This is a genomic window from Frigidibacter sp. MR17.14 (assembly GCF_037095735.1).
In the GTDB taxonomy this organism is placed as follows: domain Bacteria; phylum Pseudomonadota; class Alphaproteobacteria; order Rhodobacterales; family Rhodobacteraceae; genus Frigidibacter.
On the sequence record NZ_JBAWKD010000008.1, the window covers coordinates 1 to 109,113 of the forward strand.

Genomic DNA, 109,113 nt, shown 5'->3' on the forward strand with positions numbered 1-109,113 from the left:
GTATCTAGGGAAACTCGAAGACCCCCGCAAGTGGGATTCGCGAAAAAAATGAAACACAACCACCTGCCCCTGCGGAACGCCGCTGACACGGACGGAAGAGCGCGCCCGGCTTCGCCCCCCGCTACGCGCGCGCGTTATCCTTGTCATTCTCCAGGCCCTCGCGGCATCTCCCGCCCGAGCCATCGCGCCCGCCCTCCGCGCCCGCCCTCGGGGGCGCTTCCGACCGGCGCCGCTCCGGCCCGGCCCGACCGCGCCCGGGGGCAGCCGGCACACCCGGCCCTGCGGCGATTGCGAAAGTTGCGCCGATCCCGCGGCCGATTTCCTTTTGCATCTTTCGCCCGGTGCCTATAGGGTCGCCGCCATGACACGGGACCTGCACATTCTCATCGCACCGGGCGCATCCAGCGCCCCCGCGCCCCGTGGTCTGCTGCTTCTTCTTAGTCTCCTCTGAGCGTGCCCTCCGGCGCGACCGCTCAGAGATGACCAGCGCCGGGCACCACATCAGACCCTAGAAGAAGCCGGAGAGATCCGATGACCACCACCGCTACCGACAAATCCCGCGTCCTGATCTTCGACACCACGCTCCGCGATGGCGAACAGTCGCCGGGCGCCACCATGTCCCATGCCGAGAAGCTCGAGATCGCGGCGCTCCTGGACGAGATGGGCGTCGACATCATCGAGGCGGGCTTCCCGATCGCCTCCGAGGGCGATTTCGCCGCCGTCTCGGAAATCGCGAAGAACGCGAAGAACTCCGTGATCTGCGGCCTGTCGCGCGCCAACTTCACCGACATCGACCGCTGCTGGGAGGCGATCCGCCACGCGGCCCAGCCGCGGATCCACACCTTCATCGGCACCTCGCCCCTGCATCGCGAGATCACCAAGCTCGACATGGACGGGATGGTGGCGCGGATCCACGAGACGGTGACCCATGCCCGCAACCTCTGCGACAACGTGCAGTGGTCGGCGATGGACGCGATCCGGACCGAGCGCGACTTCCTCTGCCGCGTCGTGGAAACCGCGATCAAGGCCGGCGCCTCGACGATCAACATCCCCGACACCGTCGGCTACACCCTGCCCACCGAAAGCGCCGAGATCATCGCGATGCTGCTCGAGCGGGTGCCGGGCGCCGGCGACGTGATCTTCGCGACCCACTGCCACAACGACCTGGGCATGGCGACGGCGAACAGCCTCGCCGCCGTGTCGGCGGGCGCGCGCCAGATCGAATGCACGATCAACGGCCTCGGCGAGCGCGCCGGCAACACCGCGCTGGAAGAGGTGGTGATGGCGATCAAGGTCCGCCGCGACCTGATGCCCTACGCGACCCGCATCGACACCACGAAGATCATGAACCTGTCGCGCCGCGTGGCGCAGGTCTCGGGCTTCCCGGTGCAGTTCAACAAGGCGGTGGTCGGCAAGAACGCCTTCCTGCACGAATCGGGCATCCACCAGGACGGCGTGCTGAAGAACGTCGAGACGTTCGAGATCATGCGCCCCGCCGATATCGGCATCACCGAAACCAACATCGCGATGGGCAAACACTCGGGCCGCGCGGCCCTGCGCGCCAAGCTGAAGGATCTCGGCTTCGATCTGGGCGACAACCAGATCAACGACGTCTTCGTGCGCTTCAAGGCGCTGGCCGACCGCAAGAAAGAGATCTTCGACGAGGATCTGGTCGCGCTGATGGCCGACAGCGCCCAGAACACCGACCAGGACTACCTGGTGGTGAAATACCTCAAGGTCGTCTGCGGCACCGAAGGCCCCCAGACCGCCGAGCTGAAGATGCTGGTCGGCGGCGAGGAACAGACCTCCTCGACCACCGGCGACGGCCCGGTCGATGCGGCCTTCAACGCGGTGAAGGCGCTCTTCAAGCACAATGCGCGCCTGAAGCTCTACCAGGTCAGCGCGGTCACCGGCGGCACCGATGCCCAGGCGACGGTGCAGGTGCGGCTCGAGGAAGACGGCCGCATCGTCACCGGCTCCTCGGCCGACACCGACACGATCCTGGCCTCGGTCAAGGCCTATGTCGGCGCGCTCAATCGCCTGCGGGTGCGGCGCGAGAAATCGGCCCCGAACGAGGACACGCGCACCGTCAGCTACCGCAGCGCCGGCGCCTGACCCCTGCCTCGGGGGGGCCCCNCACGATCCTGGCCTCGGTCAAGGCCTATGTCGGCGCGCTCAATCGCCTGCGGGTGCGGCGCGAGAAATCGGCCCCGAACGAGGACACGCGCACCGTCAGCTACCGCAGCGCCGGCGCCTGACCCCTGCCTCGGGCGGCCCCCACGGGCCGCCCGCCCCCCTTTCGGATTGGTCCAAATACTCCGGGGGAGCGCGGCACGCGCGGGGTCGGAGCCCCCTCCCCTAGCCCCTTTCGCATTGGTCCAAATATCCCGGGGGGCCGCCCACAGGGCGGTGGGGGCAGCGCCCCCTCGCCGTCGCGATCCCCGCGAACCGGCAAACCCCTGCCGACGAAATCCCCGCCCGGAACCCCTGCCCCACCCCGCCCCTTGAGTCGCCGCACCGCCGCAAAGGTGCCCACCACGGAAGACGGCGACGAACGAGGCAGAGCATGACCCAGGCATCCGACCCCACCACCGGCGCCCTTGCCGGCTGGCACCGCACCGCGCCCGGCGCCGCCGACCGGCCGCGGGCGCGCGAGCGGGATCTCGGCCTCGACAGCCTGCGCATCGTCCTCGCGCTCCTCGTCGTCGCGATTCACACCGGGGCGCTGGCGGATGTCGGCAAATGGCCGCAGTTCATCCTCGTCCAGGGCCTCGCCCGGATCGCGGTTCCCACCTTCTTCGTGCTCTCGGGCTTCTACTTCGAACGCGCCACCCGCGAAGGCCCGGGCCGCTGGCTCGGCCATGCCGCCACGCTCTATGTCCTGTGGATGCTGGCCTACCTGCCGCTCTGGTGGGGGGGCGAGCATTCGGCGGGTGACGTCGCCTATTCTCTGTGGTTCGGCTATTTCCATCTCTGGTATCTCGTCGCGATGCTGCAGGCGGGGGTGCTGCTCTGGCTGCTGCGCGGCATGCGCACCGTGCCGCTCGCGCTTCTCGCCACCGCCATCGCGGCCGCCGCCTGGATCCTCCAGCACCGGATGATGGAGGGCGAGATCCCGACCGACACCGACCGGGTGCGCAACGCGGTGATGTTCGCCTTCCCCTATCTCGCGCTCGGCCTCTGCACCGCGCGGGCCCGCCACGCCTTCGCCGATCACCGCGCCCTGCTGCGCGCCGGTCTCGCCCTCGCCATGCTCGCCTTCGCGACAGAGGTGATCTGGACCGGCCGCGCGATGGGCACCGGGGTCGGCCTCGACCTGCACCTGTCGCTGATCGCGCTCTGCCCGCTTCTGGTCGCCACGATCTCGGACGCGGGCTGGCGCGGTCGCGCCACCGGCCTCGCCGGGCGGCTGGCCGGCATCGCCACCGGCATCTACCTGATCCACCCCTGGCTGATCGAGCTGGTGCGCGACACCGCCGACCCCGCGCCGACTTTGCGCTACCTCGCCGTGGCCGTCCTCTCGCTGCCTGCCGCGGCGGCACTCCTGCGCCTCAACCGCCGCCTGCCGATCTTGTGATCGCCAAACCCCCTGCGGCATATCGGCGGCGTCTGGCCGGGGGTGGCCAGCGCCCTTTCCGACACCCTGCCCCTTGCCTATAAGGGCGCGGCCTGCGCGGGGAATCCCCTGAGTCGCGGGCGATGGGGCATGAGCAGGAACGGACAATGGTAGGCTTTGGCGGTCTCTTCTCGTCGGACATGGCGATCGACCTCGGTACGGCGAACACGCTGGTCTATGTGAAGGGACGCGGGATCATCCTGAACGAGCCTTCGGTCGTGGCCTATCACGTCAAGGACGGCAAGAAGCAGGTGCTCGCCGTGGGCGAGGATGCCAAGCTGATGCTCGGCCGCACCCCCGGCTCGATCGAGGCGATCCGGCCGATGCGCGAAGGCGTCATCGCCGATTTCGACGTCGCCGAAGAGATGATCAAGCACTTCATCCGCAAGGTGCACAAGCGCACGACCTTCACCAAGCCGAAGATCATCGTCTGCGTGCCCCACGGCGCCACCCCGGTCGAGAAACGCGCGATCCGCCAGTCGGTGCTGTCGGCCGGCGCCCGCCGCGCGGGCCTGATCGCCGAACCGATCGCGGCCGCGATCGGCGCCGGGATGCCGATCACCGATCCCACCGGCTCGATGGTCGTCGACATCGGCGGCGGCACCACCGAGGTGGCCGTCCTCAGTCTCGGCGACATCGTCTATGCCCGTTCGGTCCGCGTCGGCGGTGACCGGATGGACGAGGCGATCATCAACTACCTGCGCCGCCAGCAGAACCTTCTGGTCGGCGAATCCACGGCCGAACGCATCAAGACCTCGATCGGCACCGCCCGCATGCCCGACGACGGACGCGGCGCCTCGATGCTGATCCGCGGCCGCGACCTTCTGAACGGCGTCCCGAAAGAGACCGAGATCAACCAGGCCCAGGTCGCCGAGGCGCTGGCCGAGCCGGTGCAGTCGATCTGCGAGGCGGTGATGACCGCGCTCGAAGCCACGCCCCCCGACCTCGCCGCCGACATCGTCGACCGCGGCGTGATGCTGACGGGCGGCGGCGCGCTGCTGGGTGAACTCGACCTCGCGCTGCGCGAGCAGACCGGCCTCTCGATCTCGATCGCCGACCAGTCGCTGAATTGTGTGGCGCTCGGCACCGGCAAGGCGCTGGAATACGAAAAGCAACTGCGCCATGTGATCGACTACGACAGCTGAGCGCAGCCAGCTGACACGGGCGGGGCCTGATCCCCGCCCTTCCGGGGACCAGCCGTGGCCAAAGACCGCAACGCCGACATCGATTTTGCCGGACCGGTGCGCCGCATCCTGATCGCGGTGCTCGCGATCCTGCTTGTCGCCACCTTCCTGGTCTGGCGGATCGACAGTCCGCGGGTCGAACGCTTCCGCGACGCGCTGGTCGACCGCGTGGTGCCGAACATGGACTGGGCGCTGCTGCCGGTGACCAAGGTCGTCGGCATGGTCGAAAGCGCCCGCTCCTACTCCCGGATCTACGAGCAGAACCAGCAGCTCAAGCGCGAGCTTCAGCAGATGAAGGCCTGGAAAGAGGCCGCGGTACAGCTCGAGCAGCAGAACGCCAAGCTTCTCGCGCAGAACCAGGTCCGGCTCGACCCGCAGCTGACCTCGGTCTCGGGCGTGGTGCTGGCCGACTCGGGCTCGCCCTTCCGCCAGTCGGTGCTGCTGAACGTCGGGGCCCGCGACGGCATCGTCGACGGCTGGGCCACGATGGACGGGCTCGGCCTCGTGGGCCGGATCTCGGGCGTGGGCGAACGCACGGCGCGGGTGATCCTGCTCACCGATTCCTCGTCGCGGATCCCGGTCACCATCCAGCCCTCGGGCCAGCGCGCGATCCTCGCCGGCGACAATACCGCGATCCCGCCCTTGGACTTCCTCGAGGCGCCCGAACAGGTCCGCCCCGGCGACCGCGTCGTGTCCTCGGGCGACGGCGGCGTCTTCCCCTCCGGCATCCTCGTGGGCGAGGTCGCCAAGGACCGCGACAACCGCCTGCGCGTGCGGCTGGCCGCCGAATACGACCGGCTCGATTTCCTGCGCGTCCTGCGCTCGCATCCGGCGGAACGGATCACCGATCCCGGCGTGCTGATCCCGCCCGAGGTGCCGCCGCTGGTCGCCGAACAGTCCCGCATGCTCGGGCCGCAGCCCGACGGCACGCCGGGGCCCGGTCCCGCTGCCGGTGCCGCTGCCGGAACCGGTGCCACGGCAGGCGCCGCGCCGCCGCGAGCCCGGCCATGATCGACCCCGCCACCTCGCGCCGCTGGAGCCTGCGGCTGCTGTTCGTGGGGCTCGCGATCTTCCTGATGTTCCTCAGGATCCTGCCGCTCTCGACGCTGCCGCCGCGCATTCCCGGCCCCGACCTGCTCTTGTGCCTCGCCCTCGCCTGGGTGCTGCGCCGGCCCGACGTGGTCTCGGCCCCGCTTCTGGTCGCGGTCTTCCTGCTGGAGGACATGCTGACCATGCGCCCGCCGGGGCTCTGGACGCTGATGGTGCTCTTCGGCTCGGAATTCCTGCGCGACCGCGCCTCGGCGGTGCGCCGGCTGCCCTTCGCGGTGGACTGGGCCATGGCCGCGGCGGTAATCTTCTTCATCACGATCGGCTACCGCGCGGTGCTGGCGCTGGCGATGATTCCGCGCCCGGCGCTGTGGATGACGGCAATGCAGACCGTGGCGACGATGCTGGCCTATCCGGCCGTGGTCGGCGCCACGCATCTCGTGGCCCGCGCCCTGCCCGGCCCGCCCGAGCGGGACGGCACACCCCGCGGGCTGGGACGACGACTGGGGAGACGCGCATGAGACGATCGCCCAAGGACACCGCCGAAAGCGCCCGCCGCATCACCCGGCGCACGCTGTTCCTCGGCGCCTCGCAGGCCGCGGTGGCGGCCGTTCTGGGCCTGCGCATGCATCACATGCAGGTCGACGAGGCTGACGACTTCAAGCTGCTGGCCGAAGAGAACCGCATCAACATGCGGCTGATCCCGCCGGCGCGCGGCCTGATCAACGACCGCAACGGCAACCTGCTGGCCGGCAACGAACAGAACTACCGCGTCGTCATCACCCGCGAGGACGCCGGCGACGTCGAGGACGTGCTGCACCGCCTGTCCCGGCTGATCCCGCTGACGGAAGAAGACATCGACCGCACGCTGAAGGAATCGGAACGCCGCTCGTCCTTCGTGCCGATCACCGTCGCCGACCGTCTCAGCTGGGAGGATTTCAGCCGCGTCGCGGTGAACGCCCCCGCGCTGCCCGGCGTCACGCCCGAGGTCGGCCAGTCGCGCTACTACCCCTATTCCGGCGATTTCGCCCATGTCATCGGCTATGTCGGCCCGGTCTCGGACTACGACCTGTCGAAGATGGAAGACCCCGACCCCCTGCTGCAGATCCCGAAGTTCCAGATCGGCAAGGTCGGGATCGAGGCGAAGATGGAGGAAGATCTGCGCGGCGAGGCCGGCACCAAGCGGATCGAGGTGAACGCCGTCGGCCGGGTGATGCGAGAGCTCGACCGCATCGACGGCAAGCAGGGCAGCCGGGTGCAGCTGACGCTGGATCTGGGCCTGCAGAACTACATGCAGCAGCGCCTCGGCAGCGAAAGCGCCGCCGGCGTCGCGATCCATGTCGAAACCGGCGACATCCTCGGCGTCGTCTCCTCGCCCAGCTTCGACCCGAACCTCTTCGTGCGCGGCATTTCGGGGCCGGACTACTCGGCGCTGATGAACCACGACCATCGGCCGCTGGCCGACAAGTCGGTGCAGGGCACCTATCCGCCCGGCTCGACCTTCAAGATGGTCGTGGCGCTGGCCGCGCTGGAAGCCGGGGTGATGAACGCCGGCGAGACGGTCTATTGCCCGGGCTTCATGCAGCTCGGCACCCGCCGCTTCCACTGCTGGTCGCGCGGCGGCCACGGCTCGGTCAACCTGACCGAGGCGCTGATGCATTCCTGCGACGTCTATTTCTACGAGGCCGCGCAGCGCGTCGGCATCGACAAGATCTCGGAAATGGGCCGCAAGCTCGGCCTCGGCACCCGCCACGACCTGCCGATGTCGGCGGTGGCCGAGGGCCTGATGCCGACCCGCGCCTGGAAGGCCGAGCGCTACGGCCGCGACTGGCAGATCGGCGACAGCGTCAACGCCGGCATCGGCCAGGGCTACATCCTCGCCTCGCCGCTGCAGCTGGCGGTGATGACCGCGCGGATCTCGACCGGGCGCGCGATCGAGCCGCGGCTGATCCGCTCGATCGACGGGGTCGAACCGCCCGCGCCGCAGCCCGCCAGCCTCGGCATCAACGACGCCTTCCTGCGCGCCGCCCGCAAGGGGATGCATGACGTGGTCAACATCCGCGGCGGCACCGGCTACGGGATGCGCTGCGTCGACGACGCGATGATGATCGCCGGCAAGTCCGGCACCAGCCAGGTGCGCAACATCACCGCCGCCGAACGCGCGACCGGGGTCGTGCGCAACGACCAGCTGCCCTGGAACCGCCGTGACCACGCGCTCTTCGTGGGCTTCGCGCCCTACAACAACCCCAAGGTCGCCTGCGCGGTCGTGGTCGAACACGGCTCGGGCGGCTCCAGCGTCGCCGGCCCGATCGTGCGCGACATCCTGATGCAGGCGCTGTCGGGCGGGCTGCCGCCGCTGACCGCCTATCCCGCCGACCAGCGCGGCAAGGTCGAGGCGCAGCGTGCCAAGATGAACCTGCTCGATCCGCGGCTGACCGCCGCTGCGCCCCCCACCCGCGCCTGAGGTCCGCCCCGTGAGCTACCTGGAATACAACGTCAAGACCGTGCCGACCGGGCTCCGCAAGGTGCTCTATGTCAACTGGCCGCTGGTGCTGCTGCTGATCGCGGTCGCCTCGGCCGGGTTCATCATGCTCTACTCAGTAGGCGGCGGCGACGTCGAGCGCTGGGCGGAACCGCAGATGAAGCGCTTCGCGGTCGGCGTGGTCCTGATGTTCATCGTCGGCTTCGTGCCGGTCTGGTTCTGGCGCAACATGTCGGCGCTGGCCTATCTGGTCTCGCTCTCGCTGCTGCTGATCGTGGAATTCTTCGGCCATGTCGGCATGGGCGCGCAGCGCTGGATCAACCTCGGCTTCATCATGCTGCAGCCGTCCGAGCTGATGAAGATCTCGATCGTGATGCTGCTCGCGGCCTATTACGACTGGCTCGACGTCAACAAGGTCTCGCGCCCGCTCTGGGTGCTGGTGCCGCTGGCGATGATCGGCACCCCGGTGTTCCTGGTGCTGACCCAGCCCGACCTCGGCACCGCGATCCAGGTGACGCTCGGCGGCGCGATCGTGATGTTCGCGGCCGGGGTCAGCTGGTTCTACTTCGCCGCGGTCGCGGCACTCGGCATCGGGGCGGTGGCGCTGGTCTTCTCGTCGCGCGGCACCGACTGGCAGCTTCTGCGCGACTACCAGTTCCGCCGGATCGACACCTTCCTCGATCCCTCGACCGACCCGCTCGGCGCGGGCTACCACATCACCCAGGCCAAGATCGCGCTCGGCTCGGGCGGCTGGGCCGGCAAGGGCTTCATGCAGGGCACCCAGTCGCGGCTAAACTTTCTGCCCGAAAAGCACACCGACTTCATCTTCACGACCCTGGCCGAGGAATTCGGCTTCCTCGGCGCGATCTCGCTTCTGACGCTCTACGTGCTGATCATCGGCTTCTGCCTGGTCTCGGCGATGAACAACAAGGACCGCTACGCCAGCCTCGTGACCATCGGCATCGCCGGCACCTTCTTCCTGTTCTTCTCGGTGAACATGGCGATGGTGATGGGCCTCGCCCCGGTGGTGGGCGTGCCGCTGCCGCTGGTGTCCTACGGCGGTTCGGCGATGATGGTGCTGATGGTGGCCTTCGGGTTGGTGCAAAGCGCCCATATCCACAAGCCCCGCGGCGGCCCGAACTGAGCCGCCGCGCCAGTCCCGGCCGCCGCCGCCCGGATTATCTCGATCCGTCTTCGGCGGTCGCGCCGCCGCCGCTGCCAGAGACCGGCGCAGGCGCGGCCGGCGTCACGGTCAGCGGGGCCCCCTCCTCCTCCGCGGGCCTGTCCGCAGCGATGTCGGCCCAGCCGGCCGCCAGCACCGGGCTGCGCGCCGGGACGTCCCAACCCGCCAGCACCGCGCCATCTTCGAAGGTCTAACCCACCGACAGGTCCCCGCGCCCCGAAGGTCCGGGTCTATCCCGGATACCGGGTGGCGCCCAGCGCCGCCACGCCCCCGTCGCATCGGTCGTCCGACAGCGCCTTGGCGGTGATCCCGAAGGCCGGCGGCGCACCCGCATCGAGACCGACGCTCGCGCCCGGGAACAGCGCCACAGCCGCACCGGCTGGCAGCGCGCCCCGAAGGCAACGTGCCACGGCCAGCGCCCCGACGCGCGGTCTGCAGGTCGTCCCGAAGGCCCCTCGTCAGTGAACTTGTGACTATCCCAGACACGTCAGGGAACCACGGCCAGACCCTTCCGGGCCGCGCAACGCCCTGTCCCCGCCCCGACCTCACCCCCGAGACCAGCCTGGAAACCGTGGCACAAAGGCGCAGCCGACCCGGGGCCGGCGGGCACGGCCCGCGGAATGGCAGGCGCTGCGGCACGGGATTTCCCGCCCGCCTCCGCTGTCCCGGCCTTCCGCCCGCCGCCGATCCACGGCACTAAGGCAGGGTCGCCCGCTGTTCCCAGCCCATCCCGGACCCTGCCATGCCCGTCACCCTCTGGTTCGCCGCCCCGCCCCGCCTCTGGCCCGACTACGAGGCCCCGCTGACCGCGGCCCTTGCCCGTCGCGGGATCGACGCCCGGATCTCGCCCGAGGCGCCGGACCCGGCGGCGGTCGACTACATCGTCGTCGCGAACGGCGCGGTGACGCAGGACTTCTCGCCCTTCACGCGGGCGAAGGCGATGCTGAACCTCTGGGCCGGCTGCGAGAAGCTGGTGGGCAATCCCACCCTGACGATGCCGCTCGCCCGGATGGTCGAACCCGCGCTGACCGAGGGCATGGTCGAATACGTGACCGGCCATGTGCTGCGCCATCACCTCGGCATGGATGCCGACATCGCGAACCGCACCGGCCCCTGGACCGACCGCCCCGCGCCCCCGCTCGCCCGCGAGCGCCCGGTGACGATGGTGGGCCTCGGCGCGCTCGGCGCCGCCGCGGCGCAGGCGCTGGCCGGCCTCGGCTTCCCGGTCACCGGCTGGAGCCGCTCGCCCAAGGACATCCCCGGGCTCCGCTGCCTCTCGGGCCCCGAGGGCTTCGCCGAGGCCCTGTCAGGCGCGCAGATCCTCGTCCTGCTCGCCCCCTTCACGCCCCAGACGGAAAACCTGATCGACGCCGCCGCGCTGGCGCATCTCGCCCCCGGCGCCGTCCTCATCAACCCCGCGCGCGGCCAGCTGATCGACGACGCGGACCTTCTCGCCGCGCTCGACAGGGGCCAGCTCTCGCACGCGACCCTCGACGTGTTCCGGACCGAGCCGCTGCCCGCCGACCACCCGTTCTGGGCGCATCCCGGCATCACCGTGACCCCGCATCTCGCCGCCGCCACCCGCCCCGCGAGCGCCTCCGAGGTCATCGCCGAGAACGTCGCCCGCGGCGAGGCGGGCCTGCCCCTCCTGCACCTCGTCGACCCGCAGCGCGGCTACTGACCCCTTTCTCATCGGCCCAAATATCCCGGGGTCCGGGGCAGAGCCCCGGCCTGCCCCAAAACAAAAAAAGGCCCCGCCCCCTCTCCCGGGGCAGGGCCAGTCATCAGGGCCAACAGGAGCCTCAGATGTCGATCGCGACCTTCCCGATCGGCTTCGAGCAGCAGGCCAGCACATAGCCCTCCTCGATGTCCTCGTCGGAAATCCCGCCGTTGTGGACCATGACCACATCGCCGGCGGTCTTCTTCACCTTGCAGGTGCCGCAGACGCCGAAGGTGCAGCCCGAAGGGATGTTCAGCCCCGAGGACTTGGCCACCTGCAGCAGCGTGTCGGTCTCGCGGCAGGTCGCGGACTTGCCCGAGGCCACGAATTCGACCTCGGCCATGTTGTCGTCCGAGGGCACCACGTCGTCGTGCACCGGCACCTCGGCCGCGGTCTCGGCCGGGGCGTGGAAGCTCTCCTGGTGGTAGTGCTCCATGTCGTAGCCAAGCGAATAGAGCATCTCGCGGACCGAGGTCATGAACCCGTCCGGCCCGCAGCAGAAGATCTCGCGCTCGAGGTAGTCCGGCGCCATCAGGCCCAGCATCAGCGCGTTGAAACGCCCCTTGTAGCCGGTCCAGGTACGATAGGGATCATCCTCGCGCACCACGAACTGCAGCTTCAGCCCCGGCGTGCGCGAGGCCATGTGCTCCAGCCGCGAGCGGAAGATCAGGTCCGTGGGCGTGCGCGCGCAGTTGATCATCACCACGTCGGGCTGGACGCCGGTGTCCCACAGATAGGTCGCCATCGACATCATCGGGGTGACGCCCGACCCGGCCGAGACGAACAGGTACTTCCGCGGCTTGGCATCCTTCAGGCAGAACACGCCCCCCGGCCCCATCGCCTTGATCCGCATTCCCGGCTTCAGATGCTCGATCATCCAGCGCGACGCGACCGAGCCCTCCTGCGCCTTGACGGTGACCGTCAGCGACAGGTGGCGCGAGGGCGAGGACGAGATCGTGTAGGTCCGCCACTCGACGCCGTGCGGCATCGGCAGGCCCAGCGTCAGGAACTGGCCCGGCGCGAAGTCGAACCAGGCCCCCGAGGGCGCCGAGAAGCAGAAGCTGAAGGCATTCGGCGCCTCTGGAATGACCATCGTGCATTCCAGCTCCTCCGTGTCCTTCCACGGGGCGCTGCCATAGACGGAGAAGCTCATGCGCTCATTCCGCCGCGAGGATCGAACGGCCGGTCAGCCGCTGACCCATCGAGTCGCAGTACCAGTCCACGAACTGGATCACGCCTTCCTCGACCAGCGTCGAATAGGGGCCGGGCTCGTAGGCGGGCGAGTTGATGCCGTACTGGTTCTCCTCGACCACCTGGCGGTCCTCGTCGTTGGTGGCGATCCAGACCTCGGTCAGTTTCTGCAGGTCGTAATCGGTGCCCTCGACCGCGTCCTTGTGCACCAGCCACTTGGTCGTCACCTGGGTCTCGGTCGGCGAGATCGGCAGGATGCGGAAGACGATGGCGTGGTCGGCCAGGAAGTGGTTCCAGCTGTTGGGGTAGTGGTAGAACAGCAGCGACCCCGCGTCGTTGAACGGCACGTCGCCCATCCGCTTGGTGACAGCGGCCTTGGTCGACATGGTGAAGCTCTCGGCGTTGTTCAGCAGCGGAATCCGCGCCAGCCGCCACTGGAAGTCCGGCTTGTTGGTGAAGCGCGAGGGCAGGCCCGCGGCCTCGCAGCGCTTCCAGTGGTCCATGATCTCGGGCGCGGCCGAGTCGGGGCCGTCCATCGCCGTCATCGTCGGGCTGTCCGAATAGGTCCGGCAGAGCGACGGATGCGAGCCCGAGCAGTGATAGCACTCGCGGTTGTTCTCGATCACCAGCTTCCAGTTCGCCTTCTCGATGATCGTCGATTCGAAGGCGACCTTGCAGTCGTCGAGCTTGTGGGGGCCGATATAGGCATCCATGCGCTCGGCCAGCGCGTCGAAGGCCGGCGCCTCGTCGGCGAGACAGACGAAGACCATGCCACCGGCCTCGCGGCAGTGCACTTCCTTCAGCCGGTACTGCGAGGCGTCGAAATCGGGCCCCATGTCGCGGGCATAAAGCAGCTTGCCGTCCAGCTCGTAGGTCCACTGGTGATAGGGGCAGACCATCTTCGGGGCCGAGCCCTTGACCTTGGTGCAGATCCGCTGGCCGCGGTGGCGGCAGGTGTTGTGGAAGGCGCGGATCTTGCCGTCCGAGCCGCGGACGACGGCGACCGGATAGGCGCCGACCTGCATGGTGATGTAGTTCCCGGTCTTCGGGATGTCGCAGGCGGGCGTCGCGAACAGCCAGTCGCGATACCAGAACTTCTCCAGATCGATCTGGAACATGCCGGGATCGTTGTAGAAGGGCTGGGGCAGCGAGAAGTTCTTCTTCCGCGTCATCAGCAGGGCAAGGGCGTCGGCGTCGCGCATCGTGGTCCTCATCGGCCCGGTAGGTTTGGGGCTGGAACTGCGAGGGCGACCCTCGCCGCCCCATCGACAGGATCATGCGGCAACGCGGCGCAAAAGCGTCGTCGAAAAACGACGCATCCCGACGGAATAGCGGAATGCTGCCGCAGGGGCGGGCTTCGCCGCGGCCCGCGCCCTGCCCGGGCCTGCGGCAATGACGAAATTCGCGGCGCTCCTGCGGCCCGGGCCCGGGCCGTCCCCCCCCTCCCGCCCGCCGAATCGCGGGTCCGGGCGGGTGTCGTTTTTGACCGCCGCCCTGCCGCGCCGCCCGGGCGCGGGACCTCACCCGGCGGTTAAGGCGCCGCGCGTTGGGGGTGTACGGGGGGTGCACGCGCGGTGCACGCCTGTCACCCCCATTAAATCGCCGGTGTCAGACCGTCTCGAGCGCCAGCGCGATCCCCTGCCCGCCGCCGATGCACATGGTCACCAGCGCCCGCCGCCCGCCGGTCCGGCGCAACTCGTGGATCGCCTTCACGGTGAGGATCGCCCCCGTCGCCCCCACCGGATGGCCCAGCGCGATGGCGCCGCCATTGGGGTTGACCCGCTCGGGGTCGAGGCCCAGCGCCCGGCTGACGGCCAGCGCCTGCGCCGCGAAGGCCTCGTTCGATTCGATCAGGTCGAAGTCGCGCACCGCGAGGCCGGTCATCATGCACAGCTTCTCGACCGCCGGGATCGGTCCCAGCCCCATCACCTCGGGCCGCACCCCCGCCACGGCCCAGCCCAGAAGCCGTGCGATCGGCTCAAGCCCCTGTTCCGTCACGGCATTCTTCCGGGCCAGCACCAGCGCCGCCGCGCCGTCGTTGATCCCGCTGGCATTGCCGGCGGTGACGCTGCCGCCCTTCTGGAACACAGGCTTCAACCCCGCCAGCGCCTCGGGCGTGGTCGCCTTCGGATGCTCGTCCACCTGGAAGAAGCTCGAGCCATGCCGCCCGGCCAGTTCGACCGGCACGATCTGCCCGGCAAAGCGCCCCTCGGCGATGGCGCGGGCGGCCCGGGCCTGGCTCTCCAGCGCGAAGGCGTCCTGATCCTCGCGGCTGATGCCGTGTTCCGCCGCGACATTCTCGGCGGTGACGCCCATGTGGCCGGTGCCGAAGGGGCAGGTCAGGGCTCCGGTCAGCATGTCCAAGGCCTTGGTATCGCCCATCTTCTGACCATTGCGGGCCGTGGTCAGCGCGAAGGGTGCCCGGCTCATCACCTCGGCGCCGCCGGCCAGCGCCAGCTCGCATTCGCCCAAGGCCAGCGCCTGCGCGGCCGAGACGATCGCCTGCGCGCCCGAACCGCACAGCCGGTTCACGTTCATCGCGGGGGTGGTGTCGGGGATGCCGGCCTCGATCATCGCGACGCGGCTCAGGTACATGTCGCGCGGCTCGGTGTTGATGACATGGCCGAAGACCACCTGCCCGATCGCCTGCGGCGCGACCCCGGCCTCGGCCACCGCCGCCTGCGCGACCAGCGCCGCCAGCTTCGTCGGCGCCTGCCCCGACAGCGTGCCGCCGAAGCCGCCGATCGCCGTGCGCTTGGCCGAAAGGATCAGGATGTCGCTCATGGAAGGCCCCCGTCTCGTGATCGAACGTGTTGCTGCAGCGCAACGAGGCTAGGCCCCGCCCCCGCCCCGCGCCAGTCCGCCGCTGCGTCACGGCCTGCGGCTTCCCTTTCCCGGCGGGTCACGTTAGCGATAGCAGCATGGAAGACGCCCTCCCCTCCCGCTTCGCATTCGACGCCGTGATCTTCGACCTCGACGGGCTCCTGCTCGACACCGAGGCCGTGGCCCTGCGCACCGGGGTCGAGGCGATGGCCGCGCTTGGCCACCCGGTGCCCGAAGAGGTGCTGCACGGCATGGTCGGCGTCGATACCGACACCAGCTTCGCGATGATCTGTGACTGGCTCGGCGTCGCGCTCGACCCGGTGGTGACCAAGACCGCGCTGGGCGAGGCCTTCCGCGCCGGGCTGGCCGAGGGCGTGCCGCTGAAGACCGGCGTGCACGCGATGCTCGACGCGCTCGACCGGCTGGACCTGCCGCGGGCGGTGGCCACCAACAGCGCCACCGAAAGCGCGCTGTGGAAGATCGGCAAGGCCGGGCTGGCCGGGCGCTTCGATGCCGTGGTGGGCTTCGACACCGCCGGGTCCGCCAAGCCCGAGCCCGGCGTCTACCTGACCGCGGCCCGGGCGCTGGGGATCGCCCCCGCCCGCTGCCTTGCCTTCGAGGACAGCGACCTTGGCGTGCGCGCCGCCCGCGCCGCCGGCATGACCGTGGTGCAGATCCCCGATTTCCTCGAAAGCCGCGAGCATCTCGCCCATCACGAGCACCGCTCGCTGACCGAGGCGATGGCCGCGCTCGGCCTGTGAATTCAGAGGCTCAAGCCAGCGCGCCGCCGTCGCTGTCGTCGCCGGCCTCGGCCAGAAGCTCGTCGAAATCGGGCACGGTGACGTGGCGCTTGCCCTCGAGCTCGATCACCCCGTCGCGCTTCAGCGCCGAGATCTGGCGGCTCACCGTCTCCAGCGTCAGGCCCAGATAGTCCGCCATCGCCTCGCGGGTCAGCGGCAGGTCGAAGCTCATCCGCCCGGCCGGCGACTTCAGCCGCAGCGTCGCATCGCGCCGGGCGATGATCGCCAGCAGGCTCGCGATCTTCTCTCGCGCGCTCTTGCGGCCCAGAAGCAGCATCCATTCCCGCGCCGCGTCCAGTTCGTCCAGCGTCATCTCCAGCAGGCGCTGCGCCACGCTGGGGGTCGAGGCCATCATCTGCTCGAACGGCTTGCGCCGGAAGCAGCACATCAGAAGATCGGAGGTCGCGGTGACGGTATAGGCCGCCCGCGCCCGTCCCGGACGCCCGACGAAGTCTGAGGGCAGCAGCAGCCCCACCATCTGCGTGCGCCCGTCCTCCATCGCCTGCGTCAGCGTCGCGATGCCAGAGACGACCGAGGCCACGAAGTCCATGTCGTCGCCGGCCCAGATCACGGTCTGGCCGGCCTCGTAGCTGCGATAGGTCTTCATCGATTCAAGCCGCGCCAGATCATCGCTTTCGCAACGCGCGCAGACCGCCCGATGCCGGATCGGGCAGTCGCCGCAGTTCACGGAAATCTCAGGGGTGCTGTGCAAGCTCATGGCCGGGTTTGACCCAAATCAAGGTCGACATACTTCGTCTCGGTCAACCTACGGGCATGACAACACAATCGCAACTCCTCCGGATGGGTCTCTTCGATGCGCGGGTGCCGCGCTACACGAGCTATCCCACCGCCCCGCATTTCACCCCCGCGGTCGGCGCGGAGGTGTTCGGCGACTGGATCTCGGCCGTGCCTGCGGGAACGGCGATTTCACTCTACATGCATGTGCCCTTCTGCCGTCGGCTGTGCTGGTTCTGCGCCTGCCGCACGCAGGGCACCAAGTCCGACGACCCGGTGCGCGCCTATGCCGAGGTGCTGCTGGCGGAACTGGCGATGCTGAAGGCGCGCCTCGCCCCCGGCGTGCGGCTGGCACGGCTGCATTGGGGCGGCGGCACGCCGACGCTGCTGCATCCCGAGGACATCACCCGGCTGGCAGAGGCGACCAAGGCCGCGGTCGAGCCGGTCGAGGACTGGGAATTCTCGGTCGAGATCGACCCGAACGAGATCGACGCGGCCCGGCTCGACGCGCTGGCGGCGGCGGGGATGAACCGCGCCTCGATCGGGGTGCAGGACTTCGACCCCGGCATCCAGAAGATCATCGGCCGCGAGCAAAGCTATGCGGTGACCGAACGCGCCGTGCAGATGCTGCGCGCCCGCGGCATCGCCTCGCTGAACGCCGACATCCTTTATGGCCTGCCCGACCAGACACCGGCGCGGATCGCGGCCTCGGTCCAGCAGCTTCTGTCGCTGAGCCCGGACCGGGTGGCGCTTTACGGCTATGCGCATGTGCCCTGGATGGCGCGGCGCCAGCAGATGATCCCGTCCGACGCCCTGCCCACGCCCGAGGAACGCCTGTCGCTGTTCGAGACCGCGCGCGAGCTGTTTGTCTGGGACGGCTACGCCGAGATCGGCATCGACCATTTTGCCCGCCCCGAGGACGGGCTGGCGAAGGCCGCGCGAAAGGGGCGGCTGCGCCGCAATTTCCAGGGCTATACCGAGGACACCGCGCCGGTGCTGATCGGGCTTGGCGCCTCGTCGATCTCGCGCTTCCCGCAGGGCTATGCACAGAATGCGCCCGCCACGTCGGACCACCAGCGCGCGGTCCGCGAAGGGCGCTTCTCGACCGCGCGCGGCCATGTCTTCACCGGCGAGGATGCGCTGCGCGCGCGGATGATCGAGGCGGTGATGTGCGACTTCCGCATCGACAGCGCCGAGCTGGTCCGCGACTTCGGCGTGCCGCAGGGCCGGCTGTCGGCGCTGTTCGCCGAGGCCTGGCACCAGTTCCCCGAGATGGTCGAGATCTCGGCCGCGGGGCTGGTGGTGCCGGAACGCGCGCGACCGCTGACCCGGATGATCGCGCGCTGCTTCGACGCCTACGACCTGTCGAAGGCCGGACATTCCAGCGCGATCTGATGCAGCCGACACGAGACCGACTCGGGGCCGGTTGAACGCCGCGGCGGGGGCAAGTATCACGGGCTCCAAGTGTCACGGGGCCAAGCGATGGCCCCGCCCCTCCCCGGCGCCGACAGGAGATCCGCGATGCATCCCAAGCCCGTTGTTCTGTGCATCCTTGACGGCTGGGGCCAACGCGACGAAATCGAGGGCAACGCCCCGGCGCAGGCCGACACGCCCTGCTTCGACCGGATCATGGCGACCTGCCCGCATGCGACGCTGATCACCCATGGCCCCGACGTCGGCCTGCCGACCGGCCAGATGGGCAATTCCGAGGTCGGGCACACCAATATCGGCGCGGGCCGGGTGGTGGCGATGGATCTGGGCCAGATCGACCTCGCGATCGAGGACGGCAGCTTCTTCGACAATGCCGCGTTGAAGGCGTTCTGCGCGACGCTCAAGGCCTCGGGCGGGACGGCGCATCTGATGGGCGTGGTGTCGGACGGCGGCGTGCACGGGCATATCGAGCATGTGCTGGCGGCCTGCAGGGCGGTGACCGCGACGGGGGTGCCGGTGGCGCTGCATGCGATCACCGACGGGCGCGACGTGGCGCCCTCGTCCGCGGCGGGCTTCGTGGCGGATCTGGTGGCGCGGTTGCCCGAGGGCGCGAGGGTCGCCACCGTGATCGGGCGCTATTACGCGATGGACCGCGACAACCGCTGGGAGCGGGTGGGCCGCGCCTATGACGCGATGGTCAAGGCCGAGGGCGGCACCGCCACCGATGCCGTGGCTGCCGTAGAGGCCGCCTATGCCCGCGGCGAGACCGACGAATTCATTGCGCCGACGGTGATCGGGGATTTCGCCGGCGCCAAGGACGGCGACGGCGTCTTCTGCCTGAACTTCCGCGCCGACCGCGCGCGAGAGATCCTGCTGGCAATCGGCGCGCCGGAGTTCGACGGCTTCGAGACCGGCCCGCGCCCTGCTTGGGCCGCGCTTCTGGGCATGGTCGACTACTCGAAGGCCCACAACGACTTCATGACCACCTGCTATCCGAAGCAGACCATCGTCAACACGCTGGGCGAATGGGTCGCGAAGCAGGGCCTGACCCAGTTCCGGCTGGCCGAGACCGAGAAATATCCGCATGTCACCTTCTTCCTGAACGGCGGCAAGGAGCAGCCGGAGGCCGGCGAGGACCGGTTCATGCCGAAGTCGCCCAAGGTCGCCACCTATGACCTGCAGCCCGAGATGTCGTCGGAAGAGGTGACCGAACAGTTCGTGGCCGCGATCCGCCACGGCTACGACCTGATCGTGGTGAACTACGCCAACCCCGACATGGTCGGCCATACCGGCAGCCTGCCCGCCGCCATCGCCGCCTGCGAGGCGGTGGACCGCGGTCTTGCCGCGGTGACGGCGGCGCTGGCCGAGGCCGGCGGTGCGATGGTGCTGACCGCCGACCACGGCAATTGCGAGACGATGATCGATCCGGAAACCGGCGGCCCCCACACCGCCCATACCACCAACCCGGTGCCGGTCGCGCTGATCGGCGGCCCGGCGGGCGCCGGCCTGCGCAAGGGGCGGCTCGCCGATCTCGCGCCGACGCTGCTCGACCTGATGGGTCTTCCGAAGCCGGCCGAGATGACCGGCGAAAGCCTGATCGTCCGCGCATGATCGCTCGCCCCGCGCCGCTTCTGCTGGCGTTCGCCGCGGCCTCGGCCTGTGCGGTCGCGCTCTCGTCCGGGGTCTACCGGGCCGAGGCACAGGACCAGACCGCAGCCCAGATCCCCGCCGCCGCCCGCGGCGCCCCGCCGCGCCCGGTGACCGCTGCCGATGGCGCGGTGACCGCCTCGGAAGAGCTGCGCAACGCGATCGAGGCGCTGCAGCACGCAGGCTCCGGCCGCGAGCGGGTCGATGCGCTGTCGCGCACGATCCGCGCCTATGAGGCGGGCCTGTCGGACCTGCGCGAGGGGCTGCGCCGCGCCAGCCTGCGCGAGCAGGAGATCACCCGCGACCTCGACGAGCGCCGGGTGCGGATCGGCCAGATCCTCGGCGCGATGATGTCGATGCAGGACAGCCCGGCCCCGGTCGCGCTGCTGCATCCCGCGGGGCCGGAATCCGCCGTGCGCGCCGGCATGATCCTGTCCGACGTCACTCCGGCCCTGCAGGCCGAGGCGACCGACCTCGCCTCGGACCTCAAGGAGGTCGCGGCGATCCGCGCGGTGCAGGAGAACTCGGTGGGCATCCTGTCCTCGGGCCTTGCCGCCGCGCAGGAGGCGCGCACCGCGCTCAGCCAGGCGATGCAGGACCGCTCGAACCTGCCGACGCGCTTCCTGGCCGAACCCGAGGAGCTGACGCGCCTGCGCGAAAGCGCGGATTCGCTGGAAGGGTTCACCGACGGGATCGTGCGGCTCGACAGCGACATCGGCCCGCCGATGCTGGACTTCGCCGGCGCCAAGGGCACGCTGCCGATGCCGGTGCTGGGGCGGATCCTGCGCCGCGCGGGCGAGGCCGATGCCGCCGGCATCCGCCGCCCCGGCCTGATCGTCGCCACCCGCCCCGCGGCGCTGGTCACCACGCCCTGGGCCGCTACCATCCGCTATCGCGGGCCCCTGCTCGACTACGGAAACGTGATGATTCTGGAGCCCGCCTCCGGCTATCTTCTGGTTCTGGCCGGACTGGGGACCGTCTATGGTGCCGTCGGCGACGTGATCGAGGCCGGGGCACCGATCGGCCTGATGGGCGGCGCCGAACCCGGGGGGCGCGAATTTCTGGCGGCCGCGCAGCAGGGCGGTGGTGCGGAGCGGACCGAGACGCTCTACATCGAACTCAGGCAGGGCAAGACCCCCGTGGACCCGTCGGAGTGGTTCACAGAAACAGGGATGACGCAAAGATGAAGAAGTTCGTTCTGGCCGCACTGGGCGGCACCGTGGCAGGGGCGCTGCTGACCACCCAGGTCGCGGGCCCCCTGATCGCCCAGGAGGCCAAGAGCGACAGCTCTGTCTATGAACAGCTCGACCTGTTCGGCGACATCTTCGAACGCATCCGCGCCCAGTACGTCGAGGCGCCCGACAGCAAGAAGCTGATCGAGGCCGCGATCAACGGCATGCTGACCTCGCTCGATCCGCATTCGAGCTACATGCCCCCCGACGACTTCGCCGACATGCGCGTGCAGACCCGCGGCGAGTTCGGCGGTCTCGGCATCGAGGTCACGCAGGAAGAAGGCTTCGTGAAGGTCGTCTCGCCGATCGACGGGACGCCCGCGGCCGAGGCCGGCGTGCAGCCCAACGACTTCATCACCCATGTGAACGGCGAAAGCCTGATGGGCCTGACGCTCGACCAGGCGGTGGACATGATGCGCGGCCCGGTCGGGTCCGAGATCACCATCACCATCGCCCGCGAGGGCACGCCCGAGCCCTTCGACCTCGTGCTGACCCGCGACACCATCAAGGTGCAGTCGGTGACCAGCCGCGTCGAGGGCAAGACCGTGATCTTGCGGATCTCGGCCTTCAACGACCAGACCTTCCCCGGCCTGCAGGCTGACCTGAAGAAGTCCGTCGAGGATGCCGGCGGCATGGACAAGGTCAACGGCTTCGTCATCGACCTGCGCAACAACCCGGGCGGCCTGCTGAACCAGGCGATCTCGGTGTCGGACGCCTTCCTCGACGCGGGCGAGATCGTCTCGACCCGCGGCCGCAACCCGCAGGACAGCGAGCGCTACAACGCCGAACCGGGCGACATGGCGCAGGGCAAGCCGATGGTGGTGCTGATCAACGGCGGCTCGGCCTCGGCCTCGGAAATCGTCACCGGCGCGCTGCAGGACCATCACCGCGCGATCGTCGTGGGCACCAAGTCCTTCGGCAAGGGCTCGGTCCAGACGGTGATCCCGCTGAAGGGCGACGGCGCGATGCGCCTGACCACGGCGCGCTACTACACGCCCTCGGGCCGCTCGATCCAGGCGCTGGGGATCAACCCCGACATCGTCGTCGAGCAGCGCCCCGCCCCGACCGCCGAGGACGAGAACGCGCCGGCCTCGGCCACCGCCGGGCGGATGCGCTCGGAAGCCGACCTGCGCGGCGCGATCTCGAACGACTCGATGACCGAGGACGAGAAGAAGCAGGCCGAGGAAGAGCGCGCCCAGGCCGCGGCGGCGGCGAAGCTGCGTCAGGACGACTACCAGATGGCCTATGCGATCGACATCCTGAAGGGTCTTGCCGCGGTGCAGCCGGTCGAGTGACCAGAGCCGCAAGCGATTGGAAGGGGGGGCCGTCGCGCCCCCCCTTTTTCGTTGAGCGGGACGGAGGTGCGGGGGGTATGCATACCCCCCGCGCCCCCCGCGTCCGGGCGCGGGGCCCGGCGGCTTTCCCCCGGGAGAGCGGTGGATTAGGGTGGCGGCGAACCCGGACCGGAGCCTGCCTGATGACCAAAGACCTGCCCTATCGCCCCTGCGTCGGCGTGATGCTGATCGATGCCCGCGGGCGGATCTTCGCCGGGCGCCGGATCGACAGCCCCGCCGGCGCGCCGCCGGCCTGGCAGATGCCGCAGGGGGGCATCGACGAGGGCGAGAAGCCGCGCGCCGCGGCGCTGCGCGAACTGTGGGAAGAGACCGGGGTCACTGGCGAGCTGGTCGAGTTCGTCGCCAAGACCGAAGACTGGGTCACCTACGACCTGCCGCCCGAGCTGCTGGGCCGGGTCTGGGGCGGCAAGTACCGCGGGCAGAAGCAGAAGTGGTTCCTGTTCCGCTTCACCGGCGCGGACGCGCAGATCGACATCGCGACCGAGCACCCCGAGTTCGCGGAATGGAAATGGATCGCCGCGGACGAGATGATCGCCGCCATCGTTCCTTTCAAGCGCGCCGTCTACGAGAGCGTCGTCGCCGAGTTCCGCCCGCATCTGGCCTGACTCGGCCGCGACGACTCGCCGCGCCCCCGTGAGCGCCAACATCGTGATCACAGCCTGCGGGCGTGTGATCACAAAAGCCGAAAATCCGCCGTTTCGGTGCGCTTTTGCATGCCGCAGCTGCACGGCGCGCGTGACTTGGGGATTTTTTCCGCTATTCAGGGACCACTATCCCAGCCCGGCACGGCGGCCCCGGCAGCCGAGCCCGCCAGTCGAAGAGGGAGCCAAGATGGCAGAGCCCAAGAGGGTCCAGCGGCCGATCTCGCCGTTCATGATCGGACCGTACTACCGCCCCCAACTGACCTCGATGACGTCGATCCTCACCCGGATCACCGGGAACGCGATGATCGTCGCCTTCTTCCTGGGGACCTGGTGGATGCTCGCCGCCGCGACCTCGCCCGAGTATTTCGCGCAGGTGAATGCCTGCGTGACCTCGTGGCTGGGCGACATCGTGTTCTTCCTGTCGCTCTGGGGTCTTTGCTACCACTTCCTCGCCGGGATCCGGCACCTGATCTTCGACGCGGGCCGCGGGCTCGACATTCCCACCGCCGAGAAGCTCGGCTGGGCCTGCGTCATCGGGTCGGTCGTGCTGGCCGTCCTCGTCGCCGTCATCGTCTGAGGAGGCACCGATGCGCTACATCACCGACCGCAAGCGCGCCGTGGGCCGCGGCGCCTCTGGCACCGGGACCGAGCATCACTGGCACATGCAGGTCAGCGCCGTCGCGCTGGCGATCCTGACGCCGGTCTTCGTCATCGGCTTCGGCTCGACGCTGGGCAAGGATTACGAGGGCGTCCGCGCCTTCTTCGCCAACCCCTTCTGGGCGATCTGGACCGCGCTCTTCCTCATCGTCTCGATGCGCCACTTCGCTGCCGGCGCCACGATGATGATCGAGGACTACTGGCGCGGCACGCTTCGCAAGGGGCTCATCATCACCGTGATCTGCCTGTCGTGGCTGATCTCTGCCGTGGGCCTCTTCGCGCTCGTGAAGATGGCGCTCTGAGCGGGACAAAGGACGAATAAGATGGCTGCTTACGAATACGAGACGCATGTCTACGACGTGGTGGTGGTCGGCGCCGGCGGCGCGGGCCTGCGCGCGACGCTGGGCATGGCCGAACAGGGCCTGCGCACCGCCTGCATCACCAAGGTCTTCCCGACCCGCTCGCACACCGTCGCGGCGCAGGGCGGCATCGCCGCCTCGCTGGCGAACATGGGCCCCGACAACTGGCAGTGGCACATGTACGACACCGTGAAGGGGTCGGACTGGCTGGGCGACACCGACGCCATGGAGTACCTCGCGCGTGAGGCCCCCAAGGCGGTCTACGAGCTTGAGCACTACGGTGTGCCGTTCTCGCGCACCGAAGAGGGCAAGATCTACCAGCGCCCGTTCGGCGGCCACACCACCGAGTTCGGGGAAGGCCCGCCGGTGCAGCGCACCTGCGCCGCCGCCGACCGGACCGGCCACGCGATCCTGCATACGCTCTACGGCCAGTCGCTGAAGCAGAAGGCCGAGTTCTTCATCGAATACTTTGCGCTCGACCTGATCATGGCCGAGGACGGCAAGTCCTGCGTGGGCGTGCTCGCCTGGAAGCTGGACGACGGCACGATGCATGTCTTCAGCGCCAAGACCGTGGTGCTGGCGACCGGCGGCTACGGCCGCGCCTATTTCTCGGCCACCTCGGCCCATACCTGCACCGGCGACGGTGGCGGCATGGTCGCGCGGGCCGGCCTGCCGCTGCAGGACATGGAATTCGTGCAGTTCCACCCGACCGGCATCTACGGCTCGGGCTGCCTGATCACCGAGGGCGCCCGCGGCGAGGGCGGCTATCTGACCAACTCGGAAGGCGAGCGGTTCATGGAACGCTACGCGCCGACCTACAAGGATCTGGCCTCGCGCGACGTGGTTTCGCGCTGCATGACCATGGAGATCCGCGAAGGCCGCGGCGTGGGCGAGCACAAGGACCACATCTTCCTGCACCTCAACCACCTGCCGCCGGAAACCCTGCATGAACGCCTGCCGGGCATTTCGGAATCGGCGCGGATCTTCGCGGGCGTCGACCTGACCAAGGAACCGATCCCGGTGCTGCCGACCGTGCACTACAACATGGGCGGCATTCCCACGAACTACTGGGGCGAGGTTCTCGACCCGACCGCCGACAGCCCCGACGCCGTCTTCCCGGGCCTGATGGCCGTGGGCGAGGCCGGCTGCGCCTCGGTGCATGGTGCGAACCGCCTTGGCTCGAACTCGCTGATCGACCTCGTGGTCTTCGGCCGCGCCGCGGCGATCAAGGCCGGCCAGATCCTGAACCCCGCCTCGGCCAACCCGGATCTGAACAAGGCCTCGATCGACAAGGCCTTCGACCGGTTCGACGGGCTGCGCCATGCCTCGGGCGCGATCCCGACGGCCGACCTGCGCCTTGAGATGCAGAAGACCATGCAGGCCGACGCCGCCGTCTTCCGCACCGACAAGACGCTGGCCGAGGGCGTCGAGAAGATGAAGGCCGTCGCCGCCAAGCAGGGCGACCTGAAGGTCACCGACCGCAGCCTCGTCTGGAACTCGGACCTGATGGAGACGCTCGAGCTGACCAACCTGATGCCGAACGCGCTGGCGACGATCGTCGGTGCCGAGGCGCGGAAGGAAAGCCGCGGCGCCCATGCGCACGAGGACTATCCGGACCGCGACGACGTGAACTGGCGCAAGCACTCGCTGGCCTGGGTCGAGGGCAACGAGGTGAAACTGGGCTACCGCCCGGTGCATCTCGAACCGCTGACCCGCGCCGACGAAGGCGGGATCGACCTGAAGAAGATCGCGCCCAAGGCGCGGGTCTACTGAGCCGATGGCGGCGGTGACGCGCCTTGGGATGCTGGGTCTGGCGGCGGCGGCAACGCTTGCCGCCTGCGGCCCGATCCCGCGCGCCGATGCCGAGCGCGTCTGCGCCAGCCGCTTCCAGCCGACGCGCGCGCTGAGCGGCACCGTCAAGGCCGGCGTGTCGAACGGGAACCTGTCGCAGGGCTACGAGCTGGATTTCCAGCCCGGCGTCGACTTCGGCGACCCGAACGCGGGCTACACCGCCTGCGTGCAGCGCAAATCGGGCGAGTATCCGTCGCGCCCGCTCTATCAGATCGGGGGCTGAGCATGGCCCCCGCCCGACAGCCAGACCTCCGGCCAGCGATGCACGGCCGCCAGATTTCCGGAACGACTGGAAAGGACCGACCCCATGGTTGAGCTTACGCTTCCCAAGAACTCGAAGATCCGCGTCGGCAAGACCTGGCCGAAGCCCGAGGGCAAGAATGTCCGCAAGTTCCAGATCTACCGCTGGAACCCCGATGACGGCGAGAACCCGCGGGTCGACACCTATTTCCTCGACATGGACAAGTGCGGCCCGATGGTTCTGGACGCGCTGATCAAGATCAAGAACGAGATCGACCCGACGCTGACCTTCCGCCGGTCCTGCCGGGAAGGCATCTGCGGATCCTGCGCGATGAACATCGGCGGCATCAACACGCTGGCCTGCATCTATGGCCTCGACGAGGTGCATGGCGAGGTCGTCAAGATCAACCCGCTGCCGCACATGCCGGTGGTGAAGGACCTGATCCCGGACCTGACGCATTTCTATGCCCAGCACGCCTCGATCATGCCTTGGCTGGAAACCAAGACCAACCGGCCGGCCAAGGAATGGCGTCAGTCGATCGAGGACCGCAAGAAGCTGGACGGTCTTTACGAGTGCGTCATGTGCGCCTCCTGCTCGACCGCCTGCCCGAGCTACTGGTGGAACTCGGACCGCTACCTCGGCCCGGCGGCGCTGCTGCACGCCTATCGCTGGATCATCGATTCGCGCGACGAGGCGACCGGCGAGCGGCTGGACGAGCTGGAGGATCCCTTCAAGCTCTACCGCTGCCACACGATCATGAACTGCGCCAAGACCTGCCCGAAGGGTCTGAACCCGGCCAAGGCGATCGCCGAGATCAAGCGGATGATGGTCGAGCGCGTCGTCTGACGCCCGCGGCCCGGAAACAGGTCGGGGGGGGGCGCGAGCCCNGAACCAGCGCGCGGAAGACCTGATGATGAACGCGCCCTCCGAGCCGACGAACGAGCAGCTGCGCGAACTGCGGCTGCGTGTGTTGCCGAAGGACAGCTAAAGAAAACAGGTCGGGGGGGCTCGCGAGCCCCCCCGCGCCCCCCCGCGCTTCGGTGCCCCTGCCCTTCGCCGCGCTTGTCTTCGGACGAATTATGGCCCCTGTGAGCTTCCTGTAATCTTTCGCGCCGATTGAGGGCGGGAAGACCTGCCCCGGAAGCCCGCCATGCCCCATCCCCGCCTTCGCCGCCTTGCCCTTTTCGCAGCCGGGGCCCTGCTGTGCCTTGGCCTCGGCATCGCCGGGCTCGAGGCCTGGCGCGCCCGTCCCGAGGCGCTGCCGGTGCCGGCCGCCCATGTCTCGGTCCGCCTGCTCTCTGACATCCCGGTCTATGCCCCGCCGAAGGGCGTGACGCCGCGCGCGGTGGTGGTGCATTTCTCGGACGGCGAGGACGGGGTGCCCGCGGCGCTGGTGAAGGCGGGCGCGGTGGTGCTGACCGTCGACACCGAGCGCTTCCGCAAGGCGGTCGCCGACCGCGCGGTGGCCGAGCATCAGGACTGCATCTATCTCGCCGGCGATGTCGGCGACATCGCCGCGGCGGCGCAGCGCGCGCTGGGGATGAGCGATTACTTCCAGCCGATCTTCACCGGGACCGGCCCCGGCTCGACGCTGGCCTATCTGTCGTTCGGAAACGCCCCCCCGAACACCCTGACCGGCGCGATCGGCACCGGCTTCACCGACCGCATCGACATGCCGGTGCCCTTCTGCCCGGTGCCGACCATGACCCGCACCACCGCGGGCGACTGGGAGGCCGGGCTGTCGGAGCCGCTGCAGGGTCAGGCCGTGCTGTTCGCCGGGCCGCAGGACCTGCCGCGCTTCCAGGCGATGGCGAGGGGCAATCCGACGCTGGCCGTCGAACCCGATGCCGGGGCGCCGGCCGACCAGATCACAGCCGCGCTCGACCGGCTGGCCCCGCGGGGCGAGGATGCGGCGCTGCCGCTGGTGCAGCTGCCGGCGCAGTCGCGGACCGGGGCGCCGGTGCCGCCGCGCGCGCTGGCGGTGGTGCTGTCGGGCGACGGCGGCTGGCGCGACATCGACATGCAGCTGGGTGACCTGCTGCAGAAGGACGGGATCCAGGTCGTCGGCCTTGATTCGCTGCGCTACTTCTGGGCGCAGAAGCAGCCGGGCACCATCGCGGCCGACCTTTCCCGCGCCATCACCTCGGCAGACCCGTCGGGCAGGCTGCAGGTGATGCTGCTGGGCTATTCCTTCGGGGCGGACGTGCTGCCCTTCGCCCAGCCGCTGCTGCCGCAGGGGATCCGCGACCGAGTCGCCCTGACCGCGCTGCTGGCACCGGGCCGGACCACCGACTTCCGCGTCCATGTCACCGGCTGGCTGGGCGTGCAGTCCGGCAGCGCCGACATCGTGGGGGCGGTGGCCAAGCTGCCCGTCGCGACCACGCTCTGTGTCTGGGGCAAGGACGAGGGCAAGGACTCCGCCTGTTCGGATCCGTCGCTGGACTCGGTGCCGCAGATCCAGACCGCCGGCGGCCATCACTTCGATGGCAACTACAAGGGCCTTGCCGCAACGCTGCTGGACCGCTTCGCGAAGAACGCGCCCGAGGTCGCTGCGTTGCAGCGATAGCATGGCACGCATGCGGATAAATCGGTGGTCGAAGCATCGGCCGGGCCCTATCTGAGCGGGCAGGGAGGAAAGACAGACGGAGAAGATCCATGTCCTTCCACGACCCGAAGTCGGTAGTTGCCGCCCCCGCCGCCAAGGCTGCCGCCCCGGTTCCCGCGATGCCCGACTACTACATGCCCGAAGCCGCCCCGGCCCCCGAGGTGAAGGCGATCCCGGCGCTGGAGCAGATGTTCGGCTATTACGCCTGATCGTCGCCCGGCGCGACGTCCCCCCGGATACGTCGCGCGGCCGGCAACAGCCCGGCCGAACCTCCGGCCGAACGGGCTGCCCGCGCTTGACGCGCCGGCCCGTCGGCCCGAAGCTTGCGGCACCATGAGCCGAAACCGCTTCCTTCCCGCGCTGATCCTCGCCCTCGTGCCGCTTTCGGCGCTGGCCGACGAGACGCCCCCCGCCCTCTCCGACTACATCGTGTTCGGCTGCCGGCAGGGCGAGGCCGCGCTGACGCCCTTCGTCTTCCGCCGCACGCCCGGCGGCGGGATCGAGCCGGTGACCGGCGAGGGCACCGGCGACGTGACCGATGGCGGGCGCATCGTGCAGGTGACCGAACCCGAGCCCGGCACGCTGGTCGTCAGCCGCGGCGCCACCACGCTGCGGTTCAGCGGCGGAAAGATGACCACGCTTGGCCCCACCGGCGGCAGTCAGGCCACCAGCTGCCTACGCCTCGACGAGGCCTTCCTCACTGCGCTCGGCGCGGTGGCGGACGACCGGCTGAAGCAGGGCGCGGTCCCGGACGAGATCGCGGCCCTGCAGCGCGCGCATCTCGAGCGGCAGACCCGCGCCGCGGAAGCCGAGGCCGAGGCCGCCCGCACCCGCGAGGCGCGCGAGGCCGAGCGCAGCCGCCGTCAGCCCACCGTCGAGAACTGGCATATCGGCGGCGCGCCGACGGTCATCGACAACGGCCGGCCGGCCTATGACGAGACCGACCTGCTGACCGCCTACATCCTGTCGAACCGCGAGTTGCTGGACAGCGCCCCGGTCGATCCGGACCTGAGGCGCGATCTCGATGACCTCTACAACCGTCTGGAACGCCAGCTCGGTCCCGATCCGCGGCGCTGGTCGCGGCGCTGATGACCTTCGACGCGGGCCTGGCCGAGCGGCTGCGGGCACTGCTGGACGACCGGCCCGGGATCCGCGAGCAGCGGATGATGGGGGCGCTGGTCTTCCTGCAGGACGGCGCGATGATCTGCGGCGTGGCCGGGGACGACCTGCTGCTGCGCCTCGGGCCCGAGGCCGCGGCAGAGGCGCTGACCCTGCCCCATGTGCGCCCCTTCCGTCTCGGCGCCAGCCGCAGCCCGCGGAGCTTCGTGCTGGTCGAGGCAGAGGGCGTGGCCGAGGATCAGGCGCTGCGGACTGGCTGGCACGCGCCCGCCCGCGCGAGCGCTGAGCGTGGCAGCCCGGGCGAAGGCACTGCCCCGCAACGCAAGCGCCTGCCGGAAGCCGCCGCGGGTGGCAGCCGTCAGCCCGCTCGGGCCTGCCGTCCAGAGCATCGGCGCGCGAGGCATACCCCACGCACGCGTCCGCCCGATATGTCCGCCCGGGCCTTGGCAGAGGGCGCGGCAAGGACAGCCGTCACCACCACCCTCGGGCAGGGCCCTGCGCCCCGGTAACGCCCTGGTCGAGCAGGTCTTCGACGAACCAGGCGGCGAACTGCGCCCGGCCCGAGACCCCGGCCTTGGCATAGATCCGTGTCAGCTGCGCGCGCACCGTGCCGGCGGCCGCGCCGCGGATCGCCGCGATCTCGGCCACGTCGAGGCCTTTCAGCGCCAGCAGGCCGACATCGCGCTCGGCCGGGGTCAGGCCCCAGGCGGTGAACTGGCGCCCCACCACCTCGGCCAGCGCGCCGCGGGCAGTGTCCAGCGCCCGCGCCTGCGCCTGCATGTGCTCGAGTGTCCGGCGCAATTGCCAGCCCGAGAACACCACCCCAAGGATCAGCGCCACCGCGACGAGGCCTTCGAACAGGCTTTCCGGCGCGAGGGGATCGACCAGCAGATCGGCCAGAGCATCCCCGACGAAGAAGACCGCCGCCACCGCCTGAACCAGCAGCAGGCTGGCCAGGGCCAACGGTTCGCGCCGATCCGGGCGGCTGTCCGACGTGCTGCTCACGGCCGGCGGCGTCCGATCAGCATCGGTCGCACGAGGTTGCGGCGCAGCGCGCGGCTTTCCAGTGCCACCCCGGCGACATGCACCGCCGCAAGGATCAGGATCAGGTTCGCGACCACGCCATGCACCTCACCGGCGACTTCCTTCACGGGCCCATCCTCGGCGCTGTCACCCGCCGCCGCAAGCGCCGACCAGTCGCCCGCCGCGACCGCCGCCTTCTGCTCGGCGATGGTCACCGGGCTTTCGCCGCCGGTGAGGATCAGCCCGGTCAGCACGGTCAGCCCGAGGCAGGCCCAAAGCGCGTAGACCATCACCGCCCCGGCCGGGTTGTGCGAGGGATGCTCGCCCGGGCGGCCGAGCAGAACCGCGCGCAGATGCGCCAGCCCCGCGCGCGGGTTCAGCGGAAAGGACGAGAACCGCGCCTCGACCGGCCCGAGAAAGCCCCAGCCGATGCGCAGCGCCAGAAGGCCGCCCATGGCCCAGCCGATCCAGACATGGGTGATGCCGCCGGGCTTGTCGATCAGCCCGTTCAGCAGCACCCCCGCCGCCACCGCCCAATGCGTCAGGCGCACCAGCGGGTCCCAAGGGTCGGGGGGCGCGGCGGCGCCCCCCCGTTTCGAGGCCGCGAGCGAGGACCGGGGTTCAGTCATTTTCCTTGACCTTGGCGACCGTACCGGTCTTGGCGTCGATATAGACCTCGTAGAGTTTCTTCGCGGCGTCGTGGCACTTGGCCTCGATCTTGCCGTCCTCGGCCTCGAACTCTGGCGTCATGCAGCCCGCGGCCTCGAGCGCGGCCTTGGCTTCGGTCGGGTTGCCGACCTTGTCGCCGACCTTCGGCATGGCCATGGCGAGGGCCGGCAGCGCGGTGATCGCGGCGGCGAGGGCTGCGGCGCGGATGGCGGTCTGCAGCGGGGCGGTCTTCGTCATTCTGTATCCTCCGGGTGATGACCGGACGCCGGAACGGGCGCCGCGGCCCCGCCGTCCTGCCCGGCGAAACCGACGCGGTCGATGCGAGGAACGATGACGAGACAGGTCGTAAGCGGATGCTTACGCGCCCCCGTGCCGGCGCCGGATGCGCGGCAAACGAAAAGGGGCGGCCCCGCAGGACCGCCCCCTCATTCCGTCCGACCGTGGCGGCCGAGATCAGTCCTTCTCGCGGCCCTGATAGCTCAGGTCCTCGGTGTTGATGACGATCCGGGTGCCGGGGCCGATGTGCGGCGGCACCATCACGCGCACGCCGTTGTCGGCGATCGCGGGCTTGTAGGAGGACGAGGCGGTCTGCCCCTTCACCACCGGCTCGGTCTCGACGATCTCGACCACGACCTTGGCGGGCAGTTCCATCGCGATGGCGACGCCCTCGTAGGTGCGCAGGTAGACCTTGACGCCTTCCTTCAGGAACACCTTGTCGTCGCCCACCACGTCGGGGGACACGGCCAGCTGTTCGTAGGTGTTCGGCTCCATGAAGTGGAAGCCCTCGGCGTCGTCATAGAGGTAGTCGTATTCGCGCTCGTCGACCGTGGCCTTTTCCACCATCTCGGTGGTGCGCCAGCGTTCGGCGACCTTCACCCCGTCCGAGATGCGGCGCATGTCGACCGAGGTCGTGGGCGTGCCCTTGCCGGGGTGGAAGTTCTCGGCTTTGAGAACGGCATAGAGCTTGCCGTCCATCTCGACGACGTTGCCCTTGCGGAGCGAGGAGGCGATGACTTTCACGGCGCGAATTCCTTCGGCAATCTTGTGATGCGTTGGCACCCGGCGTAGGTGCGGGCGCGATCGTCAGGGCGCTAGCGCATCTGGCGGAAGATTTCCAGCACTAAGCCGAGCGACGGAGGCCCCCGATGACCGATGCCCCCTGGTGGTCCCCTGCCCGCCACGCCGACCGCCGCCCCGCGCTGATGGCCAGGAACCGCATCCAGGCCGCGATCCGCGGCTGGCTGGCGGACGAGGATTTCACCGAGGTCGATCCTGCCGCCCTGCAGGTCTCTCCGGGCAACGAGACGCATCTGCACGCCTTCGGGACCGACGCCATCGGCAACGACGGGGTCGCGCATCGCCGCTACCTGCACACCAGCCCCGAATTCGCGATGAAGAAACTGATCGCGGCCGGCGAGACCCGGATCGCGGCCTTCGCCCATGTCTGGCGCAACCGCGAGCGCGGGGTCCTCCACGCGCCCGAGTTCACCATGCTGGAATGGTACCGCGCAGGCGCAGCCTATGAGGTGCTGTTCGACGATTGCGCGGCCCTGCTGCGGATCGCGGCGACCGCCGCGGGAACCGGGACCTTCCGCTTCCGCGACGCGACCTGCGATCCCTTCGCCCGGCCCGAGCGGCTTTCGGTGGCCGAGGCCTTCCGCCGCCACGCCGGCATCGACCTGCTGGCGACCTGCGACGGGTCCGGCGGCACCGATGCCGCGGCGCTGGCGGCGCAGCTTGACGCGACGGGGGTCGCCCGCGCGGCCGATGACACCTGGTCGGACATGCTTGCGCGCGTGCTGGGCGAGAAGGTCGAGCCGCATCTGGGCCATGGCCGGGCGACGATCCTCGACCGCTACCCGGCACCCGAGGCAGCCCTCGCCCGTCGTGCGACAGACGATCCGCGCACCGCCGAGCGGTTCGAGCTTTACGCCTGCGGGGTCGAGCTGGCGAACGGCTTCGGCGAGCTGACCGACCCGGTCGAGCAGCGCTTGCGCTTCACCGCCGACATGGCCGAGAAACACCGCCGCTATGGCGAGAGCTATCCGCTGGACGAGGAACTGCTGGCGGCGCTGCCGCTGATGCCGCCGACGAGCGGAATCGCGCTGGGCTTCGACCGGCTGGTAATGCTGGCGACCGCCGCGCCGCATATCGACCTCGTGCTCTGGGCGCCGCCGGCGTGACGCCTCCGGCGGGAGTATTTGGGCCAAGCCGAAAGCACATTCGGCTTGGCTGAAATACTCCGGGGGGCGGCGCAGCCGCGGGGGCAGCGCCCCCTCCCCGGCCCGTCACGCTTGACTCCTCCGCCCCCAGCCTGTAACCCGCGCCCAATTCCCCGGAAGTTCGCGCTTCCGGTCCCATCCCGTATCCGGGGGGATCGCCGTCCGTCAGCGCGTTGCGCCCACGGGCGCCGCTTCGCTTTGATCGTTTCCGCAAGGAAGGGCTGGGGATTTCCTCACCGTCGCCTTACATCGGCGGCACGTCGCAACGCATCGGGCCAAGGAGCGCCGCCATGTTCGAGAACCTTTCCGACCGGCTCTCCGGTGTCTTCGACCGGCTGACCAAGCAGGGCGCGCTGTCGGCCGAAGACGTCGAGGTCGCGCTGCGCGAAGTGCGCGTGGCGCTGCTGGAAGCCGACGTCTCGCTGCCGGTCGCCCGCCAGTTCGTGAAGGCCGTCACCGCCAAGGCCACCGGCGCCGCGGTCACCAAGTCGATCACCCCCGGCCAGCAGGTCGTGAAGATCGTCCATGACGAGCTGATCCGCACGCTGAAGGGCGACGCGGATCCGGGCGTCCTGAAGATCGACAACCCGCCCGCGCCGATCCTGATGGTCGGTCTGCAGGGCTCGGGCAAGACCACCACCACCGCCAAGATCGCCCTGCGCCTGAAGAACCGCGACAAGAAGCGCGTTCTGATGGCCTCGCTCGACACCAACCGCCCGGCGGCGATGGAGCAGCTGGCGATCCTCGGCACCCAGATCGGCGTCGACACCCTGCCGATCGTCAAGGGCGAGAACGCCGTCCAGATCGCCAAGCGCGCCAAGCAGCAGGCGACGCTCGGCGGCTACGATGTCTACATGCTCGACACCGCCGGCCGTCTGCACATCGACGAAGTGCTGATGGACGAGGTGCAGGCGGTCCGTGACGTGGCCTCCCCGCGCGAGACGCTGCTAGTGGTCGACGGCCTGACCGGTCAGGACGCGGTGAACGTCGCGACCGAGTTCGACGGCAAGGTCGGGATCTCGGGCGTCGTGCTGACCCGGATGGACGGCGACGGCCGTGGCGGTGCGGCGCTGTCGATGCGCGCGATCACCGGCAAGCCGATCCGCTTCGTCGGTCTCGGCGAGAAGATGGACGCGCTCGAGACCTTCGAGGCCGAGCGCGTCGCCGGCCGCATCCTCGGCATGGGCGACATCGTCGCGCTGGTGGAAAAGGCGCAGGCGACCTTCGAGGCCGAACAGGCCGAGCGGATGATGAAGCGGTTCCAGAAGGGCCTCTTCAACATGAACGACCTCAAGGGCCAGCTCGAGCAGATGCTCAAGATGGGCGGCATGCAGGGTGTCATGGGCATGATGCCGGGCATGGGCAAGATGGCCAAGCAGGCCGAGGCCTCTGGCATGAACGACCAGGCGATCCGCCGCCAGATCGCGCTGATCAACTCGATGACCAAGAAGGAACGGGCCAACCCCGACCTTCTGCAGGCCAGCCGCAAGAAGCGCATCGCCGCCGGCGCCGGTCTGGACGTGGCCGAGCTGAACCGGCTGCTGAAGATGCAGAAGCAGATGGCCGACGCGATGAAGAAGCTTGGCAAGATGGGCAAGGGCGGCATGCTCAAGCAGGCCATGCAGATGTTCGGCGGCAAGATGCCGGGCGGTCTGCCCAAGGACCTGTCGAAGATGAGCCCGGCCGAGATGGAAGAGGCCGCGAAGTCTCTGCAGGGCCAGATGAGCGATCGCATGGCCGGCGGCGGCCCCGACCTGTCGAAGGCGCCGCTGCCGCCGGGCCTGTCGGGCCTTGGGGGCGGGCTTTCCGGCTTCGGGGGCTTCGGAAAGAAGAAATGACCGTCGCGCTGTCCCCCACCCCGGTCCTCGAGACCGAACGGCTGGTGCTGCGCGCGCCGCAGGGTGCCGACTGGCAGGCCTGGGCGCCGTTCTCCGGCTCGGACCGGTCGCGATTCATCGGCGGGCCGCTCGACCGGGCACAAGCGTTCCGCGCCTTCGGGCATGTGATCGGCATGTGGGCGATCCGCGGCTTCGGCAGCTTCGTCTTCACCGAGAAGGGCAGCGACGTCGCGCTCGGCATGGCCGGCCCCTGGTATCCCGAAGGCTGGCCCGAGCGCGAGATTGGCTGGACGCTGTGGTCGGCCGAGGCCGAGGGCAAGGGCTATGCCTTCGAGGCCGCCGCCGCCGCGCGTCACCATGCCTTCGCCGCCCTCGGCTGGGACACGGCCGTCAGCTACATCGATCCCGAGAACGCGCGCTCGATCGCCCTTGCGCGTCGCCTGGGCGCCGTCGAGGACCGGGGCGCCGCGCATCCGGGCGACAGGCCCTGCCTCGTCTTCCGCCACCCGACCCCGGAGGCTTGCCATGTCTGATGCCGTCACCCGCGCCGCCCAGTTGCTGCGCGAGCATCGTGAATCGATCGACCGGCTGGACGCGATCCTCGTCTACACGCTGGCCGAGCGCTTCAAGCACACCCAGTCGGTCGGCCGTCTGAAGGCCGAGCACGAGCTTCCGCCTTCGGACCCTTCGCGCGAGGCGGTGCAGATCGCCCGGCTCGAGCGGCTGTCGGAAGAGGCCGATCTCGACCCCGAGTTCGCCAAGAAATTCCTGAACTTCATCATCTCCGAAGTCATCAGGCATCACGAGAACCTGCAGAAATAACGGGCACCTGCCCGCAAACCCCATCCAAGGAGAATACCCATGTCCATGAAGATCCGTCTCGCCCGCGGTGGTTCCAAGAAGCGCCCGCACTACGCCATCGTCGCCACCGACTCGCGCATGCCGCGCGATGGCCGCTTCCTGGAGAAGCTGGGCACCTACAACCCGCTGCTGGCCAAGGACGACGAGCGCCGCGTGCAGATGAACATGGAGCGCGTGCAGTACTGGCTGTCGCAGGGTGCCCAGCCGACCGACCGTATCGCCCGCTTCCTGGAAGCCGCCGGCGTGCGCGAGAAGGCCACCCGCAACAACCCGAAATCGGCCGTCCCGGGCAAGAAAGCCACCGCCCGCGCTGCCGAGAAAGCCAAGAAGGCCGAGGCCGCTTCGGCCGAGTGATCCGTTCGGGATCATTGGCTTGACCGGCCCCGCCCCCTTCGCGCCCGACTTCGTGGAAGAGCTGCACCGGCTCTTCCACTGGCGGCGTGACGTGCGGCGGTTCCGCACCGATCCGGTCCCCGACGAGGCCTTTGCGCGCGCGCTGACGGCCTTCGCCGGGGCACCCTCGGTGGGCCTATCGGAGCCATGGCGGGTGATCCGCGTCGACAGCGCCGGGGCGAAAGCCGCGGCGCTTGCCAATTTCGAGGCCGCGAATGCCGAGGCGCTGGCCCGCCAGCAGCCCGACGCCGCCGACCTCTATGCCCGGCTGAAGCTGGCCGGGCTGCGCGAGGCGCCGGTGCATCTTGCGGTCTGGTGCGACGAGGGCACCACCAAGGGCCGCGGCCTCGGGGCCGGGACCATGCCGGAAACCCGCGCCTATTCGGTGGTCTGCGCGATCACCTGCCTCTGGCTCGCGCTGCGGGCCGAAGGATTGGGGCTGGGCTGGGTGTCGATCCTCGACCCCGAGCGGCTTCGGGCCGATCTGAAAGTGCCTGACGGCTGGCGCTTCATCGGCTATCTCTGCATCGGCTTCCCCGAGGCCGAGGAAGACCGGCCAGAGCTGGAAAAGCTTGGCTGGGAAACGCGCCGGGGCCTTCCGGCGATCGAGACGCGCTGAACGCAGCCGGGCGAGGACGACGATGACGAAACAGGACCGTGTCTGCGTGGGCGCCATCGCCGGCGCTTTCGGCGTGTCGGGCGAGGTGCGGCTGAAAAGCTTCTGCGCCGAGCCCGAGGCGATCATCGATTACGCCCCCCTCTATTCCGAAGACGGTGCGAAGGTCTTCTCGGTCAAGCTGACACGCCCCGTCACCGGCGGACTTGGCGCCCGGCTTGGCGGTGTCGCGACCAAAGAGCAGGCGGATGCGCTGAAGGGCGTGACCCTCTGGGCCGACCGGGAAAAGCTGCCCTCGCTGCCCGATGACGAATTCTACCATGCCGACCTGATCGGCCTGCCGGTGCTGGACGTCGGCGGCGTGGCGCTGGGAACGGTGCGCGCGGTGCACAACCACGGCGCAGGCGACATCCTAGAGGTGACGGGCCCCGGACGCCGCCAGCCGCTGCTGATCCCCTTCACCCGCGAGGCGGTGCCGACCGTCGACCTGACCGCGGGCCGGATCATCGCCGATCTGCCCGAAGAGATCTGAGATGAGCGACGACGATACGCCCACCCCGCCCGCTTCGGCACCCGGCCCGAAGGCGCGGGCCATGAAATCGCATGGCGCGGCGCCCACGGTGATGAAGTCGCACGGGCGGCTGGCGATCTCGACCTCGATCACGCCGCGCGCGCTGATGGAGGGGCCGGGCCGGGTCCGCGGCGCCTGGACGGCGAAGATCATCACGCTCTTCCCCGGCGCTTTCCCCGGCGTTCTGGGCGAGTCGCTGACCGGCAAGGCGCTGGACATGGGTCTGTGGTATCTGGAAACCATCGACCTGCGCCCCTTCGGCGAGGGCAAGCACCGCAACGTCGACGACACGCCCGCGGGCGGCGGCGCAGGCATGGTGCTGAAGGCCGACGTGGTCGCGCGCGCCATCCAGGAAGCGCAGACCGGCGCGCCCGCCGACCGTGCCGCCTGGCCGGTGATCTATCTCTCGCCGCGCGGCAAGCCGTTCGATCAGGCCTGCGCGCAGCGCCTGAGCCGGGCCGAGGGCGTCACCCTGCTTTGCGGCCGGTTCGAGGGCGTCGACGAGCGCGTGCTGGAGGCTTACGGGGTCGAGGAGATCAGCCTTGGCGACTTCGTCCTGACCGGGGGCGAGATCGCGGCACAGGCCTTGATCGACGCGACGGTCCGGCTTATACCGCGCGTGCTCGGGAATCAGGCGTCCACCGAGGAGGAATCCTTTTCGGACGGACTTCTTGAACACCCGCAGTATACGAAACCCACCGTCTGGAATGGCCGCGCGATCCCGGAAATTCTTCAATCCGGTCACCATGCGCGAATTGCCGACTGGCGACGGGCCATGGCCAAAAGGCTGACGAAAGAACGCCGTCCTGATCTCTGGCGGGCGTGGTGTGCCAAGCACAACACGGACCCGGATGAAGACCGAGAGCTCTGAGGACGCCTCACCTTCGCGGACAACACCGCGAGCAAACAAGGAGACTGGCGATGAACCTTATCGCTCAGATCGAGGCCGAACAGATCGCGGCTCTCGGGAAGTCCATCCCGGACTTCAAGGCCGGCGACACGATCCGCGTCGGCTACAAGGTGACCGAAGGCACCCGTTCGCGCGTGCAGGCCTATGAGGGCGTCTGCATCGCCCGCAAAGGCGGCGCGACGATCTCGGCCTCGTTCACCGTGCGCAAGATTTCCTTCGGCGAAGGCGTCGAGCGCGTGTTCCCGCTGTACTCGACCAACATCGACTCGATCGAAGTGGTCCGTCGCGGTCGCGTGCGTCGTGCGAAGCTGTACTACCTGCGCTCGCGTCGCGGTAAGTCGGCGCGTATCGCCGAAGACACCAACTACAAGCCCAAGGCCGAGTGAGGAGCTGACCCATGCGTGACGGCATCCACCCCGACTATCACTTCATCAACGTGAAGATGACCGACGGCAGCGTCTATCAGGTCCGCTCGACCTGGGGCAAAGAGAACGACACCATGTCGCTCGACATCGACCCGCTGGCCCACCCCGCCTGGACTGGCGGTTCGGCCCGCCTGATGGACACCGGCGGCCGCGTGTCGAAGTTCAAGAACAAGTACGCCGGCCTCGGCTTCTGAGCCAAAGCTGCAGCGAACAGGACAGGCGCGCCCCCGGGCGCGCCTTTTCCGTTTCAGGAGCATCTTCGGGGCCTTGCTCTTGCGCCGGATCAAAATGCGTGAACACGTGTTCATGTATCGAATCCTCGCCGCGAGCCCATGCCCCACGATCACGCCCACCCCGCCCCCGCGCACGATGACCATGGCCACAAGCAGTGCCGGCATGGGCGCTCCGATGGCCATGGGCATTCGCATGGCCATGACCACGGGCACGATCACGGGCCGGGGCACAGCCACGCACCGGAGCTGACGGCCAGCAACGAGAAGATCGTGCTGGCCGCCGCGATCCTGACCGCGGGCTTCATGCTGGCCGAGGTCGTGGGCGGGCTCATGTCCGGCTCACTCGCGCTGATCGCCGATGCCGGGCACATGATGACCGACGCCGCCGCGCTGACGCTCGCCTGGGCCGCCTTCCGCTTCGGCCGCCGCGGGCGCTCGGCCCGCAAGACCTTCGGCTATCACCGCTTCGAGGTGCTGGCCGGCTTCGTCAACGCGCTGGTGCTGATCGTGCTGACCGCCTGGATCGTCTACGAGGCGATCCGCCGGCTGATGGAACCGCATGTCGTCCTGACCGGCCCGATGTTCTGGGTCGCGGTTGCGGGGCTGGGCGTGAATGCCCTGGTGTTCTGGGTCCTGAGCCGGGGCGCGACCGACCACGTGAACATCAAGGGCGCGATGCTGCATGTGATGGGCGACCTTCTGGGTTCGGTCGCCGCGATCGCCGCGGCGCTCGGGATCTGGGCCACGGGCTGGAGCTGGCTCGACCCGGTGCTGTCGGTGCTGTTGTCGGCGCTGGTGCTGCGCTCTGGCTGGGCGCTGTTGCGCGCCTCGATGCACATCCTGATGGAGGGCACGCCCGAGGGTGTCGAGACCGAAGCGATCCGCCACGAGCTGGAGCAGTTGCCCGGCGTCGCCTTCGTCGAACATGTCCATGTCTGGTCGATCACCTCGGGCAAGGCGATGGCGACGCTGCATCTGGGCGTGACCGACGGCACCGATCCCTTCGCGGTGAAGGCTGCGGTCCGGGACGCGCTTCAGCACCACTTCGGCATCGGCCACACGACGATCGAGATCGACCCGCAGCCCGGCTTCACCTGCCATCTCGCGCGGGGTCACGCATGAGCCGCGCCGACGCGACCGCGGACGGGGACGAGATCACCCTTCTGGCCGAGACCTTCCGGCTTCTGGGCGATCCGACGCGGCTCAGGATCCTGATCGCCTGCCTCGGGGGGCCGATGGCCGTCGGCGCCATCGCAGAGGCGGTGGGAGCAAGCCAGACGCTGGTCAGCCACCACCTGCGGCTCTTGCGGGCCGCCCGTCTGGTGCGCGGCGAGAAGCAGGCGCGGCATGTGCTCTACGCCCTGACCGACGCCCATGTCAGCCAGATGCTGCGCGACATGATCGACCATGCCCGCGAGGACGACCACGAGCCTGCGGCCCCGATGCCGCAGCCCGAGGGAATGACGCGCTGAATCGGGACTTGCCCACAGGCTTTCACTTTCCATCGCGCACCCCTCAACATATAGTCGGTGGCCACGGGCTAGGGGCACACGGATAGACATCGGGGGATTCGGTTTGGCGCACATCATCGTCACCGGAAACGAAAAGGGCGGCTCGGGGAAGTCGACGACCAGCATGCACGTGGCCACGGCGCTGGCGCGGATGGGCTGGCGCGTGGGGGCACTCGACCTCGACGTGCGGCAAAAGAGCTTCGGGCGCTACCTCGAGAACCGCCGGGCCTTCATGGCGCGCGAAGGGCTGGTGCTGCCGACGCCCGAGTATCGCGAACTGCCCGAGATCGACCAGGCGCTGGTCGGCCCGAACGACAACATCTTCGACATGAAGCTGTCGGCGGCCGTGGCCGAGCTGGACGAAGGCTGCGACTTCATCCTGATCGACTGCCCCGGCTCGCACACGCGGCTGAGCCAAGTCGCGCATTCGCTGGCCGACACGCTGATCACGCCGCTGAACGACAGCTTCATCGACTTCGACCTGCTGGCGCGCACCGATCCCGACTCGGGCAAGGTGCTCGGCCCCTCGATCTATTCCGAGATGGTCTGGAACGCCCGCCAGCTGCGCGCCCGCGCGGGCCTCAAGCCGATCGACTGGATCGTGCTGCGCAACCGTCTTGGCGCCCAGCACATGCACAACAAGAAGAAGGTCGGCGAGGCGCTGTCGTCGCTGTCGCGCCGCATCGGCTTCCGCGTCGCGCCCGGCTTCTCAGAGCGCGTGATCTTCCGCGAACTGTTCCCGCGGGGCCTGACGCTGCTGGACCTGAAGGACATCGGCGTCGAGAACCTGAACATCTCGAACGTCGCGGCCCGGCAGGAGCTGCGCGACCTGATGAAGGAACTGAAGCTGCCCGAGGTCACGCCGGACTTCTGAACGGGCTTGGCCAGCGGCGGGCGCGGAGCGCGGCCCGCCGGGGATGCTCTCCCGTCACCAGATCGCCAAGGCGCAGCACGAAGGCGTCGCAGCCCGGGCGGGCTGGGGGAAACAGGCGCCGAAGGAAACCCATGTCTTCTCCTGTCGTCATTCGGGCGGCAGGATGGTCAGGACCCGGGGCAACGGCGTGGCGCGGCCCGGCCAGGGCCGGACCGATCCCACGGCATTCTCTGAAAATCAGGCCGACAGGAATTCGCGCACGAAAGGCGTGGCCGGGCGGGCGCGCAGGTCCTGCGGGCGGCCGATCTGCTCGATCCGGCCCATCGACATCACCACCACCAGATCCGCCAGCGCCATCGCCTCGTCCTGGTCATGGGTTACGAAGACGGTGGTCAGTCCGGTCGCATCGTGGATCTCGCGCAGGCCGGTGCGCAGCTCCTTGCGGACCTTGGCGTCGAGCGCCCCGAAGGGCTCGTCCAGAAGCAGCATCCGCGGCTCGATCGCCAATGCGCGGGCCAGGGCCACGCGCTGGCGCTGGCCCCCGGACAACTGCGAAGGATAGCGCTTGCCGATGTCAGGCAGCTGGATCAGCGTTAGAAGCTTCTGAACCCGCCGCTCGATCTCGGCCGCCGGCGGACGCTCGCGCCGCGGGCGGGCGCGCAGGCCATAGGCGATATTGTCGAAGACGGTCATGTGCCGGAACAGCGCGTAGGACTGGAAGACGAAGCCTGCCCGCCGTTCCTGCACGGAAAGACCCGTCGCATCGCGCGCGTCGAACATCAGACGCCCGGCATCGGGGTAGTCGAGCCCGCCGAGGATGCGCAGCAGCGTGGTCTTTCCCGACCCCGAGGGGCCGAGCAGTGCCACCAGCGCCCCCGATGGGATCGACAGGCTGACCGGGTGCAGCGCCACGGTCTGGCCGAAGGTCTTGGCGATTTCGTCGATCTCGATATGCATGCGGGACCTCAATGGCGAAGGGTGGCGGCCAGCTGGTCGGCGAAGCGCCATTCCAGCGCGGTCTTCACGGCCAGCGTCACCAGCGCGAGCGCGGCAAGGACGGCAGCGAGGGTGAAGGCGGCGGTCGAAAGATATTCGTTGTAGAGCATCTCGATCGCGATCGGCATCGTCGCGGTCTCGCCCCGGATCCGGCCCGAAACGACGGTGACCGCCCCGAACTCGCCCATCGCCCGGGCGTTGCACAGCAGCACGCCGTAGAGCAGCGCCCAGCGGATGTTCGGAAGCGTCACGGTGAAGAACACGCGCCAGCCCCCTGCCCCCAGCGTCAGCGCGGCCTCTTCCTCGGTCCGGCCCTGCTCGATCATCACCGGGATCAGCTCGCGTGCGATGAAGGGGAAGGTGACGAAGAGCGTGGCCGCGACGATGCCCGGCAACGCGAAGACGATGGGGAAGCCCGCGGCGACGAACCAGTGGCCCACCGCGCTGTTCGCGCCGAACAGAAGCACGAGGCACAGGCCCGCGACCACCGGCGAGACCGAGAACGGCAGGTCGATCAGCGTGATCAGGAAGGCCTTGCCGCGGAAATCGAACTTGGTGATCAGCCAGGCGGCGGCCACGCCGAAGACCGCGTTCAGCGGCACCGAGATGGCAGCGACCCAAAGCGTCAGCCGGATCGCCGCCCGCGCGTCGGGCTCGTGCAGCGCCTGAACGACGCCAGCGAATCCGTCCGAGAAGGCCTCGGCGAAGACCACGACGAGCGGGGCGAAGAGCAGCAGGGCAAGGATCGCGATCACGGTCAGGATCAGGCCCGCGCGGAACAGCGGGGTTTCGGTCGTCACCTCGCGGCGGGCGAAGCGCGGGGCGGCAGAGGCGTCAGACATGACCGATTCTCCGGCGGCTCCAGACCTGGACCGCGTTGATGAGCAGCAGCAGCGCGAAGGAAATCAGCAGCATCGCGATCCCGATCGCCGCGGCGCCGCCATAGTCAAATTCCTCGAGGCGGATGACGATCAGCAGCGGCGCGATCTCGGTCTTCATCGGGATGTTACCGGCGATGAAGATGACCGAGCCGTATTCGCCGACCGACCGTGCAAGCGCCAGCGCGAAGCCGGTCAGCGCCGCGGGCGTCAGCGCCGGCAGCACGACATGGCGCAGCGTGTGGGCCCGGCTTGCGCCCAGCGTGGCCGAGGCTTCCTCGACCTCGCGGTCGAGATCCTCGATCACGGGCTGCACGGTGCGGGTGACGAAGGGCAGTCCCACGAAGATCAGCGCGACGAGGATACCCCATTGCGTATAGGCGATGCGCTGGCCGAACTCCTTGGCGATCTCGCCGAAGGCGCCGTTCGGGGCGTAAAGCGCGGTCAAGGCGATCCCGGCGACGGCGGTGGGCAGCGCGAAGGGCAAATCGACCGCCGCGTCGATCAGGCGGCGGCCCGGAAAGCGGTAGCGCACCAGCACCCAGGCCAGCGCGACACCGAAGACCAGGTTGAACATCGCCGCGATGAGCGCCAGCCGGAACGACAGGAACAGCGCCGAGGCCACGCGCTCGGTCGCGATCGTGGCCCAGATCTGCGCCGGGCCGAAGGACAGGCCCCGCGCGATCAGGGCCGCCATCGGCAGCAGCACCACCAGCGACAGCAGGGTCAGGGTGATCCCGCCCGCCAGCCCGAGACCGGGCATGGGCGAGCGGGCGACAAGGCGGGGCCAGGCGCGGGTCATGTCATTTCGCCGTGTAGATCTGGTCGAAGATGCCGCCATCCCCGAAATGCTCGGGCTGCACCTTCTTCCAGCCGCCGAAATCCTCGATCGTCACAAGGTCCAGCTTGGGAAAGCGGTCCACATCCGCCGACTCGGCCGCCGAGGCATCCCAGGCGCGGTAGTAGTTCTTGAAGGCCAGCGCCTGCGCCTCGGGCGAATAGAGGTAGTTCAGATAGTCCTCGGCCAGCGCCCGCTGCTCCGGCGTCTTGATATTGGCCTCGACCAGCGCCACCGGCGGCTCTGCCAGCACCGAAACCGAGGGCACGACGATGTCGAACTGATCTTCGCCCAGCTCGGCCAGCGCCAGATAGGCCTCGTTCTCCCAGGCCAGCAAAACGTCGCCGATGCCCCGCTGCGCGAAGGTCGTGGTCGCGCCGCGAGCCCCGGTGTCGAGCACCGGCACATGGGTGAACAGCTCTTTAACGTATTCCTTGGGGTCCTTGCCGTTCTTCTCGGCCCAGGCCCAGGCGGCAAGGTAGTTCCAGCGCGCCCCGCCCGAGGTCTTCGGGTTCGGCGTGATGACCTCGACCCCGTCCTTGGTCAGGTCGCCCCAGTCCTTGATGCCCTTCGGATTGCCGTCGCGCACCAGGAAGACGATGGTCGAGGTATAGGGGGACGAATTGTGCGGCAGCTTGCCCTGCCAGTCGGCGGGAAGCTTGCCCGCATCGGCGATACGGTCGATGTCCGACGCTAGCGCCAGCGTGACCACCTGCGCATCGAGCCCGTCGATCACGGCGCGCGCCTGTGCGCCCGAGCCGCCGTGCGACGCCTGAAGCTGCGCCGCGTCATGCCCCTCGGCCTTCCAGTGGTCTTCGAAGATAGCGTTGTAGGCGCGGTAGAATTCGCGCGTCGGGTCATAACTGACGTTCAGCAGCGATTGCGCCTGGGCGGTCAGCGGGGTGGACAGCAGCAGCGCTGCCAGCGCGGAAAGGGTGAGCTGTTTCATGGGTCCTGCCTCAGCGGCTGCGGTTTCGGGTCTGGAGCGCCTCGATGCGCGGGGTCCAGTTGCGGCGGTCCCGGCCTTCGAGCAACTCGGCCACGGCGCCTGCAGGGTCGCGGCTGAACACGGTCAGCGTGCGGCCATTGACGCGGTGGGCGCGTCCGGTGCGGCGGTCGACAAGCTGGATCGAATAGAGCGGCGCCGGCGTTTCGGCGGCCGCGATATGTCCCGAGGCGGGTCCGCCCCAGCCATGGATCGAGATGGTCATCTCTGGTGCCTCCATCTGCCACCGGCACCGTGCCGGGGATGGCTTAATTACGACCAACTCGCTCGTGTTTATCAAGCGAATAAACACGTCAATCTTTGTCGTGATTTTGGGGAATTATTCTCTTTCGACGCGGACGCGCAGAAGCGGATACCGCGCAGGAAACCCCGCCCGCCGCGACGAGTCAGAGCCAATCATCTGATAAGATGCGTGTTTTCCGCTACACTGCGGCGGGGGCCTGCAGCACGGTTTCGGCCACGCTGGGCTGCGCCACCAGATCGGCCAAGGTAAGCGACTCGATCAGGACGAGGTAGGACCAGAACACTTCCGCGAACAGGCGCCGGATCCGGCAGCTGTTCTCGTCCGAACAATCCTCGCAGCGCTGGTAGGCCCGGCGCGAGAGGCAGGGCAAGGGCGCGATCGGCCCGTCGATCAGCCGCAGCATCTCGGACAGCTGGACGCTGGCCGCAGGCTTGATCAGCTCATAGCCGCCGGCCCGCCCGCGGGTCGAGGCGATGATCCCGGCATTGCGGATTTCGAGCAGGATGTGTTCGAGAAAGCGCTTGGGCGCGCCCGACCGCTTGGCGATCTCTTCGATGCGCAAGGCAGAGCCATCGCCTGCCTTCTCGTCGGCAAGCACCATGAGCGCCTTGAGCGCGTATTTGGCCTTCTGCGTGATCATTCCTCACCCCTAGCCCCAATCCGGAAGGGAATCAACGCGCTCGGGCGGGGTTGGAATAAATCTACACCAAACCTATCGACATTTAGATGTTTTCTGGCATCCTCGCGACTCGCAGCCCCAAGGGAGACCGGAATGGACCAGCTCGACCTGATCGATCGCAAGATCCTCTCGGAACTGATGACCGATGCGACCCTGCCGATCGCGCAGATCGCCGACCGGGTGGGCCTGTCGCAGACCCCCTGCTGGAAGCGGATCCAGAAGCTCGAGGCGGCGGGAATCATCACCCGGCGCGTGGCCGTGGTGGACCCCGCGCGGATCGGACTGGGACTGACGGTCTTCGTGGGGATCGAGGCTGCGGATCATACGCCCGAGTGGCGCGACACCTTCACTCGGACCGTCGCGCGCCTGCCCGAGGTCATGCAGGCCTTCCGGCTGGCCGGTGAAATGGACTACCTGCTGCGCGTCGCGGTCAGCGACATGGAAGGCTACGACCGGTTCTACAAAACGCTGACCGATGCCGTTCCGGTCAAGAACCTGACTTCGCATTTCGCGATGGAATGGCTGAAATCCTCGACGGTCTACCCGCTCGACACCGTCAACAGGTAGCGCCGGGGCGCGGGCAACAGGAAACGCCCGGGCGCGGGGGGCCCGGGGGGGGGGCTCGCCCCCCGACCTTGTTTTCGTCAGCCGCGCAGCGTGCCGCCGGTTGCCTTGGCCACCTTCTCGACGATCTTCGCCGACACCGCCGCAATGTCCTCTTCGGTCAGCGTCTTGTCGGTCGGCTGCAGCCGCACGGTCAGGGCGAGGCTCTTCTTGCCCTGCCCCATCTGCGCCTCGGCCGCGGGTCCGGTGAACTGGTCGAAGACGCGCACGCTGTCGATCAGCGCCTTGTCGGCCCCGGCTGCGGCGTTGACCGCCGTCAGCGCCTCGACACCCGCGTCCAGCACGAAGGCGAAGTCGCGCTCGACCGCCTGCAGGTCCAACAGCTTCAGCGCGGGCCGGGTGGCGGATTTCACCTTCGGGAACGGCACCGATTCCGGCAGCACCGTGAAGGCCACCGCCGGGCCCTTCACGCCCATCTCGCGCAGCACCTTGGGATGCACCTCGCCAAAGACCGCCATCGCGTTCGGCCCTAGCGCGATCACGCCCGAGCGGCCCGGGTGGAACCAGCCCGGCACCTTGCGGGTGACCTGCACCCGCGCGGGCGCGCCGATCGCGGACAGCACCGCCTCGGCGTCGGCCTTGGCATCGTAGAGGTCGACGGGACGGCGCGTCCCGAACGTGTCCCGCTGGGCCGAGGCGCCGACCAGCAGGCCCGCCGCCGCCAGCCTCTGCTCGCCCGGCTCGCCGCCCGCGAAGACCGGGCCGATCTCGAACAGCGCCAGATCCGCGAAGCCCCGCGCCTGGTTGCGCGCTGCCGCCGCCAGCAGGCCCGGCAGCAGGTCGGGCCGCAGGTGGGTCATTTCCGAGGAAATGGGGTTCTCGATCCGCACCGCGTCCGAGCCGCCGCCGAACAGCGCCGCCGAAGCGCCGTCGATGAAGCTGTAGGTGACGCATTCATTGTAGCCGAGGCTCGCCAGCGCCCGGCGCGCGGTCTTCTCGCGCATCTGCATCGGCGTCAGGATCGGCTGCGGCACGCCTGCGGCTTCCCGCGCCATAGGCTTGCCCTCGAGCTTCGTCAGCGAGGCGATCCGCGCAACCTCTTCGACCAGATCCGCCTCGCCCAGCACATCGGGACGCCAGCTGGGCGGCGTCGCCATGTCGCCGTCCATCACGAAGCCCAAGGCTTCCAGCGTCTGGCGCTGGGTTTCCGGCGCGATCTCCATCCCCACCAGGCTGATGACACGCGCGGTGTCCAGCTTGTAGGCCCGCGTGGTGTCGGGGGCGGCACCGGCGGTCACGACGTCTGAAGCCTCGCCGCCGCAGAGATCGAGGATCATCCGCGTCGCCAGTTCCATGCCGTCGGCGGTGAAGGCCGGATCGATCCCGCGCTCGAAGCGATAGCGCGCGTCCGAGTTGATGCGTAGGGCGCGGCCCGTCGTGGCCGTGCGGATCGGGTCGAAGAACGCGGCTTCCAGGAAGACCTCGGTGGTCTCGTCCGAACAGCCGGTCTCTTCGCCACCCATCACGCCGCCAAGGCTTTCCACCTTCTCGCCGGCCGCGATCACGGTCATGCCGGGCTTCAGCGCATAGGTCTTGCCGTCGAGCGCCAGCAGGCTCTCGCCCTCGCGCGCCGAGCGGACGGTGAGCCCGCCCGCGACCTTGCCGGCATCGAAGACATGCAGCGGCCGGTTCAGGTCGAAGGTGAAGAGGTTGGTGATGTCCACCAGCACCGAGATCGGACGCAGGCCGATCGCGGTCAGGCGCTGTTGCAGCCAGTCCGGCGAGGGGCCGTTCTTCACGCCGCGGATCACCCGGCCGAGGAAATGCGGGCAGGCTTTTTCACTGACCTCGGGGGCCAGCGTCACCGGCACCGGGCAGGGGAAGGTGCCCGCGACCGGCTCGACCTTGAGCGGTTTCAGGACCCCGAGGCCCCGCGCCGCGAGGTCGCGCGCGATGCCGCGCACGCCCAAGGCATCGGGGCGGTTCGGGGTAATCTTGATGTAGATCATCGGATCGACCGCGGCGGGGCGGTTCGCGGCCAGCCAGTCGACGAACTTCTGGCCAACCTCGCCCGAGGGCAGCTCAATGATCCCGCCGTGCTCGTCGGAAAGCTCCAGCTCGCGCTCCGAGGCCATCATGCCGTGGCTTTCGACGCCGCGGATCTTTCCGACGCCGAGCGTGGTGTCGATGCCGGGGACGTAGTCGCCGGGCTTGCACAGCACGACGGTGATGCCGGCGCGGGCGTTCGGGGCGCCACAGACGATCTGCTTTTCACCCTCGTCGGTCATCACGCGGCAGACCCGCAGCCGGTCGGCATCGGGGTGCTGCTCGGCATGCACGACCTTCGCCAGCGTGAAGGTTTCCAGCTTGGCGGCGGGGTTCGTGACCTCCTCGACCTCGAGCCCGAGGTCGGTCAGCGCATAGAGGATCTCGTCGAGGCTCGCCTCGGTCTCGAGATGGCCCTTCAGCCAGGAGAGGGTGAATTTCATGTCAGATCTCGATCTTCTTGACGGCCGTCGCGACGTCGCCGGTGTTCGGGGTGTTGCGCGGCTCGATGATCATCAGATGCACCTCGTCGGCGGCCATCGGGCAATGCTCGACGCCCGCGGGCACCACGAACATCTCGCCCGCACCCAGCGTCACGTCGCCCTCGCGCATCTGGATCGTCATGGTCCCCTTCAGGACCAGGAACAGGTCGTCGGTGTCGTCATGGGAATGCCAGACGAACTCGCCCTGCGCCTTCACGACCATCACGTCGTTGCCGTTGTACTGAGCGACGATCTTCGGCGACCAGTGCTCGGAGAAGGTCGAAAGCTTCTCGGCCAGATTGACGGGCTTCATGCCGATACCCCGCCGAAGACGGTCGGCACATCAAGCGGCGTGAAGCCGTAGTGCTTGAGCCACCGCAGGTCGCTCTCGAAGAAGGCGCGCAGGTCGGGGATGCCGTATTTCAGCATCGCCATCCGGTCGATGCCCATGCCGAAGGCAAAGCCCTGCCACTCGGCCGGGTCGACATTCGCCGCCGCCAGCACCTTGGGGTGCACCATGCCCGAGCCCAGAACCTCCATCCAGCCGTCGCCCTCGCCGATGCGCAGCTGGCCATCGACCCAGGAACACTGGATGTCGACCTCGGCCGAGGGCTCAGTGAAGGGGAAGTGCGAGGCGCGGAAGCGCGTCTTCACCTTCACGCCGAAATAGGCGGTGAAGAATTCTTCCAGCACCCATTTCAGGTTCGCCATCGAGATATCCTTGCCGATGGCGAGGCCCTCGATCTGGTGGAACATCGGCGTATGGGTCTGGTCCATGTCCATGCGGTAGACGCGGCCCGGGGCGATGACGCGGATCGGCGCGCCCTGTTCGGTCATCGCGCGGATCTGCACCGGCGAGGTGTGGGTGCGCAGGACATGCGGCGGGCGGTTGTCGCCCTCGGCCCGCGCCATGAAGAAGGTGTCGTGTTCCTGCCGGGCGGGGTGTTCCGGCGGGATGTTGAGGGCGTCGAAGTTGAACCAGTCGCTTTCGACCTGCGGGCCTTCGGCCACGGCGAAGCCCATGTCGGCGAAGATCGCGGTCACCTCGTCCATCACCCGGCTGACGGGGTGGATCGTGCCCATGCGACGGGGGCGGCCCGGCAGGGTGACGTCGAGCCACTCGGCCTTCAGGCGTTCATCCAGCGCGGCATCGGCCAGCGCCGCCTTCTTGGCGCGCAGCGCCGCGTCGATCTCGTCCTTCAGGCGGTTCAGCGCGGCGCCGGTGGTCTGGCGCTCTTCGGGGCTCATCCTGCCCAGCTCGCGCATCATCAGGCTGATCTCGCCCTTCTTGCCCAGCGCCGCCAGCCGCAGCTCTTCCAGCGCACCCTCGTCGCCCGCGCCCGAGACGCCTTCCAGATATTTGGCCTTCAGCGCGTCGAGCCCGTCCATGATCCGCGTCCTCAAAGAATTGCGCGCCCCTGCTAGCAAGCGGGGCGCGCGAAGTCAAAGCGGCGTGGCGTTGGGCGCGCCTTACTTCCAGATCGTCGGGTCGACGCCCTTCGCCAGACCCGGGTGATCCGACAGGTGGAAGCGCGGCTGCTTGCCGATCAGGCGCTGGTTCAGATAGCTGCGCGTCACCGCCGCGACCGTGCCCGACAGCGCCACGATCGCGATCAGGTTGATCGTCGCCATCAGCCCCATCGCCGCATCGGCGAAGTTGAAGACGGTCGCGACCGCCTGCATCGCGCCCCAGACCACCATCAGCAGCGCCACGGCCCGCAGCACCGAGAGCCCGGCCTTGTTGCCGAGGCCCAGGAAGTCCATCGCGTTCTCGGCATAGGCGTAGTTGCCGATGATCGAGGTGAAGGCGAAGAAGAAGATCGCCACCGCGATGAAGATGTCGCCGAAGCTGCCGAAGTGGTGCTCCAGCGCGGACTGGGTCAGCGCGGTGCCGGTGATGCCCGAGCCCGGCTCGACCACGCCCGACAGCAGGATCATGATCGCCGTCGCGGTGCAGACCAGCAGCGTGTCGATGAAGACCCCCAGCGCCTGCACGAAGCCCTGGCTCGAGGGGTGGTGCGGATCGGGGGTGGCCACGGCGGCGATGTTCGGGGCCGAGCCCATGCCCGCCTCGTTCGAGAAGAGCCCGCGCTTGATGCCGTTCATCGCCGCGGCGGCGATCCCCCCCGCGATGCCGCCCGCGGCCTGCCCAAGCCCGAAGGCGCCGCCGACGATCTGGCCCAGCACCGCCGGCACCTCGGTGATGTTCAGCGCCAGCACCACGATCGCCAGCAGCAGGTAGATCCCGGCCATGAACGGCACCACGATCTCGGCCACGCGGGCGATCTGCGGGATGCCGCCGAAGATGATGATCGCGGTCAGCACCGCAAGGCCAAGGCCCACGGCCAGTTTCGGCACGCCGAAGGCGCCCTCGAAGGCCTCGGCGATCGAGTTCGCCTGCACCGCGTTGAACACCAGACCGAAGGCGATGATCAGGCAGACCGAGAACACCGCCCCCAGCCAGGGCATCCCCAGCCCGCGCGCGATATAGAAGGCGGGACCGCCGCGATACATCCCGCCCGCGCCGTGGGTCTTGTAGAGCTGCGCGAGCGTGCTTTCGGCATAGGCCGTGGCCATGCCCACCAGCGCGACCATCCACATCCAGAAAACCGCCCCCGGGCCGCCAAGGTAGATCGCCACCGCGACGCCGGCGATGTTGCCGGTGCCGACGCGGCTGGCGAGGCTGACGGTCAGCGCCTGCAGCGGCGAGATGCCGTTCTTGTCACTTTCGCCAGAGCCCATCACGCAGCAAAACATCTCGGGGAAGTGGCGGAACTGCAGGAAGCCGAGGCGAATCGTGAAGTACAGCCCGACGGCAAGCAGGCCGTAGATCAGGACATAGCCCCAGAAGATCGTGTTCAGGAAATCGATGATCGGGTCCATACGGGGCCTCGCTGCAAATTGATGCGTCGGCACCAACCTGCCAAGGGACGATCGGTTCGGAAAGACTTTTCCAAAAGGTATCAATTGCCGAAGGGTCGTTGCCTTGCCTGCGGCGCCGCCCTAACATTGTTGGCACTGCAACCGATCGGGAGCCAGATGCCGACTCCGCACGAACGACTGGGCCGTCGCCTCCAGCACTCGGCCCGCGCATGGCGCAGGGCCGTGAACGCCAAGCTTGCACCGCTCGACCTCACCGAGGCGACCTGGCTGCCGCTTCTTTACCTTCACCGCGCCGAACGCCCCGTGCGTCAGGTCGACCTTGCCGAGTTCCTGTCGCTGGACCGGTCCTCGGTGGTGCGCCTCGTCGACACGCTCGAAGGGGCGGGGCTGGTGAAGCGCAGCGAGGATCCGCTGGACCGCCGCGCCAAGCGCCTGACCCTGCAGGAAGCCGCGCTTCCGATCGTCAAGCTGGCCGAATCCGCGGCGACCGAGGTGCGCGAGCACGTGCTGGACGGGCTCACCGCGCTCGACATCGATCTGGCGAACCGGGTGCTCGAACATATCCTCGACCGGCTGCCCTCGATCCCCGACGACCCGATGGACAGGGTCTGACCCATGGCCGTCGGGGCGGATGCCACTTTCCCCCTGACGGGACCGCCCCGCCGCCTGCCCCTTTGGAGCCTGGTTCTGATCAGCTTCTCTGGCACGCTGGGAATGCACATCTTCATTCCCGCCCTGCCGCTGGCCGGCGCCGAGCTTGGCGCCGGTGCGGGCGGGATGCAGATGACGATCTCGCTCTACATCCTCGGGCTGGCCGTCGGGCAACTGCTCTATGGCCCGGTGTCAGACCGCTACGGACGGCGGCCACCGCTGCTGGCGGGCCTCGCGCTCTATGCCGCGGCCGGGATCCTTGCCGCCTCGGCGCAGGGGCTGCCGGCGCTGGTCGCGGCACGGGTGTTTCAGGCCCTTGGCGGCTGCGCGGGTCTGGTGCTGGCCCGCGCCATGGTCCGCGACATCGCCCCGCCGCGCGAGGCGGCCGGGCAACTGGCCGCGCTGAACATGATCGTGGCCATCGGCCCGGCGCTGGCGCCGCTGGCCGGCGGACTGCTGGCCAGCCTGCTGGGATGGCGGTCGATCTTCGGCTTCCTTTCGGCGCTCGGCGTGCTGTGCATGGCCGTCGCGCTCTGGGTCATCCCCGAAACGCATCGCGGCGCCCGCGTGACCGGGCTTCTGGGCGCGAACCGCGCGCTGATCGGCGATCCCGCTTTCCGGCTGCTGGCGCTTGGCGGCTCCTGCGCGACGACCTCGCTCTACGCCATCGTCGCCACCGCGCCCTTCGTGCTCACCCACCGTCTGGGGTTCGAGCCCGGGGTGCTGGGGCTTGCCCTCGGCATCGTCATCCTCGGGGTGACCTCGGGCAGCCTCGCGGCGCGCAGGCTGCTGCGACGGGTCGCGATGCCGCGGATGCTGGTCCTGGCGACGCTGGGGGCCACGACGGCCGCCCTCCTTGCGCTGGGGCTGGCAGCCTTCGCCCCGATGACGCTCGCGCTCTACCTCGCGCCGCTCTTCGCCTATACCTTCTGCGCAGGCCTCACGAGCCCGGTCGCCGCGACCTCGGCGCTCAGCGTCAGGCCAGACCTCGCCGGCGCGGCCTCGGGGCTGTACGGCTTCGCACAGATGGGCTTCGGAGCGCTGGCCTCGGCCGTGGCCGGGCTGGGCGCGGATCCGGCGGTCTCGGCCGCGCTGTTCCTCGTCGCCTCGGCGCTGACGGCGCAGATCTGCTTCCGGCAGGTGATCCGCAGCGGCCGGATGCCGGACTGATACCACAGCCGCAGACCTGAAAGGGAAAGGGCCCCGCGTCGCCGCGGGGCCCTTCCCTATCGTTGATCCGGTCGGATCAGGCGGCAGCCGGAACGGCGGCGCGGGCCTTCTCGACGATGCCGGCGAAGACCGACGGCTCGTGCACGGCCAGATCGGCCAGAACCTTGCGGTCCACTTCGATCCCGGCGACGGCCAGCGCGTTGATGAAGCGCGAATAGGTCATCGTCGCATCGATCTCGCGGACGGCGGCGTTGATCCGCTGGATCCACAGGGCGCGGAAGTTGCGCTTGCGGGCCTTGCGGTCACGCGTCGCGTACTGTTGCGCCTTGTCGACCGCCTGCGTGGCGGTGCGGAAGTTGCGGCTGCGGGCGCTGTAGTAGCCCTTCGCGGCCTTGATTACCTTGCGGTGACGGGCGTGGGTCACCTTGCCGGACTTGACGCGTGCCATATCTCAGCTCTCCCGTTCAGCGGTTGTAGGGCATGTATTTCTTGACGATCTTCGCGTCCGACTCGGACAGGATCATCGTCCCGGTCACGTCGCGGATGAATTTCGTCGAGCGCTTGATCATGCCGTGCCGCTTGCCGGCCGGGCCCGCCTTGACCTTGCCGGTCGCGGTGAACGAGAACCGCTTCTTGGCAGCGGACTTCGTCTTCATCTTGGGCATTTCCATCTCCTCTTGCGAGTTGTCATGCGCACGACTCGGCAATGCCACATCGGCCGGCCGTGCGAGGTTCGAGCCGCGGCCTATAGACGGCTTCCGGGTGTTGCGCAAGGGGCCGAGCCTGCCACGGGCCGGAAAATCCCTGCCCCGTCAGTGGATGATGTCGGCCACGACGCCCAGGAAAACATGCGGCAGTTCGGCCAACAGGTAACCGCCAGGATGCGCGACCCAGGCGGCGGCCATGATCCCGCCGCCGACCAGCAGCGCGACCAGCGCGGCCCAGGGCCTGCGGCCATCGGACCAGGCGCTGACCGCGGCCGGAAGGCCGAGCGCGGCGATCACCGCGCCCAGCACGAGGATGTGGTCAGCATCCACCGGCGTCGCCGGGGCCGGACTGCCAGAGCGGGCGGCCCCGGGCCCCGGTCATTCGGGATCGGTGCGGTAGATCAGGCGCTCGTCGCAGGGGGCCACGCGCAGGATATTCGTGGTGCCCTGCACGTTGAACGGCACGCCCGCAACCAGCACGATCGACTCCTCTTCACGCGCGAAACCGTGCTGCACCGCGGTACGAACTGCGCCAACGACCGCGCCCTTGAAGCGGTCGGCCGCCTCGCAATAGGCGACATGCACACCCCAGGTCAGGCAGAGCTTGCGCAGCACCGAAGTGTTGGGCGTCAGCGCCAGGATCGGAACCCGCGGCCGCTCGCGCGCGACGAGGTTCACGGTCTTGCCGGTCTCGGTGTAGCAGCAGATCGCGCGGATCTGGGCGCTGGTCTCGGCCAGTTCGCGCGCCGCGCCGACGATGCCCTCGGCGATGGTGCGCCGCTCGATCTTGCGGCTGGCCTCGATCACCTGACGGTAGGTCGCGTCCTCCTCGACCGAACGGGCGACGTTGTCCATCGTCGTCACCGCCTCGATCGGGTAGCGGCCGGCGGCGCTTTCGGCCGACAGCATCACCGCATCGGCGCCCTCGTACATCGCGCCCGCGACGTCCGAGACCTCGGCCCGCGTCGGCATCGGGCTTTCGATCATCGATTCCAGCATCTGGGTCGCGACGATCACCGGCTTGCCGGCGGCGCGGCACTTGCGGACCAGCCGCTTCTGGATCGGCGGCACCGAATAGACCGGCATCTCGACGCCCAGATCCCCGCGCGCCACCATGATCCCGTCCGAAACCTCGAGGATCTTATCGAAGCTGTTGAGCGCGGCCGGCTTCTCGATCTTGGACAGGATCGAGGCGCGGCCCTTGGCCAGCTCGCGCGCCTCGAGCACGTCCTCGGGACGCTGGACGAAGCTCAGCGCCAGCCAGTCGACGCCAAGCTGGCAGGCGAATTCAAGATCCGAGCGGTCCTTCTCGGACAGCGCGGCCAGTGGCAGCACCACGTCGGGCACGTTCACGCCCTTGCGGTTCGAGATCGTGCCCGGGATCTTCACCGTGCAGTCGGCGAAGTCGGGGCCGCAGCTCTCGACCTTCATCCGGATCTTGCCGTCGTTGATCAGCAGGGTCGATCCGGGCTGCAGCGCCGCGAAGATCTCGGGGTGCGGCAGGCAGCAGCGGGTCGCGTCACCCGGCTTCTGGTCCAGATCGAAGCGGAAGGCCTGCCCCTCTTCGAGATCCTCCGAGCCATGGGTGAAGGTGCCGGTGCGCAGCTTCGGGCCCTGCAGGTCGGCCAGAACCGCGATGGGGCGGCCGGTCTCCTGCTCGGCGCGGCGGATGTTGTCGAAGCGCGCGCGCTGCTCATCCTGGGTGCCATGGCTCATGTTCAGGCGGAACACATCGGCCCCCGCCTTGAACAAAGCCAGAATCGTTTCGTAATCGCTCGAAGCCGGACCCAGCGTGGCCACGATCTTTACATTCCGAAGGCGTCTCATTGCTGCCTCGTTCCTTGTCGGTGTCGTCGTTTTCGGTGGGCCGCGCCCTTGATGGCGGAATTTCCGCCCCCCCGCAACTGGCCCCCGGCCGTTGATCGGCCTAAACAGAGCGTGAAACGGAAATGCGACATGTCCCTGCACGAAATTCAGCCTGATGGCCCCGCCTTCGAGATCGTCGGACCCACCCGCCCCTCGCGCTGGCTGGTGACCTGCGACCACGCCACCAACATCGTCCCGCGCTCGGTCGGCCACGGCTCGCTCGGCATCGCCGAGGCCGACATGGCCCGCCACATCGCCTTCGACCCCGGCGCCGCGGGCGTCACGCGGGAACTGGCGGTGATACTCGACGCGCCGGCGATCCTGACCCGCTTCTCGCGGCTGGTGATCGACCCGAACCGCGGCGAAGACGATCCGACGCTGGTGATGAAGCTCTACGACGGCACGATCATCCCCGCGAACCGCACTGTCGGCGCAGCCGAGACCGAGCGGCGGCTGAACGCCTTCCACCGCCCCTACCACCGCGCCTACGAAGACCTGGCCGCGCGCCGCCCCGACACGGTGATCTGCGCGATCCACAGCTTCACCCGCTGCCTACGCGGCCGCGCCACGCGCCCTTGGGAGATCGGCATCCTCTATTCCCACCGCGACGAGCGGCTGGCGAAGCCGCTGATCGCCGCGCTGGCCGCCACCGGACTGACGGTTGGCGACAACGAGCCCTATTCGGGCCATCTCGACGGCGACGCGATCGACCGGCACGCGCTGACGCCGGGCCGGCCGAACGTGCTGATCGAGTTGCGCAACGACCTGATCGCGACCGAGGCCGCGCAGCGCGACTGGGCCGCGCGGCTCGCCGGCCCGCTCGAGTCGGTGCTGGCGCAGAGCGGCCTCTGACCTCATATCGGACCCCATATCGGGGCGACACCCAGCCGCCCCGGCGACAGAAAGGCAGACCGATGGACGACGCGACCCGCACCGAGCTTGAAGCCGCCGCCTTCCGCGCGCTGCGCGAGCACCTGATGGAAAAGCGCCCCGAGGTGCAGAACATCGACCTGATGAACCTCGCCGGGTTCTGCCGCAACTGCCTGTCGCGCTGGTATCAGGAAGCCGCCAACGCCCGCGGCATCGAGATGGGCAAGGACGAGGCGCGCGAGATCTTCTACGGCATGCCCTATGACGCGTGGCGCGCTCAGAACCAGACCGAGGCGGATGCCGCCAAGACGGCCGCCTTCGAGGTCGCCTTCCGCGAGAACGTCGGCAAGTCCTGACCGCGATCGGCGGCGTCTTGCCGAAAAAGCGTCAACACTGCGACCTCGGGCGCCCCGATTGTGTCTCAACCCTTAATTGTGCTGCGGTGACTTCCCGCTTTCGCCAAGATCTTGCCGCAATTCAACCAGAGGGTTGTCTCAAAGCCGGCCGCCAGTGCCGAAAACCAACCCGCGGGGGTCACCTATGAGAAAAGCGCTTCGCAATCCGCAGATCGAACATGTCGACGAAGAGGCATTGCTGGACGCGCAGTTCGCGAACCCCGAGCTTCACTCTGCGGAAGATGCCCTGTGGAATGACGCGCTGCGCGAAGCGGCGGCCGAGACCGCGCTTGACGCGGACTGGGAAACGGCGCGCGGACCGCGCAAGCCGAACCACGGCTACGACCCGGCGGTGATGGTGGTGACCGGCTACGCGCCGGGAACGGATCCGGTGGAAATCACCGTCTTCGCGGCCCAGCCCGACCATTCGGTCGATGTCGACCTGCAGCAATCCGGCGACGGCGGCTCGACCGAGATCATCATCGACGGTCGCCTGCGGGCGGTGCTGCGCGGGGTGACCCCCTACGAGGTCGACCCCACCGATCTGATGATCGAATACGCCGGCTGACGGATCAGCCGGCGATCGCGCTCGGGCGGGCGGTCAGATCGCCGCCTTGCGCATTTCCTCGATATAGATCTCGCGCAGGCGCGTCGCGACATGGCCCGGCGTGCCGGTGCCGATGACCGCCGCGTCGATCTTCACGATCGGCATCACGAAGGCCGAGGCCGAGGTGCAGAAGGCCTCGTCCGCCGCATAGGCCTCGTCCGGGGTGAAGTTCCGCTCGACCACTTCCATCTGCGCCTCGCGGGCGAAGCGCAGGACCGCGGCGCGGGTGATGCCGTGCAGGATGTCGTTCGACAGCGCGCGGGTGATGATCTGGCCGTTCTTCACGATGTAGGCGTTGTTCGAATAGCCTTCGGTCACGAAGCCGTCCTCGACGAACCAGGCATCCGAGACGCCGGCCTTCTTTGCCATCATCTTCGCCATCGACGGGTAGAGCAGCTGCACCGTCTTGATGTCGCGCCGGCCCCAGCGGATGTCCGGCACGGTGATGACCTCGATCCCGGTCTTGGCCAGCGGGCTGTCGGCGAAGCCGGGCTTCGCGGTGGTGAACAGCACCAGCGTCGGCTTCACCGGCGGCTCGGGCCACGAGAAGTCGCGGTCGCCCGGGTTGCCGCGCGTCACCTGCAGATAGACGGTGCCATCGGTGATGCCGTTCTTGGCGATCAGCTGGCGATGGATCTCCAGCAGTTCGTCCATCGTGCAGGGCGCGTCCATCTCAAGCTCGCGCAGGCTGCGCTCAAGCCGCTTCGCATGGCCGCCGAAATCGACCAGCTTGCCGTCGAGAACGGTCGTGACCTCGTAGACGCCATCCGCCATCAGGAAGCCGCGGTCGAAGATCGAGACCTTAGCCTCTTCCTCAGGCAGGTACTCGCCGTTCACATAGACGGTGCGGCTCATGGTCATGTCCTTTCGTGCGGGCGTCAGCCCCAGAGTTCGGCGGCGGGGGGATGCACCCCTTCGGCGTCGTAGGTCAGCGGATGGTCGCGGTCTTCCGCCAGAAGCAGCGGCCCGTCAAGATCGGTGAAGCCCGCGCCCTGTGCGACCAGCACCGCCGGCGCCATCGCAAGGCTCGAGCCGACCATGCAGCCGACCATCACCCCGAAGCCCTCGGCCTTCGCCTCGTCGCGCAGGGCCAGCGCCTCGGTCAGCCCGCCGGTCTTGTCGAGCTTGATGTTCACATAGTCGTACTTGCCCATGATGTCGGGCAGCGAATGACGGTCGTGGCAGCTCTCATCCGCGCAGACCGGCAGCGGCCGCGCGATCTCGGCCAGCATCTCGTCCGCCCCGGCAGGCAGCGGCTGCTCGACCAGCTTCACGCCCATGCGGATCAGGTGCGGAGCGAGGTCGGCATAGATCTCGGGCGTCCAGCCCTCGTTCGCATCGACGATGATCGGCGTGTCGGGGGCGCCCGCCCGAACCGCCGCCAGCCGCGCCATGTCGTTCGGCGTGCCGAGCTTGATCTTCAGCAGCGGCCGGTGCGCGTTCTTCGCTGCCTGCGCGCGCATGTTGTCGGGCTCGTCCAGCGACAGCGTGTAGGCGGTGATCATTGGGCCGGGCTTCGGCAAGCCGGCGATCTGCCAGGCGCGCCGGCCCGCGGCCTTGGCTTCAAGATCCCAGAGCGCGCAATCGACGGCATTGCGCGCGGCCCCGGCGGGCAGCGCAGCCTGCAACGCCTCGCGGGTGATGTCACCGGGCAGGCTCTCGATCTGCGCGGCGACGCTGTCGAGGCTTTCGCCGTAGCGGGCATAGGGCACGCATTCGCCCTGCCCCACGTGCCCGCCGCGGCGGATCGCGACGCGGATCACCTGCGCCTCGGTGCGGCTACCGCGGCTGATGGTGAAGACCTGCGCCAACCGGAAGGTGTCGCGGTGGATCTCGATCATGGCAGGCTCTCCTCTTGTCCGTCCCGGCTCTCAGGCGTCGGGCTCGATGCCCGCGGCAGCGGCCGGGGCCTCGCCGTACCAGCCCTCGATCTTCTCGAGCGCATCGACCAGAACGCCCGCGCCGAAGCGGAACGGGTCGGTGGCGGGCACGCCCATCCGGGCCTCGACCTCGGCAAGATAGGCCTTCGCCTCGGCCTCCGCCATGTGCTGCGTGTTGATCGACACACCCGTCACCACGCAGGCCGGATTGCCGACGCGGGCCAGCATCAGCGCCGCATCGCGCACCTGCTCGAGGCTCGGCAGCTGGTAGCCCGGCAGGCCGCGCATATGGGCGCGCGTCGGTTCGTGGCAGATCACCAGCGCATCGGGCTGGCCGCCATGCACCAGCGCCAGCGTCACGCCGGAATAGCTGACGTGGTAAAGCGAGCCCTGCCCCTCGATCAGGTCCCAGTGGTCGTCCTCGGCATCGGGCGTCAGGTACTCGATCGAGCCCGCCATGAAGTCCGCGATCACCGCATCCAGCGGCACCCCGTCGCCAGTGATCAGGATCCCGGTCTGACCGGTGGCGCGGAAATCGGCCTTCATGCCGCGGGCGCGCATCTCCTTTTCCACGCAAAGCGCCGTGTACATCTTGCCGACCGAGCAATCGGTGCCCACCGCCAGCATCCGCTTGCCGCGGCGCTTCTTGCCGTTGGCGATCGGGTAGTCGACCGCCGGCACCCGCACGTCATGCAGCATGCGTCCGTTCGCCTCGGCCGCCGCGACTAGCGCAGGCTCGTCGCGCAGCAGGTTGTGCAGGCCCGAGGCCAGGTCGTAGCCCAACTCCAGCGCCTCGGTCAGCACCGCGATCCAGGGGTCAGAGATGATGCCGCCCCGGTTCGCCACGCCCACGACCAGCGTCTTCGCACCCGCCGCCTTCGCCTCGGCCAAAGACATGTCCTTCAGCCCGAGGTCGGCCTTGCAGCCCGCCATCCGGAACTGGCCCACCGCGAATTCGGGCCGCCAGTCCTTGATCCCCTGCGCGACCTTCGCCGCCAGCGCATCGGGCGCATCGCCAAGGAACAGAAGATAGGGCGTCTCGATCATGGCCATGGCGGAATCCTCTCTGTTGGTTCCGCAACGATACGCGGCACATCAGAAAAGTCTTGGCCGTTTCGCCGCCCTGCAGCAGAATTCCCGCAAGGCCATCGCGCAAAGCCCCGACTTGCCGGGACAATCGTGCGACGATGGTCGGATGCCGCAACGCAATGTCGCCGCTTGCCAACCGTCGCGCAATTTTATAACTCGGCCGACGACAGATTGGAAACATCCTTGCCGACAGGTTTCGAATGAGCTTCCGCATCCAGCCCGCCGCCCCGGCCCGCCCCAACCGCTGCCAGCTTTTCGGCCCCGGCTCGCGCCCGGCGATCTTCGAGAAGATGGCGACCTCGGCCGCCGATGTCATCAACCTCGACCTCGAGGATTCGGTGGCGCCCGACGACAAGCCGCAGGCCCGCAAGAACATCATCCAGGCGATCAACGACATCGACTGGGGCATGAAGCACCTCAGCGTGCGGATCAACGGCCTTGATACGCCCTTCTGGTATCGCGACGTGGTCGAGGTGCTGGAGGAGGCCGGCGACAGGATCGACCAGATCATGATCCCCAAGGTCGGCTGCGCGGCCGATGTCTATGCCGTCGACGCGCTGGTGACCGCGATCGAGCGCGCGAGGGGCCGCACGAAACCCATCGCGCTCGAAGTGATCATCGAGACCGCGGCCGGCATCGCCCATGTCGAAGAGATCGCCGCCTCGTCGCCGCGCCTTCAGGCGATGAGCCTTGGCGCCGCCGATTTCGCGGCCTCGATGGGGATGCAGACCACCGGCATCGGCGGGACGCAGGAAAACTACTACATGCACCGCGAAGGCCAGAAATACTGGGCCGACCCCTGGCATTGGGCGCAGACCGCCATCGTCGCCGCCTGCCGCACTCATGGCGTGCTGCCCGTCGACGGGCCCTTCGGCGATTTCTCGGATGACGAGGGTTTCCGCGCGCAGGCGCTGCGCTCGGCCACGCTGGGCATGGTCGGCAAATGGGCGATCCACCCCAAGCAGGTCGCGCTCGCGAACGAAATCTTCACTCCGTCCGAGGCCGCGGTGACCGAAGCGCGCGAGATCCTCGCCGCTATGGAGAAGGCCAAGGCCGAGGGGGCCGGGGCCGCCGTCTACAAGGGCCGCCTGGTCGATCTTGCCTCGATCCGGCAGGCCGAGGTGATCGTGCGCCAGTCCGAGATGATCGGCGCATAAGGGCTACCGCCCGCGCAGCCGGGGAGGGTTTGCGCGGGTTCGGGCGGCGCCGGAGGAGAGGCCGGTGCCGCCCTTTTTACGCAAGCGGCAGGTGGATCTCGGTGCGCAGCGCAGCCTCTGGCCGCGTGCCCGGCGCGTCGAGATAGATCTCGAACGGCATCGGCCCCGCCATCCGCTCGCCCGATGCCGGCAACCACCGGTCCATCAGGAAGCGATAAGCCTCGGGCAGCCCGTCATAGGGGCCGGTCAGCAGCAGCACCGCGCGGCGCCCGGCGGGATAGCGGATCTCGTCCAGCGGCGGCGCGATCCCTGCCACCTCGGTCACGATGAAACAGGCATGTGCCCGCAGGGCCTCGGGTGCGGTCCGCCGCGGATTGTCATGGCCGATCGAGGCCGCCCCCTGCACCCGCGGCCAGAGCCTGCGGTCACCCACCAGCCTTGACAACCGCTCATAGGCCGCGCCGAGCCCGGAATAGGGCCCGATGTTCAGCAGTCCGGCCAGCCGCAGCGCCGGGCAGGACCGGATCTCGACAGGATAGGTCATCACTCCCCCGCGATCTCGCACCTGCCCAGCCTAGCCCGGACGCCTGCGCGCGTCCCGCCAGATTGCATTCCGCCCCCTTGCGCGCCATATAGGCCCGGTCCCTTACGGAGAGTCCGATGAACTATCTCGAGTTCGAAAAGCCGCTGGCAGAGATCGAAGGCAAAGCCGAAGAACTTCGCGCGCTGGCCCGCAAGAACGAAGAGATGGACGTCGAGAAGGAAGCCGCCGCGCTGGACCGCAAGGCCGAGCAGCTTTTGAAGGACATCTACAAGGACCTGAACGCCTGGCGGAAATGCCAGGTCGCGCGCCACCCCGACCGTCCGCATTGCAAGGACTACATCGAGCGGCTGTTCACCGAATACACCCCCCTCGCCGGCGACCGCGGCTTTGCCGACGACCACGCGGTGATGGGCGGGCTTGCGCGCTTCAACGACCAGCCGGTCGTCGTCATCGGCCACGAGAAGGGCCATGACACCAAATCGCGGATCGAACGCAACTTCGGCATGGCCCGCCCCGAGGGCTATCGCAAGGCGATCCGGCTGATGGATCTGGCCCACCGCTTCGGCCTGCCGGTGATCACCCTTGTCGACACCCCCGGCGCCTATCCGGGCAAGGGCGCGGAAGAGCGCGGCCAGTCGGAAGCCATCGCGCGCGCCACGCAGAAATGCCTGCAGATCGGCGTTCCTCTGATCACCGTGGTGATCGGCGAGGGCGGCTCGGGCGGCGCCGTAGCCTTCGCCACCGCGAACAAGATCGCGATGCTGGAACATTCGATCTACTCGGTGATCTCGCCCGAGGGCTGCGCCTCGATCCTGTGGAAGGATGCCGAGAAGATGAAGGAAGCCGCCGAGGCGCTGCGCCTGACCGCGCAGGACCTGCTGAAGCTGGGCATCATCGACCGCATCGTGAAAGAGCCGGTCGGCGGCGCGCAGCGCGGCCGCGACGAGGCGATCGACGCCGTCGGCAAGGCGATCGAGGCGATGCTCAAGGAGCTGTCGGCGAAGAAGCCCGACGCGCTGGTGCGCGAGCGCCGTCACAAATTCCTCGACATGGGATCGAAAGGTCTGGCCGCGTGATCGCACGGGCGGTCGCGGCCTCCCTGCTTTGTCTCGGAGCCACGGCCACCGCCGCCCCTGCGGCGGGGCTGCTCGGCCGGATCGTCACCTTCCGCGGCGTGGTCTATGATGACCCCGCGCATCCGCTTTTCGACGGGCATGGCGCCACGGTCGTCGTCGGTGAGGGGGTCGAGTTCGGGCTGGGCCCCGAGGGCGCGCAGAACGCGCTCGACATCGTTCCGGTCACCGTGAACATCGGCGCGGACCGCATCGACATGAGCTACGAGCACGCCGGGGCCGGTCACTTCGTCGAGGCCGGCTTCAACGGCTATGAACTGCGCTTCGTCACCTCCTGCGCGCTGATCGAGGATGCGGTGATCGACGCCGGCACCACCACCCTGCCCCTTGACGCCATCGAGCTGCGCCACTCGGCGACCACGCTGTGGCTCGACGTGGCGGGGCAGGCCTACGATCCCACCACCCGCATCGGCATGACGCTGGACGTCGCCGACTGCCCGCTCAGCTGAGGATGCGATGAACCCCTGGCTTCTGGTGCTGATCGCGGGCCTGCTCGAGGTGACCTGGGCCATCGGCCTGAAATGGTCCGACGGCTTCTCGCGGCTCTGGCCCTCGGTGTTCACGCTGGTCGCGGCGACGGCCAGCTTCGTTCTGCTGTCGCAGGCGATGAAGAGCCTGCCGGTCGGCACTGCCTATGCGGTCTGGACCGGGATCGGTGCGCTGGGCGCGGCGGCGCTTGGCATCGTGCTGTTCGGCGAGGCGGCCTCGGTCCTGCGGCTGGCCGGGATCGGGCTGATCGTCGCGGGGATCGTCGCGCTGAAGCTGGCGGCCTAGCGCGACAGTTCGGCCTCTAGGATCCGCAGGTTCCGCCGGTGGCTCTTGAAGGCGATGTCGAAGAGATCGCCGAGGATCGGCACGCTGCCCACCGCCCAGTCGATCGCCGCATTGCCGACCATCCGCACCATTGCCCGCTTGCGCGCGCCGGCGCGATGCGCCTCGAAGATCATCCAGGCCGAGACCGCGAGCCCGACCGAATCCCCCAGCAGCGGCACCAGCCCGAGGATGCCGTCCCAGCCGACGCGGAACCCGCCCGGCAGCACGAAACGGGTGTCCATCGCCCGGGCGACGCGGGCGATGCGCTCAAGGCTGCGGCGGCGCGCGGCGAGATCGGCTGTGTTCATCATGCCGCCCGAACCCGCGACGGGCGGCGGCGGTTCCCGTCACCACATCGTGGCAGCGGCGCGGGCGGGCCAGGTGCGGTCGTAGTCCTCGCCGCCGACCTCGCCTTCGGTCAGCGCCGCCAGCATCCGCCCGGCGGTGGGCAGGCCCGCGCTTTCATCGCCGGCGGTCCAGAGCCGCGAGCGGATCAGCGCGCGGGCGCACTGGAAATAGACCGCTTCGATCGCGATCAGGGCGACCGTGCGCGGCAGCTTGCCCGCGCGGGCGAAGCTGTCGCACAGGGCCGGGTCGGCGCTCAGCCGGGCGCGGCCGTTCACGCGGATCACGTTGGTCGAGCCGGGGATCATGAACATCAGGCTAACACGGCCGTCGCGCACGATATTGCGCAGGGAGTCGATGCGGTCGTTGCCGCGCCAGTCGGGCAGCGCCAGCAGCCGGTCGTCCTCGATCCGCACAACCGGGCCATCGTCGCCGCGCGGGCTGCCATCGGTGCCCTCGGGCCCGACGGTGACCAGCACCGCGAAGCGCGACCGTTCGATCCAGACCCGGTATTCGGGTGTCAGCCGGTCGGCGACCTTGCGGGTCGAGGTGGGAAGCGGCTGTCCGTACAGGGCCTCCAGCGCCTCGATCGTGTCGATGGTCTGCATGGGGGCTCCTGTCGCGATTCGGGGGTCAGAGGACGCCGTGACCCGAGGGCGGCGGCAGGACGAATCCCGCCTCGGCCATAAGCGCGTTCGACGACGTCTCGATGACGGTCTCGATCCGGGCCATCATCTCGGACATGCGGACGCCGGGCGGGATCTCGGGCAGGAACTCGACCACCGCGGTGCCGGGTCGGCGCAGCATCCCGCGCTTGGGCCAGAAGACACCCACATTGGTCGCGGCCGGCACGCAGGCCCAGCCGGTTTCCTTGTAGATCGCCGCGGTCCCGGTCTTGTAGGGCAGCTCGGCCCCCGGTGCCACGCGCGTGCCCTGCGGGTAGATCACCAGCTGCCCGGGGGCCGAACGGCCCTCGGCGATGTCCGAAAGCATCTGCGCCACGGCCTTGCCGCGCTTGCCGCGATCGACCGCCACGCAGCCCAGCCGCTTGGCATACCAGCCAAGGAAAGGCGCCATCAGCAGCTCTTTCTTCATCACGAACTTCGGCTCTGGCAGGACCGAGAAGATGACGAGGATGTCGAAGAAGCTCTGATGCTTGGCGGCGATCAGCACCTCGCCCTGCGGGATCGGCCCGCGGATCTCTGATTTCAGGCCGACCATCCACGAGGCCGTCCAGCGCACGTAAAGCGCATAGGCCCGGCACGCCGCCACCGCCGCCTCGCGCCGCGCGAGCGCCAGCGGCAGGAACAGGATGCCAAGGATCGCCATCACCAGATACATCTGAACGATGAACAGGACCGAGGCCGGGTATTGCAGCCAGATCGGGCGGGTCATCGGCGGCATCAGGTCAGCTCCCTCAGGGCGCGCAGAGCGGCGGCGCGGGTCGCGAAATAGGCTACGCCCGCGGCCATCGCAGGGATCAGGATCGGCCAGATCCACTCGGCCCCCTCAAAGCCGAGCGAGGTCAGGAAGCCCGCCTCGTCGGTCGAGGGGATGATGGCGACGCCGATCAGCCCCGCGATCATGCCCGCGCCGCCGCCGGCCGCCGCGCGCAGGGTGAAGCGGTTGATGAAGGCCTTGGCGATGTAGTCGTCCTTCGCGCCGACCAGCCGCAGCACGCGGATCACCTGCCCGTTGGCGGCCAGCGCCGCCTGTGCGGCCAGCGTGATCATCCCGGCCGTCGCACCACCGATCAGCAGCAGCGCCAGCACCGCGATCCATTCCATCCGCCCCGCCGCCGCGGCCAGCGGCCGGCGCCAGCGCGCATGGTCGTCCAGCACCGCGCCGGGCGCCTCGGCCGTCAGTCGCAGGCGCAGCCCCTCGGCGTCGAAGCCCTCGCCGCTTTCCTTCACGTCAATCAGCACCGGGATCGGCAGCGTCTCGACCGGCAGGTCCGGCCCGAACCACGGCGCGAGCAGCCCGCGCGTCTCTTCCGGCGACAGGATCCGCGAGGCGGCGACGCCCGGCGTGGTCTGCAGCACCGCCATCACCGCCGAGGTCTGGCGATCGAGCTGGTCCGGCGCGGCCGAGACGCGGATCGTGGCCGACCGCGACAGCGCATCTGACCAGCGATCCGACAGGCGGTCGGCGGCGAAGGACAGCGCCATCGCGAAGACCGCGAGGAAGGCCATCGCGGCGGCGGCGAAGATCGTCAGCCGCGCGGTGAAGCCCGAGGGCGGGACGACGCGGTCGGCCTCGGTGTCGATCAGGCGCGCCACCAGGGCGCGCAGTTGCTCGAGGATCTGGGTCACAGGTCGGCTCCTGCCAGATGCAGCCGGCGGCCCTTGATGCGCAGCACGCGGGCCGCGACATGGGCCTTGGCCTGGCGGATCAGGTTCATGTCATGGGTGGCAATGACCACGGTCTTGCCCATCCGGTTCAGCTCGACCAGCAACTGCAGCAGGCGCAGCGACATCTCCCAGTCGACGTTGCCGGTGGGCTCGTCCGCCAGGATGATGTCGGGACCCGAGATCACCGCCCGTGCCAGCGCCGCACGCTGCCGCTCGCCGCCCGACAGCGAGGGCGGCAGCGCATCCATCTGCGCCTTCAGCCCCACCCAGGCCAGCAGTTCCACCAGCTCTTCCACGTCGATCGACCGGCCGGCCACGGTCAGCGGCATCGCCACGTTCTCGGCCATCGAGAGATGGTCGAGGAACTGGCAGTCCTGATGCACGACGCCCACCTTGCGGCGCAGGCCCGCGACCTCGTCCCGGTCCATGCTGCGCACGTTGCGCCCGAAGCAGGTGACCGTGCCATGGGTCGGCAGCAGCTCGGCATAGAGCAGCTTGAGGAAGGTGGTCTTGCCCGCGCCCGAGGGCCCGGTCAGGAAATGGAACGAGCCCGGCGCGAGCTTCAGCGACATCTCCGTCAGGATCTCGCCGCCGCCATAGCCATAACTCGCATTCTCGAGTTCGATCACTCCGGTCCTCCGCAGGCCCCTGACGCAGGTGTCTGCGTTGTGCCACAAATGCTTGGATGCTGCCGATTTGCTTGCTACAACATAGCGAGTGCAAAGACCAGAATGGCCGAGGCGGGGCTTCGAGACGGATGCGGCTGATCTGCCCGAACTGCGCGGCTCAATACGAAGTCGACGCGCAGATGATCCCCGAGACGGGGCGAGACGTCCAGTGCTCGAACTGCGGGCGGATGTGGTTCCAGGCGCCTGACGGTGCGGACCCGGACAGCTTTGTGCCGCCTGCCGCGACCGGCTGGGACGCCGAGGATCTCGAGGACGAGGGCGTAGCGGACGAAGAACCCGCTGCGATCGCAGCCGGGTCCGAGCCGCGGGATGCCTTCGACACCGCCCCGGACCGAGAGGATGCCCTGTCGCGCTGGCAGGCCGATTCCGCCGCGCCGGTGCCGGACCAGACGCCGGTTGCCGCGTTGGGTTCCCGCTCGCAGGCGGACGAGGATCTGGTCGGCATCGCGACGCCGCAACCCGCGCTGCCCGACGAAGACGTCTACGAGGACGAGCTTGGCGGCACCCCGCTGGAAGCGGTCCTGCCGGCCAGCGCCGCAGGCGCGACCGTCGCGCCGCGTCCGCGCCGCAACCTGAACGAGGCCGTGCTTTCGGTGCTGCGCGAAGAGGCCGAGCGCGAGGCCCGCGCCCGGCGCGCCGCCGCGACCGCGACCTTCGAGCGTCAATCCGAACTGCCGCTGGACGAGGCCCCCGCCCCGCGCCGCCGCTTCGAGGCCGCGCCGGACCCGGTCGAGGTCTCCGCGCCCGAACCGCTCGCGGCGCCCACGGCAGAGCGCGAGCCCGAGATCGCCGATGAACCCGCAGCCATCCCGCGCGCAGTGGCGCGGCGCGACCTGCTGCCGGACATCGAGGAAATCAACTCGACCCTGCGCGCGACGTCCGAGCGCGGCGACGAGCATGCCTCGATCGACGCGCCCGAGACCCTGCGTCGGCAGCGCTCGGGCTTCCGCCTGGGCTTCGGTCTGATGCTCGCGCTGGCGGTGCTGGTGCTGGGCTTCTACCGGCTGGGCCCGGCCCTGGCCGAGAGCGTGCCCGCGCTGGCCGGGCCGGTGCAGGCCGGCGTCGCCGCCATCGATGCGGCACGGGTCTGGCTGAACAGGCTTCTCGCTCCCTGATCCCAATGTGACGGGCCCCGGGCGTCAGAACCGCTCGAGCAGCCGGCGCAGGTAATCAAGCTCTTCTTCCGGGCGCTGCTGTTCGCCCGCGCGGCGGCGGATCTCGTCCAGCAGGTCACGCGCTCGGCGATAGATGTCGTCGCCCTGCAGCATGTTGCGGTCGGTCCCGGCGCGACCGGATTCGCCGATCACCCGGCCCAGCGGGTCACGCTGGCCACCGGGGCCGCCCTGCGCCTGCCGCTGGTCGCCGCCCTGCCCCTCGCCGCCCTGACCCTGTCCGGGTTGCTGGCCGCCATTCTCCTGCGCCATCGCCTGGCCCAGCTGGCGCATGCCCTCGCGCAGGTTCTCGATCGCCTCTGCCTGACGGTCGAGCGCGGTGCCGTTGTCGCCCTGCCGCAGCGCCTCTTCGGCCCCGTCCATCGACCGGCCGGCGCGGTCGAGCGCCTCGCGCGCGGCCTGCCCGGCCTCGGAGCCCTGACCGGGCAGGCTGCCGCGCTGCCGTTCAAGCTCCTGGCGCAGCGCCTGCTGGCGATCGGCGAGCGAGCCGGACTCCCCCTGCCCCTGCTGACCTTGCCCCTGCTGGCCCTGACCTTGCTGTCCTTGCCCCTGCTGGCCGTTCTGTCCGCCCTGGCCCTGACCTTGGCCCTGCCCCTGCTGGCCCTGCTGCCCTTGCTGGCCCTGTTGACCCTGCTGCCCTTGCTGACCCTGCAGATCACGGAAGGATTCGTCAGACAGGCGCTGCTGGTCGCGCAGGGTGTCCGACAGGTCCTGCATCGCCTGACCGCCGGGCATGTTGCCCTGGCCGCCCTGGCCCTGGGTCACGCGCAGGTTCTCCATCATCCGGTTCAGCTGCTCCAGAAGCTGCTGGGCCTCGGCCATCTTGCCCTCTTCCATCAGACGCTGGATCTCGTCCATCATCTGCTGAAGCTGGTCGCCGGTGATCTGCTGGCCCTGCTGCTGGTTCTGCGCCATCTCCTGGCTGTCCTGGCTCATCCCGCGCTGCGCGAGCTGGCGGATGTACTCATCCGTCGCCTGCCGCAGCTCGTTCATCAGGTCCTCGATCTCTTCCTTGCTGGCACCGTTGCGGATCGCCTCGGACAGGCGCTCCTGCGCGCGCTGCATCCGCTCCAGCGCGTCCGACAGCCCGCCATCCTCGACCAGCACCGCGATCTGCCACAGCGCCTCGGCGGTCTCGTCGCGCATCTGCTCGGAAATCGGCCCCTGCGCCAGCGCCGCCTCGAGCCGGCGCATTGCCACGCGCAGCATCAGGAAGGCGCGCTCATTGCGGAAGAAACCGTCGGGACGGTTCGAGATCGCGCGCAGCACCTCGAGCGTGTCGGTGCCGTTGTCGCGGCTCCACAGCAGGTCGCGGCGCATCTCGATGATCGCGGCCGCCAGCGGTTCGAAGAACCGGCGTCCGGGCAAGGGCATCGTCAGCTCGGCGGCGCTGCCGGTCTGGCCGATCCCGTCCTCGACGGTCAGGCGGATCTTCACCGGCAGGTTGGCCCAAGGGTGCTTCGAGGCGTTCTCGACCAGCGCCTCGGTGAACTCGGCGCGGTTGCCGGTGATCGGCATCGGCAGGTCGAGCACATAGGGCTCGCGCGGCTCGGGCGCGCGGGTCAGGCCGAAGCGGCGGTCGACGGAGGCAAGGTCCAGGGTGATCTCCGCCCGGCCGGCGGTGACCTGGAAATCGTCGCGCGCCGCGAAGGGCAGCGTCATCGTGCCATCGGCTTCCTTGCGCATCGGTCCGGGGACCGAGACCTCGGGCGGGGCGTCGGGCTGGATCGCGACCTCGATCACCCGGCCGCCGGGGCCTTCGATCCGGACACTGCCGCTTTGAACGGCGGTGAACTGCGCGGCCTGCGGGCCGGCGGGCTGACCCTGCGCGGGCGCAGGCGGCGGCGCGGCCTTGCCGTCGGAAACGGTCTCGGTCAGCCGGATCGCATCGGGGGCGCCGTAGAAGCGGAAGGCGAAGCGGCTGCCCTCGGGCAGGTCCAGCCGGTCCTGCTCGACGGCGTTGAGGTAGAGCGAAGGGCGACCGGTATAGGCCGGGGGTTCGACCCAGCCTTCCCAGCTGGGCCCTGCCGCGGCCTCGACGCTGCCGCCGGGCCGGGTGATCTGCCCGACCTCGGCCATCCGCGCCGGGACCCCGAAGATCATCGCGATGACGAAGGCGGTAAGGGCAAGGTAGCGCAGCCCGAACCGGTCGCGCGAGGCAAGGCGCAGGTCGGGCCGGGCCCAGCGGGCGCCGCGCGTGCGCTCGGCCATCCGCGCCAGATGCGCCTGCCAGACCGCGGCCGAGGCCGGATCGTTGCCGCCCAACGCCTGCGCATCGGTCAGCGCGGCGATCGGCCGACCGGGCAGCGTCGCGTCCAGCCGCTCGCGCGCCTCGCCCTCGGCGGGCCAGCGGAAGCGCCGGACCCCGACCCAGAGCGCGGCCGCGGCCCCCAGCGCCACGGCGACGATGCAGGCCCAGAGAAGCTCCAGCGAAAGCGCGTCCTGCAGCCCGAACGCAAGCGCCGACGCCGCGACGAGCAGGATCGACCACAACGGCCAGAAGGCGCGGGCCAGCCGCTCGGCCACAAGCCCGGCACGCGTCGCGCGGATCGCGGTCGACAGCCTTGCCAGCGCGCCCGCGGCGGGGCCGCGGGTGTCGCCTGCGGGCTCGCTCCTGCGTCCGGGCCGGCGTCCGGAAAGGCGCGCGGGCAGCTTCATGCCCGAGCGGTCCGGCAGCGGGGCGACGTCTGGGGGGTCTCGGCCTGCATGGGCACGCGGCGCCTCCGGGCTTGGTGGGGGCCGCGAGCCTTGCCGGTCAGCTCACAGCCATACCGGGATCGTATCGCGGTTTATGATCTCGTCAAACGTCGGGCGGGCCCGGATGACAGCGAAGTGATCCCCCTTCACCAGCACCTCGGGCACCATCGGACGGGTATTGTATTCCGAAGCCATGACCGCGCCGTAAGCGCCGGCCGAGCGGAAGGCGACCAGATCGCCCGCTGCCAGCGCCGGCAGCGCCCGGCCCTTGGCGAAGGTGTCGCCGGTCTCGCAGACCGGGCCCACCACGTCGAAGGCCTGCGCCTCGGCGCCCGCGCCCGGCTCGATCACCGGGACGATGTCGTGATGCGCGCCGTACATCGAGGGGCGCACGAGGTCGTTCATCGCCGCGTCGAGGATCAGGAAGTTCCGCCCCTCGCCTTCCTTCACATAGATGGTCTCGGACACGAGGATGCCGGCATTGCCCGAGATCAGGCGCCCAGGCTCGATCTCGATCTCGCAGCCCAGATCGCCGACGGTGCGCTGGATCAGCGCGCCGTAGTCCGAGGGCAGCGGCGGCACCTCGTTGGACCGCGTGTAGGGAATGCCCAAGCCCCCGCCGAGGTCGAGCCGGCGGATGTCGTGCCCGTCGGCGCGCAGGGCGCGGGTCAGCTCGGCCACCTTCAGATAGGCTTCCTCGAACGGCGCCAGATCGGTCAGCTGGCTGCCGATGTGCACGTCGATGCCCACGACATCGATCCCCGGCAGCGAGGCCGCCAGCGCATAGACCGCGCGCGCCTTGGCGATCGGGATGCCGAACTTGTTCTCTGACTTGCCGGTGGCGATCTTCTCGTGGGTCTTGGCATCCACGTCGGGGTTCACCCGGACCGCGATCGGGGCGGTCACGCCAAGCTCGGTCGCGATGGCAGAGATCGCCATCAGCTCGGGCTCGCTTTCGACGTTGAACTGGCGGATGCCGCCTTCCAGCACGCAGCGGATCTCGGGCCGGGTCTTGCCGACGCCAGAAAAGACGATGCGGTCGCCGGGCACGCCCGCGGCCTTGGCCCGCAGGTATTCGCCCATCGAGACCACGTCCATGCCCGCCCCCAGATCGCCCAGCAGCTTCAGCACCGCGACGTTCGAGTTCGACTTGACCGCGAAGCACACAAGGTGCGGCATCGGCGACAGTGCCTCGGTGAACAGCCGGTAGTGCCGCTCAAGCGTGGCTGCCGAGTAGACGTAGACCGGGGTGCCCACGGCCTGCGCGATATCGGCCACCGGAACGCCCTCGGCGTGCAGCTGTCCGTCCTTGTAGATGAAGTGATCCATGCGGGGGCCTCCGGCAATGCTGGCCGGGTCTTAGCAGGTTGGCCGCGAGATGCAATTTGCACGATTCGCAGCGCGATTTCCGTGCAGCGCCGCCGCGATCCGGCCGCTTCGGACCGACTGTTTCCCATGATGGCGCAACCGCGCCGGAATTGGGGCGGGAATTTGACCGAAGACGGCGTTCTGTCCGAAACCGGTCTTGGGGGCGGTGCAAACCGCTAAGGAGCGTTCACATCATGACTGCCGGAAAACTCGCTTTCGCGGGCCTTGTCCTGCTGTGCCTGGCCGGTCCCGCCGGGGCCTATACCAATGGCGACACGACGCGATCGCTCCGTCCTCCGTTCTGCCCCGAGCGGGTGCTGCTGCTCGAGGGCGGCTGGCTCGACGCGGATGCGGGCCTGCTCCGCGCGCCCCCGCCCCTTGCGGCCCCGGATCAAGTCATGGGCCGGTTCATCGGGGGCGGTGAAGGCCATGGCGGCGGGCACCCGCCTGGCGGTTTCGCGGGCTTTGGCGGCGCGGGCGGTGGCTACAGCATCGCGGGGCTCTCGGGTCCGGATCCGCTGTTGCCGCCGGGACTGCTGCCGCCGGGTCCGGTGCCGCCGCACGGGCATCCTCCGATCCCGCACGGCCCGACAAGCGGCCCGACGGACGGGCCACAGGACGGGCCGACCGCAGGGCCGGTGACACCGACCGAGCAGATCCCGCCGGTGCCGCTGCCGCCCGGTCTGGTCATGGCGCTGAGCGGGCTGGGCGCGCTCTTCGGTGCCGGGCGCCTGCGCCGCCGCCGCGCCTGAGTCCAAGGCTCAGGCGACCGGGCGGGTGCGCAGGAACAGGTAGACCGGCAGACCCACGGGCAGGCCGAGCCCCCAGCCCAGCGCCACCGCGACCAGCGCGATCCAGTTGCGCCGCACCCAGGTTTCGGCCCCGGACCAGAGCGTGAAGGCGGCCAGCGCCAGTGCCTCGCTGCCCGAGGGCCAGCCCGGCAGGCCGGAGACCGCGACGAGGACCAGCGCCCCGAGGCTCAGCGCAAGGTAGCACAGCCGCAGCGCCGACACGGCCGCCCGCCTTCAGCGCAGGCCGACGGGGTCGAGCGCCTGCTGCGCGCGGCTCGCAGGCGCTTCGGGCTTGGCGGGGGGCGGCACGGGCGGGCCGTCGACGCCGCAGGCGGTCAGGGCCAGTGCTGCGGCCAGTGCTGCGGCCAGCGCCGCGATCAGGGATTTCGACATGCTCGCTCCTTTTCGCGTTCGGGGAAGGCTCACGGGCTGACCCGGATGCCGATGCCGGCGAGGCTGCCCGAGACCGAGGGGTTCACCCGCACGCCCGAGGGCGTGACATGGACATTGGCCTGCGGGCGCGGCGGCCCGGAACAGGCGGCCAGCGCCGCCACCAGTGCAAGCAGGGCGGCGGCGCGGACCATCATGCCAGCTGTTCGGTCCAGCGCGCGATCTGCGCCCGCACCTGCGAGGGCGCGGTGCCGCCATAGCTCTGGCGGCTGGCGACCGAGTTGTGCACGCCCAGCACCGAATAGATCGACTGGTTGATCGCCGGGTGAACGGCGGTCATCTCGGGCAGCGACAGCTCGGGCAGGTCGCAGCCCTTCTTCTCGGCCAGCGCGACCAGCGTGCCGGTGACGTGGTGGGCGTCGCGGAACGGCAGCCCGGCCTCGCGCACCAGCCAGTCGGCAAGGTCCGTCGCGGTCGAGAAGCCCGAGGCCGCGGCCTTTTCCAGCACATCGGTGCGCGCCGACATGTCGCTGACCATGCCGGTCATCGCGGCCAGCGACAGCATCAGGCTGTCGGCGGCGTCGAAGACCTGTTCCTTGTCTTCCTGCATGTCCTTGGAATAGGCCAGCGGCAGCCCCTTCATGATCGTGAACAGCGCAACGGTCGAGCCGAGGATCCGACCGATCTTGGCGCGGATCAGCTCTGCCGCATCGGGGTTCTTCTTCTGCGGCATGATCGACGAGCCGGTCGAGAACCGGTCCGACAGCGCCACGAAGCGGAACTGGGCCGAGGACCAGATCACCAGCTCTTCCGCGAAGCGCGACAGGTGCATCGCGCAGATCGAAGCCGAAGACAGGTATTCCAGCGCGAAGTCGCGGTCCGACACCGCGTCGAGGCTGTTGGCCATCGGCCGGTCGAACCCAAGCTCGGCCGCGGTCATGTGCCGGTCGATGGCGAAGCCGGTGCCGGCCAGCGCCGCGGCGCCCAGCGGGCTTTCGTTCATCCGGGCGCGGGCATCGGTGAAGCGGCCGATGTCGCGGGCGAACATCTCGACATAGGCCATCATGTGATGGCCCCAGGTCACCGGCTGCGCGGTCTGCAGATGGGTGAAACCGGGCATCACCCAGTCGGCCCCCGCCTCAGCCTGTTTCAGCAGCGCGCGGATCAGCGCGGTCAGCGCCTCGATCGCCTGGTCGCACTGGTCGCGGACCCACAGGCGGAAGTCGACCGCCACCTGGTCATTGCGCGACCGCGCGGTGTGCAGGCGCCCCGCGGGCTCGCCGATGATCTCCTTCAGGCGCGCCTCCACGTTCATGTGGATGTCTTCCAGCTCGGTCCGGAACGGGAAGTCGCCGCCTTCGATCTCTGACAAGACCGTGAGAAGGCCTTCCCGGATGGCTTCCGCATCTTTATCCGTGAGGATGCCTTGTGCGGCGAGCATCGCGGCATGGGCCCGGCTGCCCCGAATGTCCTGGGCGTAGAGCCGACGGTCGAAACCGATCGAGGCGTTGATCGCCTCCATGATCGCGTCCGGGCCGGCGGCAAAGCGTCCGCCCCACATCTGGTTCGAGGTCTTGTCGGTCATTCCTGGTCCCTGTCTCGGGAGGCTCCGTGGCCCGCATCCGTTCCGCCGTCCTCTACACGGCCCTTGCGTTTGGCGCCAGTCTTGCGGTTGGCTGGGCCCTTGCGCGGCCCGCCGCGGCCGCCGACCTTGCGCCGCTGATGCAGGGCGACATGCGCAAGCTGGTGCTGTCAGAGCCGGGCCAGCCGCTGGATGCCACGCTCTACGATCCGGCCGAGGCCGAGAAGCCGCTGTCCGATTGGCGCGGCAAGGTGGTGCTTCTGAACTTCTGGGCGACTTGGTGCGCCCCCTGCCGGAAAGAGATGCCCTCGCTTCAGGCGCTGCAGGCCGAGCTTGGCGGCGAGGATTTCGCGGTGCTGACCATCGCCACCGGGCGCAACCCGGTGCCCGCGATCGACCGCTTCTTCGACGAGGTCGGCATCACCGACCTGCCGAAGCTGCGCGATCCGAAGCAGGCCTTCGCCCGCGAGATGGGCGTGCTGGGCCTGCCGGTGACCGTGCTTCTGGACCGCGAGGGGCGCGAGGTCGCGCGGCTGACCGGTGACGCGGCCTGGGACGGGCCCGAGGCGAAGGCGCTGATCGCGACGCTGATCGCCGACTGACCAGTCCCGCGGCTGGCCCCTTGAAGCAGGCGTCGGCACCGCCGCCCCCGGCTCTGGTGAGGCGTCCGCGGCAAGGCGTCAGGTGCAGAATGCGCCGCCCCGCTATCGGCCCGATCGGCAGGGACGATCGCGGACGACCTGCGCATCCTGCCCCGGCAGCACGGCAGGGCCGCTGTTCAGGCCGTCTGTACCGTCGCACGCGCGACCGGCACCTGCCGACGCGCCTGTTCGCGCAGGTTGACCCCCACCGCCATCAGTCCGGGCCAGAGCATGTAGGCCTCGATCTCGAGGTTCTCACCGAAGGACAGCAGCACCAGCGTCATCATCACTCCCAGCGGCAGCCGCCCTGCCGGGCCGCGCGCCGCCTCGGCCAGTGCATTCAGCACGGTCAGGACCATGGGCACCGCCAGCCCGAGGAAGCCCACCAGCCCCTTCACGAACAGAAGCCCCCACCAGCTGTGGTGGCTGCCGATCGGCATGTGCTCGACCACATGGCCGCCGGGCTGGACGGTGCCATGACCGAACCAGAAGGCCTCGGCCCGCCAGCGCTCGCCCGCGATCCGCTGCAGCGTCTCGCGCACCCGGGTGCTGTCGGCCCGCGCCCCCTTGAAGGCCGCCACCCCGTCCTGCAGCCCCTGCAGAAGCGCCGTCCCTAGCACCGCGAGCGAGGCAGAGACCGCCGCCATCGCCTGCCAGGCCCAGACCTGCGCCACCAACGGCATCGCCCGCGGCACCACCGTGCAGGCGACAAGTCCGACAAGCCCCATGCGCGATTTCGACAGCAGGATCATGATCACCCCGCCCATCACCCCCGCGACCAGCCAGCGCCGGTTCCGTTCCTCGAGCGCGAAGACCACCATGATCACGCCCAGAAGCGCCGCGAAGGGCGACCAGGGCGCGTAGAACTGCCAGCGCGGGGTCCAGTTCGACGGGTCGTAGGTGAAGAAGTAGACGCTGAAGTACTCGGGCCCCGGCCCGCCGATGGCCTTCAGGGGCGAGGTGAAGATCTTTTCGGGCAGATGCAGGATCGGGGCCATGAACAGGATCGGCGTCAGGCAGCAGGTCCAGAGCCCGACCACGCATTGCCCGCGCACCAGGATCTCGCGCCGGATCGGCAGCACCGCGCCCGCCAGCACGAACAGCGGGATCAGAGCCCAGCCCTTGGCCCAGCCGATGGTCGACTTGATCGTGGCGCCCGTGCCAAGACCCCATTGCAGGTGTCCCACCCAGAGCGCGACCAGCAGGACCGACATCCCCGCGATCCAGATCCAGACCAGGGGCGGCACAGGACCCGTCGCCCGCAAGTCGCGCCGGATTGCCGGCCCGAGGTACAGCGACAGCGCCGCGAGCCCGCCCAGCGTCCAGCCCAGCACCGGCCCCGCGACATAAAGCGCGCCGATGAAATACAGCGGCCATGTCCAGACCTGCGTGCGCCAGACCAAGACTTCGGCCGGGTTGCGGGGGGCGATGCGGCCGCTCATGCCGGCGCCCCCTCTGCGATCTCGTCCTGCGGTCCGGCCAGCAGCCGGCCGATCAGCGGGCGGCGCATCCAGGCCAGGAACAGCCCGCCGAACAGGAAGACCGTCGCCGCCCCGCCCGCCGCCAGCGCCAGCTTGCGCTTGGGCGACGAGGGCTCCTCGGGCAGCGAGGGGTCCTCGAGCACCTGCACCAGCGGATAGGAGGCATAGAGGTCGGCCTTCGAGGTCTTGCTGCGCGCCATGGCCGAGGCCAGCACCGCCTCGGCGACGCGGAAGTTGCGCTCGCCGTCCTCGAGCCGTGCCGCGGGTTCAATCAGCGCCAGAACCCGCGCCTGCATCTGCTGCCCGCGCAGGGTCAGCGCCGCCAGTTCGGCCGCCAGCCCGCTGCGCTCGCTGTCGGCGGTGACAAGCTCGCGCAGCAGCCCCGCGCGCTCGCCCGACTGGGTGAGGTCGAGCGCCGCGGCCTCGGCGGGCGGCAGGCCGGTCACCTGCGCGGCGTTCTCGGCAAGGCGGGCGCGGGCGGTGGCGAAGCGTTCCTCGGCGGCGCGGCGGGTCGGATGGCTGGGGCCGAAGCTGCCGCGTGCCGCCGACAGCGCGACGCCCGCGGCGGCCATGTCCTGCGCCAGCGCGGTATGGCCCGGATCGGCCTGCAGTTTCAGCACCGCCGCAGCCTCGGCCGGGGTCAGGCCCAGCGCCGCCTGCATCGCGGCCACCGTGCGGTCACGCTCGTCGCGCTGCCCCGACAGATCGGCGATGCGCACCTTCAGCGCGTCGCTGTCGCTGACCAGCGTGGCGTATTGCTGGGCCGAGATCAGGCCGGTCTCGCGCTGCAGCTTCGCCACCTCCTCGCGGGTGGCGGCGACGGTGCGGCGGTAATCCTCGATCGCGGTGCCCTCGCTGTCGGTGCGCTGGGTCTGCTCGTCATGGCGCAGGGCGTCGATCTCGGCGAAGAAGGCGGCCAGCAACGCCTCTCCCCGCGCCTGCGCGTCTTCGGGAGAATTTCCGGTAAGGCTCAGCCGGATCAGCCCTGTCTGGTCCACCAGCTCGATCCGCGGGCTGCCGAAGTCGCGCCGCCTCATGCCCATCCGGCGGCTGGCGGCATCCAGGATGCGGTCGGCGGCAATCAGGCGCTTGTAGGTCTCGGTCGGGCTGATGCTCGAGCTGGAGAAGGGCGAGGCCGCCGCGGAAGACGCCTGACCGATCTGGTCGAGGTTGACCGAGGCCTGCGCGCCCGACCCCGGCAGGATCAGCGAGATCTCGGAGGTGAAGCGTTCCTGCGCGGTGGCAAGGTAGCCCGCGATCGGCGCCCAGATCAGCGCAGCCCCCATCGCGAAGAAGCCGAAATAGCGCGGCAGGCGGCCAAGGTCGCCGGGCTTGCCGCCGCGCAGGAGCCGCAGGAAGGACAGGTGGCGCAGCGGCATCCGGATCGGGCGGATCGCCGCCAGCACCGCGCGCAGGCGGCTGCGGCCGCGGGCGGCGGTCTGGGGGGCGGTCTGCGAGGCGGTCGGCGGGATCGGCTGCGCGTCTGACATGGCGTTGCTCCGGATTGCCATCCCTGCCTAGCATTCGTTGCGGGCGGCACGGGCAGCGCGGGCGGGTCGGAATCGTGCGCAGAGGAAGGGGCGCGCCTATCCCTTGGGATAGGGACCATACGGCGCTGCCTGAGCCCCCCGGCAGCGGCAGGACGCGGACGTCACCGGGGGCGGGACCGCCGGACCTCTTGGGGCGCTCAGGCGCGGCAGCAGATCACCGATCGGCGCGGGGGCCTCGGCGGGCGGCGGCCCGGTCTGCGGATCTGCGGGAAAATCGCTGAAGACGCCCGCGTCTCGCGGCAGAATCGCCCATGGACCGAAACCGGCTGGCCGCCCCTCATGGCACCTTGGATACCGGTTTCCGCCGCCGGATCCGCGTTCAGGCGCTGCAAGGCAAGGGGTTCGCCGCTGCCACGGGGAGCATCGCCCCCGGTCTCTCGCCCTGCGAAAGCGCCCCCGCGCGGGGGCGCGGTCAGAACAGGCCGGCCTCGCGCGCGATCATCGCGGCCTGGGTGCGGTTGTGGGCGTCGATCTTGCGGTAGAGCGTCTTGACATGCAGCTTCACCGTCGGCTCGGTCACGCCCAGATCGCGGGCGATCTCTTTGTTCGACTTGCCGGCGACCAGCCCCTTCAGCGCCTCGAGCTCGCGCCGTGACAGGCGGCTGGCCAGCGGATTTGTCGCCTCGGCCTGGGCGGTGCGCAGGAAGTCGAGCGGTGCATATTGCTCGCCCATCGCCATGAAGCGCACGGCGTTGATCAGCGACTTCGCCGGCAGCGTCTTGGGCAGGTAGCCCGCCGCGCCAAGGCCCAGCGCCCGCTCGGCCATCTCGGGCGAGCCGGTGCCCGAGATCAGCGCCACGCGCTGGCCGCCCCGCAGCGCCATCACCTCCTGCAGGCTGTCGAGCCCGTTCATCCCCGGCATCATCACGTCGAGCAGCACGAGGTCGAAGACCGCGCCCGCCTCGATCCGGGCGACGGCCGAGGGCAGGTCCGGCGCGGTCTCGGTCTCGATCCCGCCCTCGCTTTCGAGGTAGAGCACCAACGCATCGCGCAGCAGGTCGTGGTCATCTGCGATTAGCACGCGCAGCGACGCCGCCGCGCGGCGCTCGGGCTGCAGGGTGCCTTCGGGGGCGATACGGGACTGTTCCAACACTGTTCCTCCACAACCGGGGGCAGACCTCCATCCGCCCAGGCTCTCACTCACTCTACCGCGGGTCCTTACCCGAACGTTAAGGCAATTTGTGGGCGGTGGAGGATAGGCCCCCTATCCGTTCGGAGAGGGTCGCCGGCGCCGCAAGACGCGCCGCCCCCTCCGCCCGGGCCGGCACCGGACCCATCGCCCCGCAAGCCTCTCCCGCAGGAGAAGGCCGCGATCCCGCGGGGACCGCCGGCTCGCCTTGCGCGCCTTGGCGTCGAAGCGGGCGTTTGCGGCAGTCCTGAAGGCAGATCCACGCCATCGGAGGCCCTGCCATGACCGCCCACAACCATCCCGACCTTGCCCTTGCCACCCCGGCGCTCGCGCCGTTCCTGCCCGCCGCCGCCAACGATGCCGCCGCCCCGCGCCGCCCGGTTGCCGTGCGCATCCCGGCGATCCGGCTCTTCGGGCTCGACCTCGCCGACATCACCCCGGACCGCGCGGTGGCCGAGCTGCTGGCCCCCGGTCGCCGTCGCGTGGCCTTCCTGAACGCCCATTGCGGCAACGTGATGGCCCGCGACCCCGACTATGCCGCGACGCTGGCCACCGCCGACATGGTGCTGCCCGACGGCATCGGGGTCGAGCTGGCCGCGCGGATGACCGGGCGACGCTTCACCGCAAACCTCAACGGCACCGACCTTGTCCCGCAGGTGATGGCAGAGGCGGCACGCCGCGGCCTGAGCGTCTTCCTGTTCGGCGCCGCCCCGGGCGTCGCGAGGGCCGCCGCCCAGCGCCTGGCCCGCGACACTCCGAACCTGCGCATCGCCGGCACCCGCGACGGCTACGAGGGCGCGCGCGACACCGCCGCCGCCATCGCCGAGATCAACGCCTCGGGTGCCGACATCCTGCTGGTCGCGATGGGCGTGCCGCTGCAGGACTGCTGGCTGGCCGATCACGCCCACGAACTTTCCCCGCGCATCACCATGGGCGTCGGCGCGCTGTTCGACTTCCTGTCGGGCCGGGTCGCCCGCGCGCCGCTGGCGCTGCGCCGGATGCACATGGAATGGTGCTGGCGACTGGCGCTGGAACCGCGGCGGCTGTTTGGCCGCTATGTCACCGGCAACGCCGCCTTCCTGATCCGCGCCGCCCGCGACGCGCTGGCCTGCGGCGGCACGCTGGGCCTGAAGCGCCGCACGCTCGACCTTGCGCTGGCGGGCGGGGCGCTTTTGGCACTGGGGCCGCTGATGCTGCTGATCGCCGTCGCGATCCGCCTCGAATCGCCGGGGCCGGCGCTGTTCCGCCAGACCCGCATCGGCCGCGACGGGCGCCCCTTCACCGTCTTCAAGTTCCGCTCGATGTACCGTGATGCCGAGGCGCGGCGCGCGGCCCTGCTGGCGGGGTCGGACCGCGAGGGGATCTGCTTCAAGGCGCGCAACGATCCGCGCGTCACCCGCATGGGCCGGCTGCTGCGCCGCACGTCCTTGGACGAGCTGCCGCAGATCCTGAACATCCTGCGCGGCGAGATGTCGGTGGTCGGCCCCCGCCCCGCCCTGCCCGAAGAGGTCGCGGCCTATCCTGCCCGCGCCCGCGAACGCCTGGCCTGCCGCCCCGGCCTGACCGGGCTCTGGCAGGTCTCGGGCCGGGCCGAGCTGAGCTTCGAGCGGATGGTCGAGATGGACATCGCCCATGCGCGCTCGGCCTCGATCCTGCTGGATCTGGTGGTGATCGCGCTGACCTTCCGCGCGCTCTGGACCGGGCGCGGCGCCTACTGAATGCGCGCCCCGGTCCTCGCAGCCTATCCCTTCGGATAGGTCCGCCTATTCCGAAGCCCGCCCCTGCACACCCGCGCGCCATGATATTGCCGGATCGACACGCCAAGACAGAGAGCATGACCATGACCCGTTCCCTTTCCGGCCTTCTCTCGGCCACCGCCCTGACCCTGGGCCTTGCGCTGGCCACGCCTTTCGCCGCCGCGGCCGAGACGCTGCTGACCGCCGCCCAACCGCAGGGCCCGGTGCTCCTGACCGCTTCCGGCGCCATCGCCGGGCCCGAGGGCAAGCAGGTGGTCGAGCTGGATCAGGCGATGCTGGACGGCCTGCCGAAGGTGACGTTCACCACGACGACGATCTGGACCGAGGGCCCGCAGGAATTCACCGGCGTCCCGCTGGGCGCGCTGCTGACCGCGCTGGGGGCCAAGGGCAAGACGCTCGCCGCCACGGCCGAGAACGACTACAGCATCGAGATCCCGATCGAGGACTGGCCGCAGGGGCTGGAACCCGTCGTCGCCTATGCGCGCAACGGCAAGGCGATGTCGATCCGCGACCGCGGGCCGCTCTGGATCGTGTATCCCTATGACAGCGATGCCCGGCTGCGCACCGAAGTGATCTATTCGCGCAGCATCTGGCAGCTGAACCGCATCGAGGTCCGCCCCTGACCCGCAAAGGCCCCCGAGGATGAAACCGATCGCCCGTTCCTGCGCCCCTTGGCCGCGCCGCATCTGCAATCTGGGGCTGGCGCTGGTCTGCGGTCTGTGGATCGGGCTGACCGGCGTTCTGGCGGCGGCGGTCGTCCACCAGCTGCGCGACCTGCGCGCCGCGGCCTCGGACAATGTGCAATGGACGCTGTCGCAGGTCGACGTGGAATTCTTCCGCCTGCGCTCGGCGCTGATCGCGGCCGAACGTGCCGAGGGCCGCACCCCGGCGGCACTGGCCGACCTGCGCAAGCGCACCGACATCCTGTGGAGCCGGCTCGACACCTTCGGCACCACCGGCACCTACGCCCATCTGCGCCAAATCCCCGAATTCGACGCGAACTACCGCGAAAGCCGCACGGCGCTGGATGCGATCACCGCGATCACCGACTTGGCCGATGACGGGTTGGCGCAGCGCCTGGCCGAGCTTGACCAGATCACCGCGGGGATGGAGGGCGCGATCCGCTCGCTCTCGCTGGTGGGGATCTCGGAATTCGCGCATATGGCCGACGACCAGCGCGAAGAGATGACGATGACGCTGAGCGGGCTCGCGATCGCCGCGACCGCGATGCTGATCGCGATCTCGCTGCTGGCGGTGTCGCTGCTGCGCCTCTACCGGCTCAGCGAATTGCGCGCGCGCGACCAGGCGCTGACCTCGGACCGGATGCAGACCGTCATCCAGACCTCGCTCGACGCGATCATCGTCTGCGATCACGACGCCCGCGTGCTCGATTTCAGCCCCGCGGCCGAACAGATCTTCGGCTACACCGCCGAAGAGGCCCAGGGGCAGGACATGCTTGCGCTGATCCTGCCGCCCGAGGCTGTCGAGGCTTCGCGCGAAAGCCTTCTGCGCCGCGCGACCTTCGGCGATCCCGCCATCACCTCGCATGGGCGCCACCAGTGCGAGGCGCTGCGCCGCGACGGCCGCCGTTTCCCTTCGGAGATCGCCGTGCGCACTGCCGAGGGCGAGGACGAGCGCCAGATCTACATCCTGTTCCTGCGCGACATCTCGCTGCGCAAGCAGGCCGAGGCCGAGCTGACCGAGGCGCTGGACCGTGCCGTCGCCGGCGAGAAGGCCAAGGCCGAGTTCGTCGCGGTGATGTCGCACGAGATGCGCACCCCGCTGAACGGGCTGATGGGCACGCTGTCGCTGCTGAAGGACACCGGGCTCGACCCCCGGCAGGCGCGCTATGTCGCCACGATGGAGACCTCGGGGCGGCTTCTGGGCGGGCTGGTCAACGACGTGCTCGACCTGTCGGCCTTCGAGGCCGGCAAGCTGCGCGCGCAGGCTCGGTCCTTCCGGATCGACGAGGTGCTGGACGACGTGGTCCACAGCCAGCGCCACGCGGCGCAGGAGGGCGGCAACAGGCTGGACTGGCGCTGGGAAGGACCGGCGCCGGGCATGGTCTCGGGCGATGACGCACGGATCCGGCAGGTGCTGCTGAATTTCGTGGGCAATGCGATCAAATTCACCCGCGACGGCGAGATCACGCTGGAAGCCGAGATGCTGTCGCAGGACGCGGACGGGGCACAGGTCGAGTTCCGCGTCATCGACACCGGCACCGGCATCGCGCAGGAAAACCTCGACCGGATCTTCCGCGACTTCGAGATGCTGGACAGTTCCTACGGCCGCAAGGCCGGCACCGGGCTCGGCCTCGGCATCTCGCGCCGGCTGGCCGAGGTGCTGGGCGGCGAGATCGGCGTGGAAAGCGAGTTGGGCGAGGGAAGCCTGTTCTGGCTGCGGGTGCCGCTGGACATTCCGGCGGACGAAGTCGTCCCCGAGCCAGCACCCCAGGACGATGCTCCGCTGGCCGAAACCGGTCGCGCCCTGTCGGTGCTGATCGTCGAGGACAACGAGATCAACCGCCTGATCCTGCGCGAGATGGTCGAGGCCGAGGGGCATACCGTGACCGAGGCCGTCGACGGGCGCGAGGGCGTGCGTCGTGCCGCGGCCACCCGGTTCGACCTGATCCTGATGGATGTCTCGATGCCGGTGCTGGACGGGCGTGACGCGACGCGGGCGATCCGCAACGGGCGCGGCCTGTCGCGCGAGGTGCCGGTGGTCGGCGTCACCGCCCATGCCCTGCCCGAAGAGCTGAAGGCCTTCCGCGAGGCCGGGATGCAGGAGGTGCTGAAAAAGCCCATCGACCGCCCGGCGCTGGTGCGGCTGCTGGCCGCCCATGCCGGCGATGCGCCCCCGCCCGGCCCCGCAGCCGCCGCCGCGCCCGCCGCGCCGCTGCGCCGGCTGTTCAGCGACGACGCGATGATGGTGATCGGCGCGGGCACCGGGATCGACCGGCTGCGCCCGCTGCTCGGCCGGTTCGTCGAACAGGCCGACGCGCTGATGGAGAGTCTGGCCGGCGCCGGCGCCGCCGAGGGCACCGCCACGCTGCAGGCCATCCACCGGCTTGCGGGCTCTGCCGCCACCTTCGGGGCCGAACGGCTGCATGCCGAGCTGCAGGCGATCGAAACCGCCGCGAAACGCGGCGACACCGCGCCGCTGCGCGCCGCCGGCCAGACCCTGCCGCCGCTCTGGGCCGCGACCCGGGCCGAGATCACCGACTGGCTGGCCGCCGAACGCCCGCGCCGGACCGGCTGATCCCGGGCGCACGGAGCGGGCCGCCGGCGTCCAGCGAAGGGTTACAGGCCAGCGGTGCCTCGCCCTCGGCCGCGCCGATCAAGCCCGTCAGAACCCGCTGGCCGTCGAGGTGATGCCGCCCAGCACCCGCGCGATGTCGGCGATATTGGTGACGCTGCTGTCATAGCAGGCGATGGCATCGCCGGGCAGCAGGTAGGGGTCGTAGTCGTCGCGATCGGCGCGGGTCATCAGGTTCTCGAGCCGCCGTTCCACGACCGAGGACACCTTGGTCACCGGATCGCGCGACACCAGCGCCGCCGAGCGCGCGGCACTGGTCGCCAGCGCGCCCCCCACGCAGTTCGCGTTGATCGTCGCCTGCAGGAAGCGCGTGCCATAGGGCACCTGCCGCGATTCGTTGCTGATCGCCGAGGGCGCGTTGGCCCCGGCCGGCACCGTCAGGTTCGACAGGAACAGCGAGATGCCGGGCGGGCTGACCGGGCTTGGCACCATCAGCCCGTCCTGGAAGCAGCCGCGCGAGGGCACCGTGACCTCGTCGCCCGCGATCAGCATCACGTCGTCGAAGGCGGTGCCGTCGACCGCGCCGCGCAGATCCACGGTGAAGCTTGCCCCCGCGCGGCGCAGCTGCACCGCCGACAGATCCGCATCGGGCCGGATCCCGCCCGCCTGCCGCAGCGCGACCGACAGGTTGCGCCCCTCGGTCGACCCGCCGAAAGCCTCTTGCCGCGAGCCGTCGACGCTGTCGCCGCGCAGGCCCAGCTCGACCGTCTGGGGCTGGAACACCGCGCCCGACACCGCGACCCGGGCCGAGCCGAAATCGGTCATCAGCACCGAGACATCGGGCGCGTGCGGATAGAAGCCGCGGTCGACCAGCCGGCTGGCAATGGTCTGTTCCAGCGCCGCGGCACTGCGCCCCGCCGCCGGCACCGCGCCCAGGAACGGCAGCTTCACCGTGCCATCGCGCGACACCTCGTAGGCATGGCTGAACGTCGTGTCATCGACCAGCCGGATGTCGATCAGGTCCCCGCGCGAGAGCACCTCGCCCTGCAGCGCGCCCGAGGCATGGCGGGCGCGGCCCTCGCCCCCCGCGGGCGGGCGACAGGCGGCGGCATTCATCGCGACCGAGCGCAGCGCGGGCGCGCCCTCGGCCCGGCGGGCTTCGGGCAGGCGGTACTGGGCCTGATAGCCGCCCTGTGCCGGGCTCACGCCAAGGTTGTCGGCCCGCCGTTCGGGCGCGCAGCCCGGGACGAGCAGCGCCAGCACCGCCACGGTGCCGGACAGACGGGGAAGTCTTCTGCTCTGCAAGGTCCGCTCACTGCCCGGTTTGTTGCTTTGCGCCGAGCCTAAGCCAAGCCTGCCCCCCGCGTCCATCACCCGCGCGGCGTGTGCCGACTATCCGTTCGGAGAGGGGGTGACCCATCCGCGCCGCGCCCCTCGCCCTTGGCGGGCAGGCGCGGGTCCGGGGCACGTCGTAGAACCGGGGGACAGAGCGGCCGAGGGTCGCCCCCGACCCGGAGACCGACGATGCAGCACCCCGCCCCGACCCGTGGCTTCGCCTCCGGCCTGATCGCGCTGGGCCTGTCCGACCTCGCGCAGCGGGTGTCGCGGCTGGCGGTGGTCGTGGTGGTGGCGCGCAGCCTCGACCCGGCCGCGATCGGCACCGCCGCCGCCGCGCTCGCCGCGTCCGAGATCCTGAAGGCACTGACCGAGACCGGCGTGAACCAGCGCGTCATCGCCGCGCCCGAAGCGGATCTCGAGGCTGCCTGCCTGACCGCGCGGCGCATCCACACCGCCTGGTGCCTTGGCCTCTTCACGCTGCAACTGGCCGTGGGCGCGGGGATCGCGCTGGCCTCGGGCGATGCGATGGCCTTCGTGATGGTCGCGATCCTGGCCGGAGAATACCTGTTCATGCCGGCGGGGCTGGTCAGCTGCGCGCTGGCGATGCGCGAGGGGCGGCTGACCCGCACCGCGGCGATCGGCGGTGCGCAGGTCGTGGTCGCGAACCTGCTGACCGCGATCCTGGCGCTGCTGATCGCCGGCCCGCTGGCGCTGGTGCTGCCGCGGCTGCTGTCGGCGCCGGTCTGGACGATCGGCATGCGGCGCCTGCGCCCCTGGCGCCCCGCGGCAGGTGTCGCCCCGCTGCCGCTGCGCCATTTCACCGGCTATGGCGCCGCGGTGCTGGGGGTCGAGCTGGTCAAGGCCGCGCGGCTGCAGGCCGACAAGCTGGTGATCGGCCTGATGCTGGGCCCCGAGGCGCTGGGTCACTATTTCCTGGCCTTCAATGCGGGTTTGGGGCTCGCCTCGTCCTTCGCCAATGCCTTCGGGGTCGCGCTCTTCCCCTGGCTTGCCCGCGCCGCGGACCGGGCGCAGGCGCTGCGCCGGGCGCTCGGCCTGTCGATCTGCGTGCTGTCGCCGGTGGTCGTCGCGCAGTCGCTGCTGGCGCCCTGGTATGTGCCGCTGCTCTACGGCGCGAAATGGTCGGGCAACAGTGATGTCGTCTCGGTCCTCTGCCTGGCCGCGATCCCGGCGCTGATCTGGACCGCGACCGCGCAATGGCTGCGGGCCGAGGGCCGGCCGGCCGTCGAATTCACCGTCACCTGCACCACCACGGTCCTCCTGATCGCCAACACCGCGCTGACCGCCCGCCACGGGCTGCAGGCCACCGCCATCGGCTACCTCGCCGTCGCGACGGTGACTCAGCTTGGCGCGGCGCTTCCGTCGCTGATCGCGGCCTTCGGGCCCCGAACCCAACCGCGCCTCACCGCCTGACCCTTCATCCCGGAGCCCCGCCATGCCGCGCTTCTCGATCGTGCTGCCCTGCTTCAACGCCGCCGCCACCATCGGCGCGACCCTCGCCAGCCTTCAGGCGCAGAGCGTCAGCGACTGGGAGGCGATCTTCGTCGACGACAATTCGACCGACCAGACGCTGCAGATCCTGGCCGAGGCCGCCGCCTTCGACGACCGCCTGCGGCTGGTCGCCAACCCGCGCCGCGGCCCCTCGGCCGCCCGCAACCACGGGGCGCTGACGGTCGCGCGGGGCGAGATCATCGCCTTCTGCGATGCCGACGACCTCTGGTCCCCCGGCAAGCTGGCAGAGCTGGACCGCGCCTTCGCCAAGGACATCGACGCGGCCTTCGGGCGGACCGCCTTCTTCACGGCGGACCCGGACCGGATCACCACCACCTCGACCCTGCCAGAGGGGCCGCTGACCCTTGCCACCCTTCTGGGCGAAAACCCGGTCTGCACGATGTCGAATCTGTCGATCCGTGCCGGGCGCTTCGCCGCGACCGGCGGCTTCGACGAGCGGCTGGCGCAGAACGAAGACCTCGAGTGGCTGATCCGGCTGGTCGGCGAAGGCGCATGCGTCACGCCGATCCACAGCGTGCAGACCTTCTACCGCGCCAGCACCGGCGGGCTGTCGGCCGATCTGGGCGCGATGCGCCGCGGTCGCGCGGCAGCGCTGCAAACCGCCGCCCGCTTCGGCGCCGCGCCCACCCCGCGGGACGAGGCGATCTTCCTGCGCTACCTCGCGCGCCGGGCGCTGCGGCTCGACCAGGGGCGGTTCCTTGCCCTGCGGCTTGCGCTCGCCGGCCTTGCCGCCAGCCCCGCCGGCTTCTTCTCGGACGCCCGCCGCGGCGGGATGACCGTCGCGGGCGCGCTCGCCGCACCGATCCTGCCCCGCCCCCTGCGCCACGCCCTGTTCACCTGAGGAGCCCGCCCATGCCCCGCGCATCCATTGTCGTCTCTGCCTACAACGCCGAAGCCACGCTGGCCGAAACCCTCGCCAGTCTATTGGGCCAAAGCTTCGCCGATCTCGAGGTGATCGTGGTCGACGACGGCTCGACCGACGCGACCGCGGCACTGGTCGAGGCGATCTCCGATCCCCGCCTGCGTCTGGTCCGCCAGCGCAACCGCGGCCTTGCCGGGGCGCGCAACAGCGGCATCCATGCCGCGCGGGGCGAGTACATCGGCTTTTGCGACGCCGACGACCTGTGGCGGCGCGACAAGCTGGCCGCCCATGTGCGCCATCTCGACGAAGTGCCCGAGGTCGGGCTCAGCTATTCCGGCTCGGCCCTGATCGGCCCGGACGGTCGCGGCCTTGGCCTCGCGCAGGCGCCGCGGCTGCAGGGCGTGGGCCCTGAACAGGTGTTCCTGCGCAACCCGGTCGGCAACGGCTCGGCCCCCGTGCTGCGCCGCGCGGCACTCGACGCGCTGGCCTGGCGCCCGGCGCTGGAGACCGAGCGCGACTGGTGGTTCGACGAGAACTTCCGCCAGTCCGAGGACATCGAGTGCTGGCTGCGGCTCGCCCTGACCACCGACTGGCGGATCGAGGGCGTGCCGGGCGCGCTGACCCAGTACCGCATCACCGGCGGCGGGCTGTCGGCGGCGACCGACCGCCAGCTGACCGCCTGGGAGCGGATGGTGACCAAGCTCACCCCGATCGCGCCCGATTTCTTCGCCGCCCATGCCGCGACGGCGCGCAGCTATCAGCTGCGCTACCTCGCGCGCCGCGCCGTCTCGGCCGGCGACGGGGCACGGGCGCTGCGTCTGGTGCTGGACGCGCTCGGCCAGTCGCGCCGGCCGCTGCGACAGGAACCGCTGAAGACGCTGACCACCCTTGCCGCCGCCTGCGCGCTGCGGCTGCTCGGCCCGCTCGTGCTGACGCAAAGCCGCCTCGCCCCCTGCGCCATCCCTGCCACCGCCCCCCAGACCGGAGAGAGCAAATGACCCTGCATTTCCCTGCCCCGTCCCTGCCCCGTGTCGTCCACTTGGTCGATGACCTGAACTGGGGCGGCGTCACCCGCGGCGTGCGCCATCTGGTGCAGGACCCGGTGCTGGCCCGCGTCGCCCGACAGTCGATCGTCGAGGTCAAGCGCGGCTCGGTCACCACGCCCGCGCTCGAGGCGGATCTGATCCTCTCGCACCTGTCGGTCAGCTGGCGCAACCTGCCGCTTCTGTCGGCGCTGCGCGGCCGCTACGCGCATCTGCCGCTCGTCCATGTCGAACACAGCTATTGCGAGGGATTCGTCGCCGGCAACGTCATGGAACGGCTGCGCTTCCAGACCCTGCTGCGCAGCGCCTACGCGCTGTTCGACGGCGTGGTCGGCGTCAGTGCAGGGCAGACCGGCTGGCTGCGCGACCGCGCGCTGGTCGCGCCCGAGCGGCTGCGGACCATACGCTCTTGCGCAGGCATCGACGACTTCCTGGCGCTGCCGGTCGCGACGGGCCGCGCGCGGGCCTTCGGCGCCCTCGGCCGCTTCGACCGCCAGAAGGGCTTCGACACGCTGATCCGCGCCTTCCTCGCGGTGCGCACGCCGGGCGCGACGCTGACGCTGGTCGGCGACGGGCCCGAGCGCGCGGCGCTGGAAGCGCTGGCGCACGGCGATCCGCGCATCCGCTTCGCGGGATATGCCAGCAGCCCAGCCACGCTGATGGCGCGCTTCGATGCGGTGCTGATGCCCTCGCGCTGGGAGGCCTACGGGCTGGTCGGGGTCGAGGCGATGGCGGCGGGCCGCGACCTGCTGGTCTCGGGCGTCGACGGCACCGCCGATCATGTCCAGCGCGGCGCCACCGTCTGCCGCGGCCGCAGGGCCGAGGACTGGACCGCGGCCATCGAGCGTCTCGCCGCGCGCGAGCCCGCGATCGCCACCCGCCTGCGCGAGATCGGCCGCGAGAAGGTGCGTCACGCCGAGGCCGAGTTCCGCACCGCCTATGCCATGCTGTTCGCGGACTTCTGCGCGGCGCGCATCAGCCCGGCAATGGCCGGCTAGGGCGTTAGCCCCCGATCAGGGGGCTGGCCACCCGGTCATCCTTCAGCGCGACGCCGGTGGCCCGGATCTCGCGCGCCTTGCGGATGAGGAAGGTCAGAAGATCGGTCGCGCGGGCATAGTCCAGCCCGCCCCGGCCGTGGATGTTCGACACGCAGTTGCGGCTGCTGTCGGGCGCGCCGACCTTCGGGTCCCAGGTCAGGTAGGCCCCCAGGCTGTCCGAGACCGAAAGACCCGGGCGCTCTCCGATCAGGACGAGGCAAAGCGGTGCCCCCATCGCCGCCGCGATCTCGTCCCCGATCGCGACCCGCCCCTCGCGCGCCAGCGCGATCGGCCCGAAGGTCAGCTCGGGCAAGGCCGCATCCAGCGCATCGACCATCGCCGCCGCATGGTTCGTCACCGCGAAGGCCGACAGCCCGTCGGCGATCACCACCGCCAGATCGGGGCGCGTGCAGGGAATGCGCGCGAGGCTGTCTTCCGACAGGCGACGGCCCAGATCGGGGCGGCGGATGTAGGTGTCGCGGTCAGGCGCGCGGCTGTGCAGCTCGATCACCTCGCGCGCGCCCAGACCTGCGCGCAGCGCGGCCCAGTCGACCGGCTGGCGGATCGCGTCGCGCGCCTTCGCATGGCTCAGCTGGAAGTCGAGCACCGAGGCCAGCGGCGCCGCCCCGCCCCGCGCATCAAGACGCACCCGCGCAGGGGTCAGCAGGCGCAGTTTCGGCAGGAAGTCCGGAACATCGCCGCTCATGCCGACAGCCCCATCCGCCGGGCGAGCCCGCCCAGATCCGGCAGCGCCCGCGGGCCGCCGGCCCCGCCGCCAAGCTGCATCTTCTGCAGCCAGGCTTCGAATTCCGGCGCGGGGCGCAGGCCGAAGGTGCGGCGCAGCCAGGCCGCGTCCTCGAAGGCGAGGCTCTGGTAGCTCAGCATCACGTCGTCAGCGCCGGGGACGCAGATCACGAAGTTCACGCCCGCCGCCGCCAGCAGCGTCATCAGTGTGTCCATGTCGTCCTGATCGGCCTCGACATGGTTGGTGTAGCAGACATCCACCCCCATCGGCAGGCCAAGCAGCTTGCCGCAGAAATGATCCTCGAGCCCGGCGCGGATCACCTGCTTGCCGTCATAGAGATACTCGGGCCCGATGAAGCCCACGACCGTGTTCACGAGGAACGGATCGAAGGCGCGGGCGACGCCATAGGCGCGGCATTCCAGCGTCTGCTGGTCGACGCCGTGATGGGCATCGGCCGACAGCGGTGCGCCCTGCCCGGTCTCGAAATACATCACGTTCCGGCCGACGGTGCCGCGGTTCAGCGCGCGCGCAGCCTCGTTCGCCTCGCCCAGCACCGCAAGATCGACGCCGAAACCGCGGTTCGCGGCCTCGGTCCCGGCGATCGACTGGAAGGGCAGGTCGACCGGCCCGCCGGCCTCGATGATGCGCAGCGTGTTGGTGACATGGGTCAGCACGCAGCTTTGCATCGGCATGTCGAATTCCTGCCGCAGCCCGTCGAGCGCCTTCAGGATCTCGGTGCAGTTGCCGATGTTGTCCGAGGCCGGGTTGATCCCGATCACCGCGTCGCCGGTGCCCTGCAACAGCCCGTCCAGAACCGCGACCGCGATCCCGCGCAGGTCGTCCGCCGGGTGGTTCGGCTGCAGCCGCGTGGACAGGTGCCCCTTCAGCCCCAGCGTGGTGCGGAAGCGCGAGACGACCTCGGCCTTGCGGGCGACGCCGATCAGGTCCTGGTTGCGCATCAGCTTCGACACCGCCGCCACCATCTCGGGCGTGAGCCCGCGCGCAATCCGGGCAAGCGTGCGGGCATCGGCGGCGTCGGACAGGAGCCAGTCGCGCAGGCCCCCCACCGTCATCGCCGCGACCGGGGCGTGGGCCGTGGCATCATGGCCGTCGAGGATCAGCCGCGTGACCTCGTCCGTCTCGTAGGGGACGACGACCTCGCTCAGGAACTCGGACAGCGGCAGGTCGGCCAGCGCATAGCGGGCGGCGACGCGATGCGCCTCGGTCTCGGCGGCCAGCCCCGCCAGCTCGTCGCCCGAGCGGCGCGGGGTCGCGGCGGCCATCAGCGCGGCGAGGCTGTCGAAGCGGAAGGTCTCGCCGCCGGCGATGGCGCGATAGGCAGGCATGGCTGTCTCCTCAGGCGTTGCGCAGATGCGTGGCCCAGGACGGGTCGCCCGTGATCGTGCGGAACCGCATCAGCTTCCACATCCCATACTTGTGGAAGTCGAAGTCAAGATGCGAGACCTTCAGCTGCACCATCGACCACGCAGCCCATTTCACGTCGGCCAGCGCCTTGTGAATGGTCACCCGCGCCACAAGCTGCGGCGTGACGCGACCGAAATACTCCTCGATCAGTTCGGCCTCCTGCTCGGGGGTGAAGAACATCTCGCCGAACCAGATGCCCAGATCGTAGCACCGGTCGTTCATCGAGGCGTATTCGTAATCGATCAGCATCACCGAGCCGTCGGCGCCGATCATGAAGTTCCCCGGCATCGGGTCGTTGAACGAGGGCACGAGGTCGAGGCCGGAGGCCATCAGCGCCTGCCGCGCCATGCGGTCGTTCAGCGCGATCCAGTCCGCGTCGCGCGGCTGCGGCGCGCCCAGCATCGCCATCTGCCCGTGATGCTCGTCGATCATGTCGAAGACCGTCTTCGTCAGGCCCAGCGCCGGCAGGGCATGCATCCTCCGGTAGGCCGCGATCGCCGCCACCCGCTTGTCGCGTTCGGCGAAGTCGGAATGGGTCGAGGGGCGGCGGTCGGGGATGAAGTCGTTGATCTCGATCCCGCGGTGGGCGAGATCGTCATAGACCATCGGCCCCAGCCCGGCGGCCGCGGCCTTCTTCGAGGCATCCATCGCCGCGACCCGGTCAATGAACATCTCGGTGCCGTTGCCCGGCAGCTTGACGAAATACTCCGCCCCCGCTGCAAGTCTGACGCGCCAGTTCGAATTCGAGATCCCGCCCGAGACCGGGGCATAGCGCGCGCCCTGCCCGCCCGCGAACAGCGGCGCCTCGAGGATCGCGGCTTCCAGCGCGGCTTCTTCGGCTGCCGCGGCCTGACCGAGCGTCTTCATGCCTGCCCCCCGGCGCTGCGCACCTTCTCTTCGAACTGCGGATGGCGCAGGCCAAGGCGCGCGCGCATGATCCGCCATTCGGAATATTTCAGCCACTCCACCGCCCCGCGGACCGAGCCCACGCCGCTGACCCGCGCCCAGAGGCAGTGCATCACGTCGTCGACGATCGACCAGAGCCGCGCCCGCGCGAAGCCCGCCGGCTCGAAGGCACCCATGTAGGCGGCGGCAGGGGCGATCATGTCGGCCTCGAAATCGGTGATCTCGGCCAGCAGGACCCCAAGGTCGTACATCGGGTCGTTCTGCCCGGCCCGGTCGAAATCGACCAGCAGCACCGCGGCATCGGGCCCGACCAGCAGGTTCGAGGCAGAACCGTCGTTGCGGCAGGGCACCGTCGGCGCGGCCGCCAGCGGCGCGCGCAGCGGTTCGAGCAGCGCCATGACCCAGCCGATGTCCTGCGGCAGCGCCACGCCCGACGCGCGCGCCCGGTCCAGAAGCGCGTCGATCTGCGCGAAGGCGTCGAAACGCGTGCCCAGCGCCGGCAGCGCATGCAGGCGGCGCAGCGCGGCCAGCACCGCGCCGACCACCGCCGGGTCCTGCAGGTGCGACTGCCGCGCCGCGGTCCAGGCGGTGCCGGGATCGCGCATCAGGATCGCCCCCTCTGCCGCGTCCGACCACAGCACCTCGGGCGCGATGCCTTCGGCCCCGGCGGCGGTGGCCAGCGCCATCGCCGCCGTCAGGTCGAAGCCCGTGCGCATCTCGGGATGCATCACCTTCAGGAACAGCGGCCCCTCGGGCGCATCGATCCGCAAGCTGCGGCTTTCCAGCGCCAGATAGCTGGGCGAGGCCAGCGCGGCGGGTCCGGCCACCGCCGGCGCCGCCGCCAGATCGGGCCGGGCGCCGGCGAGACAGACGGCGAGCGCCGCGTCCGAGACGAGCGCCCCGGTTATCCGGCCACCGCTCATCCTGCCACCGCGCGGTCCAGATCCGCCTTGGCCACGTCGATGCGGCGGATCATCTCGACCAGCACGTTGCCGCCGGCCGCCAGATCCTCGGGCGAGGTGTATTCGTCGTAGCGATGGATCACGCCGCCGACGCTGGGCACGGCGACCACGATCGCCGGGCAGCGGGTCAGCACCGGGATCGCGTCATGGCCGCCGATGGTGTCGATGCGGATCCGCGGCAGGCCGAAGCCGTCTGCCGCCTCTTCCGCCAGCTGCACCAGCCGCGCGTCGAACCGGCCCGCGGGCCGGCGGTCGATCGAGACGATCTCGCCCGTGACCGCGGCCTTCTCCATCAGCGCCGGCAGCGCCGCCTTCAACCCGGCCTCGGCCCAGTCGAGCGTCGCGGCCTCGGGCGCGCGCAGCTCTCCGAAGAGGATCGCCTTGCCCGGCACGATGTTGGGCGAGTTCGGCGAGATGTCGACGCGCGCGACCGAGGTGTAGAGCGTGTCGGGCGCGGTGTCGGCGAGGCGCTTCACCTCGGCGATGATGTAGGCCGCGCCCAGCACCGCGTCGTGGCGGTCCTCCATCGGGGTGGGGCCGGTGTGGTTCTGCTGGCCGGTGACTTCCATGCGCACCTTCAGCGCGCCCCAGTGGCGGATGAAGGGTGCGATGCGGGCCCCGGCCTTCTCCATCTTGTCGTCACCCTCGATGTGGATCTCGAGATAGACATCCGGGATCCCGACGACGTCGGTCCCGGCATAGCCGGTGCGCTTCAGTTCGTCGCCGACGCTGCGCCCCTCGCGGTCGCAGCGCGCCAGCGCGAAATCAAGCTCGAGCTGCCCGGCGAAGACGGAAGAGCCCAGCAGCGAGGGCTGGAACCGCGCGCCCTCCTCACTCATCCAGTCGGCGATGACGAAGGTGCAGTTCGGCGCGGTTCCGCGGGCGGTGCAGTCGGCGCGGTAGCTTTCGATCGCGGCCAGCGCCGCCATCACCCCATAGGCCCCGTCGAAGCGCCCGGCCAACGGCTGGCTGTCGATATGCGAGCCGATCATGATCACCGGCGCGTCGGGACCGGCCAGCTCGATCCGGCCGAAGAGGTTGCCGATGGCATCGACCAGCACCGTGTAGCCCTTGGCGCGCATCTCGTCGGCGAACCATTTGCGGGCGTCGCGGTGCTCGTCGGTCAGGGCCATGCGGTCGACGCCGCCCATCGGGGTCGCGCCGAAGTCCGAAACGCGCTGCATCAGCGTCTCGAAGAAGGCGGCATCGAAGGCGGGGCGGATCAGGGTGTCAGGCATCGGTCGTCTCCGGCGTCGTCGCGGTCAGGCCGGTAAAATCCGGCGCGGGGGTCAGGAAGCAGGCGGCCAGCGCACGCCCGCCGCGGGTGGTGAGGCCCGGGTTCTCGGTCCGGCAGCGCGCGAAGGCCTGCGGGCAGCGGCTGGCGAAGGCGCAGCCCGGCGGCAGGTCGATCGGGCTTGCCGGCTCGCCTTCCAGCAGGCAGTCCTTCGGGTCATAGCGCCGGGTCTCGAGCGTCGGCGCGGCGGACAGCAGCGCGCGGCTGTAGGGATGGCCCGGGTCGAAGAACAGCCGCTCGTTCGGGGCGACCTCGACCGTCTCGCCCAGATACATCACCGCGATGCGCGAACAGACGCGCCGCACCATCGCCAGATCGTGCGAGATGAAGATGTAGGTGAAGCCATGCTGGGCCTGCAGCTTCTCGAACAGGTCCAGCAACTTGCCCTGCTCGGTCTGGTCCAGCGCCGACAGCGTCTCGTCCATGATCAGAAGCCGCGGTTCAAGCACCATCGCCCGCCCCACGTTCAGCCGCTGGCGCTGCCCTGCCGACAGGCCGGTCGGCAGCTCGTCATACAGGGCCTCGGGCAGGCCGACCTCGTGCATCACCGCCCGCGCCCGCTCGCGCCGCTCGGCCCGGTTGCCGATGCTGTGGATCTTCAGCGGCTCTTCCAAAATCGCGCCGATCGAGCTTTGCGGCGGCAGCGAGCCGTAGGGGTCCTGCAGCACCAGCTGGAAGCGGCGGCGCAGGGCGCGCAGCCGCGCGGGGCTGGCCGACCCGACGTCCTCGCCCTCGAACAGGATCTTGCCGGCATCGGGCCGCTCCAGCCCGGTCAGCAGCCGCATCAGCGAGGACTTGCCGCAGCCCGACTCGCCCACCAGCCCGAAGTTGTCGCCCTGAAAGACGTCGAACTCGACATTGCGCACCGCCTGCACGACCGAGGTGCCGCCCTGTGCCCGGTTGCGGGCCGAATAGGACTTGGCCACGCCCTTCACCGACATGATCGGACGCGGGGTCTCGCGCTCTTCGGGGCGCGCGGCGGTCGAGGGATCCCAAAGCTTCGGCAGCTCGTTGATCAGCTGGCGGGTGTAGGGATGCGCCGGCGCGCGGACCAGCGCCTGCGGGGTCTGGCGCTCGACCACCCGCCCGCGGTTCAGGACCAGCACCTCGTCCGAGGCGTCGCAGGCCACCGGCAGCGACGAGCAGATGAACAGCACCGCCGTGTCGAAGCTGGTGGTCAGCTCGCGCATCAGCTTGAGGATCTGCGCGGCCACCGTCACGTCGAGCGGCTGGGTGATGTTGTCGGCGATCAGCAGCGCGGGGTCCGAGATCAGCGCGTCGACGATCATCGCGCGCTGCATCATGCCGCCGGAATACTGGAACGGGTATTCGTGGAACCGGGTCTTGGCCGAGGGGATGCGCACCGCGTCCAGCAGTTCGACCGCCTTCTTCCGTGCGGCCTCGACCGAGGTTTCGGGGCGCACCGCGCGCAGCTTTTCCACCAACTGCGCGCCCACCGTCATCGTCGGATCCAGCGCGCCGGCCGGGTTGCCGCCGACATAGGCGATCTCACGCCCGGCAAGGCTGCGGGCATGGGCCGGATCGGTCAGCAGGTCGCGGCCGCGGAAGCGCACCTGCCCACCGGTCACCGCCAGCGGCGGCGCCAGCCAGCTGGCCAGCGTCTTGGCCAGCACGGTCTTGCCCGCGCCGCTTTCGCCGATCACCGACAGGATCCGGCACGGAGCGAGGTCGAAGCTGACCTCTTGCAGCACCGGGCGCATCCCGCCCGGGCCGGCAACACCGACCGAGAGGTCCGAAACCTGAAGCAGGGCAGTGTCCATCAGGCGCCTCCGTAGACCGTGTTGCGGGCGCGTTCGAGCGAGGCACCCATCAGGTTGATGCTGCCGAGGGTCAGGAACAGGAACACCCCGGGCATGGTGGCGATCCACCAAGCGTTCAGCAGGTATTTCCGGCCATCGGCGATGATGTTGCCGAAGGTCGGCGTCGGCGGCTGCACGCCAAGGCCGAGAAAGCCCAGCACGCTTTCGAAGATCATCATCCGCGCCACGTCCAGCACCGCGACGAAGGCCATCGGCGGCAGCACCAGCGGCAGAAGCAGCAGGAACATGATCCGGAAGTCGGTCGCCCCCAGCACCATCGCGCCGCGGACGTATTCCTTCTTGCGCTCGGCCATGATGGTCGAGCGCATGACCCGGGCGTAGACCGGCCAGCCGGCCAGCCCCAGCACCAAGATGATCGAGGGGATCGTCGGGCGCGAGACCCCGAGGATGGTGATCGCGAGGATGATCATCGGGATCGACAGCTGCGCGTCGGTCAGGCGCATCAGCACCGTGTCGATCGACTTGCCGTAATAGCCCGCGACCAGCCCGATCAGTGCGCCGACCGCCAGCATCAGCACGGTGGTCGTCAGCCCGATCAGCAGCGAATAGCGCAGACCGACGAGGCTGCGGGCCAGCATGTCGCGGCCCAGCTGGTCGGTGCCCAGCGGATGCGCCCATGTCCAGCCCTCGCCCAGGAACACCGGCGGCATCAGCTTGTCGCGGATCGCCATCTTCGTCGGGTCAATGCCGCTCAGCGGCGGGTAGAGCAGTGCCGCGAACAGCAGCACCAGGAAGACCGCCAGGCCGATACGGAACTCGACCGAGGCGAAGGCCAGCCGCCAGATCCGCGAGGACACGGTCTTGCCGCGGGCACGGGCGGGCGCAGTGGATGCGAGATCGATGCTGGTCATCAGTACTCGAGCCTCGGGTCGATGAGGGTGGAGAGAAGATCGACGACGATGTTGATCAGCACGAAGGCCGCCGCCGTCACGATGGCGATGCCCTGGATCAGCGGGAAATCGCGCTGCATCACGGCGTTGATGGTCAGCAGGCCAAGGCCGGGGTAGTCGAAGATGAACTCGACGACGAGCACGCCGCCCAGCAGCATCGAGAACTGCACCCCCAGCAGGTTCAGCAGCGGAACGGCCGCGTTCTTGACCCCGTGGCGGAAGACGATCTGGTTGCGCGACAGGCCGCGGACGGCGGCGATGCCGATGAAGCTCTGGCCCATGATCCCGGCGACCGAGACGGTCAGGGTGCGGATGATGAAGGGGGCCATCTCGATCGCCAGCACGAAGGCGGGCAGGATCGTGTAGGCAAAGCCGTTGTAGCCGATGGCCGGCACCAGCTTCAGCTTCACCGACAGCAGCAGCGCCAGCACGATCCCCAGCCAGAAGTTCGGCAGCGACACGAAGATCGACGAGCAGTAAAGCGCGATGCGGTCCGGCCAGCGGCCCTGGTTCAGCCCGCCCCAGACCCCGATCGGGATCGCGATGACCAGCGCGAAGACCATCGCCAGCACTGCCAGCTGGATCGTCTTCGGCGCGGTGTCGGCGATCAGGTCCAGCACCCGCGCGCGTTCCGAGCGCGTGGTGTCGTTGTAGCTCGATCCCCCCACCGCGGCGCCGTTGGCCGGGCGCACGAAGGACTGGCCGAGGTCGCCCTGCACCACGCCGCCGATGTAGCGGCCGAACTGCACGTAGATCGGGTCGCGCAGCCCCATCTCGGTCGCGATCTGCTCGATCAGCGCCTCGGGCGCCATGCCGCCGGCCATCAGGCGCACCGGGTCGCCGGGCACCACGCGCAGCAGCGTGAAGATCAGCGCCGAGACCAGGAAGACGATCAGCGCCCCCTGCGCAAGGCGGCGGGCGAGGAACCGCATCACGAACATTGCAGACAGACCTCTCTGGCTTCAGGCGGACAGGGCGCGCCCCCCGGGCGGATGCGGCGGGGGACGCGCGGTCGGGTCGGTGACTGGCGCGGACGGAGCTGCCGGCGCCGGTCGGGCGTGCCTCAGGCGGCGGACGAGACCTTCGAGGCGTCCGAAAGCCCGTCGGGATAGATGAACAGCCCGTCGAGATCGGCGCGCATCGCGTGGATCAGCACCGAGGTGAACAGCGACAGCGCGGGAACCTTGTCGGCCAGCATCGGCATCAGGTTCGTCTGCAGCGATTCCTTGCGCGCCTCGAGCGAGGTCGCGTTGCGCTCGGCATCCAGCGCCGCGTCGATCTCGGGATCCTCGATCCCGCAGATCCGCTTCGAGGTCGAATGGAAGTGCGTCCGCAGCACGAGGTCGGGCTCGGGCGAGCCGGTGGACCAGCCGCAGTCGACCATGTGGCCCGGGCCACCGCCCGGACGGTCATAGAGCCGCTCGTTCCAGGCGGCGACCTCCATGACGTTCAGCGTCACCGGGAAGCCCTGCTCCTGCAGCATCGCGGTGATCACCTCGCCGTATTCCTTGGTCTTCGGGTAGAAGCCGGTCGAGGTGATGTATTCCAGCTCGGGCAGGCCCTGGCCGTTCGGGAAGCCCGCCTCGGCCAGCAGGCGCTGGCATTCCTCGGGGTCGTATTCCGGGTAGTTCTCGAGATCGGTGTATCCGAACTTGATCGGCGAGATGTAGTTTGACGAGGCCTCGCCGGCGTTGCCCATCACCTCCATGATCATCGAGCGGTCGATGGCATGGGCGGCGGCCTTGCGCAGGCGGGCATCGTTGAACGGCGGCTTCGAGCAGCGGAACCACAGGTACTTGTTCTCGACCGAGACGAGGCGCGAGAGCTTGATGTCCTTGTTGCCTTCCAGCGTCTGCACCTGTTCGGGCTCGAGCCGCTCGATGACGTCGGCCTGACCGTTCATCAGCGAGAGCATCCGGGTGGTGGCGTCACCCACGAACGAGAAGGTCACGCCCGAGATCGTCGGCGCGCCCTTGAAGTAGCCCGGGAAGGCTTCCATCACCGTGTCGTTGCCGCGCTGCTCGACGAACTTGAACGGGCCGGTGCCGTTCAGGCGCTGGCTCAGTGCGCCCTTCGGCCCTTCGGCCACGTCCTTGGCCGACAGGATCGGCAGGTACGAGGCGAGGAAGATGAAGAGCGAGGCGCCATAGCCGCCCTTCGAGGTGTCGACGATCACCGTGTAGTCGTCCGGCGTCTCGACGTCGAAGGTGTCGGTCGGGCCCGGATAGACCTGCTTCGGCCGGTCCAGCTGCGAGCCGTAGAGGAAGGTCGCCTTCACGTCTTCCGAGGTGAAGGGCTTGCCGTCATGGAAGCTCACGCCCTCGCGCAGCTTGATCTGCAGCCGCGAGGCCGACAGCTCGGTGATCTCGGTCGCCAGTTCGTAGATCACTTCGTCCGGGGTCTCGGGGCGCATGGGCGCGCGGGTGAGGAAGCCCATGACGAAGCCTTCGATGTTCGACTGCGACAGCGTGGTGTGCGCGGTCGGGTCCCAGTTGCCGGTGATGTTCTCGGCAGACAGGAACACCAGCGGCTTGGCGCCCTGCGCATGGGCGCGGCCGATGAAGAAGTCCGGGTTGATGCGCGTCAGCGCCACGCCGGCGCCGGCGAGCGCGGCAGAGTTGAGGAACGATCGTCTGTTCAGCATGCGTCTCTCCTGTCGGGATTCGTTTTTGGTTCTGGGGTCGTGAAGGGAGGGCCCGGGAATGTCCGGGACGGCCCGGCCTCAGGCCGGGACCGGCGTCCTGATCGCCGAAAGGCGGTGCAGCATCGCGGCGTGAAGCTCGGGCGTGGCCGCGGCCAGCACGTCGCCGCCCGACCCGAGGCCGAGCGCGCGGCCCGACCAGTCGGTGATCACCCCGCCCGCGCCGCGGATGATCTGCACCAGCGGCAGGTAGTCATAGGGCTGCAGCCCGATCTCGAGCACGAGGTCGCAATGCCCCGAGGCCAGCAGGCCGTAGCTGTAGCAATCCCCGCCGAAGCGCAGCAGCCGGACATTGTCGTAAAGCGCGTCATAGGCGGCGCGCAGCGGGCCAGTGAACAGCATCGGATCGGTGGTGTAGGCCAGCGCCTGCGCAAGGTCGCGGCAGTCCGAGGTGCGGCAGGGCACGCCGTTGAACAACGAGGGCAGGCCCGCACAGCCCTGCCAGCGCTCGCCCAGGGCCGGCATCTCGATCTGGCCAAGCCAGGGCGTGCCGTCCTTCAGCAGCGCCATGAGGTTGCCGAACAGCGGGTGGCCGGTGACGAAGGACTTGGTACCGTCGATCGGGTCCACCACCCAGACCTCGCGCGCCTCGAGCCGCTCGGGGTCCTGTTCCTCGCCGAAGATCCCGTGCGCGGGGAAGGTCTCGGCGATGCGGGCGCGCATGAAGGCCTCGATCTCGCGATCGGCGACGGTGACCGGCGAGCGGTCCTCCTTGGCATCCACCGCCAGCGGCCGGCGATAGTAGCCCATCGCCATCTGCCGCGCGGCATCGGCCACCTGCGACGCGAATTCGAGTTCCGGGGGGAGTGTCATGTCGTGCAGTCCTGAGCTTTTGAGCCAGCTTTTGCCGCGACGCCCCCGACTCGCACGCCAAAACACATGCAAACCCACAGACACGCACTCAAATACACATTTCGATTAAAATCTGCCCACCGGAAGCCGCCTTTTGGGCCGTCATAGGGCAAACCTTGCGTGGCACTGTGTGCGAATCGCCGCCTGATGCGCCAAAACGCACAGAAATCCCCAAGGAATGTGGACTTGCTCCGGCGAAGCCTGCACACAGATCCACATCGGCAAGGAGACGAACGATGTGGTCACACGAGCGGCAGGCGCAGATTCTCGCGCTGATCGGGCAGGACGGCAAGGTATCCGCCAACGAGCTCGCCACCCGCTTCGAGGTCTCGCGCGAGACGGTGCGGCGCGACCTGCTCGAGATGGAGGAGGCGGGGCTGCTGCAGCGGGTCCATGGCGGCGCGGTGCCCTCGACCCTGGCAGAGCCGGAACCCACCTTCGCCACCCGCCTCGTGCAGTTCGCCGCGCAGAAGCAGGCGATCGGCCAGCTGGCCTGCGACCTGATCCCGCTCGGATCGACCTGCTTCGTCGACGCCGGCACCACCACCACCGCCTTCGCCAGTGCGCTCGCCGCGCGCGGCGAGATCCGGGTGATCACCAATTCGCTCGAAATCGCCAGCCTGATGAGCAAGGGGCGCGACTGCGACGTGCTGCTGCTGGGCGGCCGCCCCCATGCCGACGTGCCCGCGACCTATGGCGAGATGACCCTGTCGGAGATCGACCGGTTCTGGGCCGATTACGCGGTGATCTCGCCGGTGGCGCTGGACCGCCAGCGCGGGGCCAGCGATTACGAACTGCACGAGGCCGAGGTCGCCCGCGCGATGATCCGGCATTCGAACAGCTGCATGATGCTGTGCCATTCCGCCAAGCTGAACACCGAAAGCCGCGTGTCGATCTGCCGGCTGGACGACATCGACCATCTCGTGACCGACGATCAGGGCGAGGCCTTTGCCCTGCCCCGCGGTCAGACGCATTACGCGCCCGCACAGGGCCCGCTGCGCGCGATGCGGCCCTGAGGCGCAACGGCACGGCGTAACGCGCGCCGCTCCCGCCGCGGGCGGCTGCCGCGCACATGGCGCGGCGTCTTCATCGATGGTGGGAAATGGCGGACCCGGAGCGATTCGAACGCCCGACCCCCAGATTCGTAGTCTGGTGCTCTATCCAGCTGAGCTACGGGTCCGCTGTGAGGGGCCGTTTAGCGATGCTGTCGGGGACATGCAATAGACTTCGTCGCAGGACCCGGAAGATTTTGCGATGCCCCGACGTAAGCCCTCGCCAGACCGCGTGCCGCCCCCTGTCAGGCCGCGACCTCGGCCACGCTCACCGACTTCGGCAGCCGGATCACGAATTCCGTGCCATCGGCATCCGAGCGCACCAGCTCGAGCCGGCCGCCATGCCCGCGCACGATCTCTGCCGAGATCGCGAGGCCAAGCCCGGTGCCGCCCTTGCGGATCCCACCCTGGAAAGGCTGGAACAGGTGCTCCTTCGCGCGTTCGGGCAGGCCGGGGCCGGTGTCGCCGATGCGGATCCACCAATCGCGGTCGTCCTCGCCGCCGCCGACCTCGATCGTGCCGGGCTGGCCGGTCGCTTCGATCGCCTGGCGCGCGTTGCGCACGAGGTTCTGCAGCACGCGGTGCAGCTGCTCGCCATCGGCGCGCACCGCAAGGCTGCCGGCCACGTCGGTGACGAAGTCCACCTGCCCGGCCTCGGCCGCCGGCCGCTCGCCGTCCAGCACCTCGGCCACCAGATTGGCCAGCATGAACCGGTGCAGGCGCGGCGGCGGCTCTTCGGCCCGGCCGAAGGTCAGGGTGCTCTCGCACAGGTTCACCGCGCGCGAGATCGAGCCCACCAGCTTCGGCGTCGCCTTCTTCACCGCCGGATCCTCGGAGCTTTCCATCCGGTCGGCGAAAAGCTGGGCGGTGGTCAGGATGTTGCGCAGGTCGTGGCTGATCTTGGCCACCGCGCTGCCCAGCTGCGCCAGACGCTCCTTCTGCCGCAGCGCGCCGATCAGCTGCGTCTGCATCCGCGCCATCGCCTCTTCGGCCTCGCGCAGCTCGTCGATGCGCGCAGTGGGCTCGATGACGTGGCGGGCATCCTCGGGCGCCTCGGCATAGCGGGTCATGTGCTCGACCACCCGCGCCATCGGCTTCAGGATCAGCCGGCGCGCGGCCAGGAACAGCAGGAAGGCCAGCAGCACCGAGATCGCCGCCGACAGCGTCAGCACCCGCAGCGCGTAATCGAACATCTCGCGCCGCATCGGCCCGGTTTCCATCGTGATCTCGATCAGCTGCCCGCCCTCGCGCACAGGGCGGCCGATCACCCGGATCACCCGGTTCTCGCCGTCCAGCAGCGTCGCCATCGCGTCGCGGATCAGGCCGAGCGAGCTGGCGCTGCGCAGGTCGTAGCTGGCATAGACCTCGCCCGGGATCGGCGAGGACAGCACCAGCTGGCGCATCTCGTCGCGGCGCAGGACCACGTTGAACACCCCGGCGTTGGCCAGCAGCTCCTTCTCGAGATCCTCCGAGATCATGTCGTCGGTGGTCAGCAGCGCGAGCGAGGCGATCTGCGCCCGCTCGAGCCGCAGCTCGAGATAGTCCTCGCGGTAGCGCGCGACAGAAGGCACAAGGATCAGCAGCTCCGCCAGCACGACGAAGACGGTTGTCAGCAGAAGGAAGCGCCCCGAAAGCGTGTTCAGGAATCTCGGCCGTCGCATCCTTGCCCTTCGCGGTCCTTTCGGCCCATCCAGCGCCCGCCCCGATGGCGGTAGCACCAGTCTACCCCGGAAACCTTTGCGTGAGATAGGCATGGGCTTCCTTGGCACAACGTCGTGGAAGTATAAATCCGTCGATTCTCGTCGGGTTCCGCGGCGGCGGGCCGGCGGGGCCGGCCTGCGCGGCTTTCGCCCGTGCAGACAGCGGAAAATCCCCACCCGGCCGATTGACTCGCGGACGGGACGCCATTAAAGGGCGGGCTTCGAATGACGCAGTGCTCGAATCCCGGCCCCGATGGCGGGGCATCGCGCTGCCCGGAACGGAGTACGAGCGATGACCAAACGCACTTTCCAGCCGTCGAACCTGGTTCGCAAGCGCCGCCACGGCTTCCGTGCCCGCATGGCGACCAAGGGTGGCCAGAAGGTTCTGAACGCCCGCCGCGCCCGCGGCCGCAAGGTCCTGAGCGCCTGAGATCCCGTGGTCCCGACCCGGTCGGGACCGCCCGTGGACAGGTGCCCCCTCGCGAAGGCATGGCCATGACACCGCCGGTCGCCCCCGTTCTCGACACGGGACCGCAGCCGGCGGTTTCCGTTTGCCCGGCCGCCGGCCCGGCGCCGCTGAAGCCGCAGATCCTGGCGCAGCGCGCCGATTTCCTGCGCGCGGCGCAGGCGCGGCGACGGGGGATGCCCGGCTTCCTGCTGCAGGCGCGCGAGCGCCGCGCCGAAGAGCCCGCCGGGCCGCAGGCGCTGCGCGTGGGCTTCACCTGCTCGAAGAAGGTCGGCAATGCCGTGCTGCGCAACCGCGCCAAGCGGCGGCTGCGGGCGCTGGCGGCCGAGATCCTGCCGCAGCTTGGCCGGGCAGGCTGGGACTACGTGCTGATCGGCCGCCCCGAGGTGACGATCGCCCGCCCCTTCGCAGAGCTGCGCGACGACCTGATCCGCGCCATGGGCCAGATCCACGACACGCCGATCGACAATCGCCCGCGGAAGCCGCGGAAATGACCCCGCTGGCCCGGCTCCTGTCGCTGCCGGTCCATGCCTACAGGCTGACGGCCAGCGCCTGGATCGGGCGCAGCTGCCGCTTCCAGCCGACCTGCTCGGAATATGCGCTCGACGCGCTGAAGATCCACGGCGGGCTGAAGGGCGGATATCTTGCCGCCCACCGCATCTGCCGCTGCCATCCCTGGGGCGGTTCGGGCTATGATCCCGTGCCGACCCGACCCTCCAAGGACACCTGACGATGCTCGACGACGGCGACGACATCCATCCGCTGTTCCACGGCGCCCCCTCCTCGACCGAGTTCCGCAAGCTGCGCAAGCGCATCGTGCGCGAGACGCGCGAGGCGATCGAGACCTACGGGATGATCGAGCGCGGGGCGAAATGGCTGGTGTGCCTGTCGGGGGGCAAGGACAGCTACACGCTGCTTGCCGTGCTGCACGAGCTGCAGTGGCGCGGCCTCCTGCCGGTCGAGATCCTGGCCTGCAACCTCGATCAGGGCCAGCCGGGCTTCCCGGCGACGGTCCTTCCCGAGTTCCTCGAGCGCATGGGCGTCAAGCACCGGATCGAGTACCAGGACACCTATTCGATCGTGAAAGAGAAGGTGCCGGCGAACCGGACCTATTGCGCGCTGTGTTCGCGGCTGCGCCGCGGCAACCTCTATCGAATCGCGCGGGAAGAGGGCTGCTCGGCCGTGGTGCTGGGGCACCACCGCGACGACATCCTGGAAACCTTCTTCATGAACCTGTTCCACGGCGGCCGTCTGGCCACGATGCCGCCGAAGCTGGTGAACGAGGATGGCGACCTTTTCGTCTATCGCCCGCTGGCCTTCGTGGCCGAGGCCGATTGCGAGAAATTCGCCCGCGCGATGAACTACCCGATCATCCCCTGCGATCTTTGCGGGTCGCAGGACGGGCTGCAGCGCCAGCAGGTGAAGCAGATCCTCGACGGATGGGAGGCCCGCAGCCCCGGCCGGCGGCAGGTGATGTTCCGGGCGCTGATGAACACCCGGCCCTCGCATCTTCTGGACCCGTCGCTGTTCGACTTCGCCGGGCTGATGCGCGGCGCCCCGGGCGAGGCCGGCGACCCCGAGGCGCTGATCCCGCGCCTGCGCGAGTGATCGCCCTGCCTTCGCGGCACGGTTAACCGGACCATAGGACCTGCGGCCCTAGGCTTGCCCACCGGCATTCCGCCGGGTGGGAGCCTGTGCATGTCGA

Annotated in this window: 115 protein-coding genes and 1 tRNA gene (1 of these 116 only partly in view); 62 read left to right on the plus strand and 54 right to left on the minus strand. The window is 69.5% G+C overall.

Annotated elements, in window-relative coordinates; genetic code table 11:
* Positions 1-531: 531 nt before the first annotated feature.
* From V8J36_RS17105 to rodA, 7 genes are all read left to right on the plus strand, one after another.
* Positions 532-2,115: a 2-isopropylmalate synthase gene (locus tag V8J36_RS17105; protein ID WP_336468538.1), complete on the plus strand. Its 1,584-nt coding sequence runs from the start codon at positions 532-534 to the stop codon at positions 2,113-2,115.
* A gap of 451 nt (positions 2,116-2,566) precedes the next feature.
* On the plus strand, positions 2,567-3,577 hold the full coding sequence (locus tag V8J36_RS17110) for an acyltransferase (protein WP_336468539.1): 1,011 nt from the start codon (positions 2,567-2,569) through the stop codon (positions 3,575-3,577).
* A gap of 146 nt (positions 3,578-3,723) precedes the next feature.
* Positions 3,724-4,761: a rod shape-determining protein gene (locus V8J36_RS17115; RefSeq protein ID WP_336468540.1), complete on the plus strand. Its 1,038-nt coding sequence runs from the start codon at positions 3,724-3,726 to the stop codon at positions 4,759-4,761.
* 54 nt (positions 4,762-4,815) lie between these two features.
* The gene (gene mreC, locus V8J36_RS17120; RefSeq protein ID WP_336468541.1) at positions 4,816-5,811 is read left to right on the plus strand and encodes a rod shape-determining protein MreC; all 996 of its coding nucleotides are present in this window, start codon (positions 4,816-4,818) and stop codon (positions 5,809-5,811) included.
* On the plus strand, positions 5,808-6,368 hold the full coding sequence (locus tag V8J36_RS17125) for a rod shape-determining protein MreD (protein ID WP_336468542.1): 561 nt from the start codon (positions 5,808-5,810) through the stop codon (positions 6,366-6,368). The genes mreC and V8J36_RS17125 overlap by 4 nt, the downstream gene beginning before the upstream one ends.
* A complete protein-coding gene (mrdA, locus tag V8J36_RS17130; protein WP_336468543.1) occupies positions 6,365-8,311 on the plus strand; it encodes a penicillin-binding protein 2 in 1,947 nt (648 codons plus the stop codon). The genes V8J36_RS17125 and mrdA overlap by 4 nt, the downstream gene beginning before the upstream one ends.
* Positions 8,312-8,321: 10 nt before the next feature.
* Complete coding sequence (gene rodA, locus V8J36_RS17135; protein ID WP_336468544.1) at positions 8,322-9,473, plus strand: rod shape-determining protein RodA; 1,152 nt, start codon at positions 8,322-8,324, stop codon at positions 9,471-9,473.
* Positions 9,474-9,742: 269 nt separating this feature from the next.
* On the opposite strand, the gene V8J36_RS17140 is transcribed toward rodA, so the two are convergent.
* Positions 9,743-9,922: a hypothetical protein gene (locus V8J36_RS17140; RefSeq protein WP_336468545.1), complete on the minus strand. Its 180-nt coding sequence runs from the start codon at positions 9,920-9,922 to the stop codon at positions 9,743-9,745.
* 332 nt (positions 9,923-10,254) lie between these two features.
* Between V8J36_RS17140 and V8J36_RS17145 the strand changes: the two genes are divergently transcribed.
* Positions 10,255-11,193 carry an NAD(P)-dependent oxidoreductase gene (locus V8J36_RS17145; protein WP_336468546.1) on the plus strand — a complete coding sequence of 313 codons (939 nt, stop codon included), beginning with the start codon at positions 10,255-10,257 and terminating at the stop codon, positions 11,191-11,193.
* A 121-nt stretch (positions 11,194-11,314) separates the two neighbouring features.
* Here V8J36_RS17145 and V8J36_RS17150 read toward each other — a convergent pair whose 3' ends face one another.
* The 3 genes from V8J36_RS17150 to bktB form a co-directional block, all read right to left on the minus strand.
* Positions 11,315-12,385 carry a hybrid-cluster NAD(P)-dependent oxidoreductase gene (locus tag V8J36_RS17150; protein ID WP_336468547.1) on the minus strand — a complete coding sequence of 357 codons (1,071 nt, stop codon included), beginning with the start codon at positions 12,383-12,385 and terminating at the stop codon, positions 11,315-11,317.
* Positions 12,386-12,389: 4 nt separating this feature from the next.
* On the minus strand, positions 12,390-13,625 hold the full coding sequence (locus tag V8J36_RS17155; RefSeq protein ID WP_336468548.1) for an aromatic ring-hydroxylating oxygenase subunit alpha: 1,236 nt from the start codon (positions 13,623-13,625) through the stop codon (positions 12,390-12,392).
* Positions 13,626-14,031: 406 nt separating this feature from the next.
* On the minus strand, positions 14,032-15,207 hold the full coding sequence (gene bktB / locus V8J36_RS17160) for a beta-ketothiolase BktB (protein WP_336468549.1): 1,176 nt from the start codon (positions 15,205-15,207) through the stop codon (positions 14,032-14,034).
* A 137-nt stretch (positions 15,208-15,344) separates the two neighbouring features.
* Between bktB and V8J36_RS17165 the strand changes: the two genes are divergently transcribed.
* Positions 15,345-16,007, plus strand: a complete 663-nt coding sequence (locus tag V8J36_RS17165; protein WP_336468550.1) for an HAD family hydrolase — start codon at positions 15,345-15,347, stop codon at positions 16,005-16,007.
* A gap of 10 nt (positions 16,008-16,017) precedes the next feature.
* Here V8J36_RS17165 and fnrL read toward each other — a convergent pair whose 3' ends face one another.
* On the minus strand, positions 16,018-16,764 hold the full coding sequence (gene fnrL / locus V8J36_RS17170) for a transcriptional regulator FnrL (RefSeq protein ID WP_336468551.1): 747 nt from the start codon (positions 16,762-16,764) through the stop codon (positions 16,018-16,020).
* 56 nt (positions 16,765-16,820) lie between these two features.
* On the opposite strand from fnrL, the gene hemN reads away from it, so the two are divergent.
* The 14 genes from hemN to V8J36_RS17240 all read left to right on the plus strand — a co-directional run bounded on the left by hemN (position 16,821) and on the right by V8J36_RS17240 (position 30,431).
* Positions 16,821-18,176: an oxygen-independent coproporphyrinogen III oxidase gene (gene hemN / locus V8J36_RS17175; RefSeq protein ID WP_336468552.1), complete on the plus strand. Its 1,356-nt coding sequence runs from the start codon at positions 16,821-16,823 to the stop codon at positions 18,174-18,176.
* Between the two features lie 126 nt (positions 18,177-18,302).
* Complete coding sequence (gene gpmI / locus V8J36_RS17180) at positions 18,303-19,823, plus strand: 2,3-bisphosphoglycerate-independent phosphoglycerate mutase (RefSeq protein WP_336468553.1); 1,521 nt, start codon at positions 18,303-18,305, stop codon at positions 19,821-19,823.
* A complete protein-coding gene (locus V8J36_RS17185; RefSeq protein WP_336468554.1) occupies positions 19,820-21,046 on the plus strand; it encodes a murein hydrolase activator EnvC family protein in 1,227 nt (408 codons plus the stop codon). The genes gpmI and V8J36_RS17185 overlap by 4 nt, the downstream gene beginning before the upstream one ends.
* Positions 21,043-22,386 carry a S41 family peptidase gene (locus V8J36_RS17190; RefSeq protein WP_336468555.1) on the plus strand — a complete coding sequence of 448 codons (1,344 nt, stop codon included), beginning with the start codon at positions 21,043-21,045 and terminating at the stop codon, positions 22,384-22,386. Before V8J36_RS17185 ends, V8J36_RS17190 begins: the two co-directional genes overlap by 4 nt.
* 182 nt (positions 22,387-22,568) lie before the next feature.
* Positions 22,569-23,051: an RNA pyrophosphohydrolase gene (locus V8J36_RS17195; protein ID WP_336468556.1), complete on the plus strand. Its 483-nt coding sequence runs from the start codon at positions 22,569-22,571 to the stop codon at positions 23,049-23,051.
* Positions 23,052-23,277: 226 nt separating this feature from the next.
* Positions 23,278-23,667 carry a succinate dehydrogenase, cytochrome b556 subunit gene (sdhC, locus tag V8J36_RS17200; RefSeq protein ID WP_336468557.1) on the plus strand — a complete coding sequence of 130 codons (390 nt, stop codon included), beginning with the start codon at positions 23,278-23,280 and terminating at the stop codon, positions 23,665-23,667.
* A 10-nt stretch (positions 23,668-23,677) separates the two neighbouring features.
* On the plus strand, positions 23,678-24,049 hold the full coding sequence (gene sdhD, locus V8J36_RS17205; RefSeq protein ID WP_336468558.1) for a succinate dehydrogenase, hydrophobic membrane anchor protein: 372 nt from the start codon (positions 23,678-23,680) through the stop codon (positions 24,047-24,049).
* 21 nt (positions 24,050-24,070) lie between these two features.
* Positions 24,071-25,879 carry a succinate dehydrogenase flavoprotein subunit gene (gene sdhA, locus V8J36_RS17210; RefSeq protein ID WP_336468559.1) on the plus strand — a complete coding sequence of 603 codons (1,809 nt, stop codon included), beginning with the start codon at positions 24,071-24,073 and terminating at the stop codon, positions 25,877-25,879.
* A gap of 4 nt (positions 25,880-25,883) precedes the next feature.
* Positions 25,884-26,180, plus strand: a complete 297-nt coding sequence (locus tag V8J36_RS17215) for a hypothetical protein (protein WP_336468560.1) — start codon at positions 25,884-25,886, stop codon at positions 26,178-26,180.
* 84 nt (positions 26,181-26,264) lie between these two features.
* Positions 26,265-27,044 (plus strand): succinate dehydrogenase iron-sulfur subunit, encoded by a 780-nt coding sequence (locus V8J36_RS17220; protein WP_336468561.1) that lies wholly within the window; start codon positions 26,265-26,267, stop codon positions 27,042-27,044.
* 304 nt (positions 27,045-27,348) lie between these two features.
* A complete protein-coding gene (locus tag V8J36_RS17225; RefSeq protein ID WP_336468562.1) occupies positions 27,349-28,764 on the plus strand; it encodes an AcvB/VirJ family lysyl-phosphatidylglycerol hydrolase in 1,416 nt (471 codons plus the stop codon).
* 89 nt (positions 28,765-28,853) lie between these two features.
* The gene (locus tag V8J36_RS17230; protein WP_336468563.1) at positions 28,854-29,012 is read left to right on the plus strand and encodes a hypothetical protein; all 159 of its coding nucleotides are present in this window, start codon (positions 28,854-28,856) and stop codon (positions 29,010-29,012) included.
* Positions 29,013-29,136: 124 nt separating this feature from the next.
* Entirely contained in the window at positions 29,137-29,892 is a 756-nt protein-coding gene (locus V8J36_RS17235; RefSeq protein WP_336468564.1) for a hypothetical protein, read from the plus strand.
* On the plus strand, positions 29,892-30,431 hold the full coding sequence (locus V8J36_RS17240; protein WP_336468565.1) for a TfoX/Sxy family protein: 540 nt from the start codon (positions 29,892-29,894) through the stop codon (positions 30,429-30,431). The genes V8J36_RS17235 and V8J36_RS17240 overlap by 1 nt, the downstream gene beginning before the upstream one ends.
* On the opposite strand, the gene V8J36_RS17245 is transcribed toward V8J36_RS17240, so the two are convergent.
* The 4 genes from V8J36_RS17245 to efp form a co-directional block, all read right to left on the minus strand.
* Positions 30,394-30,927 carry a helix-turn-helix transcriptional regulator gene (locus tag V8J36_RS17245; RefSeq protein ID WP_336468566.1) on the minus strand — a complete coding sequence of 178 codons (534 nt, stop codon included), beginning with the start codon at positions 30,925-30,927 and terminating at the stop codon, positions 30,394-30,396. The two genes, V8J36_RS17240 and V8J36_RS17245, sit on opposite strands and share 38 nt — an antisense overlap.
* Positions 30,924-31,574: a cytochrome b/b6 domain-containing protein gene (locus tag V8J36_RS17250; RefSeq protein WP_336468567.1), complete on the minus strand. Its 651-nt coding sequence runs from the start codon at positions 31,572-31,574 to the stop codon at positions 30,924-30,926. The genes V8J36_RS17245 and V8J36_RS17250 overlap by 4 nt, the downstream gene beginning before the upstream one ends.
* Complete coding sequence (locus V8J36_RS17255) at positions 31,567-31,851, minus strand: PepSY domain-containing protein (RefSeq protein WP_336468568.1); 285 nt, start codon at positions 31,849-31,851, stop codon at positions 31,567-31,569. Before V8J36_RS17255 ends, V8J36_RS17250 begins: the two co-directional genes overlap by 8 nt.
* Before the next feature lie 216 nt (positions 31,852-32,067).
* The gene (gene efp / locus V8J36_RS17260) at positions 32,068-32,634 is read right to left on the minus strand and encodes an elongation factor P (protein WP_336468569.1); all 567 of its coding nucleotides are present in this window, start codon (positions 32,632-32,634) and stop codon (positions 32,068-32,070) included.
* Between the two features lie 125 nt (positions 32,635-32,759).
* Here efp and epmA point away from each other — a divergent pair, with 125 nt between their 5' ends.
* From epmA to V8J36_RS17325, 13 genes are all read left to right on the plus strand, one after another.
* Positions 32,760-33,797, plus strand: coding sequence for an EF-P lysine aminoacylase EpmA (gene epmA, locus V8J36_RS17265; protein WP_336468570.1), 1,038 nt, complete (start codon positions 32,760-32,762; stop codon positions 33,795-33,797).
* Positions 33,798-34,126: 329 nt separating this feature from the next.
* Positions 34,127-35,674: a signal recognition particle protein gene (ffh, locus tag V8J36_RS17270; protein ID WP_336468571.1), complete on the plus strand. Its 1,548-nt coding sequence runs from the start codon at positions 34,127-34,129 to the stop codon at positions 35,672-35,674.
* Positions 35,671-36,207: a GNAT family N-acetyltransferase gene (locus tag V8J36_RS17275; RefSeq protein ID WP_336468572.1), complete on the plus strand. Its 537-nt coding sequence runs from the start codon at positions 35,671-35,673 to the stop codon at positions 36,205-36,207. Before ffh ends, V8J36_RS17275 begins: the two co-directional genes overlap by 4 nt.
* On the plus strand, positions 36,200-36,496 hold the full coding sequence (locus V8J36_RS17280; RefSeq protein ID WP_336468573.1) for a chorismate mutase: 297 nt from the start codon (positions 36,200-36,202) through the stop codon (positions 36,494-36,496). The genes V8J36_RS17275 and V8J36_RS17280 overlap by 8 nt, the downstream gene beginning before the upstream one ends.
* Positions 36,497-36,535: 39 nt before the next feature.
* Positions 36,536-36,889: a 30S ribosomal protein S16 gene (gene rpsP / locus V8J36_RS17285; protein ID WP_336468574.1), complete on the plus strand. Its 354-nt coding sequence runs from the start codon at positions 36,536-36,538 to the stop codon at positions 36,887-36,889.
* A 19-nt stretch (positions 36,890-36,908) separates the two neighbouring features.
* The gene (gene bluB, locus V8J36_RS17290; RefSeq protein ID WP_442902507.1) at positions 36,909-37,547 is read left to right on the plus strand and encodes a 5,6-dimethylbenzimidazole synthase; all 639 of its coding nucleotides are present in this window, start codon (positions 36,909-36,911) and stop codon (positions 37,545-37,547) included.
* Positions 37,548-37,569: 22 nt separating this feature from the next.
* Entirely contained in the window at positions 37,570-38,076 is a 507-nt protein-coding gene (gene rimM, locus V8J36_RS17295) for a ribosome maturation factor RimM (RefSeq protein WP_336468575.1), read from the plus strand.
* Positions 38,077-38,221: 145 nt separating this feature from the next.
* Positions 38,222-38,986 carry a tRNA (guanosine(37)-N1)-methyltransferase TrmD gene (gene trmD / locus V8J36_RS17300; protein WP_336468683.1) on the plus strand — a complete coding sequence of 255 codons (765 nt, stop codon included), beginning with the start codon at positions 38,222-38,224 and terminating at the stop codon, positions 38,984-38,986.
* Between the two features lie 50 nt (positions 38,987-39,036).
* Positions 39,037-39,411, plus strand: coding sequence for a 50S ribosomal protein L19 (rplS, locus tag V8J36_RS17305; protein ID WP_336468576.1), 375 nt, complete (start codon positions 39,037-39,039; stop codon positions 39,409-39,411).
* Positions 39,412-39,422: 11 nt separating this feature from the next.
* Complete coding sequence (gene rpmE, locus V8J36_RS17310; RefSeq protein ID WP_336460587.1) at positions 39,423-39,644, plus strand: 50S ribosomal protein L31; 222 nt, start codon at positions 39,423-39,425, stop codon at positions 39,642-39,644.
* Between the two features lie 138 nt (positions 39,645-39,782).
* Complete coding sequence (locus V8J36_RS17315) at positions 39,783-40,805, plus strand: cation diffusion facilitator family transporter (RefSeq protein ID WP_336468577.1); 1,023 nt, start codon at positions 39,783-39,785, stop codon at positions 40,803-40,805.
* A complete protein-coding gene (locus tag V8J36_RS17320; RefSeq protein ID WP_336468578.1) occupies positions 40,802-41,155 on the plus strand; it encodes an ArsR/SmtB family transcription factor in 354 nt (117 codons plus the stop codon). Before V8J36_RS17315 ends, V8J36_RS17320 begins: the two co-directional genes overlap by 4 nt.
* Positions 41,156-41,258: 103 nt before the next feature.
* Positions 41,259-42,068, plus strand: coding sequence for a division plane positioning ATPase MipZ (locus tag V8J36_RS17325; RefSeq protein ID WP_336468579.1), 810 nt, complete (start codon positions 41,259-41,261; stop codon positions 42,066-42,068).
* 237 nt (positions 42,069-42,305) lie between these two features.
* Here V8J36_RS17325 and V8J36_RS17330 read toward each other — a convergent pair whose 3' ends face one another.
* The 6 genes from V8J36_RS17330 to V8J36_RS17355 all read right to left on the minus strand — a co-directional run bounded on the left by V8J36_RS17330 (position 42,306) and on the right by V8J36_RS17355 (position 46,670).
* Positions 42,306-43,025 carry a sulfate/molybdate ABC transporter ATP-binding protein gene (locus V8J36_RS17330; RefSeq protein ID WP_336468580.1) on the minus strand — a complete coding sequence of 240 codons (720 nt, stop codon included), beginning with the start codon at positions 43,023-43,025 and terminating at the stop codon, positions 42,306-42,308.
* Between the two features lie 8 nt (positions 43,026-43,033).
* On the minus strand, positions 43,034-43,906 hold the full coding sequence (gene cysW, locus V8J36_RS17335; protein ID WP_336468581.1) for a sulfate ABC transporter permease subunit CysW: 873 nt from the start codon (positions 43,904-43,906) through the stop codon (positions 43,034-43,036).
* The gene (gene cysT / locus V8J36_RS17340; protein ID WP_336468582.1) at positions 43,899-44,744 is read right to left on the minus strand and encodes a sulfate ABC transporter permease subunit CysT; all 846 of its coding nucleotides are present in this window, start codon (positions 44,742-44,744) and stop codon (positions 43,899-43,901) included. The genes cysW and cysT overlap by 8 nt, the downstream gene beginning before the upstream one ends.
* Position 44,745: 1 nt before the next feature.
* Positions 44,746-45,729 (minus strand): sulfate ABC transporter substrate-binding protein, encoded by a 984-nt coding sequence (locus tag V8J36_RS17345; RefSeq protein WP_336468583.1) that lies wholly within the window; start codon positions 45,727-45,729, stop codon positions 44,746-44,748.
* Between the two features lie 10 nt (positions 45,730-45,739).
* Positions 45,740-45,991 carry a hypothetical protein gene (locus V8J36_RS17350; RefSeq protein WP_336468584.1) on the minus strand — a complete coding sequence of 84 codons (252 nt, stop codon included), beginning with the start codon at positions 45,989-45,991 and terminating at the stop codon, positions 45,740-45,742.
* A 217-nt stretch (positions 45,992-46,208) separates the two neighbouring features.
* Positions 46,209-46,670, minus strand: a complete 462-nt coding sequence (locus V8J36_RS17355) for an RrF2 family transcriptional regulator (protein ID WP_336468585.1) — start codon at positions 46,668-46,670, stop codon at positions 46,209-46,211.
* A 132-nt stretch (positions 46,671-46,802) separates the two neighbouring features.
* Between V8J36_RS17355 and V8J36_RS17360 the strand changes: the two genes are divergently transcribed.
* The gene (locus tag V8J36_RS17360; protein WP_336468586.1) at positions 46,803-47,276 is read left to right on the plus strand and encodes an Lrp/AsnC family transcriptional regulator; all 474 of its coding nucleotides are present in this window, start codon (positions 46,803-46,805) and stop codon (positions 47,274-47,276) included.
* A 77-nt stretch (positions 47,277-47,353) separates the two neighbouring features.
* On the opposite strand, the gene pheT is transcribed toward V8J36_RS17360, so the two are convergent.
* From pheT to V8J36_RS17380, 4 genes are all read right to left on the minus strand, one after another.
* Positions 47,354-49,762 carry a phenylalanine--tRNA ligase subunit beta gene (gene pheT, locus V8J36_RS17365; protein ID WP_336468587.1) on the minus strand — a complete coding sequence of 803 codons (2,409 nt, stop codon included), beginning with the start codon at positions 49,760-49,762 and terminating at the stop codon, positions 47,354-47,356.
* A gap of 1 nt (position 49,763) precedes the next feature.
* Positions 49,764-50,114 carry a cupin domain-containing protein gene (locus V8J36_RS17370; RefSeq protein WP_336468588.1) on the minus strand — a complete coding sequence of 117 codons (351 nt, stop codon included), beginning with the start codon at positions 50,112-50,114 and terminating at the stop codon, positions 49,764-49,766.
* Positions 50,111-51,190 carry a phenylalanine--tRNA ligase subunit alpha gene (pheS, locus tag V8J36_RS17375; protein WP_336468589.1) on the minus strand — a complete coding sequence of 360 codons (1,080 nt, stop codon included), beginning with the start codon at positions 51,188-51,190 and terminating at the stop codon, positions 50,111-50,113. The genes V8J36_RS17370 and pheS overlap by 4 nt, the downstream gene beginning before the upstream one ends.
* Positions 51,191-51,271: 81 nt before the next feature.
* The gene (locus V8J36_RS17380; protein WP_336468590.1) at positions 51,272-52,684 is read right to left on the minus strand and encodes an alanine/glycine:cation symporter family protein; all 1,413 of its coding nucleotides are present in this window, start codon (positions 52,682-52,684) and stop codon (positions 51,272-51,274) included.
* A 222-nt stretch (positions 52,685-52,906) separates the two neighbouring features.
* On the opposite strand from V8J36_RS17380, the gene V8J36_RS17385 reads away from it, so the two are divergent.
* Together V8J36_RS17385 and V8J36_RS17390 are read left to right on the plus strand one after the other, a co-directional pair.
* Positions 52,907-53,296 (plus strand): MarR family winged helix-turn-helix transcriptional regulator, encoded by a 390-nt coding sequence (locus V8J36_RS17385; protein WP_336468591.1) that lies wholly within the window; start codon positions 52,907-52,909, stop codon positions 53,294-53,296.
* A gap of 3 nt (positions 53,297-53,299) precedes the next feature.
* The gene (locus tag V8J36_RS17390; RefSeq protein WP_336468592.1) at positions 53,300-54,505 is read left to right on the plus strand and encodes a Bcr/CflA family efflux MFS transporter; all 1,206 of its coding nucleotides are present in this window, start codon (positions 53,300-53,302) and stop codon (positions 54,503-54,505) included.
* Positions 54,506-54,581: 76 nt separating this feature from the next.
* Here the strand turns inward: V8J36_RS17390 and rplT are convergent, their stop codons facing one another.
* The 4 genes from rplT to pyk all read right to left on the minus strand — a co-directional run bounded on the left by rplT (position 54,582) and on the right by pyk (position 57,039).
* Complete coding sequence (gene rplT / locus V8J36_RS17395; RefSeq protein WP_336468593.1) at positions 54,582-54,953, minus strand: 50S ribosomal protein L20; 372 nt, start codon at positions 54,951-54,953, stop codon at positions 54,582-54,584.
* A 16-nt stretch (positions 54,954-54,969) separates the two neighbouring features.
* Positions 54,970-55,170 carry a 50S ribosomal protein L35 gene (gene rpmI / locus V8J36_RS17400; protein WP_336460607.1) on the minus strand — a complete coding sequence of 67 codons (201 nt, stop codon included), beginning with the start codon at positions 55,168-55,170 and terminating at the stop codon, positions 54,970-54,972.
* A gap of 147 nt (positions 55,171-55,317) precedes the next feature.
* Positions 55,318-55,542 carry a hypothetical protein gene (locus tag V8J36_RS17405; protein ID WP_336468594.1) on the minus strand — a complete coding sequence of 75 codons (225 nt, stop codon included), beginning with the start codon at positions 55,540-55,542 and terminating at the stop codon, positions 55,318-55,320.
* A 48-nt stretch (positions 55,543-55,590) separates the two neighbouring features.
* Entirely contained in the window at positions 55,591-57,039 is a 1,449-nt protein-coding gene (pyk, locus tag V8J36_RS17410; RefSeq protein WP_336468595.1) for a pyruvate kinase, read from the minus strand.
* Between the two features lie 129 nt (positions 57,040-57,168).
* Between pyk and V8J36_RS17415 the strand changes: the two genes are divergently transcribed.
* From V8J36_RS17415 to V8J36_RS17425, 3 genes are all read left to right on the plus strand, one after another.
* A complete protein-coding gene (locus tag V8J36_RS17415) occupies positions 57,169-57,930 on the plus strand; it encodes an N-formylglutamate amidohydrolase (protein ID WP_336468596.1) in 762 nt (253 codons plus the stop codon).
* Positions 57,931-57,992: 62 nt separating this feature from the next.
* Positions 57,993-58,304 carry a DUF1244 domain-containing protein gene (locus tag V8J36_RS17420; RefSeq protein ID WP_336468597.1) on the plus strand — a complete coding sequence of 104 codons (312 nt, stop codon included), beginning with the start codon at positions 57,993-57,995 and terminating at the stop codon, positions 58,302-58,304.
* 184 nt (positions 58,305-58,488) lie between these two features.
* On the plus strand, positions 58,489-58,911 hold the full coding sequence (locus V8J36_RS17425; protein ID WP_336468598.1) for a hypothetical protein: 423 nt from the start codon (positions 58,489-58,491) through the stop codon (positions 58,909-58,911).
* 33 nt (positions 58,912-58,944) lie between these two features.
* On the opposite strand, the gene V8J36_RS17430 is transcribed toward V8J36_RS17425, so the two are convergent.
* The 3 genes from V8J36_RS17430 to dgcN are packed head-to-tail and all read right to left on the minus strand — an operon-like array spanning position 58,945 to position 61,877.
* A complete protein-coding gene (locus V8J36_RS17430; protein ID WP_336468599.1) occupies positions 58,945-59,805 on the minus strand; it encodes a D-amino-acid transaminase in 861 nt (286 codons plus the stop codon).
* 23 nt (positions 59,806-59,828) lie between these two features.
* On the minus strand, positions 59,829-60,791 hold the full coding sequence (gene dgcA / locus V8J36_RS17435) for an N-acetyl-D-Glu racemase DgcA (RefSeq protein WP_336468600.1): 963 nt from the start codon (positions 60,789-60,791) through the stop codon (positions 59,829-59,831).
* 30 nt (positions 60,792-60,821) lie between these two features.
* Positions 60,822-61,877 (minus strand): N-acetyltransferase DgcN, encoded by a 1,056-nt coding sequence (gene dgcN, locus V8J36_RS17440; RefSeq protein WP_336468684.1) that lies wholly within the window; start codon positions 61,875-61,877, stop codon positions 60,822-60,824.
* A gap of 242 nt (positions 61,878-62,119) precedes the next feature.
* Here dgcN and V8J36_RS17445 point away from each other — a divergent pair, with 242 nt between their 5' ends.
* Positions 62,120-63,076 carry an L-malyl-CoA/beta-methylmalyl-CoA lyase gene (locus V8J36_RS17445; RefSeq protein WP_336468601.1) on the plus strand — a complete coding sequence of 319 codons (957 nt, stop codon included), beginning with the start codon at positions 62,120-62,122 and terminating at the stop codon, positions 63,074-63,076.
* A 76-nt stretch (positions 63,077-63,152) separates the two neighbouring features.
* Here V8J36_RS17445 and V8J36_RS17450 read toward each other — a convergent pair whose 3' ends face one another.
* The gene (locus V8J36_RS17450; RefSeq protein ID WP_336468602.1) at positions 63,153-63,620 is read right to left on the minus strand and encodes an AraC family transcriptional regulator; all 468 of its coding nucleotides are present in this window, start codon (positions 63,618-63,620) and stop codon (positions 63,153-63,155) included.
* 116 nt (positions 63,621-63,736) lie between these two features.
* Here V8J36_RS17450 and V8J36_RS17455 point away from each other — a divergent pair, with 116 nt between their 5' ends.
* The 3 genes from V8J36_RS17455 to sugE are packed head-to-tail and all read left to right on the plus strand — an operon-like array spanning position 63,737 to position 65,527.
* Positions 63,737-64,696: an acetyl-CoA carboxylase carboxyltransferase subunit alpha gene (locus V8J36_RS17455; RefSeq protein WP_336468603.1), complete on the plus strand. Its 960-nt coding sequence runs from the start codon at positions 63,737-63,739 to the stop codon at positions 64,694-64,696.
* On the plus strand, positions 64,693-65,202 hold the full coding sequence (locus tag V8J36_RS17460) for a hypothetical protein (protein WP_336468604.1): 510 nt from the start codon (positions 64,693-64,695) through the stop codon (positions 65,200-65,202). Before V8J36_RS17455 ends, V8J36_RS17460 begins: the two co-directional genes overlap by 4 nt.
* A 7-nt stretch (positions 65,203-65,209) precedes the next feature.
* Complete coding sequence (gene sugE, locus V8J36_RS17465; protein ID WP_336468605.1) at positions 65,210-65,527, plus strand: quaternary ammonium compound efflux SMR transporter SugE; 318 nt, start codon at positions 65,210-65,212, stop codon at positions 65,525-65,527.
* On the opposite strand, the gene V8J36_RS17470 is transcribed toward sugE, so the two are convergent.
* The 5 genes from V8J36_RS17470 to V8J36_RS17490 are packed head-to-tail and all read right to left on the minus strand — an operon-like array spanning position 65,524 to position 68,891.
* Positions 65,524-65,877: a DUF4112 domain-containing protein gene (locus V8J36_RS17470; RefSeq protein WP_336468606.1), complete on the minus strand. Its 354-nt coding sequence runs from the start codon at positions 65,875-65,877 to the stop codon at positions 65,524-65,526. The two genes, sugE and V8J36_RS17470, sit on opposite strands and share 4 nt — an antisense overlap.
* A gap of 36 nt (positions 65,878-65,913) precedes the next feature.
* Positions 65,914-66,519 carry a pyridoxamine 5'-phosphate oxidase family protein gene (locus tag V8J36_RS17475; RefSeq protein ID WP_336468607.1) on the minus strand — a complete coding sequence of 202 codons (606 nt, stop codon included), beginning with the start codon at positions 66,517-66,519 and terminating at the stop codon, positions 65,914-65,916.
* Between the two features lie 25 nt (positions 66,520-66,544).
* Positions 66,545-67,315, minus strand: a complete 771-nt coding sequence (locus tag V8J36_RS17480; RefSeq protein WP_336468608.1) for a lysophospholipid acyltransferase family protein — start codon at positions 67,313-67,315, stop codon at positions 66,545-66,547.
* Positions 67,315-68,223, minus strand: a complete 909-nt coding sequence (locus tag V8J36_RS17485; RefSeq protein ID WP_336468609.1) for a cell division protein FtsX — start codon at positions 68,221-68,223, stop codon at positions 67,315-67,317. The genes V8J36_RS17480 and V8J36_RS17485 overlap by 1 nt, the downstream gene beginning before the upstream one ends.
* On the minus strand, positions 68,220-68,891 hold the full coding sequence (locus V8J36_RS17490; RefSeq protein WP_336468610.1) for a cell division ATP-binding protein FtsE: 672 nt from the start codon (positions 68,889-68,891) through the stop codon (positions 68,220-68,222). The genes V8J36_RS17485 and V8J36_RS17490 overlap by 4 nt, the downstream gene beginning before the upstream one ends.
* 128 nt (positions 68,892-69,019) lie before the next feature.
* Between V8J36_RS17490 and V8J36_RS17495 the strand changes: the two genes are divergently transcribed.
* Entirely contained in the window at positions 69,020-70,066 is a 1,047-nt protein-coding gene (locus V8J36_RS17495) for a zinc-ribbon domain-containing protein (protein WP_336468611.1), read from the plus strand.
* A gap of 24 nt (positions 70,067-70,090) precedes the next feature.
* Here the strand turns inward: V8J36_RS17495 and V8J36_RS17500 are convergent, their stop codons facing one another.
* On the minus strand, positions 70,091-72,781 hold the full coding sequence (locus V8J36_RS17500) for a TIGR02302 family protein (RefSeq protein ID WP_336468612.1): 2,691 nt from the start codon (positions 72,779-72,781) through the stop codon (positions 70,091-70,093).
* 102 nt (positions 72,782-72,883) lie between these two features.
* On the minus strand, positions 72,884-74,149 hold the full coding sequence (lysA, locus tag V8J36_RS17505; protein WP_336468613.1) for a diaminopimelate decarboxylase: 1,266 nt from the start codon (positions 74,147-74,149) through the stop codon (positions 72,884-72,886).
* A 233-nt stretch (positions 74,150-74,382) separates the two neighbouring features.
* Between lysA and V8J36_RS17510 the strand changes: the two genes are divergently transcribed.
* The gene (locus tag V8J36_RS17510) at positions 74,383-74,940 is read left to right on the plus strand and encodes a hypothetical protein (RefSeq protein WP_336468614.1); all 558 of its coding nucleotides are present in this window, start codon (positions 74,383-74,385) and stop codon (positions 74,938-74,940) included.
* Between the two features lie 9 nt (positions 74,941-74,949).
* Here V8J36_RS17510 and V8J36_RS17515 read toward each other — a convergent pair whose 3' ends face one another.
* The 4 genes from V8J36_RS17515 to argH are packed head-to-tail and all read right to left on the minus strand — an operon-like array spanning position 74,950 to position 76,954.
* Entirely contained in the window at positions 74,950-75,201 is a 252-nt protein-coding gene (locus tag V8J36_RS17515; RefSeq protein WP_336468615.1) for a DUF2834 domain-containing protein, read from the minus strand.
* Between the two features lie 12 nt (positions 75,202-75,213).
* A complete protein-coding gene (locus V8J36_RS17520; protein ID WP_336468616.1) occupies positions 75,214-75,372 on the minus strand; it encodes a hypothetical protein in 159 nt (52 codons plus the stop codon).
* Between the two features lie 29 nt (positions 75,373-75,401).
* The gene (locus tag V8J36_RS17525) at positions 75,402-75,566 is read right to left on the minus strand and encodes a hypothetical protein (RefSeq protein ID WP_336468617.1); all 165 of its coding nucleotides are present in this window, start codon (positions 75,564-75,566) and stop codon (positions 75,402-75,404) included.
* Positions 75,563-76,954: an argininosuccinate lyase gene (gene argH / locus V8J36_RS17530; protein WP_336468618.1), complete on the minus strand. Its 1,392-nt coding sequence runs from the start codon at positions 76,952-76,954 to the stop codon at positions 75,563-75,565. The genes V8J36_RS17525 and argH overlap by 4 nt, the downstream gene beginning before the upstream one ends.
* Before the next feature lie 26 nt (positions 76,955-76,980).
* Between argH and V8J36_RS17535 the strand changes: the two genes are divergently transcribed.
* Complete coding sequence (locus V8J36_RS17535; RefSeq protein WP_336468619.1) at positions 76,981-77,553, plus strand: TlpA disulfide reductase family protein; 573 nt, start codon at positions 76,981-76,983, stop codon at positions 77,551-77,553.
* A gap of 176 nt (positions 77,554-77,729) precedes the next feature.
* Here the strand turns inward: V8J36_RS17535 and V8J36_RS17540 are convergent, their stop codons facing one another.
* The 3 genes from V8J36_RS17540 to V8J36_RS17550 form a co-directional block, all read right to left on the minus strand.
* Complete coding sequence (locus V8J36_RS17540; protein WP_336468620.1) at positions 77,730-79,034, minus strand: O-antigen ligase domain-containing protein; 1,305 nt, start codon at positions 79,032-79,034, stop codon at positions 77,730-77,732.
* The gene (locus V8J36_RS17545) at positions 79,031-80,563 is read right to left on the minus strand and encodes a hypothetical protein (RefSeq protein ID WP_336468621.1); all 1,533 of its coding nucleotides are present in this window, start codon (positions 80,561-80,563) and stop codon (positions 79,031-79,033) included. Before V8J36_RS17545 ends, V8J36_RS17540 begins: the two co-directional genes overlap by 4 nt.
* Before the next feature lie 472 nt (positions 80,564-81,035).
* Positions 81,036-81,650: a response regulator transcription factor gene (locus V8J36_RS17550; RefSeq protein ID WP_336468685.1), complete on the minus strand. Its 615-nt coding sequence runs from the start codon at positions 81,648-81,650 to the stop codon at positions 81,036-81,038.
* Positions 81,651-82,033: 383 nt separating this feature from the next.
* On the opposite strand from V8J36_RS17550, the gene V8J36_RS17555 reads away from it, so the two are divergent.
* The 3 genes from V8J36_RS17555 to V8J36_RS17565 all read left to right on the plus strand — a co-directional run bounded on the left by V8J36_RS17555 (position 82,034) and on the right by V8J36_RS17565 (position 86,767).
* Positions 82,034-83,470: a WecB/TagA/CpsF family glycosyltransferase gene (locus V8J36_RS17555; RefSeq protein WP_336468622.1), complete on the plus strand. Its 1,437-nt coding sequence runs from the start codon at positions 82,034-82,036 to the stop codon at positions 83,468-83,470.
* A gap of 122 nt (positions 83,471-83,592) precedes the next feature.
* A complete protein-coding gene (locus tag V8J36_RS17560) occupies positions 83,593-84,132 on the plus strand; it encodes an oxidoreductase (protein ID WP_336468623.1) in 540 nt (179 codons plus the stop codon).
* A 19-nt stretch (positions 84,133-84,151) separates the two neighbouring features.
* Complete coding sequence (locus V8J36_RS17565; RefSeq protein ID WP_336468624.1) at positions 84,152-86,767, plus strand: ATP-binding protein; 2,616 nt, start codon at positions 84,152-84,154, stop codon at positions 86,765-86,767.
* 87 nt (positions 86,768-86,854) lie between these two features.
* Here the strand turns inward: V8J36_RS17565 and V8J36_RS17570 are convergent, their stop codons facing one another.
* Complete coding sequence (locus V8J36_RS17570; RefSeq protein ID WP_336468625.1) at positions 86,855-88,069, minus strand: polysaccharide biosynthesis/export family protein; 1,215 nt, start codon at positions 88,067-88,069, stop codon at positions 86,855-86,857.
* A 219-nt stretch (positions 88,070-88,288) separates the two neighbouring features.
* Between V8J36_RS17570 and V8J36_RS17575 the strand changes: the two genes are divergently transcribed.
* The 4 genes from V8J36_RS17575 to V8J36_RS17590 are packed head-to-tail and all read left to right on the plus strand — an operon-like array spanning position 88,289 to position 92,535.
* Complete coding sequence (locus tag V8J36_RS17575; protein ID WP_336468626.1) at positions 88,289-89,533, plus strand: oligosaccharide flippase family protein; 1,245 nt, start codon at positions 88,289-88,291, stop codon at positions 89,531-89,533.
* Between the two features lie 22 nt (positions 89,534-89,555).
* Positions 89,556-90,473 (plus strand): glycosyltransferase family 2 protein, encoded by a 918-nt coding sequence (locus tag V8J36_RS17580; RefSeq protein WP_336468627.1) that lies wholly within the window; start codon positions 89,556-89,558, stop codon positions 90,471-90,473.
* Positions 90,474-90,484: 11 nt separating this feature from the next.
* The gene (locus V8J36_RS17585; RefSeq protein ID WP_336468628.1) at positions 90,485-91,492 is read left to right on the plus strand and encodes a glycosyltransferase family 2 protein; all 1,008 of its coding nucleotides are present in this window, start codon (positions 90,485-90,487) and stop codon (positions 91,490-91,492) included.
* Positions 91,489-92,535, plus strand: a complete 1,047-nt coding sequence (locus V8J36_RS17590) for a glycosyltransferase family 4 protein (protein WP_336468629.1) — start codon at positions 91,489-91,491, stop codon at positions 92,533-92,535. The genes V8J36_RS17585 and V8J36_RS17590 overlap by 4 nt, the downstream gene beginning before the upstream one ends.
* 4 nt (positions 92,536-92,539) lie before the next feature.
* Here the strand turns inward: V8J36_RS17590 and eutC are convergent, their stop codons facing one another.
* The 10 genes from eutC to hisN all read right to left on the minus strand — a co-directional run bounded on the left by eutC (position 92,540) and on the right by hisN (position 104,151).
* Positions 92,540-93,280 (minus strand): ethanolamine ammonia-lyase subunit EutC, encoded by a 741-nt coding sequence (gene eutC / locus V8J36_RS17595; RefSeq protein ID WP_336468630.1) that lies wholly within the window; start codon positions 93,278-93,280, stop codon positions 92,540-92,542.
* Entirely contained in the window at positions 93,277-94,665 is a 1,389-nt protein-coding gene (locus tag V8J36_RS17600; RefSeq protein ID WP_336468631.1) for an ethanolamine ammonia-lyase subunit EutB, read from the minus strand. Before V8J36_RS17600 ends, eutC begins: the two co-directional genes overlap by 4 nt.
* A 10-nt stretch (positions 94,666-94,675) precedes the next feature.
* Positions 94,676-95,611 (minus strand): phosphotransferase, encoded by a 936-nt coding sequence (locus V8J36_RS17605; RefSeq protein WP_336468632.1) that lies wholly within the window; start codon positions 95,609-95,611, stop codon positions 94,676-94,678.
* Positions 95,608-96,573: a phosphotransferase family protein gene (locus tag V8J36_RS17610; protein WP_336468633.1), complete on the minus strand. Its 966-nt coding sequence runs from the start codon at positions 96,571-96,573 to the stop codon at positions 95,608-95,610. The genes V8J36_RS17605 and V8J36_RS17610 overlap by 4 nt, the downstream gene beginning before the upstream one ends.
* Positions 96,570-97,850, minus strand: a complete 1,281-nt coding sequence (locus V8J36_RS17615; RefSeq protein ID WP_336468634.1) for a Zn-dependent hydrolase — start codon at positions 97,848-97,850, stop codon at positions 96,570-96,572. The genes V8J36_RS17610 and V8J36_RS17615 overlap by 4 nt, the downstream gene beginning before the upstream one ends.
* Entirely contained in the window at positions 97,843-99,687 is a 1,845-nt protein-coding gene (locus V8J36_RS17620) for an ABC transporter ATP-binding protein (protein WP_336468635.1), read from the minus strand. Before V8J36_RS17620 ends, V8J36_RS17615 begins: the two co-directional genes overlap by 8 nt.
* Positions 99,687-100,598: an ABC transporter permease gene (locus V8J36_RS17625; RefSeq protein WP_336468636.1), complete on the minus strand. Its 912-nt coding sequence runs from the start codon at positions 100,596-100,598 to the stop codon at positions 99,687-99,689. The genes V8J36_RS17620 and V8J36_RS17625 overlap by 1 nt, the downstream gene beginning before the upstream one ends.
* Positions 100,598-101,578 (minus strand): ABC transporter permease, encoded by a 981-nt coding sequence (locus V8J36_RS17630; protein ID WP_336468637.1) that lies wholly within the window; start codon positions 101,576-101,578, stop codon positions 100,598-100,600. The genes V8J36_RS17625 and V8J36_RS17630 overlap by 1 nt, the downstream gene beginning before the upstream one ends.
* Before the next feature lie 122 nt (positions 101,579-101,700).
* Positions 101,701-103,281 (minus strand): ABC transporter substrate-binding protein, encoded by a 1,581-nt coding sequence (locus tag V8J36_RS17635; protein WP_336468638.1) that lies wholly within the window; start codon positions 103,279-103,281, stop codon positions 101,701-101,703.
* A 78-nt stretch (positions 103,282-103,359) separates the two neighbouring features.
* Positions 103,360-104,151, minus strand: coding sequence for a histidinol-phosphatase (gene hisN / locus V8J36_RS17640; RefSeq protein WP_336468639.1), 792 nt, complete (start codon positions 104,149-104,151; stop codon positions 103,360-103,362).
* A 275-nt stretch (positions 104,152-104,426) separates the two neighbouring features.
* Here hisN and V8J36_RS17645 point away from each other — a divergent pair, with 275 nt between their 5' ends.
* Entirely contained in the window at positions 104,427-105,206 is a 780-nt protein-coding gene (locus V8J36_RS17645; protein ID WP_336468640.1) for a DeoR/GlpR family DNA-binding transcription regulator, read from the plus strand.
* A gap of 87 nt (positions 105,207-105,293) precedes the next feature.
* Here V8J36_RS17645 and V8J36_RS17650 read toward each other — a convergent pair.
* Both V8J36_RS17650 and V8J36_RS17655 read right to left on the minus strand, forming a co-directional pair.
* Positions 105,294-105,370: transfer RNA gene (locus V8J36_RS17650), tRNA-Arg, on the minus strand.
* 117 nt (positions 105,371-105,487) lie between these two features.
* Complete coding sequence (locus V8J36_RS17655) at positions 105,488-106,903, minus strand: sensor histidine kinase (RefSeq protein ID WP_336468641.1); 1,416 nt, start codon at positions 106,901-106,903, stop codon at positions 105,488-105,490.
* Between the two features lie 331 nt (positions 106,904-107,234).
* Between V8J36_RS17655 and rpmH the strand changes: the two genes are divergently transcribed.
* The 5 genes from rpmH to V8J36_RS17680 form a co-directional block, all read left to right on the plus strand.
* Positions 107,235-107,372 carry a 50S ribosomal protein L34 gene (gene rpmH / locus V8J36_RS17660; RefSeq protein ID WP_336468642.1) on the plus strand — a complete coding sequence of 46 codons (138 nt, stop codon included), beginning with the start codon at positions 107,235-107,237 and terminating at the stop codon, positions 107,370-107,372.
* Between the two features lie 65 nt (positions 107,373-107,437).
* Positions 107,438-107,902 carry a ribonuclease P protein component gene (gene rnpA, locus V8J36_RS17665; RefSeq protein ID WP_336468643.1) on the plus strand — a complete coding sequence of 155 codons (465 nt, stop codon included), beginning with the start codon at positions 107,438-107,440 and terminating at the stop codon, positions 107,900-107,902.
* Entirely contained in the window at positions 107,899-108,138 is a 240-nt protein-coding gene (gene yidD / locus V8J36_RS17670; RefSeq protein ID WP_336468644.1) for a membrane protein insertion efficiency factor YidD, read from the plus strand. Before rnpA ends, yidD begins: the two co-directional genes overlap by 4 nt.
* Before the next feature lie 2 nt (positions 108,139-108,140).
* A complete protein-coding gene (ttcA, locus tag V8J36_RS17675; protein ID WP_336468645.1) occupies positions 108,141-109,016 on the plus strand; it encodes a tRNA 2-thiocytidine(32) synthetase TtcA in 876 nt (291 codons plus the stop codon).
* Between the two features lie 90 nt (positions 109,017-109,106).
* Positions 109,107-109,113: the 5' end (the start) of a hypothetical protein gene (locus V8J36_RS17680; protein WP_336468646.1), read on the plus strand. Its footprint extends 212 nt past the window's final position; the window shows 7 of its 219 coding nt (coding positions 1-7); its start codon is at positions 109,107-109,109; its stop codon lies beyond the right edge, outside the window.

What these genes read in the sequence shown, in the direction of transcription:
- V8J36_RS17625 (WP_336468636.1), bottom strand. Translation starts at nt 100,598, where the DNA reads ATGACCAGCATCGATCTCGCATCCACTGCGCCCGCCCGTGCCCGCGGC.
- V8J36_RS17195 (WP_336468556.1), top strand. Translation starts at nt 22,569, where the DNA reads ATGACCAAAGACCTGCCCTATCGCCCCTGCGTCGGCGTGATGCTGATC.
- V8J36_RS17185 (WP_336468554.1), top strand. Translation starts at nt 19,820, where the DNA reads ATGATCGCTCGCCCCGCGCCGCTTCTGCTGGCGTTCGCCGCGGCCTCG.
- V8J36_RS17330 (WP_336468580.1), bottom strand. Translation starts at nt 43,025, where the DNA reads ATGCATATCGAGATCGACGAAATCGCCAAGACCTTCGGCCAGACCGTG.
- dgcA (WP_336468600.1), bottom strand. Translation starts at nt 60,791, where the DNA reads ATGATCGAGATCCACCGCGACACCTTCCGGTTGGCGCAGGTCTTCACC.
- pheS (WP_336468589.1), bottom strand. Translation starts at nt 51,190, where the DNA reads ATGGACGGGCTCGACGCGCTGAAGGCCAAATATCTGGAAGGCGTCTCG.
- rpmE (WP_336460587.1), top strand. Translation starts at nt 39,423, where the DNA reads ATGCGTGACGGCATCCACCCCGACTATCACTTCATCAACGTGAAGATG.
- ttcA (WP_336468645.1), top strand. Translation starts at nt 108,141, where the DNA reads ATGCTCGACGACGGCGACGACATCCATCCGCTGTTCCACGGCGCCCCC.
- rpmI (WP_336460607.1), bottom strand. Translation starts at nt 55,170, where the DNA reads ATGCCCAAGATGAAGACGAAGTCCGCTGCCAAGAAGCGGTTCTCGTTC.
- V8J36_RS17620 (WP_336468635.1), bottom strand. Translation starts at nt 99,687, where the DNA reads ATGGACACTGCCCTGCTTCAGGTTTCGGACCTCTCGGTCGGTGTTGCC.
- rpmH (WP_336468642.1), top strand. Translation starts at nt 107,235, where the DNA reads ATGACCAAACGCACTTTCCAGCCGTCGAACCTGGTTCGCAAGCGCCGC.
- pheT (WP_336468587.1), bottom strand. Translation starts at nt 49,762, where the DNA reads ATGAAATTCACCCTCTCCTGGCTGAAGGGCCATCTCGAGACCGAGGCG.
- yidD (WP_336468644.1), top strand. Translation starts at nt 107,899, where the DNA reads ATGACCCCGCTGGCCCGGCTCCTGTCGCTGCCGGTCCATGCCTACAGG.
- V8J36_RS17360 (WP_336468586.1), top strand. Translation starts at nt 46,803, where the DNA reads ATGGACCAGCTCGACCTGATCGATCGCAAGATCCTCTCGGAACTGATG.
- gpmI (WP_336468553.1), top strand. Translation starts at nt 18,303, where the DNA reads ATGCATCCCAAGCCCGTTGTTCTGTGCATCCTTGACGGCTGGGGCCAA.
- V8J36_RS17580 (WP_336468627.1), top strand. Translation starts at nt 89,556, where the DNA reads ATGCCGCGCTTCTCGATCGTGCTGCCCTGCTTCAACGCCGCCGCCACC.
- V8J36_RS17510 (WP_336468614.1), top strand. Translation starts at nt 74,383, where the DNA reads ATGACTGCCGGAAAACTCGCTTTCGCGGGCCTTGTCCTGCTGTGCCTG.
- V8J36_RS17545 (WP_336468621.1), bottom strand. Translation starts at nt 80,563, where the DNA reads ATGTCAGACGCGCAGCCGATCCCGCCGACCGCCTCGCAGACCGCCCCC.
- V8J36_RS17110 (WP_336468539.1), top strand. Translation starts at nt 2,567, where the DNA reads ATGACCCAGGCATCCGACCCCACCACCGGCGCCCTTGCCGGCTGGCAC.
- V8J36_RS17565 (WP_336468624.1), top strand. Translation starts at nt 84,152, where the DNA reads ATGAAACCGATCGCCCGTTCCTGCGCCCCTTGGCCGCGCCGCATCTGC.
- fnrL (WP_336468551.1), bottom strand. Translation starts at nt 16,764, where the DNA reads ATGAGCTTGCACAGCACCCCTGAGATTTCCGTGAACTGCGGCGACTGC.
- V8J36_RS17500 (WP_336468612.1), bottom strand. Translation starts at nt 72,781, where the DNA reads ATGAAGCTGCCCGCGCGCCTTTCCGGACGCCGGCCCGGACGCAGGAGC.
- V8J36_RS17635 (WP_336468638.1), bottom strand. Translation starts at nt 103,281, where the DNA reads ATGCTGAACAGACGATCGTTCCTCAACTCTGCCGCGCTCGCCGGCGCC.
- sdhC (WP_336468557.1), top strand. Translation starts at nt 23,278, where the DNA reads ATGGCAGAGCCCAAGAGGGTCCAGCGGCCGATCTCGCCGTTCATGATC.
- eutC (WP_336468630.1), bottom strand. Translation starts at nt 93,280, where the DNA reads ATGAGCGGCGATGTTCCGGACTTCCTGCCGAAACTGCGCCTGCTGACC.
- V8J36_RS17555 (WP_336468622.1), top strand. Translation starts at nt 82,034, where the DNA reads ATGACCGCCCACAACCATCCCGACCTTGCCCTTGCCACCCCGGCGCTC.
- V8J36_RS17540 (WP_336468620.1), bottom strand. Translation starts at nt 79,034, where the DNA reads ATGAGCGGCCGCATCGCCCCCCGCAACCCGGCCGAAGTCTTGGTCTGG.
- V8J36_RS17480 (WP_336468608.1), bottom strand. Translation starts at nt 67,315, where the DNA reads ATGCCGCCGATGACCCGCCCGATCTGGCTGCAATACCCGGCCTCGGTC.
- pyk (WP_336468595.1), bottom strand. Translation starts at nt 57,039, where the DNA reads ATGAGACGCCTTCGGAATGTAAAGATCGTGGCCACGCTGGGTCCGGCT.
- V8J36_RS17165 (WP_336468550.1), top strand. Translation starts at nt 15,345, where the DNA reads ATGGAAGACGCCCTCCCCTCCCGCTTCGCATTCGACGCCGTGATCTTC.
- V8J36_RS17105 (WP_336468538.1), top strand. Translation starts at nt 532, where the DNA reads ATGACCACCACCGCTACCGACAAATCCCGCGTCCTGATCTTCGACACC.
- V8J36_RS17630 (WP_336468637.1), bottom strand. Translation starts at nt 101,578, where the DNA reads ATGTTCGTGATGCGGTTCCTCGCCCGCCGCCTTGCGCAGGGGGCGCTG.
- lysA (WP_336468613.1), bottom strand. Translation starts at nt 74,149, where the DNA reads ATGGATCACTTCATCTACAAGGACGGACAGCTGCACGCCGAGGGCGTT.
- V8J36_RS17215 (WP_336468560.1), top strand. Translation starts at nt 25,884, where the DNA reads ATGGCGGCGGTGACGCGCCTTGGGATGCTGGGTCTGGCGGCGGCGGCA.
- V8J36_RS17255 (WP_336468568.1), bottom strand. Translation starts at nt 31,851, where the DNA reads ATGACGAAGACCGCCCCGCTGCAGACCGCCATCCGCGCCGCAGCCCTC.
- V8J36_RS17590 (WP_336468629.1), top strand. Translation starts at nt 91,489, where the DNA reads ATGACCCTGCATTTCCCTGCCCCGTCCCTGCCCCGTGTCGTCCACTTG.
- V8J36_RS17470 (WP_336468606.1), bottom strand. Translation starts at nt 65,877, where the DNA reads ATGATGAACACAGCCGATCTCGCCGCGCGCCGCCGCAGCCTTGAGCGC.
- V8J36_RS17320 (WP_336468578.1), top strand. Translation starts at nt 40,802, where the DNA reads ATGAGCCGCGCCGACGCGACCGCGGACGGGGACGAGATCACCCTTCTG.
- mrdA (WP_336468543.1), top strand. Translation starts at nt 6,365, where the DNA reads ATGAGACGATCGCCCAAGGACACCGCCGAAAGCGCCCGCCGCATCACC.
- V8J36_RS17145 (WP_336468546.1), top strand. Translation starts at nt 10,255, where the DNA reads ATGCCCGTCACCCTCTGGTTCGCCGCCCCGCCCCGCCTCTGGCCCGAC.
- V8J36_RS17475 (WP_336468607.1), bottom strand. Translation starts at nt 66,519, where the DNA reads ATGCAGACCATCGACACGATCGAGGCGCTGGAGGCCCTGTACGGACAG.
- V8J36_RS17380 (WP_336468590.1), bottom strand. Translation starts at nt 52,684, where the DNA reads ATGGACCCGATCATCGATTTCCTGAACACGATCTTCTGGGGCTATGTC.
- bktB (WP_336468549.1), bottom strand. Translation starts at nt 15,207, where the DNA reads ATGAGCGACATCCTGATCCTTTCGGCCAAGCGCACGGCGATCGGCGGC.
- V8J36_RS17575 (WP_336468626.1), top strand. Translation starts at nt 88,289, where the DNA reads ATGCAGCACCCCGCCCCGACCCGTGGCTTCGCCTCCGGCCTGATCGCG.
- V8J36_RS17355 (WP_336468585.1), bottom strand. Translation starts at nt 46,670, where the DNA reads ATGATCACGCAGAAGGCCAAATACGCGCTCAAGGCGCTCATGGTGCTT.
- rplS (WP_336468576.1), top strand. Translation starts at nt 39,037, where the DNA reads ATGAACCTTATCGCTCAGATCGAGGCCGAACAGATCGCGGCTCTCGGG.
- V8J36_RS17455 (WP_336468603.1), top strand. Translation starts at nt 63,737, where the DNA reads ATGAACTATCTCGAGTTCGAAAAGCCGCTGGCAGAGATCGAAGGCAAA.
- rplT (WP_336468593.1), bottom strand. Translation starts at nt 54,953, where the DNA reads ATGGCACGCGTCAAGTCCGGCAAGGTGACCCACGCCCGTCACCGCAAG.
- V8J36_RS17220 (WP_336468561.1), top strand. Translation starts at nt 26,265, where the DNA reads ATGGTTGAGCTTACGCTTCCCAAGAACTCGAAGATCCGCGTCGGCAAG.
- V8J36_RS17225 (WP_336468562.1), top strand. Translation starts at nt 27,349, where the DNA reads ATGCCCCATCCCCGCCTTCGCCGCCTTGCCCTTTTCGCAGCCGGGGCC.
- V8J36_RS17525 (WP_336468617.1), bottom strand. Translation starts at nt 75,566, where the DNA reads ATGATGGTCCGCGCCGCCGCCCTGCTTGCACTGGTGGCGGCGCTGGCC.
- sugE (WP_336468605.1), top strand. Translation starts at nt 65,210, where the DNA reads ATGAACCCCTGGCTTCTGGTGCTGATCGCGGGCCTGCTCGAGGTGACC.
- rimM (WP_336468575.1), top strand. Translation starts at nt 37,570, where the DNA reads ATGACGAAACAGGACCGTGTCTGCGTGGGCGCCATCGCCGGCGCTTTC.
- ffh (WP_336468571.1), top strand. Translation starts at nt 34,127, where the DNA reads ATGTTCGAGAACCTTTCCGACCGGCTCTCCGGTGTCTTCGACCGGCTG.
- sdhD (WP_336468558.1), top strand. Translation starts at nt 23,678, where the DNA reads ATGCGCTACATCACCGACCGCAAGCGCGCCGTGGGCCGCGGCGCCTCT.
- V8J36_RS17420 (WP_336468597.1), top strand. Translation starts at nt 57,993, where the DNA reads ATGGACGACGCGACCCGCACCGAGCTTGAAGCCGCCGCCTTCCGCGCG.
- sdhA (WP_336468559.1), top strand. Translation starts at nt 24,071, where the DNA reads ATGGCTGCTTACGAATACGAGACGCATGTCTACGACGTGGTGGTGGTC.
- argH (WP_336468618.1), bottom strand. Translation starts at nt 76,954, where the DNA reads ATGACCGACAAGACCTCGAACCAGATGTGGGGCGGACGCTTTGCCGCC.
- V8J36_RS17495 (WP_336468611.1), top strand. Translation starts at nt 69,020, where the DNA reads ATGCGGCTGATCTGCCCGAACTGCGCGGCTCAATACGAAGTCGACGCG.
- V8J36_RS17190 (WP_336468555.1), top strand. Translation starts at nt 21,043, where the DNA reads ATGAAGAAGTTCGTTCTGGCCGCACTGGGCGGCACCGTGGCAGGGGCG.
- V8J36_RS17150 (WP_336468547.1), bottom strand. Translation starts at nt 12,385, where the DNA reads ATGAGCTTCTCCGTCTATGGCAGCGCCCCGTGGAAGGACACGGAGGAG.
- V8J36_RS17345 (WP_336468583.1), bottom strand. Translation starts at nt 45,729, where the DNA reads ATGAAACAGCTCACCCTTTCCGCGCTGGCAGCGCTGCTGCTGTCCACC.
- epmA (WP_336468570.1), top strand. Translation starts at nt 32,760, where the DNA reads ATGACCGATGCCCCCTGGTGGTCCCCTGCCCGCCACGCCGACCGCCGC.
- V8J36_RS17430 (WP_336468599.1), bottom strand. Translation starts at nt 59,805, where the DNA reads ATGAGCCGCACCGTCTATGTGAACGGCGAGTACCTGCCTGAGGAAGAG.
- V8J36_RS17560 (WP_336468623.1), top strand. Translation starts at nt 83,593, where the DNA reads ATGACCCGTTCCCTTTCCGGCCTTCTCTCGGCCACCGCCCTGACCCTG.
- V8J36_RS17615 (WP_336468634.1), bottom strand. Translation starts at nt 97,850, where the DNA reads ATGCCTGACACCCTGATCCGCCCCGCCTTCGATGCCGCCTTCTTCGAG.
- V8J36_RS17275 (WP_336468572.1), top strand. Translation starts at nt 35,671, where the DNA reads ATGACCGTCGCGCTGTCCCCCACCCCGGTCCTCGAGACCGAACGGCTG.
- V8J36_RS17415 (WP_336468596.1), top strand. Translation starts at nt 57,169, where the DNA reads ATGTCCCTGCACGAAATTCAGCCTGATGGCCCCGCCTTCGAGATCGTC.
- V8J36_RS17390 (WP_336468592.1), top strand. Translation starts at nt 53,300, where the DNA reads ATGGCCGTCGGGGCGGATGCCACTTTCCCCCTGACGGGACCGCCCCGC.
- V8J36_RS17585 (WP_336468628.1), top strand. Translation starts at nt 90,485, where the DNA reads ATGCCCCGCGCATCCATTGTCGTCTCTGCCTACAACGCCGAAGCCACG.
- V8J36_RS17450 (WP_336468602.1), bottom strand. Translation starts at nt 63,620, where the DNA reads ATGACCTATCCTGTCGAGATCCGGTCCTGCCCGGCGCTGCGGCTGGCC.
- dgcN (WP_336468684.1), bottom strand. Translation starts at nt 61,877, where the DNA reads ATGATCGAGACGCCCTATCTTCTGTTCCTTGGCGATGCGCCCGATGCG.
- V8J36_RS17445 (WP_336468601.1), top strand. Translation starts at nt 62,120, where the DNA reads ATGAGCTTCCGCATCCAGCCCGCCGCCCCGGCCCGCCCCAACCGCTGC.
- V8J36_RS17655 (WP_336468641.1), bottom strand. Translation starts at nt 106,903, where the DNA reads ATGCGACGGCCGAGATTCCTGAACACGCTTTCGGGGCGCTTCCTTCTG.
- V8J36_RS17240 (WP_336468565.1), top strand. Translation starts at nt 29,892, where the DNA reads ATGACCTTCGACGCGGGCCTGGCCGAGCGGCTGCGGGCACTGCTGGAC.
- V8J36_RS17520 (WP_336468616.1), bottom strand. Translation starts at nt 75,372, where the DNA reads ATGTCGAAATCCCTGATCGCGGCGCTGGCCGCAGCACTGGCCGCAGCA.
- cysT (WP_336468582.1), bottom strand. Translation starts at nt 44,744, where the DNA reads ATGACCCGCGCCTGGCCCCGCCTTGTCGCCCGCTCGCCCATGCCCGGT.
- hisN (WP_336468639.1), bottom strand. Translation starts at nt 104,151, where the DNA reads ATGACACTCCCCCCGGAACTCGAATTCGCGTCGCAGGTGGCCGATGCC.
- V8J36_RS17250 (WP_336468567.1), bottom strand. Translation starts at nt 31,574, where the DNA reads ATGACTGAACCCCGGTCCTCGCTCGCGGCCTCGAAACGGGGGGGCGCC.
- V8J36_RS17600 (WP_336468631.1), bottom strand. Translation starts at nt 94,665, where the DNA reads ATGCCTGCCTATCGCGCCATCGCCGGCGGCGAGACCTTCCGCTTCGAC.
- V8J36_RS17115 (WP_336468540.1), top strand. Translation starts at nt 3,724, where the DNA reads ATGGTAGGCTTTGGCGGTCTCTTCTCGTCGGACATGGCGATCGACCTC.
- V8J36_RS17605 (WP_336468632.1), bottom strand. Translation starts at nt 95,611, where the DNA reads ATGAAGACGCTCGGTCAGGCCGCGGCAGCCGAAGAAGCCGCGCTGGAA.
- V8J36_RS17230 (WP_336468563.1), top strand. Translation starts at nt 28,854, where the DNA reads ATGTCCTTCCACGACCCGAAGTCGGTAGTTGCCGCCCCCGCCGCCAAG.
- cysW (WP_336468581.1), bottom strand. Translation starts at nt 43,906, where the DNA reads ATGTCTGACGCCTCTGCCGCCCCGCGCTTCGCCCGCCGCGAGGTGACG.
- V8J36_RS17370 (WP_336468588.1), bottom strand. Translation starts at nt 50,114, where the DNA reads ATGAAGCCCGTCAATCTGGCCGAGAAGCTTTCGACCTTCTCCGAGCAC.
- hemN (WP_336468552.1), top strand. Translation starts at nt 16,821, where the DNA reads ATGACAACACAATCGCAACTCCTCCGGATGGGTCTCTTCGATGCGCGG.
- V8J36_RS17315 (WP_336468577.1), top strand. Translation starts at nt 39,783, where the DNA reads ATGCCCCACGATCACGCCCACCCCGCCCCCGCGCACGATGACCATGGC.
- V8J36_RS17280 (WP_336468573.1), top strand. Translation starts at nt 36,200, where the DNA reads ATGTCTGATGCCGTCACCCGCGCCGCCCAGTTGCTGCGCGAGCATCGT.
- rnpA (WP_336468643.1), top strand. Translation starts at nt 107,438, where the DNA reads ATGACACCGCCGGTCGCCCCCGTTCTCGACACGGGACCGCAGCCGGCG.
- trmD (WP_336468683.1), top strand. Translation starts at nt 38,222, where the DNA reads ATGGAGGGGCCGGGCCGGGTCCGCGGCGCCTGGACGGCGAAGATCATC.
- V8J36_RS17610 (WP_336468633.1), bottom strand. Translation starts at nt 96,573, where the DNA reads ATGAGCGGTGGCCGGATAACCGGGGCGCTCGTCTCGGACGCGGCGCTC.
- V8J36_RS17125 (WP_336468542.1), top strand. Translation starts at nt 5,808, where the DNA reads ATGATCGACCCCGCCACCTCGCGCCGCTGGAGCCTGCGGCTGCTGTTC.
- rpsP (WP_336468574.1), top strand. Translation starts at nt 36,536, where the DNA reads ATGTCCATGAAGATCCGTCTCGCCCGCGGTGGTTCCAAGAAGCGCCCG.
- V8J36_RS17155 (WP_336468548.1), bottom strand. Translation starts at nt 13,625, where the DNA reads ATGCGCGACGCCGACGCCCTTGCCCTGCTGATGACGCGGAAGAAGAAC.
- V8J36_RS17235 (WP_336468564.1), top strand. Translation starts at nt 29,137, where the DNA reads ATGAGCCGAAACCGCTTCCTTCCCGCGCTGATCCTCGCCCTCGTGCCG.
- V8J36_RS17645 (WP_336468640.1), top strand. Translation starts at nt 104,427, where the DNA reads ATGTGGTCACACGAGCGGCAGGCGCAGATTCTCGCGCTGATCGGGCAG.
- V8J36_RS17425 (WP_336468598.1), top strand. Translation starts at nt 58,489, where the DNA reads ATGAGAAAAGCGCTTCGCAATCCGCAGATCGAACATGTCGACGAAGAG.
- V8J36_RS17350 (WP_336468584.1), bottom strand. Translation starts at nt 45,991, where the DNA reads ATGACCATCTCGATCCATGGCTGGGGCGGACCCGCCTCGGGACATATC.